This is a genomic window from Mesorhizobium sp. M5C.F.Ca.ET.164.01.1.1 (assembly GCF_004792125.1).
Taxonomy (GTDB): Bacteria; Pseudomonadota; Alphaproteobacteria; order Rhizobiales; family Rhizobiaceae; genus Mesorhizobium; species Mesorhizobium wenxiniae.
The window spans coordinates 168,179-283,521 of record NZ_SRTG01000002.1; the positions used below are offsets into that span (position 1 = coordinate 168,179).

The following is a 115,343-nucleotide window of genomic DNA, read 5'->3' on the forward strand; positions in this document are numbered from 1 at the left end:
AGCGTGCCCCCGACCGCCTCTAGGGCGCCGCCGACAACTTCGACGAATTCGTCTTCAGAAACGGTTTTGGCGTCCGGCACCAGATCGGCCAGGCTTTCGGCGAGCGTATTTTCGAGAGTCTTGTCGTCGAGCTGCGCGTCCATGCGAACCTCTTTCATTCGCCAATCGCACCCCTGCCCATTAATCAAGGTTAACGCCGACGATGGCCGGATTGTGGCGTTTTCACTTCTTTTCGATCAATGCACCCCTCTGCCCGGTCATGGCTGGACAATCCGCTTGTTCGTCCCACAATGGAACGAAAACCAATGGGAGGAAAAGAATGCTCGGACTGATGCAGGAATGGCCGCTGCTTTGCCACAGGCTTATCGACAACGCAGCCAGGCAGCACGGCGAACGCCAGATCGTGTCGCGCTCGATCGAGGGCCCGATCGTCCGGACCAATTACGCCGAAATTCATCGCCGCGCCCTGCGGGTCGCTGAGCGGCTCGAGCATGATGGCTTCGGGCTTGGCGACCGCATCGCCACTTTGGCCTGGAATACGGCGCGCCACATCGAAGCCTGGTACGGCATAATGGGTGTCGGCGCGATCTATCACACGCTCAATCCGCGCCTCTTTCCCGAGCAGATCGTCTGGATCATGAAAAATGCCGAGGATAAGGCGATCTTCGTCGATCTGACATTCATGCCGCTACTTGAAAAGCTCGCCGGCGCGGTCAAATCGCTGAAGCAGGTGATCGTGCTGACCGACAAGGCGCACATGCCGCAAACGGCGCTGCCGAACGTCGTTGCCTATGAGGAGTGGCTTGACCAAGCCGACGGCGCCTTCACCTGGAAGACGTTCGATGAAAACACCGCCGCCGGCATGTGCTACACCTCGGGCACGACAGGCGATCCGAAAGGCGTCCTCTACAGCCATCGCTCGAACGTGCTGCACGCAATGATCGCCGCGATGCCCGACGCGATGGGGCTCTCGTCGCGCGACACAATACTGCCGGTCGTGCCGATGTTCCACGCCAACGCCTGGGGTCTTGGCCAGAGCGCGCCGATGATCGGCGCCAAGCTGGTCATGCCTGGCTGCAAGATGGACGGCGCATCGATCTATGAGTTGCTCGACACCGAAAGGGTGACGTTCAGCGCCGCGGTGCCGACAGTGTGGCTGATGCTGCTTCAGCATCTGGAGGAGACCGGCAAACAACTTCCCTATCTGAAGAAGGTCGTCATCGGCGGCTCGTCCTGCCCGCGTGCGATCACAACGAAGTTCCAGGACAATTACGATGTTGAGGTCATCCATGCATGGGGCATGACCGAAATGTCGCCGCTCGGCACCCTGTGTACGATGAAGCCGGGCTATGCCGGGCTTGAAGGCGAAGCCCGGCTCGACGTCCAGAGCAAGCAGGGCTATCCGCCTTTCGGCGTCGAAATGAAGGTGACCGACGACGACGACAAGGAGCTGCCATGGGACGGCAAGACATTCGGACGCTTGAAGGTCCGCGGACCGGCTGTCGCGCGTGCCTATTATGGCGGCATCGGATCCGAACAGTTCGATGAAGAAGGCTGGTTCGATACCGGTGATGTCGCCCATATCGACCCAAGTGGCTACATGCAGATCACCGATCGTGCCAAGGACGTCATCAAGTCGGGCGGCGAATGGATATCGACCATCGAGCTCGAGAATCTCGCAGTCGGTCATCCGGATGTGGCGGAGGCGGCCGCCATCGGCATCCAACATTCGAAATGGGGCGAACGGCCGTTGCTTGTAGTCGTCCGCAAGCCGAGCCGGGAGCCGACCAAGACGGATATCCTCGCTTTCATGAACGGCAAGGTGGCGAAGTGGTGGATGCCGGATGACGTCGCCTTCGTCGACGAAATTCCCCACACCGCCACCGGCAAGATCCAGAAGACCACCTTGCGCCAGCAATTCAGGGACTATCGTCTGCCAACGGATTGACTGAGATGCTGTCTTTCTCCTTCCAGCCGCCGCTAAACGGCGCTAAACGCTCGTTCGGGTGGAGCAGTGCAGAAAACAATGGAAATTCCCGGGCGACAGACGTCGAAGGCGGCCGGCTGGTCGCGCCGGACAGGCGCTTTTTCGGCGGTCCTGCTCCTGACCGTTCTCCTCGGCCACCGGTATGAGCTTGTTGAAACGCCGGCTTTCCTTTGGGTGCTCGGCATTGTCGCGCTGCTTGCCGCCTTTGCGCTCTTGTTCGCCGGATTTGCCTTTTCGAGACTGTGGAATTTCGGCGACCGTGGCGGTCGCGATCTCACCGTCGGCACGTTGCTGGCACTGCTGGTGCTTGCTCCTTTTGGCATTGCTGCCTACTGGGCAGCGGCTTACCCTCCGCTCAGAGATATCTCGACGGATTTCGACAATCCGCCGGTGCTCGACACCAGCACCCGGACCGGGGATATGAACGCGCTTTCGCCACCGACCCCGGGCGAGCAGCGCCTGCAGACCGAGACCTATCCGCTGGTCACGGGACGCAGCTACAATCTGCCTTTCGATCGGGTCCTGGAAGCAGTCGAAACCGTGCTCGATCGTCGGGATTGGCAGCTAACGGCGCCGTTTCCCCGTGCGATCGGGCAAAGCGAGGTGACGATCAACGCCCTGGCCAAGAGCTTCATCCTCAGCCTTCCCGCCGACGTCGTCATCCGTGTGACCGACGACGGCGATGCGATCATGGTCGACATGCGTTCGGCCACCCGTTTTGGCCGCTACGACCTTGGCGACAACGCGGCCCGCATCGTGGATTTCCTCACCGAGCTGGATCAGGAAGTCGCCGGCCAGGTCGGCACGGCCCCGGCCGAATAGTGCTTACACGATAGGAGTGAAAATGCCGTCGATCGCCGGGTCGCCGTCGGTGCTCACCAGGCCGCGAGCCACCAGATCCTCCAGATGGGCAAGCACGGACAGTCCGGCAGCGCCATGGAGGCGCGGATCGGTATCGCGATAGATCGCCCGGACCATGTCCTTGATCGTCCAGTCGCCGCTTCTGATCCGTTCGAGAATCGCTTGTTCGCGCATCCTGCGATGCGTCTTCAACTCGCGCATGAAACTGCGCGGCGCGGTCACCGGCCCGCCATGGCCGGGCAGCAGCAGGCGGTCGTCGCGCTCGATCAGCCGATCCAGCGAGGCCATATAGTCGGCCATGGCGCCGTCCGGCGGCGCAACAATGGAGGTCGCCCAACCCATGACGTGATCGGCCGAGAACAGGACACCGGTTCCTTCCAGCGCAAAAGCCGCGTGATTGGCAGCGTGACCCGGCGTCAGTACCGTCCTGATCGCCCAACCGTCGCCCTTGACCATCGTATCGTCGGGAAGCGCGATATCCGGATAAAAGGCGGTGTCGGCGCTGGCGTCGAGCGGATTAACCTCGCCTATGCGCAGCCGCCTGGCCGGCCGATGTGGGCCTTCGGCCAGGACAATTGCCCCGGTGTGCTGCTTCAGCCGCGCTGCCAGCGGAGAATGGTCGCGATGCGTGTGGCTGACGAATATGTGGCTGACCGGCCTGTCTCCGATCACCTCGAGCAGTGTCTTGAGATGCGCATCGTCATCCGGCCCCGGATCGATCACCGCCAGCGTCTTGCGCCCGACGATGTAGCTGTTGGTGCCGTGAAAGGTGAACGGGCTGGGATTTTTCGCGGTAATCCGAAGCACGTCGGGCGCAACGGTCACGGCCTGGCCGTAGGACGGGTCGAAGTCTGTGTCGAATTTCAGCACCATGGCGAATGTCGTTCAGCTCTGTTCTAGAGACGGCAAAACCGATTGCCGCATAACACGGAAGCCAATATAGGAAAACGCAAGGCCGCGATCTGCGGCAGTCCGATATGAGGAAGACCATGGCAATTGCAACGACAATGCGTCCGCTTGTTTCTCTCGCTTTGCCTGAAAAGGGCGCGGCCCGCCTGGCGACCCAGCTTTTGCTGGCGATCGTCGGAACGCTGGTGCTGACCTTGTCGGCCAAAACCAGAGTTTTGCTCGGGCCGGTCGACATCTCGATGCAGACCTTAGCCGTTTTTCTGATCGCCGCAGCATTCGGCATGCGCCTCGGCGTCGCCACGCTGCTTCTCTACATGGCGGAGGGCGCCATGGGCCTCCCGGTCTTCCAGGGCACGCCGGAAAAGGGCATCGGCGTCGCTTACATGCTCGGCTCGACCGGCGGCTACCTTGCTGGCTTCGTGGTCATGGCGGCGATCGTCGGTTGGGCCGCTGATCGCGGATGGGATCGCCATCCGATCAAGCTCTTCAACGCGATTCTGGTTGCCGAAATCGTCATGATGGCGATGGGTTTTGCCTGGCTGGCGCTGCTCATCGGCCCGGAAAAGTCGTGGCAGTTCGGCGTCGTGCCCTTCATCGTCGGCGACCTGATCAAGGTCGGCCTGGCGGCGAGCCTTGTGCCAGCCGTCTGGTCGCTGCTCAAACGCTCCTGAACTCCGGCCGATGGATTGGGCGCCACGGGCGTGTGATTGCGTGGTCCTGTTTCAGCGACGGCCTGTCGAGACTTCTCGTCATCGCAAGCCAGCGCCAATTGGGTCGGCATCTGCTCCGCAACTCTTTGCTAACGTTACTGTCACAATATGTTCAAACCGACGGATTAAGGACCAGAGCAGCCGGCGATTCGTCGCGAGCCAGCGTAACCAAGTAGCTACACATCGAAGCAATTGCTCGATACCGCTGCTTGGATAGCTAAAAAAGAAAGCGGCTCGACAACGATTAGGCACAGCTGAAGTTAATGGACAATTGCCAGGAATTTTTTCGACCAGCCGCCTCGATTCTCGCGAGATAGTTGCTTGCTGGTATCTTCGCGCTGTCGTAACGCTTGCCCCGACCGTGCCAAAGACCGCCGAGAAGGATACTTGTGATCACCCCGGAAAAAACAACTGTTAAAGCGACTGTATCGCCGCAGCGGCCCGCAGCCGGCACCGCAGCACGCTGGTATGCCGCCAGCGTATTTCCGGGAAAAGAAGACGTCGCCGAACGGCATCTCCGGATGCAGGGGTTTCACCCGTTTACGCCTCGCTGCGAAAAGACCATTCGACATGCCCGGCGCATCGAGACGCGACCGGCAGCGTATTTCCCGGGTTACATGTTCATCGCCCTCGATGTCGCGCTACAGCGGTGGCGCTCGGTCAATGGAACGTTCGGTGTGCGCTCCCTCATAATGCAGGGCGAACGGCCCTTGCCGGTCCCCTCCGGGTTGGTGGAGCGGTTCATTGCATTGACTGGCAAGGACGGCCTGCTTGATTTCAGGGGAGGTCTCGTTGCAGGGGGATCGGTTCGGATTCTTTCAGGTCCTTTCGCGGAGATGATCGGTCGCCTTGATCGCCTCGATCCAACTGGAAGGGCCAGGGTTCTGGTTGCCATCATGAACGGCGAGATCCCTGTTGACATGGATTCAAGGGAACTCGTCGCGATCGCATAGCCGTAATCGACGCTCGGTCATGCGGTGCAATTGTTGCAAAGTCGGCTCTCGAGGTTTCACCCGGGAGTGCGGTAGCCATTGTTGACATAAAGATACGTAGAGCGAGAGGCTTCCGCCGCTGCGCTGTGCAATCGCGTCGACGCACAGGGACAGCATAGGTACCATCGAGACTTTACCTCCTGTTCGAAATGAATACGAAACGTCACAGTTCTGACGTTTAACTCATTAGAGACCGACCTGACAAACTTGAACACCTCCACGCGCAATCCATCCAACCGAAGGCATCTTCTGCTCCGGATACGCTTTCAATTACTAGGTGGCCTTACTGCTGCTATCGTCGTGCCAGCTTTGATTCGCATGGCATTTGGTCCAGGAGCTCTCCTGTCCACAAATATGCAGGTTACTATTCTCGCTGCATTTATCGCCCACACCTCTGGTTACTTTTTGTATAAGCGCATTGGCAACTTTCCGGGGGTCGCGGCGGCTGGCTACATCCTGCCCACCTTCGCCCTGACTTATGGGCTTGTGTTCGTCACCATCTTCTTCTTCAGATTCGACTATAGTCGGTTCCAGGCCGCCGCCAGCTTCACCCAATCGACACTGTGGTATTTTGGCTTGAGCCTTGCCACGCGACGGCTCGATTCATTTCGACTGGCGATAATTCCTGGCGGAGATGTCTACAGGCTAGAGAGCATACCGGACGTGCAATGGCATCGGGTCCATTCGCCTGAGACGGTAGTTGAGGACGCTAGCGGTGTCGTGGCTGATCTGCGAGCCGATCTTTCAGAGGAATGGGAGCGGTATATCGCCGATCGCGCCCTATCGGGAACGCCGGTCTATCACGTCAAGCAAATCACCGAGTCGCTCACCGGTAGGGTAGAGATCGAGCATCTTTCAGAAAATACCCTAGGATCACTGAATCCAAATCATGCCTATTTAAAGATGAAGCAGGCTATTGATTGGGTTTCAGCACTGTTTATCCTTATCGTTTTCTCGCCATTGTTTTTATTCGTGGCGCTGGCGATAAAGCTCGACTCGGCTGGACCGGCCTTGTTTAGACAAAAAAGAATGGGGTACAGAGGAAATATCTACGAGGTTTACAAATTTCGGACGATGAAACTCAGCGCCTCTGTTGGTGACGAAAAGGAAGAGGCCATCACAAAGACTGGCGATGAGCGCATTACGCGTCTTGGGCAGTTCTTGAGAAAATCCAGGATCGATGAGTTGCCGCAAGCCCTCAACATTTTGCGCGGCGAAATGAGCTGGATCGGGCCGAGGCCGGAAGCACTCGTCCTCTCGAAATGGTATGAGGCAGAGCTGCCGTTCTATCGATACCGACACATCGTCCGACCCGGCATTACCGGATGGGCACAAGTCAACCAAGGCCACGTTGCGGCCGTGGACGACGTGCTGGAAAAGCTCCATTACGACTTTTACTACATTAAGAATTTCTCCCCATGGCTCGACGTGTTGATTGTGTTTCGTACCATCAGAACTATGCTGACAGGGTTTGGCGCGCGTTGAATGAAGCGGAGAAAATCGGTAGTCGATGTAGCGAAATTGAGGTTGCAAGCGTTACGGAATGAGGATGAGAAGCATGTTGTTGAGATGGGCTTTTATGCCGCCTAAAGTTACGCTGATCAGCATTGAGAATATCGTCACATCGACCCCGGAGAAGCACAATGACTAGGAAGACCGCGCTCATTACTGGCATCACTGGCCAAGATGGCGCCTATCTAGCAGAGCTTCTTCTGGCAAAAGACTACGACGTCCACGGAATCAAGCGGCGTTCATCCTCGTTCAACACCGGTCGCATTGATAATCTTTATCAGGATCCACATGAAAAGAACGTAAGATTGTCACTCCACTACGGTGACATGACCGACGCCACGAACCTCATCCGCATAGTTCAGGAGGTGCAGCCCGACGAGATCTATAACCTCGCGGCGCAATCCCATGTTCAGGTGAGCTTCGAGACTGCGGAATACACGGCGAACGCGGACGCGATCGGCACGCTACGCCTTCTGGAAGCCATCAGGCTGCTTGGTCTGACAAAAAAGACGCGTTTCTATCAGGCATCGACTTCCGAGCTCTATGGGAATGTGCAGGAGATCCCACAAAAGGAAACGACGCCTTTCTATCCGCGATCGCCCTATGCAGCAGCAAAGATCTATGCCTACTGGATCACGGTAAATTACCGGGAAGCTTACGATATCCATGCATCCAACGGAATTTTGTTCAACCATGAAAGCCCAATGCGGGGCGAAACATTTGTGACGCGGAAGATCACCCGCGCGGCTGCCGCTATCAGCCTGGGCCTCCAGGACAAACTCTATCTGGGCAATCTGTCTGCCGAACGAGATTGGGGTCATGCCCGCGACTACGTCGAGGGCATGTGGAGGATCCTTCAGCAGGACCTGCCGGACGATTATGTCCTTGCAACCGGAGTAAAGAACTCGGTCCGCCGTTTTGTCGAGCTTGCATTCAGCGAGGTCGGGACCGAGATCCAATGGGTCGGTTCCGGCATCGATGAAAAAGGCATCGATGCAGAATCCGGGGCCGTTCTGGTCGAGGTGGATCAGCGATACTTCAGGCCCACCGAGGTAGAGCTTTTGATCGGAGATCCCTCAAAAGCAGAGCGCATCCTCGGATGGAAAGCGACAACATCACTGGATGCGATGGTACGCGACATGGTCCAGTCCGACCTCGAAACGGTAAGACGGGAATCCGAGCACCGCCGCTTAGATGAGGATCGCGTTCGCGTTGCAGCACAGTGAGGAGCGTAGGACCGAGCTGACATGAAAATCTCAGTTTTAACGGTCTGCTGGAACTCGGCCGCAACAATCAGGCACACGATCGATAGTTTCTTTGCCCAGGACCATCATGACAAAGAGTTGGTAGTCGTCGATGGCGGGTCGGCGGACGAAACACTGACAATCGTTCGATCGTATCCCCAAGACCAGATTCAGTTGCTCAGCGAGCCTGACCGCGGCATGTATGATGCATTGAACAAAGGGCTGCACCTATATACCGGACAAGCAGTAGGCGTGCTGAATTCTGACGATTGTTTCCACGATCACACGGCGCTGAGTCGGATTTCGGCAGGCCTCGAACATGCCGACATCGTGCATGGCAATCTGGATTTTGTCGAAAACCATTTCAACAAGCGGGTCGTACGGCGTTGGCGTGCTGTTGCCAGGCCGGCCAAGGGTTTTCGGACCGGCTGGATGCCAGCGCATCCGACGTTCTACGTCCGGCGGAAGGTGGCCGAAGCGGTAGGTGCGTTCGACCTTAACCTGAAAGTCGCGTCGGATTACGATTGGATGTTGCGTGCTGTTGAGCTCTACGAATTCAGATCTGCGACGAGCGACCATATTTTGATAGATATGATGGTTGGGGGGGCCAGCACGAGCAGCATCATGTCGTACGTCAGGCACAACATGGAAGCGTTACAATCGAGGCGCCGATGGCTCGGTTCGGGTACGGTTGACTATGCATTGGTCGCGAAGCCGGCGCGTAAGTTTGGCCAACTTGTTTTCACCCTTAGCGCCAAGGGCTAAGATCGATCGCATTCCTGACAATCAGGTCCAGTTCCCGCCCTGCGGAATTCGCCACTAAATTTCAGTTGGCCGCAAAATCATTCAACCCCAATTCGATTACCGTAGAAAGCTCCCACAGACTACATGTGTCTATCCAAAATGGCATCGTAGTCAGCCCGGGAAAAGCCCGGCGTTGGTATCAGTATCCTGACGGTTAGTAGGTAAAGTTAATCCATGGGGGTTGAGTAAGTAATAAAATGCGTAGTCAAAATTTAGAATGGAAATTGACATGAGAAGGCTGTATAATAGTAGAAAACGGATCCTGGTGACTGGCGGTGCGGGTTTTCTTGGTTCGCATTTAATAGACAGATTACTCGATGAAGGGAATGAAGTTGTTTGCGTTGACAATCTTTTTACCGGAAGCAAAAGAAATATAGACCATTTGCACGGAAATCCTAGGTTTGAATTTCTTCGGCATGATGTGTGTTTTCCACTTTACGTAGAGGTCGATGAAATATACAACCTTGCATGTCCGGCCTCTCCGATTCACTACCAGCATGATCCGGTACAGACGACCAAAACGTCTGTACATGGCGCGATCAATATGCTTGGACTCGCGAAGCGGCTTAAATGCAAGATTCTGCAGGCCTCGACGAGTGAGGTTTATGGAGATCCCGTCGTGCATCCGCAGATTGAAGAGTATTGGGGTAACGTAAACCCCATTGGGCCCCGCTCGTGTTACGATGAAGGCAAGCGATGTGCAGAAACTCTATTCTTTGATTACCATCGACAGCATGGCTTGAAGATAAAAGTAATGAGAATATTTAATACATATGGGCCCCGTATGCACCCGAACGACGGTCGCGTTGTTTCTAATTTTATAATGCAGGCGCTGAAAGGCGAGCCCCTAACTATCTACGGCGAGGGGGACCAGACCAGATCCTTTTGTTATGTCGACGATCTAGTTGACGGGATGATTCGCCTGATGAACTCTAGTGATGATATCACTGGGCCAATTAACATTGGCAATCCAGTCGAGTTCACAATAAAGGAGCTTGCGGAAGAAATTTTAGAAAAAGTTAAATCAAAATCTTCGCTTGTGTTCGTGTCACTTCCTCTCGATGATCCAAAGCAACGGCAGCCGGATATATCAAAAGCTAATGAGTTACTCAACTGGCACCCAAAAATTCAGCTAAGTGACGGGATAAAGTCTACGATTAGTTATTTTGAAACGTTGCTCGACAGGGTAGCTAATTAAGAATGGAAAGCGAGGCTTTACGCTCTAGTCAAGGCCGTGGCCTAGTTAAGAGATATTCATGCGCTCAGTTCTGAATACGATAAAATTTATTGTGGCACATCCCCTTTGCTCAGGGAGGCCACTGAGCGCGCTGTGGCGATATGTAAGATGGCAGGCCGAAAGCTCGATACGCCACGAGCTGGAGTTCCAGTGGATAGCGGGAGCAAAGTTGGTAGTGCGAAAAGGTATGACCGGCGCCACTGGCAATATCTATTGCGGCCTGCACGAATTCTCAGATATGGCATTCGTCCTCCATTTCCTGCAACCACTCGATAACTTTGTAGACGTTGGCGCTAACGTTGGGAGCTATTCTGTCCTGGCGTCGGCTGTATGTGGAGCGCGAACAGTCGCACTTGAGCCCGACCCGACCACGATTGAATTTTTAACCCGCAATGTGAATGTCAACAGAATTCAAAGCCGTGTCACAATCATTGACGCCGCGTTGGGTGCAACACAAGGGACAGCAGATTTCACCATCGGACGCGACACTAGAAACAAAATGGCTAAAGCAGACGAGCGTGAAACACGCGTTGTCAGAGTTGATACATTAGATGAAATTGTTCGCGATGCAGCGCCAATATTGGTGAAGATTGATGTCGAGGGCTTCGAGGCCGATGTTATCGCGGGTGCCAAAAATACGCTTGGAAGGCCAGAATTAATGGCAATCCTGATTGAAACGGTTGATGACGATGTTCGCCATACACTAAATTCTCACGGTTTTGTCGAAGTGCACTACGAGCCTCGCTCCAGGGTCTTATCTCAAACAGAAGATCAGGCTGGGAGAGGGGCGAATTTCCTTTTTGTGCGCTCCATAGAGGCTTGCACTGAGCGTGTAAAACGTGCGCCCCCGCGACAAATTCTCCATCAACTAATATGAATTAGGGCAATCCAATGCTAGCTCATCTGTAAGCACTTCTGTCCATGAAGGACAACGAGCGAGACGCAGGCAAGAAACATGAAAAGGCCGGGTAAATAAATTGGCAACAATAACTGTCGAACTGGATGGGCCAGGGTTCTCGTTGCCATCATGAATGACGAGAGTCCTGTCGATCTCGACGCAAGGGACCTCGTCGCAATCGCATAGCCATTAGTCGTACTCGGTCATGCGTGCAATTGTTGCAAAGTCGGCTCTCCGGTTTTCACCCGGGAGTGCGGTAGCCATTGTCGGTGGACGTGGCAGTGGAAAACTGTTGGTGGCCTTTGCGGATGATCGATTAGCTGGTTAATGGGCTCACGAATTTGAACACCTCCACCATCACCCTGCCCAACGAAAGACATCTTCTGCTGCGGATGCGCTTTCAATTGCTTGGCGGATTGACATTCGCGGTCCTGATTCCAGCGCTCATTCGTATGTCGTTTGATCAACAAGTAATCTGATCAACGAATATGCAAGTTACGATTTTCGCTGCGTTCGTCGCTCACACGTCGGGCTACCTGCTTTACGCATCGGCAATTTTCCCGGTGTGGCAGCGGCTGGTAATATTTTGCCCACATTTGCCCTGACTTATGGCCAGGTGTTCGTGACCATCTTCTTTTTCAGGTTTGACTATAGCCGGTTCCAGGCCGCCGCGAGTTTCTTTCAGTCGACATTGTGGTATTTTGGACTGAGCTTGGCCACGCGACGGCTCGACCCCTACCGGTTGACAGTGATCCCGGGTGGGAACGTCGATAGGCTGGAGAGCATACCTGGCGTCAGTTGGCACAGGATTCATTTGCCCGAGACAATCGTAGAGTATGCTAGAGGTGTGGTGGCCGATCTTCGAGCCGATCTTTCGGATGAATGGGAACGATATATCGCCGATCGCGCGCTCTCGGGAACGCCGGTCTATCATGTCAAACGAATCAGTGAGTCGCTCACAACTGAGTGGAAATAGAGCATCTTTCCGAAAATACCCTGGGGTCATTGAATCCAAACCACGCATAGTTGAAAACAAAGCAGGATATTGGTTGGGCTTCTCACCGTTGCTTTTATTTGCCGCAATATGTGTAAGGTGGACTCGAAGGGTCCTGCTTTATTCAGGCAGAAGAGGATGGGGTACAGAGGAAATATCTACGAGGTTTACAAGTTTCGGACGATGAAACTCAGTGCCACTGTCGGCGATGAAAAGGAAGAGGCCATCACAAAGGCAGCCGATGCGCGGATCACTCGCCTAGGACAGGTCTTGAGGAAATCCAGGATCGATGAGTTGCCGCAAGCCATCAACATCTTGCGCGGCGAGATGAACTGGATCGGACCGCGTCCGGAGGCCCTTGTTGTGTCAAAATGGTATGAGGCAGAGCTGCCATTCTATCGGTATCGGCACACCGACCGGCCTGGCATTACCGGATGGGCGCAAGTCAACCAGGGCCATGTTGCGGCGGTGGACGACGTTCTGGAAAAGCTTCACTATGACTTCTACTACATCAAAAATTTTCTCGACGTGCTGATCGTGTTTCGTACTGTCCGAACCATGCTGACAGGGTTTGGTGCACCTTGATTGTTCGGTAGTGTTTCGCCCTAGTTGTTGCAGGCAGGGGAGGGCGAGTGGTTACAAGGTCAAGAGAATAAGTGAATCTATTAGTTGCAAACGCAAAGCTCCTTATGAAACCAAGTTGTAGTTCGTGGCGCGGAAAACAATAATAGGTTGGAATATGCAAACCCTATACCCGAGGCAATCGATGGATCTCCCATCAGGTGAAATTCATCATGCTGGAATGAAGATGAAATCGGGTGGTTCTCATGGTAGAGCAGACCTCAATGAGGCAACATCGTCCAATTGCAAAACGTCAGCGTACGGATCTCTCAAACGGCCGGATACACAAAATCACTTGAGAAGCAGCACTTATAGCCGGCGTGACTGGCCAATACGGTGTATATCTCGCCGAGTTGGCTGGTCACGGGCTATGATGATGGGGATGGGCCTTAAGCGGCAGGTATCCTCATTCAATACTGGTCGGACCCCTGGGGACTACAGGAAATTTATTCAGATACATACGAATTGGAGCCCATTGCAGTGCGCGTTGCACGGTTCGGGGACTGGTATCTCGACCGCTATAGAGATAAGCCGGTTAAGAAGGCGGTATCCTTCGGTCCAAGAAAGAACTCCCTTGGGATGTCAATTTCTGACCGAATTCGGTGCAAGATAATGCTCCACTCGCAATCAGAGGAGGTCGCCTTCTCGTGGCATGGACTTCCGCAATACGCGGCTCGACTCATACGGGCGGCTGCGGAACGGCTGGATAGGCCATGCGTGGTGGTGGGGTCCCGCCCGGTGGTCCCGATTGATGGAATGGAGCAGGTGCTCGGCCGACCGGTCCAGTGGATAGACCCGGGAAAGCCTACTTCCTGGTCTGAGATCGGCCTGAAAATTCCGAAGTTCTATATCCAGTCCGGCTGGTCTTATCCTGCTTTTTCAGCGCTTGGCCGCGAGGTCAAGAAGGCTGGCGGATGCGTAATCGGGCTGAGCGATGCAAACTGGCGGGGTGATCTGCGCCAGCTTCTGCTTGGCCCGGCCGCTTTTCGGCTTCGCCACCGCCGACACTTCGACGCAATTATAGTGCCCGGGCACCAGGGTGAGCGCCTTCTGCGTTATTTTGGGATGCCGCGTCACCGCATCCGCATGGGGTTGTATGGAGCTGACCCCACGCTTTTCTCCCCGGGGCCGCCGCTTGCTGAACGGCCACCCGAGTTCCTGTTTGTCGGACAGCTAATCCGCCGCAAGGATATTCTCGGTTTGACGAGCGCATTTGTCGAATTTTGCCGACAGCGGCCCGAATGGACGTTGCGAATTTGCGGAAGCGGCGAGCTGAGGAACCAAATACCCGTTCATCCCAAAATTATTGTCGAGGATTTCGTACAGCCCCAGGAACTCGCCAGTCGCTATTATTCGGCACGGTTTCTGGTGCTGCCGTCCCTGGTTGAAGCCTGGGGGCTCGTGGTTCACGAAGCTTCGCTCTGCGGTTGCGGTTTGGTTTTGAGCAATGCTGTCGGCAGTGCGGACGATCTTGCATCGGGGCGCAATGCGATGCGATTTCGAGCCGGGTATAAACGCGAAATACTGGCCGCACTTCATTCGGCAGCAGACTCAAGCCCCGACTGGCTCGTCGGAGCCGGATTTGAATCGAGAGCATTGGCGCAGAACTTCGGTCCGGAGCGCTTTGCTGTGGAGGTGTCAAGTCTGATTTCGTCTTTCGCCGGCAATAGCTTTTGATCGGGGATCCAGCGAAGGCCCAGCGTGTTCTCGGCTGGAAAGCCTCCACTTCCTTCTAAAGCATGGTGAGCGAGAGGGTGGAAACGGACCTCCGTGCGGTCAAGCGGGAGGCGCAGCACCGACGACTTGATGAGGAGCGCAGCCGACGCCGCGCAGTAGCGTTAGGTCGAAGCTCGTGAAGACTTCAGTCATCACCGTTTGCCGGAACGCCGCCGCTACGATCCGGCATACACTCGACAGCTTCTTGCTCAGCACCAAGGGGACAAGGAGCTAGTCATCATCGACGGCGCGTCGACCGATGAAACGCTTTCGATAGTAGTACTAAGAAAACGACATTGCTGTAAAGCACGCTTGGAGAAGTCAGATTGTTAACAATAGCTGTGGAGAATTCTACGTGGAACAACATGGGGGATGCATTCTATCAGACATCTTTGCAACGCATTTTACAGGGTCAATTGCCGCAACATAGAGTTGTCTCGTTTGATGGGCCAATAAAACGTGGGTTTCGGCCAGGACGTTTTGGGCGGAATAGCTTCGATGTAAGGACTTGGACCCACGCCGATCACTATGTCTTTTCTGGTCCGATTTTTCACCGCTTCGTTGAAACATATGGTGATTTAATAAAAGCGATAGTTGACAAAGGATCGACGTACAGTTTTATAAGTGTTCATTCAAATACATATGACTGGGAGCTGCCGAAACTTCGATCTTTCTTGACGAACTACCCTCCAAAAGCGATTCATACCAGAGACCGTTATACATATGAGAAAATTGGAGACTTAGCAAAAGAAAGATTGGATGGAATATGCTTTGCCTTTTTTGTCAGGTACTTGGACGGTATACCTGACTTGGCTCCAAGAGAGCCATATGTATGCTCAAGCTTTCATAGTGTTAGAGAACCGGTACTTACGTGCGATCCCGCGCCGGCGGAAAAAAGCTTTGTTGGATCGGCGGTGTCATTTGAGTTAAAGGAGGCCAATATACCTTGGCGATGGGATCGCCACCTGGACTTCAAGCGAGCTTACCCAATCAAGCTCGGTCATTGGAGTATAATAAGACCTGTGCATGGCCTTTACGGGTTCTCGCATTTGGTTTTCAGCCGTCCTAATTCGTACGTTACCTACAATCCTCTGAATTTCCTATCTATTTACAAGCACTGTGACGGGGTGTTGACCGACCGCGTGCATGCCGGCGTGGTCGCCCTCTCCTTTGGTCGTCCTGTACGCTTGTTGGCGGTTGACAAGAGATCTGAATTGTTTTCGAACGCACCAATAACCCGTACTGACGGCATTTTCGAAATTGATAATCGCGAGCTCGAAAAGCAGTATGAGCGACACACTGATTGGATTCGAAACAATCTTTTGAGCGCAATATTGACGTGAGTAGGCCCATCAACTCAGCGGCATGGGCGCGATTCATCTTCGGATCATTTGTTGCCTCCGGTGTTGTGCTCCTACTGACCCTCGTGTCAGGGATGGTTACGGCTCGCGTATTAGGCCCAGAGGGGCGAGGTATTTTGGCAATCATTTTGACCTGGTCTGGCTTGTTTACGGCCCTGGTTCAATTGCCTATTTCAGATGCCATTGTTCTTATCAGTGATCCCAAGGCGAAGAGCTCGGTGGAAGCCTCCGGGCTTTATATCTCTCGGGCGCTATCGATCTTGCTTGCATTGTTGTGCGGCTTTATAATGTACGGCGCAATGAGCAGATACGAAGCCGTTCCTGTGCTAATCGCATCCCTATTCGCGTTCTCTTCGTCAATGTCGGGTATTATTGGCGACGTTTATAGGGGTATATTAAGGTCCAGGGGAAGGTTTTTCGCACTGCAAGCATTTTACGTCTCTCAGCCGTCTATATATTGTGGGCTATGCTTGCTGTCAGTTTTTATTTCTCCTACTGTAAATTATTTCGTTATTTCACAGCTGGTTAGTATATTTCTGATATTTATCATTCGGGGCGCCATTATAAGTATACCGGTCAGGGGTTGCTGGAACTGGCGTATCGCGCAGCGTTTGTTAGCGGTCGCTACACCGCTTCACGTGAGCGCTGTGGTTAGGATGTTTACAGGTCAAGCTGATAGATTTGCTGTAGTGCTGATTGGGCAACCTGAGGCAGTCGGACAATATGCTGTAGCGATTACGCTCTCGTCGCTGTTCGGTGGAGTTTTTAGTACTGCGATAAGGTCCGTGGCCCTTCCTGCGCTGGTTAACAGGACAGACGCGGAACTCTCCAGAATTATTCTTAGGGTTATGAGGCTTACGTGGCTTGCCTCCATCGTCGGGACGGTCACCACTTGCCTATTTGCACCCTTGGCTGCACCACTTCTATTTGGGAAGGCGTTTGTAATTGCTGGGACGTTGGCGTCTTATCTGGCGATAGCCTACTTATTTACACCGGTGAAAGACGTACTATTTGAAGCCTGCAAGCTGGCTAGCCTGAATCGGGTTATTATCACGTCGCATATCATATTCATTTCTTTGTTTGCGGTAGTAGTAGCGACCCAGTACCGATACATAGGGGTGTATGCTGTAATTGTTGCTTTTTTTGTCGCCAACTCTGTTAGTCTAGTCTATGTGTCGGAGCGCCTCGGTAGACTGTTGCCTGCGGTGAGAATGAGAAACTGGATACTGCCAACTTTTTACACACTGCGTGAGTGCTTCACGATGTTTGCAGCAGTGTTCGGTTGGAAGCGATGACAGGAGCGAGCACCGATGCCCCACAGCGGGCCAAGGCCACGCCAGCCTCAAGACTTAAAAAGACGTGAGTTGCACCGCTTCATTCCCCAAGCCCGGCTCGCTATTCTGATTGCCGACCCCGGAAACTCGCAGTAGGACGTCATTATGATGGCCGAAGTAATATCCTTCCTTATCTTGCTAGTCACGACATGCGGAATCCTAGTTGGGGCATTTATCCAGCCCCATGGTTATCTTAAACTCCCTCCATTGTGTGCGGCTGTATATGCCGGCTGGCTTCTTCCTCAGCTGTGGCAGTTGCGAGGGCAGCTCGGCAACTTAGATGCGACATATTTAGCGGTATTGAACCTGTTCTTCGCTGCTTGCTTGTTTAGCGTTCACATCGGCTGGCATTGGGGCGTCCGCGCGGAAGCCTATCAACTCGCGAAGACCCCGGTGCGGGTATTCGCGTCTCAGAGAGATATTACTCGCGTGACGGGCTTGGTGACGCTGGTGGCATGGTCAATGTGGATCGCCATGGGCATGCGCAGTTTGGATGAACGCAATGAGACGATGTGGAGCGGTCCTTTAACGATTATGTACTTTTTCCTCAATTTGAAAATGCTTTCGATGTTTCTTTCCACTTACCTCCTATTACGGTTTAAGAGTCGCATGGCAGTGCTACTTTTCCTGGCCAACGCCGCACTGTACTTTCCTCTGGTTCTCGTTTATTTTCGGCGAAGGGCTATGTTAGAGCTGTTTATAGCTCTTTCGCTTGCATTCTGGTTTGCAAGACGCGCCGTTCTGCCGCGTGTAGGCGTACTGCTCGGAATGCCAGTCGGAACTATTGTTGTTTTCGCTGTAGCTGCATTGAGGGGACTTGCGCGCGGGGACGGGACATCGGAATGGAAAATGCCCAGCTTTGCAGATATATCTGCAATTGATTTTTGGTCACAAACTCCTTTTGTTTCGGACCAACAGTATCCGGAGGTGACGAACGCCTTCTATCTTGTACGTCTGTCTTCGGAACTAGGATATCACACCTTTGGTGCCTCAAGTTGGAACAGGTTGGTATTTCAATGGGTTCCGGCGCAAATCGTCGGAGCAGATCTGAAGAATGCTCTAATGATTGACGTCGACGTCGGAAGGGCTTTGGTTAATACGTTTAACTACAGCGGCCGCACTGGCTCGACGTCGACCGCTATGGCGCAAGCATATGTGGAATTCGGTCCGTTTGGGATCGTTTTTTTCGTAGCAACTGCTTACGTATTGGCAAGGTGGTGGGCGAGAGCGAACCGAGGGAGCGTTTGGGCGATGACGCTCTATGCTTGCGCTCTTCCATTGGCCGTCATCATGCCAACATCCTATCCCATTGTAGTTTTGAACTTTATGCTTCTCTACGGCGGAGCTCTCTGGGTGATCCGCTTTATGATGACAGACAGCAGCTCCGAACGGAGGCACCAGAGGCATGCCGGTCGAGAATATTGCGATGTTAAATAGTCAATTGACGATTTGTTACTTGTCGCAACCATCGGTTGCTCCTCATCAGAATATGATGCTTCGCTATTTGAAAGAGGCGCATTCAGGGCACCAGCATCGCGTTGAAGAGATTCCCATTCCTACGTCCAGGCGGATGACGGGCGTCATTAGGTTCGTTTGGACTGTTATAAAGAAATGCGTCTTCGCGCGGCACCAGGTGTTGTACTTTTCAGGATTCGCGAGTGCTCGATATGCATTTCTCGCGTACATGCTGCGACACCCTCGCATAGTGTATCATTCACAAGATTGGATATTAGACCGGCGAGACTTTAGAGCTTTCGCTGAAAGGCGAGTCGTTAGGAGCGCAGCACTTGTAGTCTGGAACGAGCGAACCCGCGCGAGAGCCGCGTCGCGGCTAGCGAGACGGACGGGTAAGCTGCTCATCGTCCCCACGTACTTACCTTGCACATATCCGCTTCCAAATCCTGACCTTGGCTTAAGGGAAGCTATTCGCAAGCGAGGAATCAGTTGTACGGATGATACCCCAATTATTTTCGCTGGAGGGTATTCTAACGAACGATTATCTCCCAGTTTAATACAAGCGGCGCATAGTCGGAATTGTGTTATTGTGTTTACCGGCCCTAACCGAGTGCCGGAGTCTGCTCCGAGAAACGTCGTGGACTTGGGTGACCAGAGTTTTGAGAACATGCTATCAATAATGGCTGCATCAGATATTGGTGTGTTACTGTATGACTACAGGAGAAGCTTTGGTAATAGGTTTCAGCAGCCGGGTAGGTTAACGGAATATCTTCGCGCGGGACTCGCTGTGATTTCGACCCCATTTCCCAGCGCTAAGAGAATTGAGCGAGACCTTAATAGCTATGTATGTGTCGGCGGGTACGATATACAAGAATTAGGACGGGCACTTGAGAGCTTGTTTCATCAGGTCGGAAAAGGTGAAGTCTCGCGGGAACGTATTAAGCACTATGCCGAGGACAATCTTTCGTATGAGCCAGCCGCCGATACTGTATACCGGCTCGTTATGGATTTAGAATGATTAGCCCAAAAGTAGTCGTGCAACAAATTGGTGCGCGAATGGATTATGCGGTTCCGCGTGCATTGTTCCGGGATGGAATACTTGGTAAGTTCGTAACAGATCTACACTTTAGTTCCCCGCTGAGTGCGCAGGTGGCGACCTTGCAGCGATATAGGTCTGAGATACCAGATGCATATGTTCTCCGGAATTTGAGAAGTGGGTTCGCATACCGTCTACTCTTGCGCTTCTGGCGAGGAGAGGCATGGCCGCATCAATTTGCATCTGAAGCGCTTGCTGGAGCTACTGTGCAGGCAATAAAGGAGACTGGCGCAAACATTTTGTATGGCTTTGATACCGCCTTACTTCCAATATTGTCTGTGGTGAATGAGCTTGGTTGCAACGTGATTTTGGAGCAATGCATAGCGCCACGGATGCAAATGATTAAGTTAATTCCAGCGCTCGAGCAACGTGTCGCAAGAAAGGGCATTTCGTCAAGCGAGAGTGGACTCGGCACATTGCTTGGATACCTTGAAGTATTATCCGCTATTGAACAAGCCGAATGGAGACGATCTGCCCTCATTGTATGTCCGTCGCGATTTGTTCGCGATGAGTTGATAGGACTCGGTGTGTCTGAATCGAAGACGATTGTTATTCCATACGGTGTAAATATAACATCTGATGCAGAGCCAAGGCGTTTCGCAGAAAATCGTAAGCTGAAGGTCGCCTTTGTAGGAGCGTTTTCGTATCGAAAAGGCGCTATTGACTACTGTCAATTGGCATCGAGGTACCATACTCACTCGGAGTTTCATATATTTGGGTCAATAATGCTACCAGATGCTGTTATGAGAAGACTGTCTAGAGATGTCATTGTGCGCGGGCATCTTTCCAGAGAGGATCTCTTTCGCGAGCTGAAGGAGTTCGACGTGTTGGTTCTCCCATCTTATTCGGAGGGTTCTGCTACAGTCATCTACGAATGTATGGCGCTGGGACTTGTTTGTATAGTCAGCCATGCGTCGGGTTCTGTGATAACCTCCGGTGTTGATGGGGTTATATTTGATGCGGGTGATGAGAATGGAATGCATCTCGCATTTGAGAATGTACTTGGGTCACCCAGCCTTCGACGCAGCATGTCAGAGGCCGCGGTCGAGACATCAAAAGAAAACACGCGTGACAGCTACGGGGCGCGTGTCGTAAACGCGATTGAAAAGTTCAGTAAGGGACTCGAAGGGTGACCGTTACCCCAGAACTCAATATGATCCGGGCTTCAAACATTCAGCGGCATCTCTCGTTGGCAATTGTGACTGGAAGCCTATCGAGATCGGGAGGGGGATTATATAATTCAGTTCGTCGATCCGCACAAACTTTGCAGGCATTCAATAATGACGTCTCAGTCATGGGATACGCCGACCGATACACGGCGCAAGATATTACCTCTTGGTTACCGATAGTTCCTCTCTCCGCCCGGTATTGCGGTATTTCGTCGATCAAATATGCGCCTTCGATTGGCAAGGCTTTGGGTCAGACGCACTTCGATCTAGTACATCAGCACGGGATCTGGCATACGACTTCAGCGCAGGTGTTGGCTTGGCGACGGCGAACCGGGGGCAAGGTGATGATTTCTCCTCGAGGAATGCTGGACCCTTGGGCTTTGCGAAATTCGCGATGGAAAAAGAAGACTGTAGAATTCCTCTTTGAAGGGTCGAACTTGCGAGGCGCATCTTGCATCCATGCCCTGAACCGATCCGAGGCCCAAGCGATCCGCAGTTACGGGCTTGCCAATCCGATCGCAATTATCCCCAATGGGATAGATCTTCCTGATTGGCGGAGAGGCGATGCCCGATCCGCGGAATGTTGGTGTTCGGACGGGCGGCGTGTCCTGCTTTTCCTAGGCAGACTGCATCCGAAAAAAGGAATCGAAGAATTGATTGAGGCCTGGTCGATACTCCGGAGCGATGGCGTTTCGGTAGTCGATTCGTGGCGGCTAGTTTTTGCGGGATGGGACGATGGGGGCCACGAGCAGCGCCTACGGGAATTGGTGACGAAAAAAGGTCTCCAGCACGATGTATTGTTCCTAGGCCCGCTTTACGACGAACGAAAGGATCTCGCGCTGCGGCAGGCCGATGCCTTCATACTGCCGTCCTATTCGGAAGGGCTGCCTATGTCGGTGCTCGAGGCATGGGCCTACCGACTTCCGGTATTTATGACTGACGCATGCAATCTCCCAGAAGGGTTTACCGAGTCGGCGGCAATACGGATCGAGACGGATCCGCCTGTCCTTGCGGCGAGACTTGCCCAGGACCTGGTTCGCCCTGATTTGCAGGATTATGGTACTTCTGGCCGGAACTTGGTGGAAGCAAGATTTGTTTGGGATGAGATAGCCCGTAGCCACGTTGAGGTCTACCATTGGATCCTCGATGGGGGTAATCCACCTCCATGTGTTGAAATTGATCAATGAGGTGCGATGATCCGCTGTCCTCGGCACAAACTCGACCAAATCGTGTGAAACTTGACATCGTAGGAAACCGCGCCGCAGCGAAATGGAGCCGCCGAGAGCAGGTCGGTCGGGTGTTATGGTCCGTGGCTTGGCCATTCTTCCGCTTCTCGCCGCGGCCATTTTGGAGGTTCCGGTGTTTGCTTTTGCGGCTCTTCGGTGCCCAGGTGGGTATATGTGTTCATTTGTATCCCACCGTCCGGATCACGATTCCCTGGAATCTTGCCATCGGAGATCATTCCGCCATAGGCGACGGTGCCATTCTTTATGCCTTGGGTCCGATAACAATGGGGGCCAACGTGACCGTCTCGCAGGGGGCTCACCTGTGTGCGGGCACGCATGATTTCAGGTCGCCCTCAATGACACTCGTGAAATCGTCTATCAACATAGGGGATAGCGCGTGGATTTGTGCAGACGCATTCATCGGACCGGGGGTCGAAATAGGTGCAGGAGCTGTTGTCGGAGCGCGGGCTGTCGCAATGCGAAGCGTCCTCCCGGCGCTCGTTGTGGCTGGCAATCCTGCCCGAAAGATCGGGGAGCGACAATCTCATCTCGACTGGAAAGCCAACGCCGCAGGCCTTAGGGACGATAAATCCTTGGGTACAACCCCTTCCAAACCGGGCGATAAGTGAAGGCACAATGACGCAAGGTGATGTGGCTTCCTATAGCGATGACTCCCCAGTTGAGACACGGTCCGCCAAAGGCAGGTCGGAACCAGGCCAACTCCCGGTCACTGTCGTCATTCCGGTCAAAAATGAAGAGCAGAACCTTCCACAATGTCTCGCGAGATTGCAACGGTTTGCTGAGGTCGTCGTAGTCGATTCGGGAAGCACTGATCGAACAAAGGAAATAGCAAAGAATTCCGGGGCCACGATTCTCGATTTTGTGTGGAACGGCGAGTACCCAAAGAAGCGAAATTGGGTACTTATGACCTACAAGTTCAACACGCCTTGGGTTCTATTCCTTGACGCAGATGAATTCATTTCGGTTGCCTTCAGCAACGAACTCGAGCGGGTCATTCATTCAACTGATAATTCTGGATTTTGGCTGCGCTATACCAACTATTTCCTAGGTCATGAATTGCGTTACGGGTTGCCGCAACGTAAGTTGGCCCTTTTTAGAGTAGACGCTGGCCTTTATGAAAGAATCGAAGAATCCAACTGGAGCAATCTTGACATGGAGGTGCATGAGCATCCTGTTTTGATCGGAAAGATCGGGGAGATAAAAACTTCTATACGTCACGAAGATTACAAGGGGTTGGACCGTTTTCTTGAGAGGCACATCAATTATGCTAGATGGGAATCTAGGCGTTATAAAATACTAAGAGAAAAAGGCCATGAAAATCTCACTGACAGGCAAAAAGTAAAATACAGGTACATTGATAAATGGTGGTTCCCCTGGGGTTATTTTTTCTACACCTACATAGCGAAATTTGGGTTCCTTGATGGCCGTCCAGGGTTTTCCTATGCGTTTTACAAACTTTGGTACTTCTTTTCTATCAGGAATTTGATCCTTGAGGATTTGGCTATTCAAAGCTAGTTGTTCTAGATGGATTCGAGGGAAATTACGCAGGCGAAGTATGGTCGAATCTGATTTCCGGGGGAGCAATCAAGAATGTTGAGGCCCGGATCCCCAAGCATGAAGTCGTTCGGCAAATGCTGACCGTCGTGACAACACTGGACCGGCACGCAGTTGTCGAGAACTGCACGCGCTTCGCTACCATTTCCAGGCCGGTGCGTGCGATTGGGCCAGCCAATGCTCGTGTGGCCCTTGGCCTCGAATGCTCCGGACAACGACTGCCCCAGTTGGAAGGCGCGACTTCGTCGCAGCGCACCCACATCGTGGAACTGGACATTTTGGCAATGTATCTCCGATTAACTGCGTCGCCTTTTCGTTGTTACCATGGCTTCATAAGACCAAAGCCCGCCAGAGCCGCGTTGGGGCTGGGTTAGCTTCCATGGTAGGTCAACTCGCTGGAATGCCAAACCGCAAACGATAAGGTATATTGCATGAATAAAGGCATGAAAGGATTTCTAAAATCCGTCCTTCGTAGATGCGATATTGCCGTGATTCGGCACGAGACCTTACTATCTCTTGAAGAGAGCAGATCAGCTATCTCTGACCTCGATTTCATTCGTGCATTGCCCGCCGAATACGCTGCACCCGCATTGGCGGTTTTGCGTGAGTCAAAGTCGCAACTCCGACAAGATCTTTTTGTTCTGTCTGAAACAGGGTTTAAAGAAAATGGTTATTTTGTGGAATTCGGCGCCACTAACGGTGTGAATCTGAGCAACAGTTATTTGTTAGAGAAGTGCTTCGGTTGGAGTGGTATTCTCGCGGAACCTGCGAAGGTTTGGCACGACAGCTTGAGGCGAAGGCGCGGCGTTCACGTCGAAACCCGATGCGTTTGGAGCGAGTCGGGTTCGATCCTGAAGTTCAACGAGGTTGAAAACGCTGAATTGTCCACGGTCCACGCCTTCAGTGACTCAGACACGCGAAGAAGAGAAAGGAATACCGGTCGGGTTTATGACGTCGAAACGATTTCTCTTAACGATCTTCTCAAAAAGTTTAATGCGCCAAAAGTAATAGACTACTTATCGATAGATACTGAGGGGAGCGAGTTTTCGATATTGAAGAATTTTGACTTTAACTCTTACCGATTTAACGTTATTACATGTGAGCACAACTATACCCCAGCGCGTGAAGAAATCTATCGGCTTCTGAGCGGCAATGGCTACGTGCGGAAGTTTGAACAGCTTTCTAAATTTGATGACTGGTATATCAAAGCGGGGTAGGAGTGGCGCTTCTCTTGAGAACTATTGTGTATGAAATCAGGAGGCGATCTTGGTAGGCCTCGGGGGAGGCGGCTCTTACGACAGATTCGACTGGATTTGGGCGGCAGCTGTTGCGCTCGCCAAATCGGTTTTGCAAAGACGGCAATCTGCATTTAGAGGTGGGCTCTATGTATAATAGGACAACTTGATCCCTTGCCTCCCATTTCGGAAAGCCGGAAACGCATTCTGGTAACTGGCGGTGCCGGTTTTCTTGGTTCCCATCTAATGGACAAGTTTCTAAATCAGAGCCACGAGGTCATCTGTGCTTCGGCGTCTTGTTCCTGAGCTGCAGGCCCATCTCATTGTAAAGGCGATAGATTCGCTTCGGGTGACCGCCCACCCTCCCGGCGCAGCAGAACACCCGCGTCTGGGCGATCTCCTTGATCCTGCTTTTGAGGTCGCCTGCTCGCTGCGCTTCGGCTTGTAGTGATAGAGCGACGTATCGATCAGAAACGTCGCGCATGCCCGCCGGATTGACACTTTCCAGTCCGCCCGAACCTCATCCACGAGCCGCCGGTGACGGGCAGGCCTCATAGTTTTCGGCGCACGACATCCCGCAGCATGGCCTTGTCGAGTGTCAGGTCGGGACGATCTTCTTCAGCCGGTTGTTCTCATCCTCGAGCTAACGCATGCGCTTGACCTCCGACGGCGTCAGCCCGCAATAGCGCTTCTTCCAGTTGTGGAACGTCGCATCCGACATGCCGGCCTTGCGGCACACCTCCGCTGCCGGCGTCCCTCCTCGGCCTGGTGTGCAGAATCAATGCGATCTGCGCCTTCGAGAATACGGAATCGTCCATCTCCCGAACCCGGGGTCATAAATAGAAAATTCCAGCCCAGAACGGTCCGAAATCCGGGGAGCACGTCACCGGATGAGGTGACAGGCAATGAAGCGATCGAGATTTTTGACGAACAGATCATCGGCATCTTGAAGAGACACCAAGCGGAGCTCTCGACGACGAAATATCCGTTACCACGTTGCCCCAGGCTTTTTGGTCGGCGTTCCCGGCATCATCTAGAATTTGATCACGTCATCATGCTCGCCAGGCGCCGATCTGCTTGCCGGTCGAACTTGCGAAGAATCTGCCCCGCCGGCGCGCTAGGGCGTAGACTCATTACCGCGTAGCCAGATGCGGATTGAGACGAGTTGAGAGCGGCGAGATAGTTCTCGGCTAGCTTGTCGTAGCGGGTTGCGATGCGGCGGAACTGCTTGGCTTTGTTGAAGAAGCGCTCGACGAGGTTGCGCGCCTTGTAGAGGAAGGGACTGAAGCAGATCGGGTCCTTGCGGTTGGCCTTGGGCGGGATGTTGGCCCATGCCTTTCGCTCGGTGATGACAGTGCGCAATGCGTTGGCATCATAACCCTTGTCGGCGAGAAGCATTGCGCCCTCCGGCAAATCCTTGATCAAGTCCACTGCGGAGGCGATGTCGCTCTTCTGGCCTGCCGTGAGCATCAGCTTGATCGGCCTGCCTTGCGCGTCGACAAGAGCATGGATTTTGGTTGTAAGCCCGCCTCGGGAACGACCGAGACAATGATCTTGATCCCCCTTTTTGCCGTCGCACCCTGCTGGTGGACGCGAACGACTGAGGTATCGATCATCTGGACTTTGCCCTCGTGGGCATTCGTAATCACATCCATCAGGCGGTCCCACACACCTGCTTTTCGCCATCGGACAAAGCGGTTGTAGCAGGTGGTGCGTGGGCCGTATCGCTCTGGCAGATCGCGCCATGGCGCACCGGATCGCAGCACCCAGAAGATACTCAGCACGCGCCGGTCGTTCACTCGCGGCACGCCACGTGGTTTGTTGGGCAACAGCGGCGCGATCACGCGCCATTCGAAGTCAGTCAGGTCATATCGGCTCATGCGGCGCCTGAATCAGATTTCGCCCCAATATGAAAGTCTCATCAGACCCATTGCGGCCAGCTGATCGCTTTGAAAGTATGACGGGATGAGCTTTGAGCACCTCGGTCGCCGCTACGAGATTTACCTGCAAAGTGACGTTCACCGGGACGGCATGGCGCTAGAATTGATGGATGAGACCGAGCACCCCTATGTGCTTGTGCTGGAGGTGTTTTACGCTGACACTGATGGCGCGCTGACGCTCACTGCACATCGGGAGGCTGTCCCCCTTGAGCTTGTCGAAAGAGTCACCTCGCAAGCCAAGCTTCGCCTTCCTCCGTCCAATACCCGATAGCTTCAACCCATTTCGGTCGTTCCGAATTAATGAGTTTACGGCCTAACAAGGCTTAGACGGCGCGTCCATCTAATAGGGTTGGGCGGCCGACCACAGCGCCTAAGCCAGTACTTGTTCAGCAAAAGATCCCGGATAGCTCTTCGATAATTTGCCAATTACGGCTAGCAGCGAAAATGGCAGATTCTGCCAACTGAGTGTGTCAAATGAAGCACAGCGGAAACCAAAAATTATCTCGCAAGTGCGAAAGCAGGTTGGAATCAAAGCAGAAAGCTGTTACGCGCTATTCAATGCCTTAGTGCTTGGGCGGGCCGAGGTACGGCGGGACAAAAAGGATCGAAACGAATGAACCTTACTGTAAAAATTGCGTTGGCCGGATTTGTCGCCTCGATCGGCTTCCCGGTTTCATCTTTCGCTCAGGACACATCATGCACCTGCACGACGCCCTATCAGGGAGCGGCAAATTCGATTGGTTCCATCGGGCATGCCAACGGCGACGTAATGGTTTCGCAAGCCGCTGGCTATGGCCCTGCCAAGGCGGGAAGTGCACTGGATTTCGGCAGCCGCGTAGTGGTCGGTGCTAGAGGATCGGCTTTCGTCAATGTCGGTGGCTGCAATCTGGATGTACCGGCGAATTCAAGCCTCAATATTTCCCGTGTCGAGAACAATATCTGCCTGAAGGTTGTGGGCTCCGAGCAGACGGCTGCCGCCGTTAGCTCTGAGCATACGGGTCAGATTGCCCCGGGCGGCGACCGCCGGTCCAACACTCCGCTCTATATTTTTGGGGGCATGGCTGGTGCGGCTGGTATTCTTGCTGCAACGCAAGACGATGACGACGGCGACGGCGGCGTCAGCCCTTAAGCCCGGTAGACAATATAGCAGTGGCGTTGTGACTGCCTCTGCTATATTATGTTTGCCGACCCTTAGCTCTGACGCGCCGGCTGGAGGCGGAGATGTTGATGGAATTCGTTAACCGTACCGCTCTATTACGTTGAGTTGTAGTTGAATGCGTTTTGTCTTGGGAGAATTCGTCACATCCGACTGGGTGGCACTGTGACAGGTGGCGCGGCAACGCTGGCTATCAGCTTGCACTATGACGAAAGCGCTGTCAGCGAATAGCTTGAATCTGGCATCTACCGCATTACATGCTTGATAAATGCGTCATTCGCTATCGTGCGGGTGGCGCATTTGTCTATTATTTGGGAGAAGTCGCCACGTTGCTTCAGTGCGGCCACAAACGCCAATGATCGACTTGCATTCCCATATCTTGCCCGGCCTTGATGACGGCTCGCTTAATCTTGCTGAATCTCTGGAAATGGCGCGGCTAGCGGTGGCAGATGGAACGACCCATATGGCGTGCACGCCGCATATTGTGCCGGGCATGTACGAAAACGGATCGGCAAACATTGCCCGCGCGGTTCAAGGGTTGGAGCAGGCACTACGCCGGGCGGCAATACCGCTTGCTCTTTACGTTGGCGCCGACGTGCACGTCGCGCCGGATCTTCCGGAGCAATTGGCGCTAGGTGGCGTGCCGACCTTGAACAGATCTCGCTATTTTCTGTTCGAACCGCCGCACCACGTTTTACCGCCAAGACTGGAAGATCTTGCTCTACGCCTCATAAACGCCGGGTTCATTCCGATTCTTACCCATCCTGAGCGGCTAACCTGGATCAAGGCAAATTACGATGTTGTCGAAAGGTTGAATGCAATCGGCTGCCTTGTTCAGCTTACGGCAGGCTCGATTGTTGGTGCTTTTGGACGTACGGCGCTTTACTATTCGGAAAAGCTGATTGATGAGGGTAGGGTGGATATCATCGCATCGGACACCCATGGTGCCACCCGCCGGCCCCCTGGGCTTTCACAGGCAGTCGCCGCTGCCACAAAGCGATGTGGGGAAGATGAGGCCCGCAATATGGTGTTGAAACGCCCAGGCGAAATATTGGCGAACCGGCCTCTCGAGCCGGTCGGAAAGGTACGCTTGAAAAAGCCAAGCCCCAGCAACGTTAGTCGCTTTGCAGGGTTGGGTCGTTTGTTGAAGGGCGGGACCGCGTGATGGCCGTTTTTCATTTCGCAAAGAGCTATACGGGCACGTTATGTGCCTTGCTCGCTTTGATCACGGTATCTGCATGCACTAGCACCTCCTCAAAGACACCGCCGTCTACGATCGATGCGCTGCAATTGGCCTCAACGCCGGCGCCGCTTTCGGGCGGCGGTGCTCTGCAGGTCGTAAAGGACCTGCCTGCGCCGCAGAACACGCAGAATGGCAACGAGCAGCCTTTGTCTCCAAACGACGTGCTCGAGGTGAATGTGTTCCAGGTCGACAACCTGAACAGAATCGTTCAAGTCGACTCCGGCGGGCAGATTTCGCTTCCACTTATCGGGACCGTCACTGCGGCAGGAAAGACCGTCCGTCAGCTGGAGCAGGAAATCGAAACGGCTTACGGGGCGAACTATCTGCAGTCGCCCGATGTGTCGGTCTACGTCAAGGAATCGATCGGACAGCGCATTACCGTCGATGGCGAAGTCACTAGGGCCGGTATCTTTCCGGTGTCGAGCAATTCTTCTCTCATCGATGCGATCGCCCTTGCTGGAGGGTTCAATCCCGTTGGCGATGCGGGAAAGGTCTTTGTCTATCGCAATATCGGCCAAAATACTTTGGTCGCAAATTACAATGTGGAGCAGATTCGTGCTGGGAAGAGCCGCAATCCACGCATCTATGGTGGCGACAAGATTGTCGTCTTCGCGTCGAAATCGAAAATTGCGCTGAACAATCTCAAGGACGCCCTCGGTGTTGCCTCGAGTGCAGCCCGCATTGCTGTGATCCCGTGATCGTAAATCGCAACCGGTCAGACAATCCTAGGATTACCTCGCGCCATGCTCGATCGTAACAGGCAGCATCAAATTGCAGGGCCAGGACATGGCCAAGCGTTGTCCCCCGACCTGTATTATGACGGTGCGCAAAACTATAGCTCATATGGCCGCGATTACTCGGAGCCGGACGACGGCTTTAATCCGCTCAAGCTGCTCTTTTACGTTGTCCAATATCGGTGGCTGATTGTCATGATGGCGGCAGCCGGGCTGGTTGCCGGCGCCATTGTTACCATGATGCAGACGCCAAAATATCAGGCAACAACGCAGTTGGAAGTGTTGGTTCCTTCAGCCAAGGTCTTCCAGGACATCGAGGTGGTTTCGGAAAACAGCGATGTCCGAGCGTTTCTGACCGCCCGTGAAAAGCTTAAAAGCCGCGCATTGGCGCAGCGTGTCGTGTTCCAATTGGGGCTTAGCGAAAAGCCAGACTTCCTGTTCCCGACGCCGGACTTCTCCATTAGCAATATTTTCTATCGTGCGTTCGGAATTTCCAAATCGCCTTCCATAGAAGAAAAAACCCCGGAGCAGCGCGAAGCAATTGCGATCGGTCGCGTTCTCAGTAACCTCACGGTCAATCTGGTCACCAACACGAGCCTGCTTTCGATTTCGTTTGCCGACCAGAAACCGAAATATGCAAGTGATATAGCCAATCAGGTCGCGCAAAGCTTTATCGATCAGCGACTCGATCAGACCGGCGAAACCTCCGACCTGGCACGGCAATTTATCCAGGAACAGGTTTTGCAGGTAAAGCAAAAGCTACAGAAGTCCGAGGAGGAACTCGTCGCTTATGCCAAGGATGCAGGCATTACGACAACCGGCGATGACAAATCGCTGATAGGATCGAACATCGAGGCGCTGAACACGGCGCTTGCGACAGCAATCCAGGATCGTCTCGATGCTGGGCGGGCCGTAGACCAAATCGACAAAGGTCGAGGGTCGAGCCTCGGTCCAGTCCTGGAAAGCGAAGGCCTACAGAAGCTCACCGAGAAATTGGCGGATTTGACCAGCCAGTATCAGCAAAAGTTAGGCATACTGAAGCCTGGTTTTCCAGAAATGCAGCAGCTTCAGTCGCAGATTAAGGAGTTGCGGCGGCTTTATGACAATGGTGTCTTGGCAATAACAGATTCACTGCGGCTGAAGTATCAGGAAGCTCAGGATAAGGAAGCGGACCTTAAGTCGAAACTTGAGGAAATGGAAAGGCAGCAGGTCGTATTCAACGACAAGAATATCAAATACACGATCCTGAAGCGGGAGGTCGATTCAAACCGATCGCAGTATGATAGCCTGATCGCCAAGCTAAATGAGGTCGGTGTGAGCTCGGAACTCAAGACACAAAGCGCGGCGATCGTCGATTTCGCGGCGCAACCTAACATGCCTTATTCTCCGCGTCTGAGCGTTAATCTTGTTGTCGCTCTGGCCGTTTTCTTAGCTCTGAGTGCATCAATTATTTACATCATCGAGTTGTTAAACAATACCTTTACCAATCCTGAGCAGATCGAAAAGGAATTGGGATTGGCGATGCTCGGCATCTTGCCGCTTGTCGATGACCGGGAACTGATAACAAGCATCGCCGATCAAAAATCAGGACTGTCCGAAGCCTACCGCTCGCTTCGAACGTCATTGCAGTTCTCCGGCGCCGAAGGTGCGCCGCGATCGCTGCTGGTGACGAGTTCGGAACCCTCAGAAGGCAAGTCAACCACGTCGTTCAAGCTAGGGCAGGATTTTGCCGCTCTCGGTGCAAGGGTTCTCATTGTCGATGGTGATCTTCGAAAGCCGAATCTTCATCGGCTGTTTGGTCTCGACAATACAATCGGACTGAGCAATCTCCTGACAAACACCGTCCGCAAGGAGGATTTGGCCAACATTTTCAGGGCAACGAAATATCCTAATGTGACCGTCCTGACCTCTGGAACGATCCCGCCCAACCCTGCGGACCTGCTCTCTTCGCCGAAGATGGCACTAATCCTTACCAATCTCGGCAAGCGCTTTGATCTTGTCATAGTCGATGCTCCGCCGGTCGTTGGCCTGTCGGATGCCCCCATTCTCAGCCGGCTTGCCGAGGGCACGTTGATGGTCATCTCTACCAATCAGGTGACACGCAAGTCGGCGAAGACGGCGTTAAAGCGCCTGCGAGCTGCCGGCGCGAACGTGGTCGGAGCCGCGATGTCGAAGTTTTCAGTGAACAAGTTCGATTACAACTACGCCTACAAATATATGAATTACCAGTATTACGACTACGGCGCGAGCACCCCGAAAATTGAGGGCAAAGTCGATGACGGAGCAGCAGACCAGCCCGCTTATGCGAAATCTCCGGCGTTCAGGCGTTTGGTTCGTCGCATCCGTTCTAGTGTTGGCGGCTTCGTCGATCGGGCTAAGTCGGTTTCTTGAAACCGAGACGCCAGCCGTTTCCCTCGCGCTGGATCCGTTGAACGTCAATGCCTTGATAGGCGAAATCACCGACGACCTGAACGACGCAAGCAGCGCTCCTGATCTCGATGCATTGCTCGCCAAGGCCGAAGGCGCGCTTCGCTTTGATGTGGCAGATGCACGTCTCTACAGCCTGATTGGCGAGATCAAATACCGACAGGAAGAAAAAGACCAAGCCTATGAGTTCTTCGATCAAGCTCGAAAATTATCTAAGACCGAAATCCACGCGCTCCAGAGGTCCATTGGCCACTCGATCGAGATAGGCGATCTGTCAAAGGCTGTCGGCGAGATCGATATATTATTACGGCGATGGCCAGATCGATTTCCCGCGATCGCTGAGGGCCTGCCGACAATCCTCTCGAATCCCGACGGATACCAAGCCGTGCTGGCTGCCATCAAAGCGGATGCGCCATGGAGAACCAGTCTGTTCGCCACTCTTGGCAGAACTCCCGAAGGGCTCGATTCTGCAAACCGGCTGCTGCTCGATTTGACAGGCTCAGGAGCGCCACCAAAATCGCGAGAATTGTCCACCATCATCAACGGCTATATTGGCCAGAAGGAATATGATCTAGCCTATCGGCTGTTTCTTTTCAGCTTGTCTGATGAAGAACGGAAACTGGGCGGGTACATTTTCAACAGCACCTTTGAGCCAAGTTTCAGCGGCAAGCCCTTCGATTGGGAACTCCGCGATCAGTCAGGTTTGGAAGTTACCTTTTCAACATCGCAAGATGCGGTCGAAGGCGACGGGGGCGCAACGGTCCGCTTCCTGAATACGCCGGTTAAGAACATTGCACTTCAGCAGCTTATTGAACTCCCTCCCGGTTCGTACAAGATTTCTCTGATTGCCTCTGCGAGAAACCTGAAGCTTCCAAAGGAGTTATTTTGGTCGATCATGTGTGTGGATCCAGCAGGCGAAATAGCGCGGATCAACATTTCGGAGGGTACCTACAACCGTCAGAGCCTCAGCCGGAAGTTTTCGGTAGGACCGGGTGCATGTCCCATGCAACTGTTGCGGCTGCAGACGGCTGCCATTGCTCAGAGCTGGCGCTTTCGCTATGTCGGCACGTTGGTAATGCACAAATTGAGCATCGAGAGACTTTCATCTTGAGCGATCGACCCTCGGAATGGGATAAATATTTCCTTGGATCGGTTCTGTTTTTATCGCTGCTGATCGGCGGAGGGACTGCAAGCGGCCTCTATACTGACACGCTGATTGAGGTCGCGGCAGTCATCTCGGCGGCGGCCGTCTTTTCACAGACCTCAGGCCAGAAAATCCCCCATTCTGTTCTGTGGCTGCTTATCTTCGCTGTGGCATTGGTAATTTTACAAATCGTCCCACTGCCTGCGGCCATGTTCAAAGGGTTGCGACCGGAGCTGTTGCTCGGAGATCCATGGCTGGCGGGAGAAAGCGGTATTCGCTTCGTCAGTGTCGGAGTTGGACGGACGGTCGAATGTCTGTTGTATCTGGCGGCCTCAGCAGCGTTTTTTTTGAGCGTATTGCGATTGCGCACCGAGCAGGTGCAAGGCCTTCTGCCGTTCTTTTTTATGGGTGTCATCTGCAACGGCTTGGCGGGAGCGATTCAATATTCTCTCTCAGACGACATCGTCATAGAAGGATTGTTGCCGTTTACGATCACTGCCGGGCTTTTTGCCAACCAGAATCATTTTGCGGCTTTGCTTTTTGTTTCTATTCCCTTCGTCGTTTATTACGGTCTGTTCCGCGGACATCTTTTATCCGGATCGCTCGGGCTGGTCACGCTTTTACTGCTCCTTTTGGCAGCCGGTTCGCGTGCCGGTGTTCTGATTGGTTTGGCGATTACTGTACTGTCCATTGTCTTTCTTGCAGCACGTTCGAAGGCGAGTGGATTGAGCATTCTGGCGATTTTCGTAGTGCTTTCAGTCTACACGATGGGCGCATGGACGAAGATCGACGCCGATGCGATTGATCCGGCTTTCGGGCGGCGAGAATTTGCGCGTACCACTGTTGAAGGAATCCAAGACAATTTGGCAACGGGAGTTGGATTTGGAAACTTTCAAAAGTCTTATCAGATATACGAAAAAGAAGAGATGATTTTTAGCAAGTATGTAAATCATGCTCATAATGACTATCTGGAAATAGCCTTTGAGGGTGGTGCTCCTGCCATTCTGTTAATGACATTCTATTTCATATTGCTTTTTGTTGCGCTTTCTAGAATTCGCCGTGACCCGCTCCAGAAGGCGGCGTTCCTCTCGGTGTCCTTTCTTCTCATTCACTCACTGGTTGATTATCCGCTGCGGACCGAAGCGCTTGCAATGACGTTTGCCTATATGAACGCCATTATCTTTCACAAAGGATTTGCAGACCGCTTGGCCCAGAAGAACAGATTGATCGAGGTAGACCACAACGGTGACAAACTTTTTGTTCCCATCGGAACTTCGTCGTCGTAGCAGACTGGGGACCTGCGGCCGACATTCGTCGCACCTTAAGTCATTCGGGTGGCATTTGAGCTCTTCGGCAAAACGCAATCAAATCCCCGTGTCGAAAGGCGTGGCAGACGCCGACGCTCGCTACCGCCGAGGTGTTCGCACGTCAGTTTTTGCGTGAGGAGGGCGGGATGAATTTTCTGGTGACCGGAGGGGCCGGCTTTATCGGCTCAGCGGTGTGCCGGCATTTGTGCAGCAATCCGGCCTACCGGGTGACCAATATCGACAAGCTCACCTATGCGGGAAACCTTGCCTCGTTGCGGTCAATCGAGAATGCGCACAACTACAGATTCGAGCACGCCGACATCTGTGACGACAGAACGATTCTTGAAGTGTTACATCGCGACAGCATCGACATCGTCATGCATCTTGCCGCCGAAAGCCATGTCGACCGGTCGATCGACGGGCCCGCCGCCTTCATCGAAACCAATATCGTCGGCACCTACCGAATGCTCAATTCGGCCCTGGAACATTGGTGCAGACTTCCCGACCAGAAAAAAAGCCGGTTTCGTTTTCACCATGTTTCGACCGACGAGGTGTTCGGCGATTTGCCCCTCGACAGCGGCGTTTTCACCGAACAGACCCCCTATGCACCATCTTCTCCCTATTCAGCGTCGAAGGCCGCATCCGACCACCTGGTGCGAGCATGGCATGATACCTACGGCCTGCCAGTTGTCCTGTCGAACAGCTCGAATAATTACGGTCCGTACCATTTCCCCGAAAAGCTGATCCCGCTCGTCATTTTGAACGCGCTGGACGAAAAACCGTTGCCGGTCTACGGCGCCGGCGCAAACGTGCGCGACTGGCTTTTCGTCGAGGACCATGCACGTGCCTTAGCCATGGTCGCGACCAAGGGCGCGGTCGGCGAGAGCTACAATGTCGGGGGAGGCGCCGAACGCACCAATCGGGCGGTGGTCGAGGCGATTTGCGACATCCTCGACAGCAGGCGGCCGCGTTCCTCCGGCCGGCGCTATCGCGATCTCATCACCTTTGTTGCCGACCGAGCGGGTCACGACCGGCGCTACGCAATCGACGCTTCGAAGATCGAGCGCGATCTCGGCTGGACGCCGCGCGAGACATTCGACAGCGGCCTCGCCAGGACGGTCGACTGGTATCTTCAGAACGAGTGGTGGTGGGGTCCAATCCGCCGAGAGCGCTACGCCGGTGAGCGGCTGGGCAAAGCGCGAAAGGGTGCCGCGTGAGGCTTGTCACTGGTTTCGAGACTATAGCAACAACGTATAAACGGTTGCCGGGCATCTTTCTCGACCCGGGCAATATTTCCTGGCGTTCGCAACGCCATCCGGCTGTTGAGCAGCAATTTCCGAGTTCTGGCCGCTGGGAGGAAAATTCATTCTCGAACCACTCCAGGGCAGGCCTGTCTTGCATTGTTATAACCAATAGCGATCTGCTAGAACGCCTGCACGAAAATAAGATTGTCCAGAAGTGAAGCTTGAACCGGGCCGCTGAAAATTGCGCCTGATGCATCGATGCAAGGTCTGGATTGGCACGAGAGAACGCTTACAGTCCATGAACATCGCGCTTACGCACCTTCAGCGGCTCGAGGCTGAATCGATCCATATCTTTCGCGAGGTAGCGGCGGCCTTCGCCAAGCCGGTTATGCTCTATTCGGTCGGCAAGGATTCCTCCGTGCTGATGCATCTTGCGATGAAGGCGTTTTATCCCGCCAAGCCGCCCTTTCCCTTTCTCCACGTCGACACGACCTGGAAGTTCCGCGAGATGATCGCCTTTCGCGATCAGATGGCGCAAAAGCTCGGCTTCGATCTCCTTGTCCACGTCAACGGCGATGGTGTGCGCGACAACATCAATCCCTTCGACCATGGCTCCAATACACATACGCATGTGATGAAGACCGTGGCGCTGCGGCAGGCGCTTGACAAATACGGCTTCGATGCAGCCTTCGGCGGGGCGCGGCGCGACGAGGAGAAGTCGCGCGCCAAGGAGCGGATCTTCTCTTTCCGCAACGCCCAGCACGTATGGGATCCGAAGAACCAGCGGCCGGAGATGTGGAAGATATTCAACACCCGCATTGCGACCGGTGAATCGATCCGGGTCTTTCCGTTGTCGAACTGGACCGAACTCGATATCTGGCAGTACATTCTCCAGGAAGACATCCCGATCGTGCCGCTCTATTTCGCCAAGGAGAGGCCGGTCGTCGAACGCGACGGCATGCTCATTCTGAGGGATGACGACCGTATGGAATTGCGCCCGGGCGAAACAGTGGAAAACCGGCTGGTGCGGTTCCGCACGCTCGGCTGCTATCCGCTGACCGGCGCGATCGAGTCCGACGCCGATACGCTGGAGGCCATTGTCGGCGAAATGCTCACGGCGCGCACCTCCGAACGGCAGGGCCGCCTGATCGACCGTGATGAAGCCGGTTCGATGGAAAAGAAGAAGCGCGAGGGATATTTCTGAGCATGCGCCACATCATGGCCGAGAGCCTCGCCTCCACCGACGGCATTCGTGACTATCTGGCGGTACAGGAACGAAAGTCGCTGCTGCGCTTCCTGACCTGCGGTTCGGTGGACGACGGCAAGTCGACGCTGATCGGACGCCTGCTTTCGGATACCAAGCAGATTTTCGAGGACCAGCTTGCCGCGCTCGAGCGTGATTCGCGCAAGCACGGGACAACGGGCGACGACGTCGATTTCGCGCTGCTGGTCGATGGCCTAGAGGCCGAGCGCGAGCAGGGCATCACCATCGATGTCGCCTATCGCTTTTTCGCCACGCCGAAACGCAAATTCATCGTTGCCGACACACCCGGCCACGAACAATACACGCGCAACATGGCGACGGGCGCGTCGACCGCCGATCTGGCGATCGTGCTGATCGACGCCCGCCAGGGTGTGCTGCGTCAGACAAGGCGCCACTCGATCATCGCTTCGCTGCTCGGCATCCGGCACATCGTGCTCGCCGTCAACAAGATCGATCTCGTCGGCTTCGACAAGGCCGTGTTCGAACGCATCATCGAAGATTACCGGCAATTTTCGCATCAGCTCGGCTTCGAGACGATCGTGCCCATCCCGATGTCTGCCCGTTATGGCGACAACGTCTCCAGCCGCTCGGACAAGACAGAATGGTATTCCGGCCCGACGCTGATCGAACATCTGGAAACCGTGTCGGTCGATAAAGCCGTTGTCGAACTGCCGTTCCGTTTTCCAGTGCAGTATGTGAACCGCCCCAATCTCGATTTTCGCGGTTTTGCCGGCACGATTGCGTCCGGTTCCGTCTCAACAGGCGACGAGGTCGTTGTCGCCAAATCCGGCAAGTCCGCTCATGTAAGGCGCATCGTCTCGCATGGCGGCGACCTGAGCCAAGCGGTCGCCGGCCAGGCCATCACTCTTGTTCTCGACGACGAGGTCGAGGTCTCGCGCGGCAATATGCTGGTGTCGCCGGCGGCGCGGCCGCAGGTCGCCGACCAGTTCGCCGCCAACATCGTCTGGTTCGATGAGCATGCGCTGCTGCCGGGCCGCTCCTACATCCTGCGGACCGAGACCGATCAGACCAGTGCCACCGTCACCGACCTGAAGTACCGCGTCAACGTCAACGACTTTGCCCATGAGGCGGCCAAATCGCTCGAAATGAACGAAGTCGGAATTTGCAACATCTCGACGCGGGCGCCGATCGCCTTCGATACTTTCGCCGAGAACCGCACGACCGGCGCCTTCATCCTGATCGACCGCATCACCAACGCCACCGTCGGCGCCGGCATGATCCTGCATTCGCTGCGCCGCGCCGAAAACATCCACTGGCAGTCGCTCGATGTCGGCAAGCACGGCCGTGCCGATCTGAAGAACCAGCGGCCCGCCGTGTTCTGGTTCACTGGGCTCTCGGGCTCGGGCAAGTCGACCATCGCCAATCTTTTCGAGAAGAAGCTGTTCGCCACCGGCCGGCATACCTACATCCTGGATGGCGATAATGTCCGCCACGGCCTCAATCGCGATCTTGGCTTCACCGACGCCGACCGCGTCGAAAACATTCGCCGCGTTGCGGAAGTGGCGCGGCTGATGGCCGATGCCGGGCTGATCGTCATTGTTTCCTTCATTTCGCCATTCAGGGCCGAGCGGCGCATGGCCAGGGAGTTGATGGCCACCGGAGAATTCGTCGAGGTGTTTGTCGACACACCCTTTGAGGAATGCGCCAGACGCGATCCTAAGGGCCTCTATGCGCGGGCGTTGAATGGCGAAATCAAGAATTTTACCGGCGTCGATTCACCGTATGAAGCCCCGGAAAACCCCGAAATCCATCTCAAGACACTCGGCAAGTCTGCCGAGGAGATGGTAGAGGCCCTGGAACTCTGGCTGAACGAGCGTGACATTGCCGAAAACCAATATGATAGCGGCGGCGGCATCTGACGACGAAGCGATGCTCGGCGTGTTCGAGCGCATCGCGTTGGCGGCGGGGCGAGAGGTGATGCGCGTCTTCGATGCCGGCTGCGCGGTCGACCAGAAATCAGACAGCTCGCCGGTGACCGAGGCCGATCGCGAGAGCGAAAAGATCATTCTCGCCGGGCTGCGCGCGGCTTTCCCCGACATCCCTTGCGTGGCTGAGGAAGAGGCATCGGCCGGCATCGTGCCGCCCGACCTCGACGACGCCTTCTTCCTGGTGGATCCGCTCGACGGCACCAAGGAATTCGTCAACCGCAGGACCGACTTCACCGTCAACATCGCGCTTGTTCGCCACGGCGTGCCGGAGATCGGTGTGGTGTTTGCGCCATGCACGGGACGCTTCTTTTCCGGCCGGCCGGGCAGGGCGGAAGCAATTGAAGTCAATGGCGACTATCAGATCATCGGCCGTCGGCCGATTTCGGCCAGAACGGGTGTGGCGCCACTGACTGTCGTCGCCAGCCGGTCCCACAATACGCCGGAGACCGAAGTCTATATTCGCACCGTGGGCGCTGCCGAGATCGTGTCGGTTGGCTCGTCGCTGAAATTCTGTCTTGTCGCTGGCGCCGAGGCCGACGTCTATCCGCGCTTCGGCCGCACCATGGAATGGGACACCGCAGCCGGCGACGCGGTGCTGCGCGCGGCAGGCGGTATAACGCGCACACTCGATGGTCAGCCGCTGGCCTACGGCAAGCGCAACCAGAGCGATGACGAGGACTTCGCCAATCCGCATTTCATCGCCAGCGGCAAGCCTGCGGAGCCCAGACCCGTCTAACGACCGTCTACGCGGCGGCGATTTGCGCCGAATTCGAGCCGATATAGTTGCGGATCGTCTCGATGATCCGGTCCTGGTCGGCCTCGCTCAGATAGGGGTGCATGGGCAGGCAGAGGATGCGCCTCGGCAGCTCCTCCGAAACGGTTAGACCCGTCGGCGTGCGCGGATAGTCGCGGTAGGCGATCTGGCTGTGCAAGGGCTTCACGTAATAGATGACCGACGGGATGCCCTTGTCCCCGAGATGCGCCTTCAGCCCGTCGCGCTTCGGCGTCTCGATGGCATATTGCGCCCAGGCCGAACGGCCACCTTCTAGGTTGCGCGCCGTCTTGACGATGTCGCCGAGGCCTTCGGCATACCGATTGGCGACCGCTTGCCTGGCAACCATCTCGTCTTCGAGAATGGCCAGCTTCTCGATCAGGATCGCCGCCTGCAGCGTATCGAGCCGCGAATTGATGCCGATGCGGACATTGTCATATTGGGTTTCGCCCTTGCCGTGAAAGGCGAACGAGCGGAGCTGTTCGGCCAGCGCATCGTCATTGGTGAACATCGCGCCGCCGTCGCCATAGCAGCCGAGCGGTTTTGCCGGGTAGAAGCTGGTCGAGCCGACCGCGCCGAACGAACCGCACATTTTGCCGTCGATCGAGCCGCCGATCGCCTGAGCGGCATCCTCGATCACCATCAGCCCTTCGCGGTTGGCGATCGCCATGAGCGCCTCGTAGTCAGCAGCGAGCCCGAACAGGTCGACGGGAATGATCGCCCTTGGTTTCAGCCGGCCTTCCGCCTTGATCATGGCGATGGCCGCCTCGAGACTGGCGATGTCGATGTTGTAGGTCTGGGGATCGACATCGACGAAAACCAGCTCAGCCTTGGCCAGCGCCACCACTTCCGCCGTGGCGGCGAAGGTGAAGCTCGGCACGAACACCGCGTCACCTGGGCCGATGCCGGCCGCAAACAGCGGCAGCAGCAGTGCGTCAGTGCCGTTGGCGCAGGCTACCACATGCTTGGTGCCGATATAGGCGGCAAGCTTGTTTTCGAATTCGGTGACTTGGGGGCCGAGAATATAGCGCCCCTCGTCGACGACGCGGTCGATGGCTGCTTTCAGTCTGTCGCGGATTCGTTCGCGCTGCGCGCCTAGATCGATGAACTGCATGTCGGCCTCAAACGGTACTAGCCAGATAACGGGCCGCTGGTATCAGACTTGGCGCGGCCGAGAAAGCCGCATGGGCAAACCGCGAATTGCTCAAGTGTCGCAGCCTGTTACCTCTGATTGCGACAGGTCCCCGTCAGACGCTGGAAATCCGGGGCTTTGTTGCGCACCTCACGGCCTTTGTGTTGCTCGCGCTCGGCTGGGCGAAACATAAAGTGATTGATGTCCAGCGCCGTCTTCAGCGTCCAATCAGGCGATTTCATGCCGCCAGGGCGGATTGGCACCGGCCCGCGACACGGTTACCGCCGCAGCCTTGGCGCCAAGCGCCAGCGCCTTGTGGATGGCGTCTTCCGGCAGATTGGCGATCGCCTCCTTCGACAGCAGGCCTTGCTCGTGCAGCGAGGCCAGGATGCCGGCGTTGAACGTGTCGCCGGCGCCGACAGTATCGACCACCTCGACCTTGTCTGGCACAACCGTGACCTTGTGATTCCTGGTGTAGCCGACGGCGCCTTCGCTGCCATGGGTAACGACGATCAGCGTCGGGCCGCGATCCAGCCAGTTGCGGACAACGTCCTCGTGCGAGCCGGCTTCGCCGAACCAGTTGAGGTCCTCGTCCGACAGCTTCACGATGTCGGCCATCGCCATCATCGAGCGGATGCGTTTGAGATGCTTGGCCTTGTCCGGAATGAAATTGGGCCGGATGTTGGGGTCGAGCATCATGACGCGGCGACTGTACTCGCGCCGCATGAATTCCTCGTAGGCTGATCCGGCCGGCTCCGAGATCAGGCTGATGGCGCCGAACAGCATGGCTTCGATCTCGCTGCCGAGTTTCGGCAGATCGTCGATGGTCAGCATCCTTCCGGCTGTGTTTTCATCGTAGAACGTGTAGGTCGCCTGGCCGTTGTCCAGCCGCACGAAAGCAAGCGTGGTCGGCCGGGGCGATGTGTGCGCATAGGTGGAACTGACCTTGCTTGCCCCGAGCGCGTCCCTGAACTGGCCGCCGAATAGATCCGACGACAGGCCGGAAAAGAAACCGGCGGGTGCTCCCAGCCGGCCGAGCGCAATAGCGGTATTGAACACCGCGCCGCCGACATAGGGGGCAAAGGCCGGCTCGCCCTCCGTCGTGGTGCGTGGCAGCATGTCGATCAGCGCTTCGCCGCAACAGAGGATCATGGTTTCCTGGTCTCCGGCGGATAGATCACACCCTTGCGGATGATGATGTTGGCGTAGAGCCGCGGCTCGCTTGTCGCGACGATCGCGTGCGCGGACCTAACCCGTTGATAGAAGTCGGCGCCGGCAAGCGCAACCACCTTACGGCCCGGAGCACGCTTGGCGCAGATCGCCTCCATCTCGTGATGAACGGGATCGGCAAGCAGGGGATTACCTTTGACCGACGCGCGAAACAGCGCCTCCGGCACTGCGTCATCGACAGGCAACACGCTGAGGACGGCGTCGAGCATCGGAACAAGATGATGACCGTCGGCGCGGATGAGCCGGTGTGCTTGCTCTTTCGCCGGGTAGTTTCCGTCGACAAGGGCGATCTCGTCGCCATGACCCATGGCACGCAGCGTCGCCAGAAGCTCCGGACCGAGCAGCACCGGGATTCCGATCAGCACGCTCAGGCACTCCTGGAAATCATGGTCGAGCCGATAAGGAAGCGCTCGGAAAGCGGCAGGCTGGCGCCGCCCAGGGCACGTGCATGAATGCCGACAGTCCCCTCGCGAATGGCCGGAAGCTTCAGGCCTTCACCATCGATCTTGCCGATAGCTTCGACAACGGCATCGACGAGCCGGCGCCGCACGGCCTTCGGCATCCATCCGTCGATCACCGCTGCCTCGAAGTCGATAACCGATGACGCTGCCACAATGGCATAGGCGAGCGCCTGCGAAGCGCAGGCGATCCAGTCGTCGAGCTCGACGCCGATCTCGCCCCAATCCTCCGGTGATGTCCACAGGTGCGAGGCCTCGATACCGCGTGCGTTAAGCGCCTTTTCCAGCATGGCAATCGACGCCACGTCGATCAATTGGGCCGGCTTGCCGTCCGGTCCGGGCACCGGCATCGAACCCAGCGCGCCGGCATTGCCGGTCGGTCCGCCGAAAAGGTGACCATTCAGCACGATGCCGCCGCCGGCGAAGGCACCGATATAGAAATAGACGAAGTCGCGCGCCGCACCCGCCCGGCCGAACACCAGTTCGGCGCCGCAGGCCGAGGTGGCGTCGTTCTGCAGGTAGACCGGGAATTCGCACTGCGCCTGGATGTCGGCGCGGATGTCGCGGTGGCGCCATTCGTCCATGACGTCGCGCGGCGCACCTGCCGTATCGGCCCAGTTCCACAATTCGAACGGCATGGCGATGCCAAGTCCGGCAATGCGCTTGTCCTGCGCCGGGGTGAGATCGCCGCGCATCGTCTTCATGCCGGAGGTGACGAATTCGACCGTCTCGCGCGGCGCCGGATAGCGGTAGGAATGCTGCAGCATCGAGCGCACATTGCCGAGAAAATCGATCAGCACGAGTTCGGCGCTGCGACGGCCGATCTTCAAACCGATGAAATAGGCACCATCGGGATTGAGCGCCATCGGAATGGAAGGTTGGCCGATCTTGCCGCGCAGCGGCGCCTGACGGACAAGGAGGTTGTCCTCCTCGAGCTCACGCATGATGACCGAAACCGTCTGGGCAGAAAGTCCGGTCATGCGCGCAATGTCGGACTTGGCCAGGCTGCCGTGCTGACGCACCAGCGACAGCACCAGCCGCTCATTGTGGTCCCGCATGCCGCTCTGGTTGGTGCCGCGGTGAATGCGGCTTTCGGCTGCCTCGGGCGAACCGTGCCTTGCAGTGCCGGTCTCCACCCCTGTTCCTCCCGTCGTTTCCCCTCACCGCTTTTGGGCCAGAATGGGTGAACGACGCAGCGCTGTCAATAATAAATAAGAGTGATTTAATTATTGACAGAGACCTCGGTCTGGTATTCTGTTGGGGCAGGCGTCCACGCTGGGAGAAGTCGCTGGATGCTTTGTGCAGGTGCCGGTTGGCCGGCATCCGAATGGTTCCACTGGGAGGAAAATCGTGACCAAGACAGCACTATTGAAGTCCACCGTGTTTGCCGCGGCCGGACTGGGTCTGATGGCGTTCACCTCGGCTGCGTCCGCCGCCGATGTCGGCGCCTGCCTGATCACCAAGACCGACACCAACCCGTTCTTCGTGAAGATGAAGGAAGGTGCGACCGCGAAAGCCAAAGAACTCGGCGTCGATCTTAAGGCTTACGCCGGCAAGATTGACGGCGACAGCGAGAGCCAGGTGGCGGCGATCGAAAGCTGTATCGCCGACGGCGCCAAGGGCATCCTGATCACCGCGTCGGACACCAAGGGCATTGTCCCGGCGGTGAAGAAGGCGCGTGACGCCGGTCTGCTCGTGATCGCGCTCGACACGCCGCTTGATCCGCTCGACGCTGCCGACGCGACCTTTGCGACGGACAATCTGGAGGCCGGCAAGCTGATCGGCGCGTGGGCCGCCGCGACGCTCGGCGACAAGGCGAAGGATGCCAAGATCGGCTTCCTCGACCTGACGCCCTCGCAGCCGACGGTCGACGTCTTGCGCGATCAAGGCTTTATGATGGGCTACGGCATCGACGTGAAAGACCCCAACAAGATCGGCGACGAGGACGATCCGCGTATCGTCGGCCACGACGTCACCAACGGCAACGAAGAAGGCGGCCGCAAGGCGATGGAGAACCTTCTCCAGAAGGACCCCGGCATCAACGTCATCCACACCATCAACGAGCCGGCGGCCGTCGGCGCCTACCAGGCGCTCAAGGCCGTGGGTCTCGAAGGCAATGTGCTGATCGTGTCGGTTGATGGCGGCTGCCCCGGCGTGAAGTCGGTCGCCGAGGGCGTGATCGGTGCGACCTCACAGCAATATCCGCTGCAGATGGCGGCACTCGGCATCGAAGCGATCGCCGCTTTCGCCAAGGACGGCACGAAGCCCAAGCCGACCGAAGGCAAGGATTTCTTCGACACCGGTGTCAACCTCGTGACCGACAAGCCCGCTGAGGGCGTGAAGTCCATCGACACCAAGGAAGGCCTCGCCAAGTGCTGGGGCTGATGCCAGTCTGACAGGCAACAGATCCGATCGGCCGGGGCTTGATCCCCGGCCGCTTCGGGTGGACGATGCGGTAATGCAAGCACGAACAATTCCGGCGGCAGATCGGTTGGACGGGCGTCGGCGTGGCTGAAGCCCCACGGGAGGAAACATGGCTCAGGTTCAAGAATTCGAAAAGGCTCTCTCGAACAGCGACGCAAGCGTCGCTGCTTTTGACGAACACGGCACGTCGATCGTCAAGCGCATCCAGCATTTCCTGCATTCTACTCCGGCCGCGGTTCCGCTGATCGTGCTGGTTCTGTCGATCGCCGTCTTCGGTATCACAATCGGAGGACGGTTCTTTTCGTCCTACACGCTGACGCTGATCCTGCAGCAGATCGCCATCGTCGGTATTCTCGGTGCTGCGCAGACACTGGTCATCCTTACAGCCGGCATCGACCTGTCAATCGGCGTGATCATGGTGATTTCGGCCGTGATCATGGGCAACTGCGCAGTCACCTATGGCCTGCCGACCTTGCTTGCCGTGGTGATCGGGCTTGGCGCCGGCGCGGCCTGCGGGCTGCTCAACGGGCTGCTGGTCGCGTACATGAAGCTGCCGCCCTTCATTGTCACGCTGGGCACCTGGAACATCGTCATGGCCACCAATTTCATCTATTCGGCCAATGAGACGATCCGTGACGCCGACGTCGACGTCCAGGCGCCGCTGCTGCATCTGTTTGGCCTCAACTTCAAGGTCGGCACGGCGGTGCTGACGTTCGGCGTCATTGCCATGGTGGTGCTGGTGATGATCCTCTGGTACGTGCTCAATCACACGGCATGGGGCCGCCATGTCTACGCCGTCGGCGACGACCCGGAGGCGGCCAAGCTGTCGGGCATCCAGACCAAGAAGGTGCTGATCTCGGTCTACACCCTTGCCGGGCTGATCGCCGCTTTCGCCGCCTGGGTCTCCATCGGTCGCAACGGTTCGATCTCGCCGTCCGCCGCCGTTACCGACTACAATTTGCAGGCTATCACCGCGACGGTGATCGGCGGTATTTCCCTCTTCGGCGGACGCGGCTCGATTTTAGGCACGTTGTTCGGCGCGATGATCGTCGGCGTCGTCTCGATGGGCCTCAACATGCTGGGCGCCGATCCGCAATGGAAAGTGCTGCTCACCGGTGTGCTGATCATCGGCGCCGTGGCGATCGACCAGTGGATCAGAAAGGTTTCGGTGTAACCATGACCCAGGAGCCCATCCTCACCGCGCGTGGCCTCATCAAGCGCTACGGCCGCGTTACCGCACTGAACAGCTGCGACTTCGATCTCTATCCGGGAGAAATCCTGGCGGTGATCGGCGACAACGGCGCCGGCAAGTCGACGCTGATCAAGGCGATCTCGGGCGCCGTGATTCCGGACGAGGGGATCATCGAGTTGGACGGCAAGCAGGTGCTCTTCAAGTCGCCCATCGAAGCTCGCGAAGCGGGGATCGAAACCGTCTACCAGAACCTTGCGCTGTCGCCGGCGCTGTCGATCGCCGACAATATGTTCCTTGGTCGCGAGATCCGCAAACCGGGTTTTCTGGGCGATTGGCTACGCATGCTCGACCGCCCGGCAATGGAAAAGCGCGCCCGCGACAAGCTCACCGAACTTGGCCTGATGACGATCCAGAACATCAGCCAGGCCGTGGAAACGCTGTCGGGCGGCCAACGCCAGGGCGTGGCGGTGGCGCGCGCCGCCGCCTTCGGCTCGAAGATGGTCATCATGGATGAGCCGACGGCGGCGTTAGGCGTCAAAGAGAGCCGCCGCGTGCTCGAACTGATCCTCGACGTGAAGAAGCGCGGCCTGCCGATCGTGCTGATCTCGCACAACATGCCGCATGTCTTCGAGGTGGCCGACCGCATTCACATCCATCGGCTGGGCCGTCGCCTCTGTGTCATCGATCCCAAGCAATATACGATGTCCGACGCCGTCGCCTTCATGACCGGAGCGAAGCTTCCGCCGGAGGCGGCGCTGGCGGCCTGATGCATGTCGCACGAAACTGCAAAGCGGTTTGGGGTAACGATATGGCATATAAGTAAGAACTTAAAGTACGTCGCAGAGGCCACCCAAACGCGACGCACTTTAAGTTGCTAAACTGCCGCAGGGTAAGCTGCCCGCGGCAATCTAACTCGATTGAACGCACAACAATATGCGCTAGCATGGGCTGGGAGGAATGGTGAAAGCCGGTATGATCATGGCAACCGCACGAGAGGCAGCATGACGCGCTCGATGACATCCGAAGCTCCCATTCTCGAAAACTCCGATCCCAAGGCGCTTGCCGACGAAGTCTTGAAGGCCCTCAAATACAGGCTCGGCAAGGGCACCAATGTCGCGACGCAGTACGACTGGCTCACCGCCTCGATCAAGGTCGTGCGCGACCATATCGTCGATCATTGGATGCAGGCGACGCAAGAGGCCTACGCCCATCAGGAAAAGCGCGTCTATTATCTGTCACTGGAATTCCTCATCGGCCGCCTGATGCGCGACGCCTTCTCCAATCTTGGCCTGATGGATAATATGCGCGAAGCGCTGCGGTCTCTCGGCGTCGACCTCGACCTCATCGCGGCCCTCGAACCAGATGCAGCCCTTGGCAATGGCGGTCTTGGCCGGCTCGCCGCCTGCTTCATGGAAAGCATGGCAACCGTCGACATTCCCTCGCATGGTTATGGCATTCGCTACGCCAACGGCATGTTCCGGCAGGAAATCCATGGCGGCTGGCAGGTTGAGCTGCCTGAGACTTGGCTCGATCACGGCAACCCTTGGGAGTTCGAGCGGCGCGAACGTTCTTTCGAGGTCGGTTTCGGCGGCTCGGTCGAATCGATCACATCGAAGGACGGCAGGCTTGAGCGCCACGTCTGGAAGCCGATCGAACATGTTCTGGCGGTTGCCTACGATACGCCGGTGGTTGGCTGGAGGGCCAACCGCGTCAACACCCTGCGGCTCTGGTCCGGCATGCCGATCGATCCGATCCTGCTCGACAAGTTCAACGCCGGCGACCACATCGGTGCACTCGCCGAAAGCAACAAGGCCGATGCCTTGTCGCGCGTCCTTTACCCCGCTGATTCCCATAGGGCCGGGCAGGAACTGCGGCTGAGGCAAGAGTATTTCTTTTCCACCGCATCGTTGCAGGACATCATCCAGCGTCATCTCAGCCAGTATGGCGACCTGCAGTCGCTGCCCGACAAGGCGGCGATCCATCTGAACGACACCCATCCGGCCATCGCCGTGCCCGAGCTGATGCGCCTGTTGATGGACGTCCACGGTATGGATTTCGACCAGGCCTGGAGCATCACCAAGCGCACCTTCGGCTACACCAACCACACGCTGCTTCCCGAGGCGCTCGAAAGCTGGCCGGTGCCGCTGTTCGAGCGGCTGTTGCCGCGCCATATGCAGATCGTCTACGCCATCAACGCAGAAGTGCTGCTGGAGGCGCGCGCCTCAGATCAGTTCTCTGACGAGCAGATCAGCCAGATCTCGCTGATACAGGAAAATGGCGAGCGCCGGGTGCGCATGGGCAATCTGGCCTTTGTCGGCTCGCACTCGATCAACGGCGTCTCTGCCCTTCACACCGAGCTGATGAAGGAAACGGTGTTTGCCGAACTCCACAGGCTCTACCCCGACCGCATCAACAACAAGACCAACGGCATCACGCCGCGGCGCTGGCTGATCCAGTGCAATCCCGGTCTCACCGCGCTCACCCGCGAGGCGATCGGCGACCGCTTCCTCGACGATATAGACGCAATCAAGGAGCTCGATGGTTTTGCCGACGACGCCGCCTTCCGCGACAAGTTCGCGGCAGTCAAGCGGGCGAACAAGGCCAAGCTTGCCAATCTCGTCGCCGACCGCCTCGGCATCAAGGTCGATCCCTCCGCGCTGTTCGACATCCAGATCAAGCGCATCCACGAATACAAGCGTCAGCTCCTGAACATCCTCGAAACAGTCGCCCTCTATGACCAGATCCGCTCCCATCCGGAGCGCAACTGGATGCCACGCGTCAAGTTCTTTGGCGGCAAGGCAGCGCCCAGCTATCACAACGCCAAGCTGATCATCAAACTTGCCAACGACGTCGCCAAGGTCATCAACCGCGACCCGGCCGTTCGCGGCTTGCTCAAAGTGGTGTTCGTGCCGAACTACAATGTCAGCCTGGCCGAGATCATGATGCCGGCCGCCGATCTTTCAGAGCAGATATCGACCGCCGGCATGGAAGCCTCCGGTACCGGCAACATGAAGTTTGCGCTGAACGGTGCGCTGACCATCGGCACGCTTGACGGCGCCAATGTCGAGATCAAGGAATGCGTCGGCGACGACAACATCTTCATTTTCGGCCTGACCACCGAAGAGGTCGCCGAGCGGCGCAGCAACGGCTACGATCCGCGATCGGTGATCGGAGCCTCTCCCGAACTGGCGCAGGCCGTGGCTGCCGTTTCGTCGGGCGTCTTTTCGCCTGACGATCCGGAACGCTATCGCGACCTGATGAACGGCCTCTATCAGAGCGACTGGTTCATGGTCGCCGCGGATTTCGATGCCTACGCCGCCACCCAGCGCGATGTCGACGCCGTCTGGCGCAACAGCCCGGATTGGTACGCCAAGGCAATCCGCAATGTTGCCCGCGTCGGCTGGTTCTCGTCCGACCGTACGATCCGCCAATATGCGAAAGAAATCTGGAACGTGCCGGTCTGATATGATTGCATGAGGCCACGAACAACGTGGTCCGGGTGCCGGGGAGGGTCACTGCCTGATGAGGAAGCCGCGCGCGACCGCTGCGACAAGCGGGCCGGATGGACTGGCTTCAGCCGGTGATGTCGCGGCAATTGTCGCCGGCACGCATAGTGATCCTTTCGCTGTCCTCGGTGTGCACGAGGTTGACAACGGCTTTGTCGCCCGCTGCTTCGTCCCTCATGCCGAGTTCGTCACTGCCTATACGCTGACCGGCAAGAAAGCCGGCGACCTCTCCAGGCGCCACGAAGGCGGCTTCTTCGAGGGCATCCTGTCGCTCAGAAAGCGTCAGCCGCTGCGCTATCACGCGCGCAATGCCGGTGGTGACTGGTGGCTGACCGATCCCTATTCGTTCGGTCCGGTGCTCGGTCCGCTGGACGACTATTACATCGCCGAAGGTTCGCACCTCAGGCTGTTCGACAAGCTTGGTGCGCATCTCATCGATCACGAGGGTGCGTCCGGCGTGCATTTCGCCGTCTGGGCGCCCAATGCAAGGCGCGTTTCGGTGGTCGGCGACTTCAACGAATGGGACGGCCGCAGGCATACGATGCGCATCCGTCGAGACACCGGCATCTGGGAGTTGTTCATTCCCGATATCGGCGCCGGCCGGCCGTACAAATACGAGATCATCGGGCCCGATGGCGTGAGGCTGCCGCTGAAGGCCGATCCGTTCGCTTTCAAGTCCGAACTGCGCCCGGCCACCGCTTCGGTGACGGCGCTTCCGCCGGCGCATCAATGGGGTGATGAGGCGCACCGCAATTTCTGGCGCAACGCCGATCCCAGGCGCGAGGCGGTGTCGATCTACGAGGTCCATGCCGGCTCCTGGCAGCTTCACGACGACGGCAGCTTCCTGTCATGGGACGAACTCGCCGGCCGGCTGATCCCCTACGTCGTAGACACGGGTTTCACCCACATCGAATTCATGCCGATCTCCGAACATCCCTATGATCCGTCCTGGGGTTACCAGACGACCGGCCTCTACGCGCCGTCGGCCCGCTTCGGCGATCCGGACGGTTTTGCCCGGTTCGTCGACGGCGCCCACCGCGCCGGCCTCGGCGTCATCCTCGACTGGGTGCCGGCACATTTTCCGGTGGACGCGCATGGCCTGGCCAATTTCGACGGCACCGCGCTCTATGAGCATGCCGACCCGCGCAAGGGCTTCCATCCCGACTGGAACACCGCGATCTACAATTTCGGCCGGCGCGAGGTCGTCTCGTTCCTCGTCAACAATGCGCTGTTTTGGGCCGAGAAGTACCACGTCGATGGTTTGCGGGTCGATGCCGTCGCCTCGATGCTCTACCTCGACTATTCGCGCAAGGCCGGCGAATGGATTCCCAACGAAAAGGGTGGGCGCGAGAACCTTGAAGCGGTCAGCTTCCTCCAGAGAATGAACAAGGAGGTCTACGGCCATCATTCTGGCGTGATGACGATTGCCGAGGAATCGACCTCATGGCCAAAAGTTTCGCAGCCGGTGCATGAGGGCGGGCTGGGTTTCGGCTTCAAGTGGAACATGGGATTCATGCACGACACGCTGGAGTATTTCTCCAAGGAGCCAATTTTTCGCAAGCATCATCACAGCGACATCACCTTCGGCCTGGTCTACGCCTTCAGCGAGAATTTCGTGCTGCCACTCTCCCATGACGAGGTCGTGCACGGCAAGGGGACGCTGCTCGGCAAGATGGCCGGCGACGACTGGCAGAAATTCGCGACGCTGCGCGCATACTACGCCTTCATGTGGGGCTACCCCGGCAAAAAGCTGTTGTTCATGGGGCAGGAATTCGCCCAGCGCCGCGAGTGGAGCGAGGCGCGCGCGCTCGACTGGAACCTGCTCGATTTCCAGGCCCATCGCGGCGTCTGGCAGACGGTGCGCGATCTCAACTATCTCTACCGCTCACGCCCGGCCCTGCATGCTCGCGATTGCGAGCCGGAAGGCTTTTCCTGGCTGATCGTCGACGATAGCGCGAACTCTGTCTTTGCCTGGCTGCGCAGCGCGCCGGGCGGAAACCCGGTCGCCGTCATCTCCAATTTTACACCGGTGCCCCGTGATGATTATCGCGTGCCGTTGCCGACGGCTGGAAGATGGCGCGAGATCATCAACACGGACGCCACCGACTATGGCGGTTCCGGCAAGGGCAATGGCGGTGCCGTCGAGGCTCGGGCGGAAGGAGGAGGCATCTCGGCGAAGATCCTGTTGCCGCCGCTGTCGACGATCATGCTCGAATTTGCTCCGGACTAAGCGATGTCTCGCAGCGCGTAACTTGGGAGGATAAAAATGGCAGAGATAAAACGGACCCAGCCGCTGGCGCGCGATGCCATGGCCTATGTTCTGGCCGGCGGCCGTGGCAGCCGCCTCAAGGAATTGACCGACCGGCGCGCCAAGCCCGCAGTCTATTTCGGCGGCAAGACGCGCATCATCGATTTTGCGCTCTCCAATGCGCTCAATTCCGGTATTCGCCGCCTCGGCGTCGCCACTCAGTACAAGGCACACTCGCTGATCCGCCACCTGCAGCGCGGCTGGAACTTCCTGCGGCCCGAACGCAACGAGAGCTTCGATATCCTGCCGGCCAGCCAGCGCGTGTCGGAAACGCAGTGGTATGAGGGCACGGCCGACGCGGTCTACCAGAACATCGACATCATCGAGGCATACGGGCCCGAATACATGGTCGTCCTGGCCGGCGACCATATCTATAAGATGGATTACGAGCTGATGCTTCGCCAGCATGTCGACGCCGGTGCCGATGTCACTGTCGGCTGCCTCGAAGTGCCGCGCATGGAGGCGACCGGCTTCGGTGTCATGCATGTCGATGCCAAGGACACCATCATCTCCTTCATCGAAAAACCGGCCGATCCGCCCGGCATCCCCGATAAACCGGACTTTGCCCTGGCCTCGATGGGCATCTACGTGTTTAAGACCAAGTTCCTGATGGAGCAATTGCGCCGCGACGCGGCAGAGCCGGGCTCCAGCCGCGACTTTGGCAAGGACATCATCCCCTATGTCGTCGAGCACGGGAAGGCGATCGCCCATCGCTTCGCCAAATCCTGCGTGCGCTCGACCGCAGAGAACGAAGCCTACTGGCGCGATGTTGGGACCGTCGACGCCTATTGGGAAGCCAATATCGACCTCACCGACATCACGCCGGAGCTCGACCTCTACGACCGCGACTGGCCGATCTGGACCTATGCGGAGCTGAAGCCGCCGGCAAAGTTCGTGCATGACGAGGATGGCCGCCGCGGCTCGGCTGTGTCGTCGCTCGTCTCAGGTGATTGCATCGTCTCTGGTGCTTCGCTGAAGCGAAGCCTGATCTTCACCGGCGCGCGCATCAACTCCTATTCGACGCTCGAGGAAGTCGTCATGCTGCCCGACTGCCAGGTCGGCCGGAACGCAAGATTGAAGCGCGTGGTGATCGACCATGGCGTGAGGATACCGGAGGGGCTGGTGGTCGGCGAGGATCCCGTTCTCGACGCCAAGCGCTTCCGCGTTTCCGAAAAGGGCATCTGCCTCGTCACGCAGGCGATGATCGACAAACTGGGATTGCAATGAATGCAGGTTCTGTCGGTCACGCCCGAAATATTCCCTCTGATTAAGACTGGCGGGCTTGCCGACGTGACCGGCGCGTTGCCCGTCGCGCTCGCCGGCAAGGGCGTGACGATGCGCACGCTTGTTCCCGGCTATCCCCAGGTGATGGACACCTTCAAGAAGAAAAAACCCGTTCACCAATATCCGCTGCTGCAGGGCGGCAAGGCTTCGGTCCATGCTGTCCAGATTGCCGGGCTCGACCTGTTCGTGCTCGACGCGCCGCATCTGTTCGATCGCCCCGGCGGTCCCTATGGCAATGCCACCGGCGCCGACTGGCCGGACAATTGGCGGCGTTTCGCGGCCTTGAGCCAGGTTGGCGGCGACATCGCCGGCGGCGCCATCTCGGGCTACCAGCCGGACATCGTCCATGCCCATGACTGGCAATCGGCGATGACGCTGGCCTATATGCGCTACGGCAAGGCGGTCGGCACGCCGTCGATGATCACCGTCCATAACCTCGCTTTCCAGGGTCAGTTCGGCGCCGGCATCTTTGGCGAGCTTGGCTTGCCGGCGGCGGCCATGGCGCTCGACGGCGTCGAATATTATGGCGGCGTCGGGTTCCTCAAGGCCGGCCTGCAGGCCGCCTGGGCCATCACCACAGTCAGCCCGACCTATGCGCAGGAGATCCGCTCGCCGGAATTCGGCATGGGGCTCGATGGCCTCGTCAACATGCGATCCGTCGATCTCTATGGCATCGTCAACGGCATCGATACCGAGATATGGAACCCTGAAACCGACAAGCATCTGGTCTCCAATTACACGGCCAAGACATTGAAGGCGCGGCATCCCAACCGGACCGCGGTCGAAGATCGTTTCAATCTCGACCGCGACGACAGTCCGATCGTCTGCGTCATCAGCCGGCTCACCTGGCAGAAGGGCATGGACATACTGGCGACGGTGATCGACGGGATCATTGCGAGGGGCGCACGCCTGGCGATCCTGGGATCGGGCGATGCCGGCCTCGAAGGCGCGCTGCTGGCCGCCGTCGCCCGCCATCGCGGTCGCATCGGCGTCGTTGTCGGTTACGACGAGGGACTGTCCCACACCATGCAGGGCGGCTGTGACGCCATCGTCATCCCGTCGCGTTTCGAGCCTTGCGGGCTGACGCAGCTTTACGGCCTGCGCTATGGCTGCGTGCCGGTCGTCGCCCGCACCGGCGGCCTTGCCGACACGGTCATCGACGCCAATGAAGCGGCCGTTTCGGCAGGTGTGGCGACCGGCTTCCAGTTCGCGCCCGCTGATGCTGGCGCCTTGCTGCACGCCATCCGCCGGTTGGTGGAAGCGCATGCCAGCCCCACGATCTGGACGTCGATGCAGCGGCAAGGCATGAAGGCCGATGTGTCGTGGGATAAAAGCGCAGAAAAATACCTCGAACTCTATCGCTTGCTGCTTTCGAAAAGGGCTGTCTGACGCATGATACGCACCGTCGCCACCAAACCCTACTTAGACCAGAAGCCCGGCACTTCCGGGCTGCGCAAGAAAGTACCGGTGTTCCAGCAGGAGCACTATGCCGAGAACTTCATCCAGTCGATCTTCGATGCGCTGGACGGGTTCGAGGGCAAAACCCTGGTGATCGGCGGCGACGGCCGCTTCTACAACCGCGAAGTTATCCAGAAGGCCATCGCCATGGCGGCGGCAAACGGCTTCGGCAAGGTGATGGTCGGGCAGGGCGGCATCCTGTCAACGCCGGCAGCGTCCAATGTCATCCGCAAATACAAGACCTTCGGCGGCATCATCCTGTCGGCCAGCCACAATCCGGGCGGCCCGCACGAGGATTTCGGCATCAAATACAATGCCGGCAATGGCGGGCCGGCGCCGGAAAAGCTGACCGATGCGATTTTCGCCAAGACCAAGGTGATTTCGAGCTTCAAGATCGCCGACATCGGCACGGTCGATCTCGACACGATCGGCACGGTAGAGGCGGGCGGCATGACGGTCGAGGTGATCGACCCTGTCGCCGACTATGCCGAGCTGATGGAAGGCCTGTTCGATTTCGATGCCTTGCGCGCACTGTTCAAATCGGGTTTCCGCATGCGCTTCGACGCCATGCATGCCGTGACCGGTCCCTACGCCAAGGATATCCTGGAGAACCGGCTCGGCGCGCCAAACGGCACCGCCCGCAACTTCATTCCTCTGCCGGATTTCGGCGGCCACCATCCCGATCCCAACCTGGTCCATGCCAAACACCTCTATGACGAGATGATGGGACCGGATGCGCCGGATTTCGGCGCTGCTTCCGACGGCGACGGCGATCGTAACCTGATCATCGGCAAGGGCATTTTCGTCACTCCGTCGGATTCGGTGGCCATGCTCGCCGCCAACGCCCATCTGGCACCGGGCTACAAGGCCGGCCTGAAAGGCATCGCGCGCTCGATGCCGACCAGCGGCGCGGCCGATCGCGTCGCCGAAAAGCTCGGCATCGGCATCTATGAAACGCCGACCGGCTGGAAATTCTTCGGCAACCTGCTCGATGCCGACATGGCAACGATCTGCGGCGAGGAAAGTGCGGGAACCGGCTCCAACCATGTCCGCGAAAAGGACGGGCTGTGGGCCGTACTTTTGTGGCTCAATATCCTTGCTGCCCGGGGCGAAAGCGCCAAGCAGATTGTCACCGAGCACTGGGCCGCCTATGGCCGCAATTACTATTCGCGCCACGACTATGAGGAGGTCGAGACCGACCGCGCCAACGCGCTGGTCGACGAATTGCGGACGAAACTCGCATCACTGCCCGGCACCAGCGTGCGTGGCATGAAGATCGCCAGCGCTGATGATTTCGCCTACCACGACCCGGTCGATGGCTCGATAGCCAAGAACCAGGGCATCAGGGTGCTGTTCGAAGGCGGATCGCGCGTCGTCTTCCGTCTTTCCGGCACCGGCACCTCGGGCGCGACGCTGCGCCTCTATATCGAGCGCTACGAGCCGGACACGTCCAGGCACGATCTCGACACGCAGGAGGCGCTTGCCGATTTGATTGCGGCAGCCGATGATATTGCCGGAATTCGCAGCCATACCGGCCGCGCCAAGCCGAGCGTCATCACCTGATGCCATCTATACCATGATCCCGAACCGACGGTCCGCGTCTGCGAAAAGTGGGAGCCGGTTTTCGGAAAGGATCATGGTCAAACAGGAAGATAGAATACCGGCCGGTTATCGGCCGCGACTTGGCGGATTCGTCGGGCAAGGTGGCATTCGCTTTGCCGTATGGTCGTCTGCGGCCAGCCGGCTCTGGGTCTCAATCTTCGATGAGCAGGGTAACAGCGAGATCGACCGGCTCGAACTCCAGCCGGAAGGCGAGGGCGTTCACGGGCTTTTTGTCGCCGGCCTCGCCGCTGGCACCCGATACGGGCTTCGCGCCGATGGCGACTATGCGCCCGAGAAAGGGCTCTGGTTCGATCCCGACAAGCTGCTGGTCGACCCATATGCCGTCGAGATCGACAGGCCTTATGTCTATGATATCAGGCTCTCCGCACGCCGGGGCGAGGGCACCGATACCGCGCCGCTGCTGCCGAAAGCGATTGCCGCCACCCTGCCGCAACCGGTGCCTGCCTTGCCGCCGCTATTCCAGCCCGGTGGCCTGATCTACGAAGTGCCGGTGCGCGCCTTCACAATGCTGCATCCGGACATCCCGAAACCCCAGCGCGGAACGATTGCAGCTCTTGCCCATCCGGCCATCGTCGAGCACCTGAAAAAACTCGGGGTCGGGGCGGTCGAACTGATGCCGGTGACGGCATCGCTCGATGAGCGGCATCTGCCGCCGCTCGGGCTGCGTAATGCCTGGGGCTACAACCCTGTGACCTTCATGGCGCTCGATCCGCGCCTGGCGCCCGGCGGTCTCGCGGAATTGCGGCAGACGGTCGCCACGATGCGTGAGGCCGGCATCGGCGTCATCCTCGACCTCGTCTTCAACCACACCGGCGAAAGCGACAGGCTTGGGCCGACGCTGTCGCTGCGCGGCCTCGACAGCCGCGCCTACTTCCGACATTGGCCGGACGGCAGCTTGGCTAACGACACCGGCACCGGCAACACGGTCGCCTGTGATCATCCGATCGTCCAGGAAATGGTCCTCGACACGCTTCGTCACTTTGTTCGCCATGCTGGCGTCGACGGTTTCCGCTTCGATCTGGCGCCCATTTTGGGTCGGGTCGATGGCGTATTCGACGCGGCGGCACCGTTGCTTATGGCTATTCGGAACGACCCGGTCCTTAGTGACAGGGTGCTGATCGCCGAGCCTTGGGATATCGGCCCGGACGGCTATCAGCTTGGCAATTTTGCGCCGCCCTTCCTCGAATGGAACGACAAATATCGCGACGACATCCGCCGGTTCTGGCGCGGCGATAGCGGCATGGTCGGCGCGCTGGCGACCCGGCTTGCCGGCTCGTCAGACGTGTTTGCCAAGCCGGGCCAGCAGACAAGCCGCAGCATCAACTTCATCGCCGCGCATGACGGCATGACGCTGGCCGACATTGTTGCCTACGAGCACAAGCACAATGAGGCCAATGGCGAGCAGAACCGCGATGGCCACGATGACAACTTGTCCTGGAACAATGGCGTCGAGGGTGAGACCGGCGACCGGGGGATCGTTGCGGCCCGTTTCGATGACCAGTGTGCGCTGCTCGCGACACTGTTTGCCTCGCGCGGCACGGTCATGCTGACCGCCGGAGACGAATTCGGCCGCACCCAAAAGGGCAACAACAATGCCTATGCGCAGGACAACGAGATCACCTGGCTCGACTGGGCCGGGCGTGACCAGGCGTTGGAACAATGCGCCGTTTTGCTCGCCGCGATGCGTCGTTCCGTGCCGGCGCTTTCCGACACGCGCTTCCTGACCGGAGTGCCGCGGCCCGGGTCAGAAACACAGGACGTCGTCTGGCTCACTGAAACCGGCATGTCGCTCGATGAGGCAGGCTGGCACGATTCGGGGCGGTACCGCCTGATCATGATGCTCGGCGGCGATGATTGCCGCCTTGCCGCGGTCATCAATGGCGACCGCCGGGCGTGTATGTTCACGCTGCCGGAGCGCGACGGATTTCGCTGGGAGCCAGCCATTGAAACACCGGACGGCGCAGCCGGAATTTCACGGCCGGTGCCGGGGCGAACGCTGATTGTCATGATCGAACGCAAGGCCGCGCAGGCTCAGATAAAGGAGAACGGCGGTGGCAAGTGACAACGCCGAGTGGTGGCGCGGCTGCGTCATCTACCAGATCTACCCGCGCTCCTTCCAGGACACGACAGGGGACGGCAGTGGCGATCTGCGCGGCATTGCCTCAAGGCTGGCTCATGTCGCATCGATTGGCGTCGACGCCGTCTGGCTGTCGCCGTTCTTCAAGTCGCCAATGGCCGATATGGGCTACGACGTGTCCGACTATACAGCCGTCGATCCGATGTTCGGCACATCAGAGGATTTCGAGGCGGTGGTCGCCGAGGCGCATCGTCTCGGCCTGAAAGTCATTATCGACCAGGTCCTGTCGCATTCGTCCGACCAGCACGAATGGTTCGTCGAAAGCCGCGCGAGCCGCGATAACCCTAGGGCGGACTGGTATGTCTGGGCCGATCCGAGTCCTGACGGCACCGCGCCCAACAACTGGCTGTCGGTCTTCGGCGGCCCCGCCTGGGAGTGGGACGCGACCCGCAGACAATACTACATGCACAATTTCCTCGCCTCGCAGCCGGACCTTAATTTCCACAATCCGGAGGTTCAGGACGCCCTGCTGGAGACGGTGCGGTTTTGGCTGGAGCGCGGCGTCGACGGGTTTCGGCTCGATACGGTCAACTACTATGTCCATGACCGCTGGCTGCGCAGCAACCCGCCCCTGGCATCGAGCGTCGCCCGCACCAACACTGAAACCAATCCCTACCTCTATCAGGAGCATTTGTTCGACAAGACGCAGCCCGAAAACCTCGCTTTCCTCAAGCGTTTTCGGGCGCTGCTCGACGAATATGAAGGCCGCGCCGCTGTCGGTGAGGTCGGCGACGAAACCCGCTCGTTGCAGACGCTCGCCGCCTATACCGGCGGCGGCGACAAGCTCGACATGTGCTACACTTTCGACCTGCTCGGTCCGCAATTCTCGGCAGCACACGTGCGGGGATGCGTCGAAGCGTACGAGAGTGCTGTCTCCGACGGCTGGGTCTGCTGGGCGTTTTCCAACCACGATGTCGTTCGCCACGCGACGCGCTGGACTAGGCCCGGCGGCGATCCGGAAAGGGTGGCGAAGTTCTCGATCGCGCTGCTGTCGTGCCTGCGTGGATCGATCTGCCTCTATCAGGGCGAGGAGCTCGGGCTGGAGGAGGCGGAATTGGCGTTCGAGGATCTGCGCGATCCTTACGGCATCCGCTTCTGGCCGGGATTCAAGGGCAGGGATGGATGCCGCACGCCGATGGTCTGGGAGAAAGGCGCCGACAATGCCGGGTTTTCAACAGGCGAGCCGTGGCTCCCGATCCCGGAAAGCCATCGCGCCCGCGCGGTTGATGTCCAGAACGCCGAGGAAACGTCGGTTCTAGCCAGCTACCGGGCGATGCTGGCGTTGCGCAAGCAGCATGCCGCATTGGTACAGGGTTCGATCCGCTTCCTCGATGCCGAGGGCGATGTGCTTGCCTTCATTCGCGAAGGCGGCGGCGAGAAGCTGCTTTGCGTTTTCAATTTCGCCGAGGAGCCGGCCAGCTGGCCGTTGCCGCAGGATATCGATGTCGCAGGGACGATCGATCTTGGCGCTGGTGCCGCCTTGCAGGAAAAAACTCTGCCGCTGCCGCCCTTGAGCTGTTTTCTCGGACGAGCCGGCTGACCTCTCTACTTGGTCCTCATTGAACGAGCACGGAGCGCCCGCAAGTCGCGCCCATGACCCGGACGTCTGCCTCGCCGACATGCACGCCCAGTGCCGCAAGCACATTGTAAACCAATTCGTCGACCGGCGCCGCCACGCCGTTCAGCAGCGCCACCACTGCCGGTTTCACCGTCCCAAGCAGGGCCGTTACATCAAGCCCGAGACCCAGCGCACTGACCGAAAGCGACAAATTGCTGACCAGCGACGTGGTGAGAGATTGCGTCAGGTTTTTCGTGGAAGCGGATTTTATCGTCTTGTTTGCGATTTCGGTGCTGTTGAAGGTCAGTATCGTCGGATCGTTGTTGGCGATCTCAAAGGCCGCAGAACCATTCACGCCGATCATATTCAGGGTAAGAAACAGAAGCTTCACGCTGACCTGCGCGATTTCGGCATTTTTAAACGACTGTGGGTTGCTGAAATCGGCGAAGGCGGAGGGGCTGTTGTCGGCATCGCTGGCGCCAAGGTGCAGTGAGGCAAGGCCCGGACGTGCGGCAATGGTAACCTTCAAACTGTCGGGGTGCCCCGTCGGGCAGCTGATGTCGGTCAGCCTGGCTTCGGCAGAGGCCACCTCGACATGCAGCGGCAGTTTGACGGCCAGCAGGCTGATGCCGCCACCGAGATTGGCATTGCTGCCGCCGACGGACGCCACCAGCTTGATCCGCGTCTGCGCCGTGCGCACCACGGCGCCCTTCTCGCCGATTGTCAGCCATGGCGAGAATTGCGCCGGTTCGCCGACGGCTACGGCAAGCGTGGTCGAGGTAAGCCCCGGAATGGTGGCCCCGAGATTGACCTGGACCTGGTTCGAACCGTTGGACAGTGCAGCGGCGGTGGTCAGCATGCCCATGGCGCTTGCATCGACGGAAAGGCCAGCCGGCTTTTGTCCGAGGCCCAACTGGCCAATTGATCCAAGGTCGACAAGATGATTGAGCGGGATTTTGACCGTGCTGGTGGCTCTGGACGCGATTGTCTGCAGAACGAGCTTGCTGCTGCTGCCAACCGTTGAAACGTTAGCCAGGGCCGTGGCTACCTGGCCCACAGTCGCTTTTGATGCCAGCACGTCTGAATAGCTGACGCCTGTCAGTTGCAACTGGACGGCAAGAGCGTCGACGAACGAAAGCACATTCACATCGGCCGAGATCAGGGCGTTATAGTCCATGACGCTGAGCGAGATGTTAGTGCCCAGGAGGCCGCTGAGAAGCGAGTTCAGGATGCCGCCATTGACGCTGAGAAGCCTGGACCCGACCGAGAACATCGCCTGTGGCGTGACGCTGGCAAGGGCTTCGGTGCCGATGACCGGCGTAGGAATAAGCGAACTTGCGAAATAGCGGGCAGGAATCTTTTTCAGCGCCACATGGACGGCATTGTACGGCGTCTTGCCGGCCTCGAAGCGCTTGTCGACGCCGAGCGACGACTCTGGTGAGTATCGGCCGGCGGTGACCGACACGACGGTTTTTCCGAGGGCAGGGGCGATTGTCTGTCCGGCCTTCTGAACCACGATACCCGGCATTCCGTTGTCGCCGAGCGTGGTCACCACCGCGGCCTCAATGTTGTTGATGTTGGAGGCGGCGGTGATTGCCGCCAGATCGGTCATTGCCTGGGCTTCCCGGCGCTCCGTGTAGATCGAGCCTTCGTCGATGGCGAAGGCGGCCAGCGCCAGCGCGAACGGTGCGCACAGCGCCGTCATGACGGTGAAGTTCGCCTTCAGGTCGCCAAGCATTGAGCGGGCGGCCCGGCCGATCCTCCCCGGCAAAGGTTCCGACATTCAGATGCCTCCAACCCGGATTGTCGACTGGCGTGAGATCGTGGTTCCAGGCATGGGCAGTGCCGGGAACAGGTTCCAGACCGGCAGGTTACGGGCATCATATTGGATGGACACGACGAACTGGTTTCCGTCGGCTGTGCTGTCCTTGGCCTGATAGGTCAGCTTGTCGGATTTGACGAAGGGATATCCGCCGGCATTGTTGTTGACGAAACTGGTCACCAGCGCCTGGCGCTCGCCTTCGTTCAGCCCGGCAATCGCCGTGCGGGCGGCGTCCGCCGCGATTTGCTGCACGGAGTGGCTTGCGCCGAAATAGATACCATATGCAACCATTCCGAGCAAAAGTAAGATAAAAATCGGCGAAAGCAGCGCGAACTCAACCGCGGAAGTTCCGGACTGCTCTCTAAACTGGCATATTTTGAGTCTTAAACGGCGCGTTTTATGACGCTCTATAGAGATTGTCTTAGGTTCTGTGCTGTTCATGTCCTTCGCCCGTCGAGACATACCGAAGCCCGCAAGATGTAACCCATGGTTGCTTAAAGCTGGATTAAGACATTTCGGCAAAGTGGAATCGACGACCAGTTTCTTGCCGCAAACGAGTGCTTGAAGCGGGAGAAACGGCGCCAAGCCCATGGCTTCGACTGCTGTTCTGCCGGTCGCGAAGTGGCTGTCGCTGCGCCTTACTTAGGGTGACCTCACGAGCCTGTTGAAATAAAAAATCGCCGCGTTACTGTTTGGCCACCAGCTGCCGGAAAGGGAACCGGCGGCGCGCTCAAAGGGGCCATTTAATCGGTTTCGGGGCGTCAACACTCAAGAGGCGCAGCTGAAGGGCCGCCTCGACAGGGAGAACTTCATGCTGAAAAATATGCTGAAGGCGACGGTGTTCGCCACAACCATAGCCTTGGCCGCCGGCACGTTCTACACGCCGGCCTTCGCCGAGGTCGTCTATAACCGCGGCACCGCCGCCGAATCGGAGTCGCTCGACCCGCACAAGACCTCGACAATTTACGAAGCAAATATTTTGCGTGACCTGTTCCAGGGGCTGACCATGCAGGACGCAAAGGCGAACCTCATCCCGGGCGCCGCCGAAAGCTGGACAGTATCGGACGACGGCACCGTCTACACCTTCAAGCTGCGCAAGGGCGCCGTCTGGTCGGATGGTGCTCCGGTCACGGCAGATGACTTCGTCTACGCTTTCCAACGGCTGGAAGATCCGGCCACCGGCGCCGAATACGCTTCGATGCTCTATCCCGTGAAGAATGCCGAGGAGGTGAACACCAAGAAGGCGAAGCCCGAGGAGATGGGCGTCAAGGCAATCGACGCAAACACTCTGGAAGTGACGCTGAAGGCGCCCACGCCCTATTTCCTCGAAATGCTGACCCACCAGGCGGCCTATCCGGTCAGCAAGGCCTCGATCGAAAAGCTCGGCGCCGATTGGATCAAGCCGGGCAATCTGGTCTCCAACGGCGCCTTTACACTGGCGGAGTGGGTTCCCAACGACCACATCAAACTGGTCAAGAATCCGAAATTCTGGGACGCTGCGACCATCAAGCTCGACGTAGTCAACTACATCCCGACCGAAGATCGTTCGTCGGCGATGAAGCGCTTTGAGGCCGGCGAACTCGACAGCTACGACGACCTCCCGACCGAGCAGCTCGCCGACCTCAAGGCCAAGTTTGGCGATCAGATTCGCGTCGGGCCTTACCTCGGTACTTATTATTTTGCGATCAAGACCGACAAGGCCCCGTGGGACAACGTCGAACTGCGCAACGCCATCTCCATGGCAGTCGACCGCGATTTCCTTGCCGAAAAGGTCTGGCAGAACTCTATGCTGCCCGGCTATTCGATGGTGCCTCCAGGCATTGAGGGCTATACGCCGGCAGTGGCCAAATACGCGGATATGTCGCAGATCGACCGCGAGGATGAGGCCAAGAAGGTACTCGAGAAGCTTGGCTATACCCCCGAGAAACCGCTGAAGATGGAAATCCGCTACAACACGTCGGAAAACCACAAGAACACTGCGGTCGCCATCCAGGAGCAGTTGAAGCCGCTCGGCGTCGAAATCACGCTGCTCAACACCGACACCAAGACCCACTACTCCTTCCTTGAGCAGAAGGGCGACTACGACGTGGCGCGTGCTGGCTGGATTGCCGATTACAAGGATCCGGAAACCTTCCTCGGCATCTCCCGCAAGGCAAGCGGCAACAACTATTCGGGCTACAACAGCCCGGAATTCGAGAAGGCCATGGACGAGGCGGCCGCCGCCGGCGGCAAGCCCGAAGAGCGCATGAAAGAACTCGCCGAGGCCGAGCGCATCCTCGTCGACGAGATCGGCAACATCCCGCTTCTCTACTATAGCTACAAGGATATCGTTTCTCCGAAGCTTCATGGCTTCGAGGACAACGTTATGGACGTGCATCCGTCCCGCTTCATCTCCAAGGACTGATCTCCTTGGCCGGACTGCCGCTCCTTTACAGCGCCGCGCGTCCTTCGGGACGAAGGGGCGCTGTAACGCCTTGATTTGCGCGTGATCTTCCGAACCTTCGGTTCGGGTCATGCGTCAGGGGCGGTGGCTCCGGTTTGCTAGCAAAGCGGGGAACCGATGCTACGATACGTATTCCGGCGGCTCCTGACCGCCATCCCGACGCTGTTCGTCATCGTGACCATGGCGTTCTTCCTGATACGTGTCGCGCCTGGCGGCCCATTCAATCAGGAGCGGGGCCTCAGCCCCGAGATCAAGGCCAATCTTGAAGCGCAGTTCGGCCTCAACGACCCGCTCTGGCTGCAATATGTCCACTATCTCGGCAATCTGCTGCGCGGCAATTTCGGTCCGAGCTACAACATGCCGGATTTCACCGTCACCGAATTGTTTGCCAGGGGCCTGCCCGTTTCAATCCAGATCGGCGCCTCGGCCCTGATCCTGGCACTGCTGCTCGGCGGCCTCCTCGGCACTGTTGCCGCGCTCAACCAGAACAAGCTTGCCGACTACTCGGTGATCGCGCTGGCCGCCGCCGGCAGTACCATCCCGACCTTCGTCATCGCCCCGGTGATCCAGCTTGTGTTCGGCCTGACCTGGAAGCTGCTGCCGATCGGCGGCTGGGGCGATGGCGCCTTGCTCAACAAGGTCGGGCCGGTGCTGACGCTCGCCTTGCCGCAGATCGCCATCGTCGCTCGCCTGATGCGCGGCTCGATGATCGAATCGTTGCGCTCTCACCACATCCGCACCGCACGCGCGCTCGGCCTGTCGGACTGGTCGGTCATCGTCAAGCATGCGCTGCGCGGCGCCATACTGCCGATCGTCTCCTTTACTGGCCCGGCGGCGGCGGCGCTCCTCACCGGTTCGATCATCGTCGAGACGATCTTTTCTATTCCCGGCATCGGCCGCTATTTCGTCGATGCCGCGCTCAACCGCGACTACACACTGGTCATGGGCACCGTGGTGGTGATCGCGCTGTTCACCATCGTCTTCAACCTGATCGTCGACGTCATGTATGCCTTCGTCGATCCGAGGGTGCGCTATGACTGACATCGCAGCCAGCGCTCCGGCCGTCGTCGGCCGCTCACTATGGGGCGATGCCTGGGCACGGCTCAAGGCCAATCGCGCCGCCATGTTCAGCCTGTATTATCTTGCCTTTATCGCCGTAATCAGCGTGTTCGGGCCGTCTTTGCTGCCGCATCGATACACCACCATCTACGCCGACCATGTGCGCACGCCGCCGAGCTTCTCGGCCTATCCGAAGGCCGACATGATAGAAACCGCGCTCAATGAGGCGATCAAGCGCATGCGTGTTGACATCAAGGAGTGGCGGCAGGAAGGCAACCGCATCTTCGTCACCGTCACATCGCCCAAGCCGATCGACGACCGCAATGTCCGCTACCTCGACCGTTCGGATGCCTTCGATGATACAAAGATCGAGGGTAAATCGCCTGACGGCCTTGAAGCGGTGATGAGCGCTTCAATCAGACAGCAATATTTCCTGTTCGGCACCGACAACACCGGCCGCGATCTGCTGTCGCGAACGCTGATGGCCGGGCGCATCTCGCTGGCCATCGGCCTGCTCGCCGGGGTTGTCGCGGGCGTCATCGGCGTGCTCTACGGTGCTACGGCCGGCCTTGCCGGGGGCAAGGTCGACGAGGTGATGATGCGCATTGTCGATGTGCTTTACTCGCTGCCGTTCATCTTCTTCGTCATCATGCTGGTGGTGTTCTTCGGCCGCAACTTCGTGCTGATGTTCCTGGCGGTCGGCGCCGTGCTGTGGCTCGACATGGCGCGCATTGTGCGCGGCCAAGCGCTGTCGATCCGGCGGCAGGAATACGTCCAGGCGGCGGAGGCGATGGGCGTCGGCCAGCGCGGCATCCTGATCCGCCACGTCATTCCCAACCTGCTTGGCCCGGTGGTCATCTACATGACGCTGCTGGTGCCGCATGTCATCATCCTGGAGAGTTTCCTGTCCTTCCTCGGGCTCGGCGTGCAGGAACCGATGACCAGTTGGGGCGTGCTGATCTCGACCGGCGCCAAGAACATCGGCACCGCCAACTGGTTGCTTTTGTTCCCTGCCTTCTTCCTCGTCTCGACGCTGTTCGCGCTGAATTTCGTCGGCGACGGCCTGCGCGACGCACTCGACCCCAGGGATCGTTGAGATGGACACTTGCGAAACGATCCTCAGCGTCAAAGACCTTCGGGTCCGCTTCCGAACGCTCGATGGCGCGGTCGAAGCCGTCAAAGGCATCAACATCCACGTCAATGCAGGCGAAACCGTTGCCGTTGTCGGCGAATCCGGTTCCGGCAAGAGCCAGACGATGATGGCGGCGATGAGCCTGCTGGCCTCGAACGGCGAGGCGACAGGCGTCGTCGACTATCGCGGCCGCAACCTTTTGACCCTAAGCAAGTCCGAGCTCAATCACATCCGCGGCCGCAAGATCAGCATGATCTTCCAGGAGCCGATGACCTCGCTAGATCCGCTCTATTCGATCGGCAACCAGCTGATCGAACCGATCCGCCGGCATCGCGGACTTGGCGCGGCGCAAGCGCGCGAAGAGGCGCTCAAGCTCTTGCGGCTGGTTCATATTCCCGATCCCGAGCGGCGGATGAAATCCTATCCGCACGAATTGTCGGGTGGCCAGCGCCAGCGGGTCATGATCGCCATGGCGCTGGCCAACGATCCCGACATACTGATAGCAGACGAACCGACGACGGCGCTCGACGTGACGATCCAGGCGCAGATCCTCATGCTGCTCGCCGAACTGCAGCGCAAGCTCGGCATGGCGATCGTCTTCATCACCCACGACCTCGGTATTGTCCGGCGCTTTGCCGACCGCGTCTATGTCATGCGCTACGGCGAAGTCGTCGAGGAGGGCGAGGCGGAAGCGATCTTCGTCAATCCGCAGCATGCCTATACCAAGATGCTGCTGGCCGCCGAGCCGACCGGAACCAAAGCGCCGCCACCGCCAAATGCGCCGGTCCTGCTCGAAGGCAGGAATGTCGAAGTGACCTTCAAGATCGGCGGCGGGTTTCTTGCTGGAGAGCCGCTGATCCTGCGCGCAGTCGATCACATTTCGATCCGGCTGAAACGAAATCAGACCATCGGCATCGTCGGCGAATCCGGTTCGGGAAAATCGACGCTCGGCCGAGCCTTGCTGCGGCTGCTGCCAAGCGATGGCCTCATCCGCTTTGGCGATCGCGATATTTCCGCCGCCGACCGCCGGGCCATGCGGCCGCTGCGGCGTGAGTTGCAGCTGGTCTTCCAGGACCCCTTCGGTTCGCTGTCGCCGCGCATGACCGTTGGCCAGGTCATCACCGAAGGACTTCTGGTGCATGAGCCGACCCTGTCGGGCAGGCAGCGCGATCTGCGCGCGGTCGAGGCCCTGCGCGAAGTCGGGCTCGATCCGAATGCGCGCAATCGCTACCCGCACGAATTCTCCGGCGGCCAGCGCCAACGCATCGCCATCGCGCGGGCGATGATCCTCAAGCCCAAGGTGGTTGTCCTCGACGAGCCGACCTCGGCACTCGACCGCTCCGTCCAGAAGCAGATCGTCGAACTGCTTCGCAAGCTGCAGGCCGACCATGAACTGTCCTATCTGTTCATCAGCCACGATCTCGCTGTCGTGCGCGCCATGGCCGACTACATTATCGTCATGAAGCAGGGCAAGATCGTCGAGGAAGGGCCGACCGAGGTGATCTTCAGCAATCCGCAGGCTACCTACACGCAGACGCTGATGGCCGCAGCCATCGATGTCACACGATTTCGCTTGAGTGCATAGCGCGACCAGTCAAGACTGCAGCGGATGGTGGTCGGTTCTAGCCAACTATTGGCCCTTCCCGGGAAATGGGAGACAGTTCATTGCGGATAGTGGGTTACTACCTGTCTGACCACAAGCCCAGAAGAGTAGGGCCCACGTGATTGCACTCTCAGGACCCAAATTCGACACCAGCATGAATTCCTGCAATGGAGACAGCCAAGAGTGCCTTAACCTGGCATTCCAGACAGAGCACCTCCCCGAATTTACGCAGCAGTTGTGAGCTTTACAGCCCGATGCCGCGCTTCCTTCCGAAGTTCCAATCCACACCGCCGCCATCGGCACGCATTACACCAGAAAGATGATTGCCGAATCTTTGTTCGAGAGACGGCGACCAGGGCACGAGCCTAAAGCCGAGCCCGTCATCGATCATAGCGAAGCGTCCGGAAGCGAGCGAGAAACGCCGCCGGTAGATGCCGCTCACATGGTCACCATCTGCGGCCTTCGTATACGACAGGCCGGTCTCGCCGGCGAGCTGCATTCCGAGCGGGTCAACTTCACGATCGCGCAGCGTGTCGATCAAGTTGCGCGCAAGGGTGACGCGCTGCCTCTCGCGCGAGGCCAGACCCTGCTCGACAAGGTGATTGGCACGATCCCTCAGCGCCTGTCTTACGTCCCCGCCGAAGCCGCCATCGCCGAGCTCGGCTGGCTCTTGCGCGATAAGCTGTCGGTCGAGCCAGGTCGCTCCGGAAGCGTGGATCTGTTCTTCGATCGAAAGGTCAGAGTGGACGGCGAGCGCGACACGGCCCTTCGCATCTTCGTAACGGCGCAACCCCACGATCGAGCCCGGCGCGGAGTCTCCAGTTGCATCGAGATCATCAAAACGGATGTGATGCGCTCGTCCGTCGATGCCGTCGACAATGGCATAGGCCGAACCGCGCAATTCGTCATCCACGCCACGTTCAAGCAGCCGCCCGACGACTGGCGTTTCGATCTGTTCGGCCGCGAGGACATAGTCCGATGTTCCCCTGTCGATGCCATGCCGGGCGAGACTGCGGTGGACGCGCTTGATGATATCGCCTCGTTCGCCGAGCGAACGCAGGGTCGCCTCGGCATCTTCGGCCATCATCCACTGGCCGGGACGGATCTCGTTGGCGAGGCCCAGGCTCTCGAGCCGACGCAGCCGCCCAACCTTGATTGTCAGGAACTCGTCCGGCGGGCTCTCCGGGTGCGGCGCCAGATCGATGATGCCATCACGATCCGTGTCGCGGGCAAGCTGGCGATCGAGCTGTGTCCAGCGCTCAGTCTTAACCTGCTGCTCGATCGCCCGGCGGATTTCATGGTCGGTCCGAGGCCCCAGTGTCTGGGTAAGGATGTCGCTTGCGCGGTCGCGCAGGCCCTGGCGGATATAGTCGCGCGAGATGACGAGATTCTCGCCGTCGTCGGCGACACCGCGAACGAGGATATGAACGTGCGGATGTTGGGTGTTCCAGTGGTCGACGCCGACCCAGTCGACTTTTGTGCCGAGATCGCGCTGCACGTCGCCCATAAGGTTGCGGGCGCGCCCATGAGTGTAGCGGTCGAAACAAAGGCGTGATGCCGCCGGACATTATGGCGCGCAAGGGCAGGGGCCCGATCGCTTGCCTGACCGCCTACACGACGCCCGTTGCGCAGCTCGTCGACACGCATTGCGACGTTGTCCTGGTCGGCGACAGTGTCGGCATGGTGCTCCACGGCCTACCCTCGACCCTCGGCGTCACGCTCGACATGATGATCGTGCACGGCAAGGCAGTACGCCGCGGTCTTGGGCGCGCTCTGATGGTGGTCGACCTGCCGTTCGGGTCCTATGAGGAGAACTGCGAACAGGCTTTTTTCGCAACGCCGCGCTGCTGATGGCGCAAACCGGACGCGCCGCCGTCATGGAGGGCGGCGAGAGCATGGCAGACGTCGAATGAACGTGCCGATCATCCGCACTATTGCCGAGCTTCGCACCGTGGTAGCGGAATGGCGCCGCCCGGGCGCCGCCCGGCAACCAGACAATGCAACATCGCACGAATACCTATCAGCGCCGCGGACTGGCGATCAAAAACGCCGTACTATTTGCCGTACCAATTCGCAAAAAGTACGGTGGCAATTGCTAAGCACCTAAAAACATTGGTGATCCCGACAGGAATCGAACCTGTGATTAGGAGCTGTCGGATAAACATTCTGTAGTTTGCCGGTATCTGGTTTCCAATGGAACACTCAGTGAATGTCGGTATCGGTGGTTGTGGGCCCCGCAACCACCTTAGTTGCCCTTAGCTTTTTCGCTTCCGACAACGTGTCCAGCTGGGCCGATTTCTCGTTCGGAGTTCTCGCCACCTGGGTCACCATTGGATTAGGGAGCATAAGAAGAAATACACAAATTTGCGTGTTATTCCCTCAGTACGATCTGGCCCAGATCGGCAAGGCACTCAACCACGTGGTCTGGTCTGAATGGAAACCGCAGTAGGTCAGCCCGCGTGGTCACTCCAGTGAGCACAAGAGCCGTCCTCAGGCCTGATTCCAACCCGGCGAGCACGTCCGTATCCATGCGGTCACCGACCATGATGGTATCGGCAGCTCGCACTCCCAGCCGGTCAAGCGCTCTGCGCATCATGAATGGGTTCGGCTTCCCGACGAAATAGGGCTGGCGGCCCGTGGCTTTCTCGATGAGTGCTGCGACCGAACCGCAGGCGGGATGAAAGCCGCGCTCGGTCGGACCAGTCGCATCCGGATTTGTAGCCACAAAACAGGCGCCCTTTGCGACAAGGTTGGCGCCAGTAGCAATCTGCTCATAGTGGTACGAAATGGTGTCGCCCAGGACCACGAAATCGGGGGCAAACGCCGTAATCCGGCAGCCCGCCTGCCGCAGGGCCTCTGCCAAGCCGTGCTCTCCAATGACGTAGGCGGATGATCCGGGCTTTTGCAACTCCACGAACCGCGCGGTGGCAAGCGCCGATGTGTAAATGTGCTCAGGTTTCACGCAGAAACCAACCGCCCTCAGACGCTCGGCGTGATCCTCAGGCGTGAAGCGTGAGTTGTTGGTGAATATCTGGAACGGCTCGCCCTTGGCGACGAGTCCGGCGACATATTCGACCGAGCCGGCGATAGGCTGGCCGCCGCGGACCAGAACTCCATCCATATCGAGCAGGTGCGCCATGATCATCAGATCTCAACCCTCCAAATCTTTGGGCTGATGCACGGCCGAGGCATGTTGTGTGTCATCGCGTTGTACCTTCTGCAGGCGAGAATGCCGGCGAATTTACGCATTGAGAGCGATGCGGGAAGGGCACCTTATCGGTCGTAAGGTAATTAGGACCCCGCAGCGTAAAAAAGGGTCGGTGGCGTCATCTGCGCGCCGGGGCTGCCGGGCTGCGCCGTCGGAAGGATGTCACATTGTAAGGCTCGTTATTCAGCCGGGCGGGCAGGCGCGTGGAGGAGAGTGTTTGTCGACACGAGTTGTGAGGTCTGGCGAGCGTGCCCGCGTCACCCGCCCAACACCCCAATTCGTGATCGACGCCCTCTCAGGGCCGGCACGGCATATGATTTCCGCCCCGGGCGGTGTTCACGACTTCCAGGGTGCGCTTGTCTTCGAGGGTCGGGCTTGCCCGCAATGCAGCTGTGAATGCCACGCCAGAGGATATTGGAAGCCTCAAGGAGGCGCTCGAGATTAACCGGCAGTCGATCGGCGACCTCACGCGCTTCGAGCGCACCGACGTGGACTTCCACTACGTGCTGGTGGTGATCACCCGCAATCGAATCTTCACAGCCATTCACGCGGCGTTGGCCGAATGGCTGCTCGAACAGCGGCGGACGACTTTGGCCGAAGGTGAAGACCGAAAGGCCGACGAGGCCTCGCGAAATCTTCGAGGCGATCGCCGCGCGAGATCCCGGACCGGGCCGAAGCGGCGATGCGCAGGCATCTGGAATATGTGTCGAGGCGTTATCTGGAAATCGCGAGGCCCAAGTGATGACCAGCTTCGTCGTCTGGGTCGATTTCCGCCTCAAGCTGGGTGCCCGAGACAGCTTCCGAAAGCTCGTCGACGCCAATGCAACCGCGTCGGTGCGCAACGAAGCCGGTTGTCGCCGCTTCGACGTGACGGAGGCGCGCGGCCCACTGACGCCATCATGCTGTGCGGCGGTATCTTTTTTGAGCAACCCCTGACTTGTCGATCACCCGGCGTGACCTCGACGAACTGCTCGCGACATCGGACTAACTTTACCTTTGCGGGCGACGATGTCTGACGCGCGACGCACGAAACGGAAGCTTAGGATACTCGTCGGCTCGGTCCGTGCGCCTGTTGGTCTCGATGCATCATCGGAGGCAGATGTTCAGCAGGCAGATGCGCTGGCCGAGACAGCAGGTCCGCTCTAAGGAGCAGACGCTCCCGCCCTGCAACCCGTTGCCTGTCTTCGCGACGACGGCCCAAGCGTCCTCGCTCCGGCTATAGTAGGTGAGAACAACGTCACCGCCGCGGTGTGCGATGCTGAGTGCGGTGTTGGCCCCAGCCCGCGGCTGGCGCCATAACGAGGATGATTTTGGTCCGATAAGGGGTCGTAGAACGAACCCGAAGCGGCCAAATAGCAGATGGAATATTCGACCATGTGCGGGGGGCGTCAGTGCTAAAAGATGACGAGCGGGTTTGTGCGCGACCTGCCGTCCCATGTATTCGCCATGGCGCAATTGTTACGAAAACTCCCAGCGCTGGCATTGCGCATTATGGATGACATGTGGCTGCTGCTGTCCGCCGGTTTTCTATGCTTGATGGGTAGGAAAGCAAAATGAGCGATGTGGATGAACACCTCGATCTGACGGAGATCAACGCCGTCCGCAGGTTGTTGACGTCAAAGCCACGACCGGTGGGCTGGGACGAACGCCGGGCACGACTCGATGAGGTTGGTTCGGTGTGGCCGATTGCGGACGACATCCGATGCGAGGATGCGGTTTTCGATGGCCTCGAGGGAGAGTGGTCCCTAGCTCCTGAGAGTGACAGGGATAAGGTTCTGCTCTTTTTCCACGGTGGTGGCTACTGCTCCGGCTCTCTCAAAAGTCATCGTCGAATGGTGACCGAGGCAGGTCGAGCAATGGGAATGCGCACCCTCGCGATCGACTATCGACGCGCGCCGGAACATCCTTTCCCTGCGCAACATGAAGACGCACTCGCCGCATGGCGCTTTTTGAGCCGGCAAGGGATCGCGCCGGATCGCATCGTGGTTGGTGGAGACAGTGCGGGCGGCAACCTCACCCTGTGCTTGGTCAGTATATTGTGCGCGGCAGGGGAGCGGTTGCCGCGATGTCTTTGGCTGGTTTCGCCCTGGACGGACCTTTCGATGTCCGGCGCGACACTATTAACTAAGGACGCGATCGACCCTATCGTCCACCGGGCGTATTTGGAGGAACTGGCAACCGCCTATGTTCCCCACGGCGTTGGCCGGCGCGATCCCCTGATCTCGCCGTTGTTCGCCGATCTGAGCGGATTTCCCCCAATGCTGATACAAGTCGGTTCGGCCGAGACGCTGTTGTCGGACGCAACTCGGCTCGCGGCAGCCGCTGGCGCGGCTGACGTCAAAGTACGCCTCGAGATTTGGCCGCATATGATTCACGCTTGGCCGGTTTGGAATGCGGGGTTGAGTGCCGGTTGGCGCGCTCTTCACAGCGCGGGCATGTTTGTCCGCGACTATATAGCCCTCGGGTGAGGCAGTTGCTGGCGCAATGTTCCCGTTCAGGAACCGGAAGTATTGACCAATCTCGGTCGTATAGAGCAGCTTTGAAAGCTGAGATCGCGGGCGACCGCTGGTCGAGTCATGGCGCCAAAAGCGGACGCTACGGTGGCGCATGAGGCGCGGTAAAACTGGTTGCACCTGGTCCCGAGCAAGAACCTGCCATCCCCTTCGGACACGGGCTGCCGCCCGGTTCAAGAGCTTATTGTCAACGCCGCAGACATGCGTTCCAGCCCCTGAAGTAACAGCGAGCGCGGACAGCCGACGTTGAGGCGAATGAACCCTTCGCCACCGGGCCCATATACGCGGCCGTCGTACAAATTAACCCCGGCACGATTGACAAAGAACTTCTGGATTCCGCCCACTTTGAGATCGAGAGCGCGGGCATCCAACCACACCAGAAACGATGCGTCGGGCCTTATAGGGGTAATGCCGGGAAGGTGTTCAGTAGCGAATTCGCAAACGAGATCAATTTTGCTGGCGATGTAGCTCGTGAGTTGGTCGAGCCATGGTGCGCCCGTGCTGTAAGCGACCTCCAATGCCAGGCGACGGAAAAAATTCGCATTCACCATGAACGACGCCTGCATTGCGACAAGGAGCTCGTTGCGACGCTTTTTGTTCGCTACCGAAATCGTTGCCGAAGGAACCTCGGCCAGGTTGAAGGTCTTTGTCGGAGCCGTGCAGATGAACGACTTCTCCGCCGCATCGTCTGAGATGCAGGAGAGAACGATGTGGGGTCGATCTGACAACCTTATGTCGCAGTGAATGTCGTCGGATATAACCAAAATCCCATAGCGCTCGCAGACATCGTTCAGCGCCCCCAATTCTTCTTGCGTCCAGGCCCTTCCGGCAGGATTGTGAGGATTGCAGAGTGAAATGCCTTGGCGCCGCTGGCGGCCAGTCTCTCGAAATCCTCAAGGTCAAGCTCATATTCGTTGTTTTGACGTCTCAGCCGATTCGTAAGCAGGACTCGCCCATTTCCCTGAATCACTTCGAAATAGGGTGAGTACACGGGCGACTGCACAATGACGCCGTCACCGGGCTTCGTGAAGGTCCGGAGTATTGCAGCTACTGACGGCATGATTGCTGGCGCAGGAAGCAGGGTTTCCAGCACCGGCGACCAGTTGTGCCGGCGCGCGAACCACGATTGCACGATCTCATAGGCGCGCGGGTCGCGACGGGTGTAACCATAAATGCCATGGTCCGCGGCTTCGCGCAGCCGCGCGATCACAGCTTCCGGGGCACGAAAATCCATATCCGCTGTCCATAGGGAGAGCAGGTCTTCGCCCTCGACCCGGGGGGAGAACTCATCCCACTGATTGGCCCATTTGACGGATCCGAATTGCTGGCGGTCGTGGATTTGGTCGAAGTCCACTCGCGCGACATTTCTTTGCGCGATCGTCGATTTGGCATGTCTGCTTTGGAAGGCGGTCGACGCAACTCGAACGGCGCCATTGAGGCGCCCTTCAGCCTGTAAGGCTAAAGGAACGGAGAAAAGCCAGGATTTGGCGTTCCTGTTCGCATTAGCTGCTTCCCTGCGCATTAACGGAGTAATATCGGAAGCTGGACCAAAGCGCGAATGCCGAGCCGTTTACGCCACTTGATCTGCCGCGCATCGACGCTGAGGCGGAGATCGGGAAAGCGTGTAAAGATGCGTTCGAATGCAATCGCGGCCTCGGCGCGGGCGAGCTGGAAGCCGAGGCAGAAATGCACGCCGGTGCCGAAAGAGAGATGCGGGTTGGGGTGCCGCGCGATGTCGAAGCGGTGCGGGTCTTCGAATTTGGAAGGATCGCAATTCGCCGCCGCCAGCATTCCGGCGAACATGTCGCCGCGACGAAACTGCTCACCTTGCCATACCATGTCGCGGATCGCGAAACGCGGCTTGGTCATCTGCACCGGGGACACATGGCGCAGGCATTCTTCGACGCAGGTCGGCATGAGTGAAGGATCGGCCTGAAGCTTCCGGCGTTGCTCGTCGTGCGACAGCAGCGCGAGCAAACCGCCGGAAATCAGGTGTGTCGTGGTTTCCTGCCCGGCACCGAACAGCAGGAAGATCATCGACACGAGTTCATCCTCGCTGAGCTTCTGCCCGTCCGTCTCCACATCGCGCAGGGCCGCAATCAGTCCGTCCGGTAGCGCTCCGCCCCCGGGTCGCGATACGCGTCGAAGATGGCGGACAACGCGGATCAGGCCCGGAATAGCTCGGATTATGGCCCAAACGTCGGCGGTATCGGTGAGTCTCCCCAGCCAGTTCTTGAACCGGTCGTGATCCCGTTCCGGAAGGCCCAGCATCGCGCAGATGACCGAAAGCGGCAGGTCTCGGCAGAATTCAGTCATCAGATTGATCTCGGTGCCATCCTCCATCCGATCGAGCAGCCGATCTGCAATAGCCGCAATTGTCGGCTTCATCGCCTCGATAGTGCGGCGCTGGAACGTCTGGTCGACGAGGCCGCGCTGGCGGCGGTGCTCAGGGTCGTCGTGTCCGAGCATGTTCAGCGCCAGAAGGCTGAGCGTCCTTGGCAACACTCTCAGAATGCGCGCCTGTGTCTTGCTTCCTGCGTTGCCAGGATCACGCGCGAAACTGTCGTGGTCCTTCAGCATTGCCGTGCATGCCGCGTGCGTTACGGCGAGCCATGTGCGGCCGATGATCGGTAGCTTCATGTGGATCACCGACCCTTCAGCCCTCATCTGATCGAGCGTGGGAAACGGATCTGCATGGAATCCTGGAGAGAGGATGTCGAACTCGCGAGTCTCGTTCATCGGATCGCCACCTTCTCCGGACGCTTCATCATGAGGCGCTTTGCTCTTCTCCAGTCAACCGACTCTTGGCCTCGGGTATCAGGTCGGCCACGCGCTTGACCGCGTAAATTGGTGCGTTGTCATCGAGCACGTCGACTTGATCAGAGCCAAGTGAACCGCCATACTTAGCTCCGGCCGCCGTTGTGGGCAGCCCATTCCATGGATGGAGCCGATCGGGCCGCTCGACATCCATTTTTTGCATTTGCTAGCATCGCAGGCGGGAACAAATCTCCCGACCTTATATCGCTATAGCATGGAGGAGGTCGTATGAAGTATTCGCGCATCCCTGAGACGGTCTTGGTTGCCATGTCAGAGGGGACGCATATCATCCGCGCATATCGCGAGCATCTTGGTTATTCAATCCAGGATTTGGCGGTGGCATGTGGGTTAGCCGCCGAGGAAATAGAAAACTGTGGGAATATTCGAGACCGAGTCGGACATCTCGGACGCTGCCTGATCCGGGTACTTATCAACGGTTTCCCGCAGCATCCCGGGAGAGTGGCCGCCACTGGCCATGAAGCGGGCAGAACCCTCGAAATCGCAGTTCGAGGGCGTCGACGCTGAGCTTCTGGCCTTTCGGCCTACACTAGCTGGTGTGGCCATGATGTTGGATTTCGCCGGCCTGAATCTCTGGATCAACATCGCGATCTTTATCGCGTCGGCTGTGGTCGTCTGGATTGCCGGCGTGAAGCTTGCGCGATATGCCAACGTCATCAGCGACAAGACGGGGATGGGCCAAGCGCTGGTCGGCCTTGTGCTGCTCGGTGGCGTTACCTCCCTGCCGGAACTGGCGGTGGCCATCACCTCATCGGTAAGCGGTGATGCCAGCCTAGCCGTGAATAGCATCCTCGGCGGTATCGCCATGCAGGTAGCCATCCTTGCGGTGGCCGACGCCATTATCGGTAAACGGGCGCTGACGTCTGTCGTCCCCGATCCGGTCATTTTCCTCCAGGGTGGTCTGAAGATCCTGTTGCTCTCCATTATCGCCGCTTCGATCATGGTCGGCGACTTTCCTGTTTTCTTCGCAGGGTTGTGGATATGGCTGCTGGCGATCGTCTTCGGCATTAGCCTTTGGATTCTGTCCCAACTGCATAGCGACAAGCCGTGGGTCCCAAACGACAAGCAGGTGAGCAAGGAAAAGGAGAATGAACGAGCGAAGGAAAAAGCCGAGGAGGACAAGGACAAACCGCTCCGCTGGGCGATCTCACTAGCTTGCGTGGCTGGATTCGTCATCATCGTCGGCGGCTATGTTCTTTCCCGAACCGGCGATGCGATCGCTGAGGGAACCGGCCTCGGCCATAGCTTCTTCGGCGCTGTCTTCCTCGCCATCGCCACTTCGCTGCCAGAGATGAGTACGGTCTACAGCACGATGCGTGCGGGGCTCTATACGATGGCGATGTCGGACATATTCGGCACGAACCTTTTTGACATCTCTTTCCTCTTTCTGATCGACGTCACCGGTGGCGGAGATGCAGTGATGAACAGCGTCGGCGGTTTCGAGGGATTTGCCGCTCTGATCGCCATCACCGTCACAGCGATCTATCTCGTTGGCCTCGCGGAGCGGCGGGACCGGACCATCTTCAGGATGGGCTACGACTCGCTCGCGGTGCTGGGCACCTACGTCGCTGGGGTGATTCTCCTATATTTCCTGCGCGGCAGCGGCGGCTGACGAGCTTGAGGCACCGTGTGTTTGGGGCCACTTGAATCGCCCTGCGATCGCCAGCTCGGATTTTGCATTCAATGGATTGGCGAACAGCCTCGTTTCCTATCGCGCGAGGCCGAGTTCTCCTTTCATCGCTTCAACAGAGCGCCGATTGCCCGCTCGGCCGTGACGCCGATGAAGGCCATGCCGAGCCCTGCAATAGGGGCTCGGCCGGTCGCCGCGCTGGAAGAGCCTTGATCTGCAACGGCTTTTACGCACACTTGTTGGCTCGACAGCGCGGCCGACCGAATTGCCGACATCAGCCGAACCGACCTGCAGATCATGCTCCGGAGGCTTGGCCGCGCCTGAACGGACGTTCCTGGTTCACAAGTTCATTTCGCGGAATGCCACAATGGAACGGACCATTCCGTGTGACTGGATCGCCGCTGCATCGGTCCGGCATTCGATAGCAAACGCCACCAGACTTGAGCCACGCCTTCCAGCGTCTGGTTGGCGTTACTCACGATGAGCCAATCACGGGGAGCATTTCAGCGATAGCTGAAGCGACCTTCGTGTTGGCAACTTTGTCGGGGAGGCCGCGGAGATGGGCTTCCACGCAGCACAATTCCGAAAGTCGTCGAGACATGCTGCCGGGAACGCCCTTCACCAGTAAGCGATCGGTTCTCGAGGTCAATCCAACCCGTCAATCCAGGCCGGCTCGGGCAAGTCCCTCGATCAGGCGCGCCCGATCCTCGGCGCGGACGAGAGCAGATGTTGCTCCGACCGCGTCCCGTGAGATGTAAGGGACTAGCGACTTGAGCCGTCCGAGCAAGTCCGTGGCAGCCTCCTGGTTGTCCAGAAGTCCGGCACAGGCCGTGCCGATGACCAGCGGATAAGCGTGGCCGGACCGCAAGCGATGCGCCTCCCGCGCATAACTCAATCCAAGCTCGTAGTTCGCGCCCTGGAAGTAAGCCAGGGCGTAGTAGAACTGAAAGTCGCCGAGAAAAGCCTCGCGCGGGCTCAGTCTGAGAGCGTAGTCGATGCAAGGAATGGCGTCCGCCGCGCGGCCCCCGTTGGCATGCGCAAGTCCCAACTGGCCGTGCGCAAACGCGGAGTTGGGGTTGATCGCGACAGCCTGGCTGGCCGCTGCCATCGCCAGGACATTGTCACGCGTCGCAAAGGCTATCATCGCCTGCGCAAGGTAAGCCCACGGCTCCTTATCGTCCGCGGCAATGGCCTGCTGGACAACATCCCTGGCAAGTGCCAGGGCGTGTCCCATGTCCTCCCACCCCTGGAACGCGCGCCACATCGTAATCCAACCTTTCATGGCAAGCGCCTGGGCATAGTCGGGAGCCAGTCGGATTGCCCGATCGAGCAGGGGGAGCATCTTCCGGCTGCTCTCCTCAGACAACTGGGAACACAGGAACACGGCTCGCACGACACATTCCCAGGCATGAGGCCTTGATGCGGCTTGGGGCTTTCGCGGGCATGCTCTGCCGCCAGGAGTTCCGGGCCGATGCGACCGACGACACTTGCGGTGATTTCGTCCTGAATGACGAAGATGTCGCCGAGGTCGCCGTCGTACCGCTCGGCCCAGAGATGGGCTTCGGAGGCCGCATCGATGAGCTGCGCGGTCACCCTGACGCGGCTACCAGACTTGCGGACACTCCCCTCGAGAACATAGCGGATCCCGAGTTCGCGCCCGACGGCGCGCACATCCACAGGCTTTCCCTTGTAGGTGAACATCGTGTTGCGGGCGATCACGAAGAAGCCCTTGAGCTTGGACAGCGCGGTGGTGATGTCCTCAGTGAGCCCATCGCTGAAGAAGTCCTGCTCCGGGTCGGCGCTCATGGCGTTGAACGGCAGCACGGCAATGGATGGTCGGTCTGGAAGTGTGAGCCTGGGCGATCCCGTTCGTGCGGTCGGACCGTCCCAAAGGGGGCGGTACAGTCGAACTGGCCGCTCCATGTTCTTGAGCGCGCGTTCGCCAAGGTACTCGTAGTCGCAGTCAAGCTTGCCCTGAAGGTGATCGTAGCCCGTACCGGAAATGCAAATGCCGCCTGGATCTGCCAAGGTCTGGAGGCGGGCCGCGATGTTGACGCCGTCGCCGTAGAGATCCCCATCAACCTCGTGGATCACGTCGCCCAGATTGACGCCAATCCGGAAGACGATTTGTTGCTCCGGCAGCACGTCGGCCTGCCGCGCGGCAACGCCCTTCTGGATGGCGACCGCGCATGCGACGGCATCGATGACCGAGCTGAACTCCACGAGCGCACCGTCGCCCATCAGCTTGACAATACGGCCCTGATGCTCGGCCAGCAGCGGATCGATCACCTCCTGACGCAGAACCTTCAGGGCCGACAACGTCCCAGCCTCGTCATGTTGGACGAGGCGGGAATAGCCGACGACGTCAGCGGCCAGGATCGCGGCCAGCCGCCGCTCCGCTCTTGCAGTCGCCATGGCTGTCTCTCCCTCAGGAGATCCGCCGGATGAAGCCCGGGCGATTGACGCGACATGCACCATCCGGCTGCCCGACACCGCGACCGTGCTGGTTCATGATAGCACTGAGACGGTCATGTGGCGACCCTTCACGAGAGAGCCGCCTTCGACAGGAACAGGATCTGCGAAGTGGTCACTGCAAAGGTCTGTTGCGGTCCAATGGAAGGACGGCGTCATTCGAAGGAAGGTCCGTTTTCGGGACTCCGAACCCACTGGCGCGCTGAACTTGCCGAAGCGGTTTCTTCCGTCGTTCGCGGTGGGAACAATCGCTCCGTCAGCCACGTGTCCCAACCTCAGGATGGTCCGGAGTGGGTCAACTGCGTGAATGGAAAATCATTTCCACCTTGCGCCAACAGCGCTGTTTGGAAGGCACGGTTGCGCCAATACGGACGTGGAGCCTGCCGAGAGGCAGGATCCTTGCTATCGCGCAAGTTCCGCCCGGCGATCGCTATTCGGCGAGCTTGAGCAAGTTCTGATAGCGTGGATGATTGCGGATGGGATCGAGGTCGGAATCGTTCTTGAACCGTAGTTTCATGTCGATTCCAAACTGCTGCAAGCAAACCTCGAGCAGATCGATAGAGCGGTCGATCTCGCCCAGCAGCGAATAAGTGCAGGCGGCATTGTAGCGGGCGAGGTTGTCGTCAGGATCGATCGCCAGTGCGCGCGCCAGCCATTCTTTCGCCCGTTCGCGCTCGCCGAGGATCGCGAGCGCACAGGCGCCCTGCTGCGCGGGTTTGGAGCTTTCCGGGTGCAACCGGAGGGCCTCCTCGGCTCGCTTCACTCCGAGCCGCGCATATTTTGCCGCTTCCTCGGGGCGCCCGAGAGACTGAAAGACACTCGTGAGGAATAACGGCGACTGATAGTCGTCGGGCTGAATCTCCATCGCGCGGAGGTAATGCTGCGCGGCCCGCTCGAAGTCGCCCTTCGTGACGCAAAACTCGGCATATAGCTGGTTGGCCTCATAACAGTTTGGATCAAGCGCGAGCGCCTGTTCGAAAGCGGAAGCCGCCTCGACGGGACGGCTGCCGATCATCAAGGCGTATCCCCGCGCGGCATGAGCTTCCGCCAGATTGGGTTCGATCGCCAGCGCTTTGCCGGTGGTCGCCAGGATTTCGTCGGCCGAAATCGCGACGCCATGCTTGGAATAAAGACGCGAATCGCAATTCGCCATGCCGGCATAGGCGCGTGCATAGAGCGGATCCAGTTCCGCCGCCCTGGCGAACATTCGCCTGCCCAGTGTCAAGGACAATTTTGTCGACGTGTGGAGCAACTGGCGGCCCTTGAGATAGTGAGTATAGGCCTCGACATTCTCAGTTGGCGCTTGCTCGATCGCATTCTTCTCCTCCGGCAGTAGCTTCACCTTGAGCTGATCGACGATGGTATGGGTGATCTCGTCCTGAACGGCGAAGATGTCGGTGAGGTCGCGGTCGTAGCGGTCGGCCCACAGGTGGCCCCCAGTCGCCCCTTCGATCAGCTGCGCGTTGATCCGCACCCGGTTCCCGGCCTTGCGAACGCTGCCTTCGACCACATAGGCAACACCCAGTTCCTTCGCGATGCGCTCCAGGTTCACTGCCTTGCCCTTGTAAGTGAAGACGGTGTTGCGGCCGAGCACGAACAGGCCCGAGACATTCGACAGGTCGGTGATAATGTCCTCGGTGATCCCATCGCTGAAGAACTCCTGCTCGGGGTCATTGCTCATGTTGGCGAACGGCAGGATCGCCACCGACGGCTTGTCGGGGCGCGGCCGCGGCTGAGCGCCTACCGTGGTCTTGAGGGAGCCGTTTGCGGGAGCCCCCAGATTGACGAAATAGACATGCACCGGCTGCGCGATGTTCTTGACCGTCTTCTCGCCCTGATCGAGAAACTCCAATTCGAGCTTGTTGCCGACCTGGTCGCGCACCACCGCCGAACAAGCAATGCCTCCTGGCCCCGCCAGCCCCTCCAGTCGCGCCGCCATATTGACGCCGTCGCCGTAGAAATCGTCGCCGTCGACGATGATGTCACCGAGATTGATCCCGATGCGGAACTTGATGTGCCGGTCCTCAGGAACCCCGGTGTTGCGCTCGACCGTGCCGCGCTGGATTTCAACCGCGCAACGCGCCGCTTTGATAACGCTGCCGAACTCGACCAGGAAACCGTCGCCCATCACCTTGGAGATTCGCCCGCCATGCTTGACTACGGTTGGATCGAAGAACTCGTGGCGATGCTGGCGAAGCGCAACCAGCGTGCTTCCTCATTAGCCTCCACGAGCCGGCTGTAGCCAACAACGTCGCCCGCCAGTATGGCCGCCAGCCGGCGCTCAACCTGCTCCTGGCCCATGGCTGTCCTCTGAACTTGCCAAAGACACTTTACTAGCCTTGGTGATTATTAGCTAACGCCATCGTGGCGGCGGGCCAGAACGCCGCTTTGGCTTCATTGCGGCCGTTTGCAACGTCCGCAACGCTGCCAATACGCGGGGAAATCAGCCGGTCAGGTTACGGCCCCCGAGCTGCCAAGCAGCAATGCGCCGATGTGTGCTGTTTGCGCTGATAGGGGGGCGTACCATCGTGTGATGCCAAGCCGGTGTGTGAGCAGATGCGGGCAACACTAGCGAGTGGAACAATTCGACAGCCGGTGAGTTTCCAAAATTGAAGGGCGATCTGTTTCGGAGGAAGACTAGGATGAAACGCGTCCTTGCCCAAAACGCTGTACGGCTGATGCTGGGCGGCGTAACCGCCTGCCTGCTCACGGTCGTCGAGATTCCCAACCCGGTTGCGCCATTGTCGCTTGTGTCCGAGGCGAGGGCTGCCACCGACGATTCCATTTCGATCAGCACATTCTACGATGACCTGTCTTCCCATGGTGATTGGGTTTCCTATCAGGGAGCAACCGTTTTCGTCCCGGTCGATGTCCCTGACGATTGGCGTCCCTATACCCTTGGACACTGGGTCTACACCGAGCAGTATGGCTGGCTCTGGGTGTCCGACGAGCCGTTCGGCTGGGCGACCTACCATTACGGCCGGTGGGGCTATGCCGACGACATCGGCTGGTACTGGGTTCCCGGCACTCGTTGGGCGCCAGCATGGGTGAGCTGGCGGCGTGACAGGGAGCACATGATCTGGGCTCCGCTGCCGCCGCGCCGCGATCCCGATTTGATTTCAATCGAGGTGACGTTCGACACCACGCCGGATTTTTACTGGGTCGTGGTCCCCACCCGCGAATTCCTTGCTGAGGACATTTCAGTCGTCGTTATCCGTGATGAGCCGGAGTTTGTTCGCATTGTCGAGGCGGCCGAGCCGGCCGGCGACGTGACGATCCAGAACAACGTGGTGATCAACAAAGTCATTGATGTTGATGTGATCGAGAAGGAGACGAACCAGCAGGTGACTGTCCTCGAGGTCAGCGAGACCGAGACGCCCGAGCAGGCCGGCAAATTGGAAAACAATACGGTCACGGTCTTTGAAGGTGAAGTGAAAGCCGATCCCGATGCCAAACCAGCTGAGCTCAAAGACATCGAGGAGGTGAAGCAGGTTCAGGCAGGCCGGAAATCGAAGCCGACCGAAGACGCAGCCACGACCGAAAAGGCGCCGGCGAGCGACGAAGAGGTTAAGCCGGAAGAGACCGCCAAGCCTGAAAAGCCGACGACCGAGGAGCAACCGGCCGCCGAGCAGCAGCAGGCCGAGCCGGAACAGGCTGCCAAGCCTGAGAAGCCGAAGGCCAAGGAGCCCGCCGCCGAGCAGCAGCAGGCCGAGCCGGAACAGGCGGCCAAACCTGAGAAGCCGAAGGCCAAGAAGCAGCCCGCCGCCGAGCAGCAGCAGGCCGAGCCGGAACAGGCGGCCAAACCTGAGAAGCGGAAGGCCAAGGAGCAGCCTGTCGCCGAGCAGCAGCAGGCCGAGCCGGAACAGGCGGCCAAGCCTGGGAAGCGGAAGACCAAGGAGCAGCCTGCCGCCGAGCAGCAGCAGGCCGAGCCCGAGCAGGCGGCCAAGCCTGAGAAGCCGAAGGCCAAGGAGCAGCCCGCCGCCGAGCAGCAGCAGGCCGAGCCCGAACAGGCGGCCAAGCCCAAGCCAAAGAAGCAAGAATCCAAGGCGTGCGATCCGCAGACTGAAGCGAACTGCTAGGTGTTGTGCGGGTACAGACTACGGCACCGCGATCGTTCCACCGCGGTGCCCGTTGAACGGCAACGCGCCAAAGCTGCGAACCCTCGCCATTCGGACGATCGCGTCCTTGACGGCTCGGTGCGTCGGCTGAACGGGAATCGGCGGTGATTGGGACTGAATATCGCGCCATCCAACGTTCTCCGGCACGCCCACGAACGTGTGGGGTCCAGTGCGGAGCATCCATTGCGAGCACCTCTTCGGAGCGGGTCTAACCATCTCGCCGTCGGTACCCCGAGCCTGTCTTCAGAGCGTTGGTGGTAGTTCTCGCGAGGTCAACTTCTAGCGTTCACCTCAAGCACCCCGAAAGACCGCTATTGGGCACTTGCCGACATCGACGATCGTTCGTCCCAATGTCAGCAACCATTTGCTGTGCTCGAGATCGGACAGGCAGAAGACGGCCCAAAATAGGAAGTCCATTGTCTCGGCGCTGAGCGTCGGCAGTTGCGCTTTGCGGACGTGCGTCGGTTTGTGCAAGCCGCCAATTTGTGCAGCAATGGCGGAAATCCTGCACCTTGCAGCAACTCATAGAAACATCGGCGTCTGTTTTGGAATCCTCTAATTCAGCGCCGCAGTTTCGAGGACCTGTGCCTTGCCTCGCTTGACAGACGACTTGTCGCGACCGCAAGGTCTCATGATGCAGACGATTAGTTGGAATAGAATTGCGCGTGGTGCGGCCGTTGGAGCAATCGTGCTGATGACTGGCACAAATGTGCCTGTGTCGGCGCGTGCCGACGGCTCGCTCTTTCTCACAAGCCCGTCCCAGCCAGCCAATGTTGGCGACGCGATGCTGGCGGCCGCCAATTATCATGATTCCGGCGACTATGATCGCGACCTTGCCGCAGTGGCGAAGCAGGCAGGCGATTGGGTCGTCAAGCGCGCAACGGAGGTGCCTCGCCCCGCACTGGTGCTCGATATCGACGAGACGGCTTTGGCCAACTGGGAAGTGATCACACGTGACAACTTCGGCCGCCCGATCGGCGGCGCCTGCGACATCGCCATCGACGGTCCCTGTGGCTGGGCCGCCTGGGACCAGCTCGCGAAGGATCCGGCCATCGACCCTGTGCTGGAGGTCTTCCGGCAGGCGCGAACGGCGAAAGTCGCAGTATTCTTCATCACCGGACGTCCGGAGGACCAGCGTCGGGCGACCGAACAGAACCTGCAATCGGCGGGCTATGCCGGCTATCAGCAACTTTACATGGTCCAGCCTGGAGCCAAATATGGTTCCGCCGCAGATTTCAAGGCGCCCATAAGAGCCGAAATCGAAAAGGCCGGCTACACGATCATTGCCAATGTCGGTGACCAGCCATCGGACCTGTTCGGGGGGCATGCCGAGAAGCTGTTCCTGCTGCCGAATCCGTTCTACAGGGTTCGCTGACGGCGTGTACGGCGAAAACCTGAACGCTAGGGCCCTTGCCGCCCAACGGCAGGCCGTAACCCGTTGTTAAGCTTGAGCAGCAACGAACGAACGACGGATGTCGGGCGGGCAGACATGCATCTCCGGGTACGGCAACGTGCCGATGTCAGCCCAGGCGATCGAAGATTTGACAGCCGCATATTGGCCCGACGAAGAGGGGCCCCCTCGTCGGGCCTGACCACAGACGATTGATTACGTCTAATGTCATGGCTACTCTAACATTAGCGAGCGGCAGACAACCGGTGATTGGACCGGTGTCCCGGTGCTGCCATCTGAGCGCGAGCCAGCGTGGCTGATCGCGGACCTCGGTTCACCAATCAGCCCCAGGAAAGAAGGCGGTTTCCCGCGACTCTGGCAGCTCGGAATTCGCACCGCGCGGGAAGCGCTCCCCGGCGCTGAAACAAACGAAACACTTCGCGTTCGGCGCGGAAAAACGCCTGAAACAGGGATGGTTTAAATGCAATGGCAACGCTGCATCCCGCGGCGCTAATCATGGAGTGTTGCAATGTCGATAATGCGAGCAGCTTACCGCTCTTTCCGGGACTACCGGGTTCACCGTATGGCGGAACGGACCCTTGCGGCAATGGACGATGCCTTCCTGAGGGACATCGGGATTAGCCGGTCAGAGATTGGTTTGGTGGTCCGCGGCTTGAAGCGCGGCCAAGAAGACAAGGCGGGCTGAAACCATGAAGCTTTCATTTAAACTCCCGCTGCTGGCCTGTGCGAGCGTGGCTGCCCTTTTGGCGGTGCCCGCGGCCAATGCCCATGATTCGGGCATTCCGCACCGCCAGGCCAAGGCGGCGGTGGTTGGAGAGGATTCGACAAGCGTCCCGCTGTTCGAAAACCTCGGCAGCCATTCCTATCCTGTCACCACCGCCAACCCGCTGGCGCAGGCCTATTTCGACCAGGGCCTACGCTGGGCGTGGGCATTCAACCACGCCGAAGCGCAGCGCGCTTTCAGGGCCGCGCAGAAGGTGGACCCGACCTGCGCCATGTGTTTCTGGGGCGAGGCTTACGTGCTCGGCCCCAACATCAATGCCGGCATGGGCCAGGAGGCGGCCGCGAACGCCGCCGAAGCCGTCGCGCAGGCGCGCAAGCTGGCGCACCTTGCCACCAGCCGGGAAAAGGACCTCATCGCCGCGCTCTCCAAGCGCTACAGCGCCGATACTTCTGCCGACCAGGGCGCCCTGAACCAGGCCTATGCCGCGGCGATGGCGGAACTGGCAGACCGCCATCCGCAGGACGACGAAATCGCCACGCTCTACGCTGACGCGCTTATGAACCTGACGCCTTGGGACTACTGGCTTGATGGCGGAGCAACGCCAAAGCCGGACACGGTCAAGCTTGTGGCTTCGTTGGAGCGGGTGCTGGCGCGCAATCCGGATCATGCCGGCGCGATCCATCTCTATATCCATGCTGTCGAAGCGTCCACGACGCCGGAAAGGGCCGAAGCCCATGCCGACCGGCTTGCCGCCCTCATGCCCGGCGCCGGACACATCGTGCACATGCCAGCGCACATCTATCATCAGGTCGGCCGGTGGATCGACAGTCTGGAGATCAACCGCGAGGCGGTGGCAGCGGACGAGGCCTATTTCGAGCGCGTCGGCATAGCGCCGGAGAGCACGCCCGGTGTCTACACGGACGGCTATTATCCGCACAACCTGCATTTCCTGATGACCTCCGCACAGATGGCGGGCGACGTCGAGGCAATCGCCGAGGCGGCCAAAAAGCTCGAATCCCTGGTCTCCGACACCATGGCCAGAAAGGTGGCCGGGCTGCAGCCGATCAAGGCGGCTCCCTATTTCGCGCACGCCCAGTACAGCGATCCCGAGGTCATACTCGCGCTGCCGCTGCCGGCAAACGCCCTGCCTTATATCGAGGCAACCTGGCGATATGCGCGGGGCGTCGCCTTCGCCGCAAAGGGTGCGAGCGAGGCGGCGCGCGCCGAGACCGCCGCAATCCGCAAGCTCGCCGCCGCGACCGATTTTTCCACGGAGACGGCGGGAGGACTTCCGGCGCCGGATTTGCTGGAATTGAGCGCGCTGATCGTGGAGGCCCGCATTGCCCAGCACCAGGGCAACTTGCGGGAAACGCGCAACAAGCTTGAGGCAGCGGTCGCGATCGAGGACGGCCTTGCCTATATGGAACCGGCCTACTGGTATTATCCGGTCCGACAGACCCTCGGCGCAGTCTACATGGCCATGAGCGAGCACGAGGCGGCCGCCGCAGCCTTCGAGCACGTCCTGGAGCAGACGCCGAACAACGCCTGGGCGCTGTGGGGCCTGCGCGAGGTGTTCCGCAGGACGGGCAGGACAGGGGACGCCGAAGAGATGGATGCGCGCTTCAAGGCCGCCTGGGTGGGAGCGCCGGACTTTCTCGGCATCGAACGGCTCTGACCCGCGCTCAGGTGCCGGCGTCGTTGTCGGCGCAGGAAACGTGTCGCAGCCTCGCACCCCCGCGGCTGCGGCACACAATCCAGGTGTCGAGAAGGCGGGCTTGGCCTGCACGCCAGCCTCTCAGCCCCCCAGGGCAACGCAGCTGGGTTCCCGAAACTCAGAAGTTTTGAGCGGGGCCCTCCGCCTGGGACCACAAAGTCGCAATACCTCAACCGCAAGGGATGAGGCGCTGGTTCACCATGCGGCGCGCTCAAGAGTAGAGGTACCCCATGCCGCGGATCGTCCTGATCACCTCCGGCTTGGAGGGATCGACCTCGATTTTCTTCCGCAGGCGCGAAACGCGAATGTCGATACTACGATCGAAGGGATCCCATCCGCGGTCATGGGCGAGTTCGAGCAGTTGATCGCGGTTGAGCACTCGTCCGCGATGTTCGCTGAATACTTTCAGAAGCCGGAACTCCATCGCGGTGATCGCTATTTCGACCCCCTCGGCGTTGTATAATTTATGTTCGTCCGGGTCGAAGCGGCACTTGCCGAACTGGACCTGGTGAGGGTCCGGAGTACTCGCTTTCTCCGCAGCTCGTTCGCTCGCCGACGTCCTGCGCAGCACGGCCTTCACCCGTGCCAGCAGCTCCCGCAGGTCCACGGGCTTCGCGACATAGTCGTCGGCGCCAATCTCCAATCCGACGACGCGGTCGACGATTTCCGCCGATCCGGTCAGCATGATAATGGCAACGTCTGAGTGCTCTCGTAGATAGCGCGCCAGGGAGAGGCCGTCCTCGCCTGGCATTCGGATATCCAGTATGACCACATCGACGTTCTGGCTATTAATAAGTTCGCGCAGGGCAGGCCCCGCGTTGGCCGTCGTCACGGCATAGCCATGATGCTCCAGATATTCCGCCACCGTGTCGCGGATATCCGGTTCGTCATCGCAGACAACTACGTGTGCGTGCGTCGTCAAAATCGACCACCGAGCAACTAGCCTAATGGATAAGCTGCCCCTGAAGTGACGTGCAAATCCACTGATCTGTCAAGTAATGTTGTTGACCAGATTCGAGACAAATGAACGGAGCTCGTTAGGTTTGATCGGTTTCTCAAGATAGGGCCGTTTCGCGGCGCGCAGGAACATCTGCGCGTCCGGGCTGATCGTGTCCCCCGTCAGGAAGGCTAACCTGTCGAGCTCGGCCGGATGAAGCTTGGCAATCTGGTTGAACAATCCCCGTCCATCCATGTTCGGCATTTTCAGATCGCTCAGGATCAGCGCGAAAGTGCGGTTCTGGAGGTGCAGCAGCGCTTCTTCGCCGGATCTGGCAATGGTGACCTTGAAACCATCTCGCCTGAGCACCTCAGCAACCAGCTCACCCACTTCCTCTTCGTCGTCCACCACCAGACAAGCAATACCAGTTGAATTCGGGAGCTCATCTTCGGCCGTTTCGGCTCGTTCCTCGATACGATCCGAAGCAGGCAGCGAAAGTATGAAGGTCGAGCCACCCCCCTCGGGGGATTCGACCTCGATGGTTCCTCCATGGGATTGAACGATCCGATGACAGAAGGACAGCCCGATCCCAGTCCCTGCCCCAATCTCTTTGGTCGTGAAGAACGGCTCGAAAATGCGGGGAAGTATCTCTTTGGGAATTCCCGGACCCGTGTCGGCAACGCGGACGACTATGCTGCCGGTTTTGGGATGAAGCCGCGTTGAAACCGTGATTGTCCGTCGCCCTTCCCAGCCGTGCAGCGCCTGTTCTGCATTGACAAGCAAATTGATCAGCACCTGGCCAAGCTGATCGGGATCAGCCCAGATCGGGGGAAGACCAGGTTCAAGATGAACTGAAAGCCCGATATCCGACGATCGAATCGAATAGCTCGCCACTTCCACCGCTTCGGAAATAATGTCATCGATCGCAACGTTTGAGGTCCGCGTCGGCTGCTGTCTGGCCATAGCCAGGAAAGTCTTGACGATCCTGGCGCAGCGTTCGGCTGCCTTACTCATCTTGTCGGCGCGTTCCACGACCTTGGCGTCGGTTGCGGTCTCCTTCAACAGCGATGACAGGCCAAGCACCACCGAGAGCGGATTATTGAGCTCATGCGCCACCCCCGCCAGCAATCCGCCGAGCGCCGACATTTTTTCGTTCTGGTGCAGCGTCTCGCGCTGGCGCTCCAATTCCTGCTGCATTTCGATACGGTCGGTGAGATCGTAGGCGTGGGAAACGATCACCTTCTCACCGTGGTAATCGATCAGTCGAGACGAAATCGAGCACCAGCAGATCCTACCGTCCTTGCGTTTGAGCTGGGTTTCGAAATCGTCGACCAACCCCGTCGCGAGCAGCCGCTCAACGTATCGCATCCGCTCTGAAGGATCGACATAGTAGTCGATGGCGCTGGTCACGTTGCCGAGCAGCTCAACGGTGGCGGGACTGCGGTAGAGCAGCTTCCCGTCATGCGCGCGGGTCATCTGGATGTTGACGGGGCAGGCTTCGAGGACTTTACGGACCATTTCATCCGCTTCCTTAGCGGCCTCCTCGGCCCGCTTGCGCTCTGTAATGTCGACACGGGTGACCACGAACCCGCCTTCGCGGGTTGGACAGTTCGAGACTAAAAACCAACCGCCGTCCGTATGACGGAATTCCTGTTGCCGGAACTCGCGGCGGTCCCTTGCCCGCTCGGCAAGCCAGTCGTCGATCTTGTCCCGTGGAACCGGAAACTGATTGCGCTCTGCGGTCACGCGGAGGAACTCGAACCAGTTCACCCCGGGAACGAGCACATCGGCGCTTATCGCATGCATCTGGCGGTACCTGCTGTTGGCCAGCACCAGGCAATCGTTCTTGTCGTAGAGGGCAAACCCTTCGGCCAGAGATTCGATCGCGTCGATCAGCCGCTCGTTTGCCTTGCGCGTTTCTTGCTGGGCGGCGATCATGTCGGTGATATTCGTCGTGTTCGACACGATCACCTGCCTTCCCTGGAAGTCGATCAGGCGAGCGGAAACCGAAGCCCAGAAAGCCTTGTTCTCTGTGTCGTACTGCTGGACCCGAAAATCATCGATCCTGCCCTTTTCGATCAGGGTGCGCTCCAATATTGCGCTATAGTCTGGATCGACATAGTGGTCGGTTATTCGAGGGCGATCGGCGTAGAGATCTCTGGTAGCAGGATTGCGGTAGAGCGTTTCTCCCTCGAACGTGGTCATGTGTATCGGCGAAGGGCAGGCATCGAGCACCTTTTGCAGCAGAGCCGTGGCGTCGCGCTCGGCAGCCTCGGCCTTTTTGCGCCCGCTGATGTCGGCGCGCGTTACGACGAAGCCGCCAAGATCGGTGGGATGTATCGAAACCGAGTGCCACTTGCCGTCGGAGAGGGGGACCTCGAAATGGGAGTGGAACTCGATTCGGCCTTGAATCCGCTCGTCGAGCCAATCGTCCTCGCGCCCAACCGCGTTGCGGTACACGCCGCGCTTGGCGGATTCGCGAAGGAGTTCGTTCCATTCCACGCCCGGTTCAACGAGATCCCGCACCGGGTGGTTCAGCTCGCGGTAAAGGCTGTTGCACATGACCAGGCGGTGATCTTCGTCGTACAGTGCGAATCCCTCGGAGAGTGATTCAACGGCGTCTGCGAGCATCTCCCGCGCCGCAGCGACTTCGCCGTCACGCTTCTTCTGCTTGGTCACATCGGCGATGCCGGCCAGAACCACTCGCCGGCCCTGGAACTCGACGATCCTGAGATTGCCCGTGGCCCAGAACTCTTGGCCGTCGGGTCGTTTAAGAAGCACCTCGCAATTTTCGACGACGCCCTTTTGCATGAGCTCCCGATTGATTTCCCGGTACTTCTCGGGGTCGACAAAGTAGTCGCCGAGCCGCACCGTCTCGCGCTGCGCCTTTTTGCTCCATCCAAGCAGCCGTTCGGCGGCATTGCTCTGGTAGATGAGTTCCCCCGAACTTGCGTCGTTCATCCACACCGGCAACGGATGATGCTTGATCAGGAAACCGAACAGATCCTCGCGCTGCTTCCGTTCCGTGATGTCCAATACCCCGATGATGAGCGAGGGATGCCCGCCATAAACGCCGCGACGGCAGTTGGTCGAGCACCAGACCGTCGATCCGCTTGTGTTTCTAAGCTGGATTTCGTGATCCCGCACGATGTCGCTATTGCTGGCTAGAGAGCTGATTTCATTGAAGTCGCCAGTATTGACGAAATGATCCGTCAGGAATTGCGGCTCGTTCGGGGTCCATTTTCGGCCAAGCAGGTTCGACGCATCGAGGCTTTCGTAGAGGATTTGCCCGCTCCCCGCGTCCACCACCCAAACGGGCAGCGGGTGACTGTCCGTGATGCAGCGGAATATCTCCGCGTTTTCCCGGTGCGCGATCTGCGCTCGCTTCATGTCGGTAATGTCGACGCTTACCAGGGCCACGCCACCACCCGGCCGAGGATGTGCCGTGAGCAACTTCCATTGCCCATCCAAAGTCTCAGCTTCGACTGGACCCTTGTCGATTTGCGTCCATCGTGCCGCAGCGCTTTCAGCAAAGGCGCTGCCTGGCTCGATGGGGCGGCCGTCGAAACTTTTTAGATATGAGAGGGCTTCGGCGACTGCGGCAATGGCGTCCATCGGCTGCATCTCGCCGCGATCGAGCCGCTGGCTTCCAAACATCTCCGGATTGCTGCCGACGAGAATATTGCTGGCGTCAAAAAGGGCATAGCCTGTGTGTGTGGATGTGACCGGATTATCAGGCCGCATGGTCGTTCCCTTTGTTCGCGCGATCTCCCGAGGGCGGATACTAGACCCTCTTTGTTTCAGCACACATTCAGACGCTGCGTAATTTGTTTCAACTGTTTCGGCGCGTGGGCATCTTCGCCAGCGCTGACGTGAAAACGAAACTCTATCCAACCTCCGGAAAACGGCCGAAACACGAATGGGCCTAGGTTGCACGGCCGATACCACGACTCGAGCAAACGACTCGGACCATAACAGTCACACAATGCCGCCTGTCATCCCGTCGCGCGTGCCGCTGAAACAAACGAAACACTCCCACCGCACTACAGAAAAACGCCTGAAACGAACGCGGTGTATGACAATAAGAACCGCAGATGCGGCAGATTCAACAAGCGAGACACAAATATCCAGTGCCTGCACGACCATCTAGTCTTGTCGAGGTGTCGACGCGTCTTGCTGGGAAATCTGAGGTTCAAAATGCATAAGCCAGTTACTTCGTACGATTTCCCCGACCGGCTCCGCGCGCGCCTTGTTGAGCAAAACCATCCGGCCCATGAAAGGGCTCGCCGGCTCTTACAACGCCATGATCGACAAGGGGCAGACGTCACCACGCGACGGCTGATCGGGAACAGCCGCCATTCATACAGGCCGCGTTGACGCCGCCGAATGGTGATGATCTCGGCTGCTATCAAGCAGCCCTCCGAACAGCGCACGAACGTAACAAGACAACCGTGCGCTGAACAACCTGCCGCCGCAAATCCAGAAGGATAGCGGTTGGTCGGTTTGCCCAAAGGGCATGAAAGACGGCTCATGATGCGGTGCGGGGCACGGCGCGTTGAGGCCAAATGCTAACCCTCAAAGATGGAGAATTGAAATGCTTAAGATCGTTCTTGCCACTGCCACCTTCCTGTTTGCCTCCGGCATGGCTTTTGCCGGCAGCGACCACTATGGCTCCGACCACAGCCATGGCTCCGGTTATCCGAACACCGGTCACCATTCGATGGTGTCAGACAACGGCTACGCGGTCGACCTGAGCGGCACAGCGAGTGTCAACACGGCCGACAGCGCACCGACCTCGGAAGGAAATTCGATCTTCGATATTCCCGGGCCCGGTTATGGCCAGGGGATCTGGGGCCGCTGATACTAGCGTTCGGCCGGCACGGTCGAGATTAGACTTCCAAGCGGCGGGCGCGCCCGCCGCTTGGAATCACCTCACGGCCACCGGAGAAAGATCTTTGCCGATCTCGAACGGTGGGCTGGAGCAGGCCTGGGGGCCTGTGCACGCTCCCCTTGGCTTTAGCTTTGAGAACTGCGTCGTCAGTCCTGAGCCGCGCCCAGTCGTGAGTAAGCGCCGCCACGCGCCACCAGTTCATCATGCGGACCTTGTTCGACGATGCCGGTATCGGCGACCACCACGATGCGATCGGCATTGCGGATCGTCGCCAGCCGGTGCGCGATTACCAGTGTCGTTCGGCCGTGCGCAAGTTCTGCCAGCGACTGCTGGATTTCCCGCTCGGTCTGCGTGTCGAGTGCCGACGTCGCCTCGTCCAGGATGAGGATTGTCGGGTTCTTGAGGAACATACGCGCGATTGCCAGGCGCTGTTTCTGACCGCCTGAAAGCTTTACGCCACGCTCGCCAATGATCGTATCGAGGCCTTCCGGCAGTGAAGCGATGAGTTCGTGGAGGCGCGCGCGGCGCGCGGCCTCGACGATCTCGCTCTCGACCGCGTCCAGCCGGCCATAGGCGATGTTCTCGCGGATCGTTCCGCCAAACAGGAACACGTCCTGCTGCACGATACCGATCTGGCCGCGCAACGAGGCCAGCCTCATGTCGCGGATATCCAAACCGTCGATCGTGATGGCGCCGCTCTCGACGTCGTAAAAACGCGGCAACAGCGAGCACAGCGTCGTCTTGCCGGCGCCGGACGGCCCGACGAAGGCGATGGTTTGTCCGGCTGCTATGTCGAGATTGATGTTCTTCAAGACCGCCCGTTCCCCGCTATAGCCGAAGGTGACATCCCGGTAGCTGATGTCGCCTTGGAGCGTCGGTGCGTCAACAGCACCAGGCCGATCCGCGATGTCCGGCTCAGTGTCGAGGAGAGCCGCATAGCGGCGGAATCCGGCGATGCCTTTCGGATAGGTTTCGATCACCGAATTGATTTTGTCGATCGGCCGGAAGAACACATTGACCAGGAGCAGGAAGCCAACGAAGCCGAAAGTTCGCCACGCAGCACGAGGTAGCTTCCGGCAATCATTACCACCAGTTGGATCAACCGCATGCTCATGTAGCTCAGCGACGTGCTGGCGGCCATGATGCGATAGGCATCGAGCTTGGTCTTGCGGTAGCTGGCGTTGTCACGCGCGAACAGATTGCGCTCGTGATCTTCATTGGCGAAAGCCTGCACCACCCGCATGCCGCCGACATTCTCCTCGATGCGAACGTTGAAATCGCCGACCCGCCCGTAAAGCGCCTGCCAGTTGCGCGTCATGCGCGCGCCATAGCGGCTTGTCACCCAGGCGACGAGCGGCACAATTGCCGCCGTAATCAGTGCAAGCTGCGGATTGACCAGGAACATCAGCGCGAAAGCGCCGAGGAAAGTCATGATCGCAATGAACAGGTCTTCCGGGCCATGATGCGCAACCTCGCCGATTTCCTCCAAGTCCTTGGTGACGCGGGCGATGAGGTGACCGGTCTTGTGGTTGTCATAGAAGCGGAACGAGAGCTTCTGCAGGTGATCGAAGCTCTTCCGGCGCATCTCGGTCTCGATATTGATACCGAGCATATGACCCCAGTAAACCACGACCGCCATCAGCCCGGTGTTCAACACATAGATGGCAAACAGGCCGGCCGACGCAGCAAGTATCAACAGCCACTGCTGAGTCGGCAGCAGTTCGTCGACGAACAGCTTGACCGCCATCGGGAACCCGAGCTCCAGCATGCCAGACAGAACCCCACAGCAGAAATCCAGGGTGAACAGACCCTTCCAGGGGCGGTAGTAGGAGAAAAATCTAAGCAGCATTGGAACGCTTTTCTGTTCGAAGGTCTGGACTGGCAGGAGCATGGCAATAGAGGGCTGTCGCTACAGGCATTCTTGCGGGCGACTGCTCATGAGGCCGACCTTGTCTGGAGGGATAGCTTACGAAAGTGGAGTGTTAATATCATATTATGAGGGCTCCATGCTGACAGCAACCACCCGCTGCGAAACACCGAATGCGGGCAAATATATCCAGCAGCTATGCAAACATTTCGCGCACAAGGTGGAGGTCGCTTATGGCGAAGGGGATGGGCAGTGCCGGTTTTCCTGTGGCACAGCTACCATGAATGCCGGTCTCGAAGAGCTGGCCATAATGGTGGAAGGGGCCGACACCGGCGCATTAAAAGAGACCAAGCAGGTCATCGAATCGCATCTCGTTCGGTTCGCCTTCCGCGAAAATCTCCAGCCGCTGGCCTGGCGCGATTGAGGCGTCGTTTTCGACACGGAGCATGCTCATGAAATGGCTCAAGTCGGTCCTGGCGTTGCCGGCACTGGCGCTTTTCCTCGTTCAGGCGTTCGCAACCGAGATCGAAACCGCGAAAGGCCCGGTGACGGTCGGCAAGACGCCGCAAACGCTCGCGATGTTCGATATTGCGGCAGTCGATACGTTGAACAGCCTGGGCGTGAAGATTGCCGGTCTGCCCGATAAGCTCTATGTGCCCGAACTCGCAGGATTGAAGGACGGTGCGGAAATCGTCGGGACCCTCTTCGAGCCCGATCTGGAGGCCCTGAGCGCGCTGGCGCCCGACCTCATCATTGTCGGCGGGCGCTCCTCGCCGCAAGCAGAGCATCGATATGACAATGGAGGGCGATGACCTTTTCGCGCCGGCAAAGCAGCGCCTGCGACATATAAGGCTCAGAATCAGAACAAGAGCTGCTCGAACTCACCCGGCAAGGTCGTTCGCACATGCTCAATGTTGACAGCGCCAGTCATGTTATCTAGCAGCACCTCCTGACCATTCTCACCCAGCTCCTTCCAGGGCAAGGCAAATCGTTGTTGGTTGATGCCGGAGAAGGGGGCTAGTATGAGGAAACGTTTTGGGCTGTTCGCTGCATTGGTTGCGGCAGCGGGACAGGATGCCGCTGCGCAGGAAGCGACGCGGCTGCAGCCTATCGTCGTAGAGGCGTCGGACAGTGCGCCCGCAACCGCGACGATCGGCGATCTGCCGCAGGAATATCCTGGGGGGCAGGTGGCCAAGGGCGGCCGCCTCGGGCTGCTCGGCAACCGCGACGTCATGGATACGCCGTTCAACATCACCAGCTATACGGCAAAGACGATCGAAGATCAGGGCGCGCGCACAGCGGCCGACGTGATGCTTAACGATCCTTCCGTCAGGAACACCCATTCCTCCGGCGGCATCGTGGATTCCTTCTATATCCGCGGCTTTCCGATCAATGAAGGCAATTTGGGCGAGGTCGCCTTCGACGGTGTGTTCGGGGTCGCCCCGGCCTATCGTCTGTTCACCGACTATGCCGAGCGCATCGAAGTGCTCAAGGGACCCGCTGCGCTGCTTTACGGCATCGCGCCGAACAGCAGCGTCGGCGGCATCATCAATGTCGTGCCCAAGCGCGCCGGCGAGGTCGATCTGACGCGCGTTACGACCGACTATGCGTCAGACCTGCAGGGCGGCGCGCATGTCGATGTGAGCCGGCGCTTCGGCACGGAGCGCCAGTTCGGGGTTCGCTTCAACGGCAGCTATCACGGCGGTGACACCCCGATCGACGACCAGACGCGCGAGGTGTCGGTCGGATCCCTGGCGCTGGACTATCAAGGCGAGCGGCTCCGGGCGACGCTCGACGTCATCGGCCAACGGGAAGATTTCGAGGCGCCGCAACGCCCCTTCTTCCCACTGTCCGGTTTCGCCATACCGGAAGCGCCTGATAGCCGCCTCAACGTGCAGCAGCCTTGGGAGTGGTCGAAGCTCGAAGATCTGTCGGCGCTGGGACGCGTCGAATATGATCTCACCGATCAGGTGACGCTCTTTGCCGCGGCCGGCGGGGGCAATTCACGCGTCGAGCGTCTCTTTGGAACGCCGATCCTTCTCAACACGGCCGGCGATGTCAGCATCACGCCACAGAACTTTGTCTTCGACGTCGACCGGATCACCGCGGAGGCGGGCCTGCGCGCCCGGTTCGACACGGGCGCTGTCGCCCATTTGCTTACACTCCAGGCGAACCATTTCCAGCAGTCCCTTGACCGCGGCTTCAATTCGGGGGCGACGCAGTTTACCAACATCTATGATCCGGTTCCCCGCCTCGCGGAGGACGTGCCGGCGCCGACGTCGGTGCCGACGGTATCCGAGAGCGAATTATACGGATTTGCGCTCGCGGACACCCTGTCCATGTTCGACGAGCGTGTGCAACTGATCCTGGGAGGGCGGTGGCAACATATCGAATCGGAAAATTTCCACGCGACCTCGGGCGCCGTCACCTCTTCCTCCGATGAAGGTGCGTTCACGCCGCTGGTGGGGCTTGTCGTCAAGCCATGGGAGAACGTGTCGCTTTACGCCAACTATGTCGAAGGGCTGAGCATTGGTGACACAGCACCGGTGACGGCTATTAATGCGGGTGAAACGCTGGCGCCTTACAGGTCCAGACAGATCGAAGTCGGCACCAAGATCGATTTCGGCCGCATAGCAGTGACGGTCAGCGCCTTCCAGATCGAAAGGCCCTTCGGGCAGCTTGAAAGCCGCGGCAGCGATCTCGTCTTCGTGGAAGGCGGCGAGCAGCGCAATCGCGGCCTCGAGTTCAACGTGTTCGGCGAAGCGACGCCGGATCTGCGGCTGCTCGGTGGCGTGACACTGCTTCATGGAAAGCTGACGAAAACGAACAGTGCGGCAACCCTCGGTAACACTCCGATCGGGGTGCCGTCGGTCCAGGTCAATCTGGGGGCCGAATGGGACACGCCCTTCCTGGAAGGATTGACACTGGCGGCCAACGTCATCCACACGGGCAAGCAAAATGTCGATACGGCAAACACCCAGGAGATTCCTTCCTGGACCCGGCTTGACTTGGGTGCCCGCTATCTCACCGAGATCAACGACAAGCCCGTCACGTTCCGGGCGTCGGTCGAGAATGTCTTCGACCGCGACTATTGGGCCGGTGTTGCGAGCTTCGGCACCCTTGCGCAAGGCGCGCCGATGACCGTGAAGCTGTCGATGACGACGGATTTCTAACGCACGCCGGCAGACGCCGGGCGCTCGTGCAGAGTGTCCGGCATCAAACCAGATTTCCGACAGCCGCCGGATGGGTATTGCAGCCTCGCGCGATGCGCTGGCTGTCAAACCGCGTCGTCGACGACCAGATGAAGTGCGCCCTGCGAGCAGGGTTCGACGCGCGCCTTGATGCGGAAGGTGGCGGCGAGTTGTCCGGCGTGAGAACACGCGGCGCCGGACCGAAGTCGTGCAGCGTTCCATCGGAAAGGATGGCGACCTTGTCTGCGAATTTCAGCACCAGATTGAGATCGTTTAGCGCGATCAGCACGAGCATGCCGCTCTCTTGGGGGAGGCCGCGGACCCGGCGCATGGCCATACGCCGGGGAAGGTCGGCAATTGGCCACGAAGCTGCCGGTCGCGATGAGGTGTGAAATATATTTCTGCATGTGAATTTTATTGACACTCGAGCCAACTCCTGCGAATGATCAGTTGCTGGGCCTCGGGAGGAGGTTCGGCCTCATCAACCACAAGCGGCGGCACGTAAGTGTCCGACCGCCCATTGACCAGGCTTCGGCCGAGGGAGGACTCTTGCGCAAATTTTTGAGCATGCTCGCCATTTCGGCAGCAGCCACCACTGTGTTGGGGGCAAGCCACGCCGCGGCCCAGGCCGCTAACCCGTTCAAATGCGAGCCGGGCGAAAAATACGTCATGAACGTCATGGTTTCCGGCGTCGAATATTGGTTCCCGGTCTATGAGATGTTCAAGCAGGCTGGACAGCAGTTCGGTTGCGAGACCGAATACACCGGAACGCCAGAATACGACGTGAACAAGCAGATAGCGACATTCGACCAGGCGCTGGCTCAGAGGCCGGCTGGCATCCTGGTGCATCCGATGAACTCCGATCCATTCATCGAGCCAATCAATCGGGCCATAGACCAGGGAACGGCAGTGGTCACATTCGCTGCAGATTCGCCCAACTCCAAACGAGTATCCTACATCACCTCCGACAACGTCGCCGAAGGCACCTATGCCGCCGATGCAGTTGCCAAGGCGATGGACGGCAAGGGCGAATACGCGGTCCTCGAAAACCCTGGACAGGACAATCACGACAAGCGCATCGCCGCCTTCATCGCCCGCATGGAAGCCAAATGGCCGGATATGAAGCTCGTCGGCCGCGCGGCGTCGAACCAGGATGCGACGAAGGCCTACCAGGCCGTGCTCAGCCTTGCGCAGGCGCATCCTGAACTGGGCGCAGTGTTCATGCCGGAAGCCAACTCGGCAATCGGCGCGGCGCAGGCCGCCAAGGAAGGCGGCGGCAAGATCCGAGTTATGCTGGCCGACGTCAACGCCAAGATCCTCGATATGATCAAGGCCGGCGAAATCTTTGGCTCGGTCAATCCGAACCAGGGCATGCAGGGCTATATGGGCTTCATGCTGCTGTGGCTGGCCAAGCATCCTGAGCTGATCGATCCGATGAACGACGCCCGGCGCTCGGGATTCAACGGCATGGGCGTGCCTTTCGTCGACAACGGTTTTTCCATCGTCACTGCGGAAAATGCCGACGATTTCTATTGGGATGCCTACCTCACGCGGCGCGGCACCAAGGGCATCGAGGAATAAGTCCGACTTTATGCCTTCGGGCTCTTCGGAGATGCTCGAACCGGACGGGGCGCACTCGCGCCCCGTCGACCCAACCGTCAACATCAACGCTGCAGGGGGACGGAGTGACCGCCGCCGCCATTCTTGAAATCCGCGACATATCGAAATCCTTCGGCGCCATCAAAGCGCTGACCGGGGTCGATTTCACGCTGCAGCGTGGCGAAATTCACGCGCTGTGCGGCGAGAATGGCGCGGGCAAGTCCACGCTGATGAATATCATCGCCGGCATTGTGCAACCCGACGATGGCGCCATTCGTCTGGAAGGCAAGGACGTGACCATTGCATCGCCATCCGCCGCGCAGCGGCTTGGCATCGGCCTCGTCCATCAGGAAATCGCGCTCTGCCAGGACGCTACGGTCGCCGAGAATATCCTCATGGCGGCCATCAACAATCGGCGCGCGCCCCTGATGAATTTTCGCCGGCTCTACACTGATGCGCAGAAGATAATGGACCTGCTGGCGCCGATCCCGGTCGAGACGCCGGTCGCCGACCTTTCGATTTCCAACCAGCAACTTGTAGAAATCGCCAAGGCACTGACGCTCGAATGCCGGGTACTGATGCTCGACGAGCCGACGGCCGCGCTGACCGAAACCGAGGCGCAGCGCCTTTTCGCAATCGTCCGCGATCTCAAGGCGCGCGGAATTTCAATTATCTACATCAGCCACCGCATGGCCGAGATCTTCAGCCTGTGCGACCGCGTCACGGTGTTTCGTGACGGCAGATATGTCGCGACCGATTCTATCGCTTCGGTCACTCCCAATAATGTCGTGCGCAAGATGGTCGGGCGCGAAATCACGCAGCTCTACCCGCAAAAGCTCTCGCCTGAACGGCGTACTGACCGCCCTGTGCTGTCGGTCGCCAATATCTCCTATCGAGTGGGTTCCGACGGCGTCAGTTTCACGCTTCGTGCGGGCGAAATTCTTGGCATCGGGGGGTTGATTGGCGCCGGCCGCAGCGAGATGGTCCAGACCGTTTGCGGCTTGCGCCCGAAGGTGTCGGGATCGGTCGAACTCAATGGCGAGCCGGTCAGCATCAGAACCTATAGCGATGCCGTGCGCGCAGGCCTGGTCTACCTCTCAGAGGACCGCAAGGCGTCGGGCCTGTTCCTGGACCTGTCGGTTGCATCCAATATCTCCGCGCTGGACCTTCGGAAACTGACCACACCGCTTGGGCTGCTCGATCGCCGCGCCGAGGCAAAGCAAGCCACCGACCTGGTCGAGCGCCACGGTGTGCGCATGGGCGGCATCGAGGCACAGGTGTCGACGCTTAGCGGTGGCAATCAGCAGAAGGTCGCCATCGCCAGGCTTCTTTCGGTCGGCCCCAAAGTGGTCATTCTGGACGAGCCCACACGCGGGGTCGATGTCGGCGCCAAAGTGGAAATTCATCGCCTGCTTCGCGATCTCGCCGAGCGGGGCGTCGGCGTCATCGTGATTTCATCCGAGCTTCCGGAATTGATCGGGCTCAGCGACCGGGTGCTTGTCATACACGAGGGTGCCATCGTCGGCGAACTGAGGGCGGACGAATTGACCGAAGAGGCAATCATGCTGCTTGCTTCGGGTCTCCGGCAGCAACGATCAATTGCAAGGCAGGTTCAGAATGTCGCTTAGACAGACCGGAGGAACCCTCATGGACGCTGAAATCAAGGCGGGCGCCCCCGGGCTTGGCGGGCGCAACTGGCTGCGTCTTGGGTCAATGCGAGAGGCGGGGCTGATCGCAATCATGCTGGCGCTGTGCATCGCCATGACATTCGCTTCGCCGCATTTCCTGACTTGGGGAAATTTCCGGGCCATGCTGATGAGCTTCTCCATTGAAGGCATCGTCGTGGTCGGCATGACGATACTGCTAATTGTCGGCGGCATCGACCTGTCCGTCGGGTCGGTGGTCTGCTTTTCCATGGTCGTGTCAGGCGCTCTCTTCCTGATGGGTCTGGACCCGTGGACCGCGAGCCTCATCGGCATAGGCGCCAGCGCGCTGATCGGCGCGGCGATGGGCTTCTTCGTGACCGTCATCGGGCTCAATCACTTCATCACATCGCTGGCGGCGATGGTGATCGTGCGCGGTCTTTGCCTTGTCATCACCAAGGGAACCCCGCTGTCGCTGTTCAGCCTGCCGCCCGGGTTCAAGGCAATCGGCCAGGGCAGCTTCGGCAATGTGCCTTATGTCATCGTCATCTTTGTCGTCGTCGTGGCCATCTTCGACTTCCTGCTTCGGCGTGCCACGGCCTTCCGTAAGGTCTTCTATACCGGCAGCAACGAGAAGGCGGCCCAATTTTCGGGCATCAAGACCAAGCAGGTCAAATTCTGGGTCACGGTCCTCTGCTCCACTCTCGCGGGTTTTGCCGGCGTCATCTACATGTCGCGCTTTGGCGCTGCGACCCCGACCTTCGGCGCTGGCATGGAGCTCAACATCATCGCCGCCGCCGTCATTGGCGGAGCATCGCTCAATGGCGGCTCGGGCACCATCTTCGGCGCGATACTGGGCATGGCCCTGCTCTCGGTCGTCACAAGTTCGTTGATCCTGCTCGACGTCTCCGTCTATTGGCAGGACATGATCAAGGGATGCATCCTGCTCGCGGCAGTATCGATCGACCACTTCCTGCATCGCAGGAAATCCTGAGCAGCAGCGCGAGAGTTGAGCATCCAATCATGTCACCAACCAATTCGCGGGACGACATCACGATCGTCCGCCAGATGTATCAGGCGCTTGTGCTTCATTACATGGAAGCCAAGACGCAAGCTCAAATCGCCAAGGAGCTCGGCATCTCGCATGCGACCGTCAACCGGCTGATCAAGCGCGGTCATCAACTCGGGCTTGTCGAGATCAAGATCAAGTCGCCGGTCGAGCAACTGGTCGACATCGAGGCGCGACTGGTCGCGATAGGTGGACTCCAAAGGGCCGTCGTCGTCCCTTCCGTTTCGGACAATCCGCAGACTGCGCTCCAGCGCGTCGGCGAGGCCGCGGCCAGGCTGGTGCTCGAGACGATCAAGGACGGCGACACGATTTCCATTACCGGGGGCAAAGGGGTGAGTGCCGTCGTCGCTGGCCTCAAGCCGAGCCGCAGCTACGACGTCGAGGTTGTTCCAGCGACCGGCCTGGTCCAGGGCAAGCATTACACCGACGTCAATCACGTCGCGTCTCTGATGGCCGACAGACTCGGCGGCCGCGCTTATCAGATTCACGCGCCGCTGTTTGCCGACAGCCCGGCCCAACGTGACATGCTGATGGGCGTCCGGGCCGTTTCGGATGTCTTCAACAAGGCGCGCGAAGCAACGCTCGCGGTCGTCGGCATCGGCTCCATCCTGACCGACGATTCGAGCTACTACGATCTGCACCCGTCCTCAAGCGCCGACCGGCTGGCCATCGAGCGCTCGGGCGCGGCGGGCGAGCTGCTCGCCCATCTCATAGACGGCAGCGGCAAGCTCGCGGACTACCGCCTCAACCGCTCACTCGTTTCGCTGACGCTCGAGGAATTCGCGACCATTCCGCAGTCGATCGGGGTCGCAAGCGGCGCAAGCAAGGTGGTCCCGATCCTCAGTGCCATGCGCGGCTCTCACCTCGATACCCTCGTCACGGACGAAACCACCGGCTTGAAGATCCTCGAGCTCGCCGAAGGAAATGCAGCATGAATTCTCGACAAATCACCCGTCGCGTCGGCAAGTCCGGCGTTGTCGCGTCGGCAGTAGGGCTCGGAACCTGGGCTATCGGCGGCTGGATGTGGGGTGGCACGGATGAAGCTGAATCGATCGCTGCGATCCAGGCGTCCATCGATGCCGGCGTCTCGTTGATCGACACCGCGCCGGCTTACGGTCTCGGCCGCAGCGAGGAGATCGTCGGCAAGGCCATCAAGGGCCGGCGCGACCGCGCGGTCATCGCCACCAAATGTGGCCTGAACTGGCATTCGAAAAAGGGCAATCACTTCTTCGATCAGGACGGAAAGCCGGTGAACCGATATCTGGGCTCCGACGGCATCGCTTATGAAGTGGAGCAGAGCCTGAGGCGGCTCGGCACCGATTATATCGATCTCTACATCACCCATTGGCAGGACCCGACGACCCCCATTGCCGAGACAATGGAAGCGCTCGAACGCCTCAAATCAGCTGGCAAGATCCGCGCCATCGGCGCAAGCAATCTCAACACCGGCGAGCTGCAGCAGTATGCCGGAGCTGGCCAGCTCGACGCGATCCAGGAAAGGTATTCGATGCTGGATCGCGAAATTGAGCAGACATTGCTGCCGATCGCGCGCCAGCATCAAGTTGCTGCGCTCAGTTACTCGTCGCTTGCGCTCGGCCTGCTTTCGGGCGCGATCGATCCGGCGCGTGAATTCAGCGGCGACGACCAGCGCAAAAGCAATCCGCGCTTCTCTCAGGCCAACCGGCGCAAGGTGGCCGCCTTGAAACATGCCCTGGCCCCGGTCGCGGAGGTCTACCAGGCAAGCATGGCGCAGATCGTGATCGCCTGGACGCTGGCGCAGCCCGGCATCACCTTCGCGTTGTGTGGAGCGCGAAACGCGGCGCAGGCGCTCGACAACGCCAGGGCAGGGGAGATTTCGCTGAGCGCTGCGGAACTGACGGCCATCGATGCGGCGGTGGCCGTGAATCTCGTGGCGATAGATGCGTGATCGAAAGCGCATCTTGAGATGAATCGCATCCAGACGATCGCCGGCTTGCGCGAGAACCCCGATGTCGACGTGCTTGTCATAGGCGGCGGCATTAACGGCATCAGCGTGTTTCGCGAACTCGCTTTGCAGGGCGTCGATGTGCTGCTCGCCGAAAAGGGCGATTATTGTTCCGGCGCCAGCGCGGCCCTCTCGCGCATGGTTCATGGCGGCTTGCGCTACCTTGAAAACGGCGAGTTCAAGCTGGTCCGCGAATCTTTGCTCGAACGCGATCGGCTGTTGAAGAACGCGCCGCACTACGTTGCGCCACTGCCAACCACGGTGCCGATCTTCGACCTGTTCTCAGGCATAGCAAATGGCGCAGTCCGCTTCCTTGGACTAAGCCATCGTCCGGGCCGGCGCGGCGCATTGGTCATCAAGACCGGCCTGGCGATGTATGACTTCTTCACCGCCGCACGTCGTATCGTCCCGACGCACAAATTCAGGAGCCGCGCTGAAACACTCAAGGTCTGGCCTGCAATCAATCCTGCTATTCGGAATTCGGCGACATACTATGACGCCTGGGTCAGCCACCCCGAGCGGCTGGGTACCGAGATGCTGCGCGACACCATGAACCAAAAGCCGTCCGCCCGGGCGCTCAACTATGCACGCGTATCGCTCGATGACGCGACCCTGGTGCTTAACGACCGACTATCTGGCGAAACGGTAGCCGTGAAGCCGCGGCTCGTGGTCAATGCCACAGGCGGCTGGATCGACCTGACCAATTCGGCGATCGGAGCCGTTGCGCCGAAGCTTATGGGCGGCACCAAAGGTTCGCATCTGATCGTCGACAATCGCGAGCTTCATGACGCGCTCGACGGTCATATGATCTACTACGAGAACGAGGACGGCCGGATCTGCATCCTGTTCCCCTATCTCGGCAACGTACTGGTCGGCTCGACGGATATCCGTGTCGACGATCCTGACCAGGCGTGCTGCATGGACGACGAGCGACGATACATCCTCCAGTCCCTGTCCTTCGTGTTTCCCGGGATCGAGATCACTGAAACCGACATCGTCTTTCAGTTCACCGGGGTGAGGCCGCTGCCGATAAGCCAAGACAGTGTTACCGGGCGCATTCCCCGCGATCATTTCTGCGAACTGGTCGAGGGCGCCGGTACGCTGCCGCCGACGCTCTGCATGATCGGCGGGAAATGGACAACCTTCCGATCGTTCGGCGAACTGGCAGCGGATATCGTGCTCGAGCGATTGAGCCGACAGCGCACCGTCGGTACCGAAAACATGCCGATTGGCGGCGGCCGGCATTTTCCCACTGCTCCGGCAAAATGGTGCGCAGAACGCGCGGCGGCGCACGGTCAGTCGCTTCACCGCATGCGCTGCCTCTTCGAGCGCTACGGCACCGCGGCGGATGCCGTCGCCGCCTACGTGGCAGCAGGACAGGACGAGCTCTTGCCTGGCAGCGACTACTCGGCCAGGGAGATCCAATATCTCATCGCCAATGAATATGTCGAGCAGCTGGAGGACCTGCTGCTTCGCCGCACGACAATCGCCATCACCGGTGCTCTCTCGGCCGACCTTCTCGACGCGGTTCTCGATATTCTCGCTGTCGAAAAGAACTGGGACGCCGCGCGCAAGGCATTCGAGCGCACCGATTTTCTTGACCTGTTGCAACGCCGGCACGGCGTCGATCTCGACCAGCTATCCCCAAAAGACCAAGGAAGGAGCGCCGAATGCGCATCAACAAGAAAGTTCGCATGAACCGGTTGTTCGGCGGAGCGCGCTGTCTCGACGTCGCAATCGATCATGGCGTGTGCAACGAGCCGTCGTTTCTGGAAGGGCTCGAGGATATGGCCGGCGTCGTCGCCCAGCTGGTTGCCGCGGGACCGGACGCTATTCAGATGAATTATGGCCAGGCCGATCTTCTGCAGTCCTTGCCTGGCAAGGACAAGCCGGCATTGGTCATGCGCATAGACATGGGCAATCCATATAACAAAACCCGCCATCGCTCGATGTGGGCCATCCTGCAGAACGAAGCCGAGCCACTGATCGGCGCGCTGGAAATGGACGCGGCCTGCGTGGTCGTCAATCTATTCATGCTGCCTGATGAGCCGGATCTGTTCCGGCAATGCGTCCACAACATTGCCCGCGTTCGCGCCGATTGCGAAAGATACGGCCTGCCGCTGATGATCGAGCCGCTGGCGATGCTGCCCAACTCGGAGTGCGGAGGCTACATGGTCGACGGTGACCCAGAAAAGATCGTCACACTGACCCGGCTCGCAAGCGAGATGGGCGCCGACATCATCAAAGCGGACCCGACCACCGATCCGAACGACTTCCACCGCGTCGTGGCGGCGGCGCGCTGTCCTGTCCTGGTGCGCGGTGGGGGCAGGGAGGATTTGCGCGCCGTCTTCGACAAGTCGGCGGCGCTGATGGCACAAGGCGCGGCGGGCATGGTCTATGGACGCAACATATACCAGCATTCCAACCCTCGTGCCGTCGTGAGAGGATTGATGGCGATCATCCATGAGAATGCGGACGGCGCTGCAGCTTGGGAGCTCTACCAACAAGAATAAACCTTGGCAGCTTGGGAGGCGCTTCAATGCAGCAATACATTCTGGGTCTTGATGCGGGCAACACCGTCATCAAGGCCATCATCTTCGACACCGCAGGTCGCGAACTCGCGCTTGCCGCACGGGACGGCCACTCCTGCATGCCAAAGCCCGGCCATGTCGAGCGGGACCTCGGCGAACTGTGGCGCAACGCCGTCGAAGTCATCCGCCAGTGCCTCGACCAGTCGGGCATCGATCCCCGCGACATCGCGGTGATCGGCTGCGCCGGCCACGGCAACGGGCTCTACGCGCTGGACCGCGGCGGCGACCCGCTGCTCGGCATCCAGTCGCTCGACACCCGCGGCATCGGCATCGTGAGCGAATGGGCGGCCGCAGGCGTTGGCGACCAGACCTATGTCCACTGCCTGCAACGGCCCTGGGCGGCGCAGACGCCGACTCTGCTGGCGTGGCTCAGGCGCCATGATCCGGCGCTTTTTGCCCGAATAGGCACCATTTTTTTGTGCAAGGATTTTGTCGTCAACCGCCTCACCGGAGCGCGCTCGACCGAGACCTCGGATATGTCGGGCTGCGGGCTTTTGCACATGCCCGGCCGACGCTACGAGCGTGAGTTGCTGGCCGCCTATGGTCTCGACGATTGCATGGAACTGCTGCCGAACGTGCTGGAGGCCTCCGACACCGCCGGCCATATCACGCGCGATGTCGCCGCAGCCACGGGCCTTCGGGCGGGTACCCCTGTGGTGGCGGGCCTGTTCGACGTCGTCGCCAGCGCCATTGGTTCGGGCGTCACCAGCACCGGCGCCGCCTCCATCATTGCCGGCACCTGGAGCATCAACCAGGTTATCACCGAAGAGCCGATCCGCGATCCGTCGATCTTCATGCTGTCGACGTTCGATCCGGTGCGTTATCTCGCCATCGAATCGAGCGCCACATCGGCCGCAAATCTCGAATGGATCGTGCGTGAGTTCTTCGAGCATGCGCCGCCGGCAGGCGCATCGCCATTTGAGATCTGCAGCGAGCTTGTTGCTTCCGTCGATCCCGCGGGAGACATGCCGATCTACCACCCCTTCCTTTACGGCTCGCAGCAAAATGGCAAGGCGCGTGCAGGTTTCTACGGCATTGCCGGCTGGCACACGCGGGCGCATATGCTGCGCGCACTGTTCGAGGGAGTCGTGTTCGAACACCGGCGTCACGTCGCGACGCTGCGTCGAGCGGGAGCGACCATCAGCCACGCGGTTCTTTCGGGTGGGGGCTCGCGCAGCGCCATCTGGCCGCAGATATTCTCCGATGTCCTGGAGATGCCGGTGACTGTAGCGCGCAGCCGTGAGACTGGTGCGCTGGGAGCTGCAATTGCAGCCGGGACAGGCGTCGGCCTGTTTGCCGACTTCTCTTCAGGCGCCGCCGCGATGACCGCGCCCGACCGCTGCTACCAACCCAACATCGCGATCGCACCGGTCTATGAGCAGCGCTATCGCCTCTATGGCGAGATCAACCAGGCCATGGCTCCGCTATGGGACAGTATGGCAAGCGAACGGACGTCCAATTGACACAGACCATTGCCGATTTTGGACAATACGACTTCATTATCGTCGGCGCAGGTTCAGCCGGCTGCGTGCTGGCCAACAGGCTGTCGGCCAATCCAGCCATACGCGTGCTGCTTCTGGAAGCCGGCGGCAGTGACCGCTACCACTGGGTCAACATTCCCATCGGCTATCTCTACTGCATGGGCAACCCGCGCACCGATTGGCTGATGAAGACCGAGCCGGAGGCCGGGCTGAACGGTCGTGCGCTCAACTATCCGCGCGGCAAGCTTCTGGGCGGCTGCTCGTCGATCAACGGCATGATCTACATGCGCGGCCAGGCGGCCGACTATGACGGCTGGCGGCAAGCCGGAAATCTTGGTTGGGGCTGGGATGACGTGCTTCCGTATTTCCGCAAGTCCGAGGACCATTTTGGTGGCGCCAACGACCTTCATGGCGCCGGTGGCGAATGGCGCGTCGAGCGCCAGCGCCTGTCCTGGCCAATCCTGGATGCCTTCCGCGATGCTGCCGAGGAACTCGGCATCCCCCGGACGGAGGATTTCAACGGCGGGACCAACGAGGGATCAGGCTATTTCGAGGTCAACCAGCGGAAGGGCGTGCGCTGGAATACCTCGAAAGCGTTCCTGCGCAGCGTGCTGCGGCGGCCGAATTTGCGCGTCGTGACCGGCGCCGAGACCGAGAAGCTAAATTTCGACGGAGCTTGCGTCACTGGCGTTGTCTTCCGCATGAGCGGTCAATTGCATCGTGCGCGGGCAGGCGAGACAATACTTGCCGCTGGCGCGATCAATTCGCCGAAGCTGCTCGAGCTTTCCGGCGTCGGCCGACCTGCCGTGCTTGGCGCAGCAGGAATCCCGGTTCGCCACGCGCTGGAAGGCGTCGGCGAGAACCTGCAGGATCATCTGCAGATCCGCACAGTCTTCAAGATCGCCAATGCCTCGACGCTAAACCAGCGCTACCACAATCTGTTCAGCCGCGCGGCCATGGGCGTGGAATACGCTATTCGTCGCACCGGACCGCTGTCGATGGCGCCGAGCCAACTTGGCATCTTCGCCAGAAGCGACCCACGCCTGGAAACGCCCGATCTCGAATACCATGTCCAGCCGTTGAGCACTGACCGGCTGGGCGAGCCGCTGCATCGCTTCCCCGCGGTCACGGTTTCGGTCTGCAATCTCAGACCGGAAAGCCGCGGCACCGTCCACATAGGGGCGTCCGATCCGCAGACGGCCCCGAAGATCCGGCCGAACTATTTGTCTACCGAGGGAGACAGGAGCGTCGCCGTAGCATCGCTGCGCCATGTCCGCCGCATGATGAAGGCGCGCGCCGTTGCCCGTTTCGCGCCTGAGGAAATGCTGCCCGGTGCACAATATGAAAGCGACGAAGATCTCGTCCGCAAGGCCGGCGATATCGGTACTACGATTTTCCACCCGGTCGGCACCTGCAAGATGGGCGCAGGCTCGATGGCAGTGGTCGACGGCCGGCTGCGGGTGCACGGCATTTCTGGCCTGCGCGTCGTCGACGCTTCGATCATGCCGACGATCGTTTCCGGCAACACCAACTCTCCAGTGGTGATGATCGCGGAGAAGGCATCGGAAATGATCCTGCAGGACGCCAGCCAGAAGAAATAATACTCGGTGGCGCATCTGAGCTGACGCAGACCGGCAGCTATTCGCAGTCGTGCCGCCGCCGCGCCATCGACCGACGCCGGCAGCGCCGAGGAGTTTACTGCGGCTTTGTCGCGCAGATCGCGAAGCGATGTTGAGTGACGCGTTCGAGCGCCTTGGGCCAACTCATCTGTCGAGCCTGTGCGCGATGGATCGCTCCCAGTTTCCAGTCGACGACCGGCTGCTCCAGCCCGGCTTCGGCCAGCAAGCGCGCTATCTCTTCCGCCCGTGCGCCGCCCGAGAAATAGACACGAGCAAGAATGCTCTGGTGGCGTCTGGCCATGGAGGCGCCGTCAGTGTCCAAGACCCAGGACTTGCCGGCCGTGAGCTTCTCCCAAATTTCCCGCAAACTCATCGCCCAGTTGCGGCTGACAAAATCGCCGTCGATGACCAGCAGCTTGCCGCCGGGCTTCAGCAGCGAGAACCATTCGGCAAAGGCCGTCTTCGGATCCACCAACGTCCAGACCAGGTGACGGGTGACGATGACATCGTAGCTCGCCCTGTCCTCGAGCGTCCGTTCAGCATCCCTCACGATGAAGCGGATATCGGCGCCGCGTTTTTGTGCCTTGGCGCGCGCCTTGGCGAGCATGGCTTCCGACCAATCGAGGCCTGTCACCACAAAGCCTAGATCGTGCATCAGATGCGAAATAACGCCTGTCCCACAGGCGAGATCCAGAGACGCCCGCCCGGCGCCAGGCCCAAGGTGCCTGCTTATGAGCGCATGCCAGGCAGCGCGCTCGCGCTCGGAAAAAATCTCGTGGCCGACCTGCAGGTCGAACGTCTCGGCGCGATCGGACCAATAGTCCCGAATTTCGTCGCGCAGCGAATAGTTTGCGTGAGCCGTCATTGCCCGAAACGCTCTCCCCAAAAGCGGTACATTGGAATTGCTCTAAAAGATAATACTTGATTACACAATTCACGTTTTCTAAAGCCGGGCCGGTAAACTGAATTGCGAGAGAACAATGATTTTGAAGTCGATATTTGCGGCCGCGGTCGCCCTCGCGGCCTTCATGCCGCTTACCCTCGGCGCGCGCGCCGAGATCGTCACCGACATTAGTGGCCGCAAGGTCGAAGTGAAGACGCCGGTCGAGAAGGTCATCCTCGGCGAAGGCCGGCAAATCTACCTGATCGCCGCGCTCGATACCGACAACCCCTTCAAGCGAATCGCTGGCTGGCGCGAGGATTTTTCCCAGGCCGATCCCGACAATTACGCCGTCTATCTGGAAAAATTCCCCTCGATGGCCACGATCCCGACCTTCGGCGGTTTCAAGGACGGCACCTTCGACATCGAGCAGGCCATCGCGCTTCAGCCGGACGTGATGATCATGAACATCGAGGCCAGGCAGGCGACCGAGGACGCGCAATATATCGAAAAGCTCGCCGCCGTCGGCATTCCGGTGGTTTATGTCGATTTCCGCGAGCATCCCTTCACCAACACCGAGCCGAGTATGCGTCTTATCGGCAAGCTCTTTGGCCAGGAAAAGCGGGCCGAGGAGTTCATCGCCTACCGCGCCGCCCAGATCGCGCGGGTCACCGATGTTATCGCAAAGAATGATCCAAAGCGGCCGACCGTCTTCGTCGAGCGCGCCGGGGGCTATTCCGACGATTGCTGCATGAGCTTCGGTAATGACAATTTCGGCAAGTTCGTCGAGATGGCCGGCGGCCGGAATATCGCGGCGGATCTGATCCCGGGCACTTTTGGCGCGCTCAATCCCGAACAGATCATCGCAAGCGATCCCGACCAGGTCATTGTTACGGGCGGTAACTGGGAGGCCTATGTGCCGGGTGGCAAATGGGTCGGCGTTGGTCCCGGCGCGGACGAAGCGGCAGCACTGAAGAAACTCAAGGGCCTGACGGAGCGGCCCGCCCTCACTGGCATCAAGGCGGTGGAGAACGGGCGGATCCACGCCATCTGGCACCAGTTCTACAACAGCCCCTATCAGTTCGTCGCCATCCAGCAGATGGCCAAGTGGCTGCAGCCCGACCTGTTCGGCGATCTGGATGCTGAGGCCACCTTCAAGGAGTTGCACGAGAAGTTCCTGCCGGTCGAATACAGGCCTGGCCATTGGGTCTCGCTCTCCGATGAGCAGTGAACCCGCTGCACTGTCGGCCAAGGAAGGGCGCGGCCTTTACCGCGCTCTCGTTCTGCGCAAGCAGCTCATGCTCGCAGGGCTCGCCCTGGCGCTGCTCCTGAGCCTTTGCGTCGATCTTGCGCTCGGCCCTGCCAGCTACAGCCTCGACCAGGTGGTGCTCGCGCTCGTTTCTCCCGCCAGCGTGCCTCTTCAGGTGCGCGTTGTACTGTGGGAAATTCGGCTTCCCATCGCGCTGATGGCCGTGGTCGTTGGCGCAGCACTGTCGGTCGCCGGTGCACAGATGCAGACCATCCTCAACAATCCGCTCGCCAGCCCCTTCACGCTCGGCATTTCGGCGGCGGCCAGCTTCGGCGCCGCGCTCGCGCTCGCCTTCGGTGTCGCACTCATCCCCGCCGCGATCGAATATGTCGTGCCGCTCAACGCCTTCCTGGTGGCGATGCTGACCGCGCTCGTCATCCACCTGCTGAGTCTCAAGCGCGGCGTGACGGTCGAAACCATCGTGCTTCTCGGCATCGCGCTCGTCTTCACCTTCAATGCGCTGCTGTCGCTCGTCGCGTATCTTTCCTCGGAGCAGGCGCTCGCCGCGGTCGTGTTCTGGACGATGGGAAGCCTCACCAAGGCCACCTGGCCCAAGCTCATCATCACCAGCCTCATCCTTTTCGCAACGCTGCCGATATTCGCGCGCCGCGCCTGGGCGCTGACGGCGTTGCGGCTAGGCGAAGACAAGGCCGCGAGCTTTGGGGTCAAGGTCGCACGCCTGAGGCTCGAAACCATGATGATGGTGAGCCTGCTCGCTGCCATTCCCGTCGCCTTCGTCGGCACCATCGGCTTCATCGGGCTCGTCGGTCCGCACATCGCCCGCATGCTGATCGGAGAAGATCAGCGCTTCTTCCTGCCCGCCTCGGCGCTTTCGGGGGCACTTATCCTTTCGGCAAGTTCGGTCGCCAGCAAGTCGCTCATTCCAGGCACGATCTTCCCGATCGGCATCGTCACCTCGCTTATCGGCATTCCCTTCTTCATCTCGCTGATCCTGTCGAATGTGAGGCGCTCATGGTAACGATCAGGCTCGATGGTCTCGGAGCCTTCCACGGGGCGCGGCTCGCCCTTTCGGACATTTCAACTCCCATTTTCCGAGGTGGCGAGGTAGTCGCCGTTATCGGACCCAACGCAGCGGGCAAGTCGACGCTGTTCAAGCGCATCGCAGGACTCTTGAAGGGCCCTGGGCGCGTCTGCCTCGAGGGAGCGGCGAA

The 115,343-nt window shown here is 58.9% G+C and carries 84 protein-coding genes and 7 pseudogenes (2 of these 91 running past the window's edge); 68 read left to right on the forward strand and 23 right to left on the reverse strand.

Annotated elements, in window-relative coordinates:
* Nucleotides 1-143: the 5' end (the start) of a hypothetical protein gene (locus EN807_RS17615; RefSeq protein ID WP_135936024.1), read on the reverse strand. 214 nt of this gene lie to the left of the window's left edge; the window shows 143 of its 357 coding nt (coding positions 1-143); it begins with the start codon at nt 141-143; its stop codon lies beyond the left edge, outside the window.
* A gap of 176 nt (nt 144-319) precedes the next feature.
* On the opposite strand from EN807_RS17615, the gene EN807_RS17620 reads away from it, so the two are divergent.
* Together EN807_RS17620 and EN807_RS17625 are read left to right on the forward strand one after the other, a co-directional pair.
* Nucleotides 320-1,948, forward strand: coding sequence for a fatty-acid--CoA ligase (locus EN807_RS17620; RefSeq protein WP_135936025.1), 1,629 nt, complete (start codon nt 320-322; stop codon nt 1,946-1,948).
* A gap of 78 nt (nt 1,949-2,026) precedes the next feature.
* Nucleotides 2,027-2,809, forward strand: a complete 783-nt coding sequence (locus tag EN807_RS17625; RefSeq protein ID WP_135936026.1) for a DUF1499 domain-containing protein — start codon at nt 2,027-2,029, stop codon at nt 2,807-2,809.
* Nucleotides 2,810-2,812: 3 nt separating this feature from the next.
* On the opposite strand, the gene EN807_RS17630 is transcribed toward EN807_RS17625, so the two are convergent.
* Nucleotides 2,813-3,721, reverse strand: coding sequence for an MBL fold metallo-hydrolase (locus tag EN807_RS17630; RefSeq protein WP_135936027.1), 909 nt, complete (start codon nt 3,719-3,721; stop codon nt 2,813-2,815).
* A 116-nt stretch (nt 3,722-3,837) separates the two neighbouring features.
* Between EN807_RS17630 and EN807_RS17635 the strand changes: the two genes are divergently transcribed.
* The 17 genes from EN807_RS17635 to EN807_RS17720 all read left to right on the forward strand — a co-directional run bounded on the left by EN807_RS17635 (nt 3,838) and on the right by EN807_RS17720 (nt 25,242).
* Entirely contained in the window at nt 3,838-4,428 is a 591-nt protein-coding gene (locus tag EN807_RS17635; RefSeq protein ID WP_135936028.1) for a biotin transporter BioY, read from the forward strand.
* 428 nt (nt 4,429-4,856) lie between these two features.
* Nucleotides 4,857-5,420: a transcription termination/antitermination NusG family protein gene (locus EN807_RS17640; RefSeq protein WP_189522482.1), complete on the forward strand. Its 564-nt coding sequence runs from the start codon at nt 4,857-4,859 to the stop codon at nt 5,418-5,420.
* Between the two features lie 246 nt (nt 5,421-5,666).
* Nucleotides 5,667-6,944, forward strand: a complete 1,278-nt coding sequence (locus tag EN807_RS17645) for a sugar transferase (protein WP_246684184.1) — start codon at nt 5,667-5,669, stop codon at nt 6,942-6,944.
* Nucleotides 6,945-7,102: 158 nt separating this feature from the next.
* Complete coding sequence (gmd, locus tag EN807_RS17650; protein ID WP_135936030.1) at nt 7,103-8,197, forward strand: GDP-mannose 4,6-dehydratase; 1,095 nt, start codon at nt 7,103-7,105, stop codon at nt 8,195-8,197.
* Nucleotides 8,198-8,218: 21 nt separating this feature from the next.
* Nucleotides 8,219-8,980 (forward strand): glycosyltransferase family 2 protein, encoded by a 762-nt coding sequence (locus EN807_RS17655; RefSeq protein WP_135936031.1) that lies wholly within the window; start codon nt 8,219-8,221, stop codon nt 8,978-8,980.
* Between the two features lie 268 nt (nt 8,981-9,248).
* A complete protein-coding gene (locus EN807_RS17660) occupies nt 9,249-10,217 on the forward strand; it encodes a UDP-glucuronic acid decarboxylase family protein (protein ID WP_135936032.1) in 969 nt (322 codons plus the stop codon).
* A 58-nt stretch (nt 10,218-10,275) separates the two neighbouring features.
* A complete protein-coding gene (locus EN807_RS17665) occupies nt 10,276-11,133 on the forward strand; it encodes an FkbM family methyltransferase (protein WP_135936033.1) in 858 nt (285 codons plus the stop codon).
* A 1,105-nt stretch (nt 11,134-12,238) separates the two neighbouring features.
* Nucleotides 12,239-12,733 (forward strand): sugar transferase, encoded by a 495-nt coding sequence (locus tag EN807_RS36625; RefSeq protein ID WP_246684236.1) that lies wholly within the window; start codon nt 12,239-12,241, stop codon nt 12,731-12,733.
* 792 nt (nt 12,734-13,525) lie between these two features.
* Entirely contained in the window at nt 13,526-14,446 is a 921-nt protein-coding gene (locus tag EN807_RS17675; protein ID WP_189522483.1) for a glycosyltransferase family 4 protein, read from the forward strand.
* A 404-nt stretch (nt 14,447-14,850) separates the two neighbouring features.
* Complete coding sequence (locus EN807_RS17680; RefSeq protein WP_135936035.1) at nt 14,851-15,828, forward strand: polysaccharide pyruvyl transferase family protein; 978 nt, start codon at nt 14,851-14,853, stop codon at nt 15,826-15,828.
* Nucleotides 15,825-17,141, forward strand: a complete 1,317-nt coding sequence (locus EN807_RS17685) for an oligosaccharide flippase family protein (RefSeq protein WP_135936036.1) — start codon at nt 15,825-15,827, stop codon at nt 17,139-17,141. Before EN807_RS17680 ends, EN807_RS17685 begins: the two co-directional genes overlap by 4 nt.
* A gap of 144 nt (nt 17,142-17,285) precedes the next feature.
* Nucleotides 17,286-18,617, forward strand: a complete 1,332-nt coding sequence (locus EN807_RS17690) for an O-antigen polymerase (RefSeq protein WP_135936037.1) — start codon at nt 17,286-17,288, stop codon at nt 18,615-18,617.
* 1,032 nt (nt 18,618-19,649) lie between these two features.
* A complete protein-coding gene (locus EN807_RS17695) occupies nt 19,650-20,864 on the forward strand; it encodes a glycosyltransferase family 4 protein (RefSeq protein WP_135936038.1) in 1,215 nt (404 codons plus the stop codon).
* 20 nt (nt 20,865-20,884) lie between these two features.
* Nucleotides 20,885-22,087, forward strand: a complete 1,203-nt coding sequence (locus EN807_RS17700; RefSeq protein ID WP_246684239.1) for a glycosyltransferase — start codon at nt 20,885-20,887, stop codon at nt 22,085-22,087.
* Between the two features lie 480 nt (nt 22,088-22,567).
* Complete coding sequence (locus tag EN807_RS17710) at nt 22,568-23,662, forward strand: glycosyltransferase family 2 protein (protein WP_246684185.1); 1,095 nt, start codon at nt 22,568-22,570, stop codon at nt 23,660-23,662.
* A 470-nt stretch (nt 23,663-24,132) separates the two neighbouring features.
* Nucleotides 24,133-24,918, forward strand: a complete 786-nt coding sequence (locus EN807_RS17715; protein WP_135936042.1) for an FkbM family methyltransferase — start codon at nt 24,133-24,135, stop codon at nt 24,916-24,918.
* A gap of 192 nt (nt 24,919-25,110) precedes the next feature.
* The gene (locus EN807_RS17720) at nt 25,111-25,242 is read left to right on the forward strand and encodes an NAD-dependent epimerase/dehydratase family protein (RefSeq protein ID WP_135936043.1); all 132 of its coding nucleotides are present in this window, start codon (nt 25,111-25,113) and stop codon (nt 25,240-25,242) included.
* Nucleotides 25,243-25,579: 337 nt separating this feature from the next.
* Here the strand turns inward: EN807_RS17720 and EN807_RS17725 are convergent.
* Together EN807_RS17725 and EN807_RS17730 are read right to left on the reverse strand one after the other, a co-directional pair.
* A pseudogene (locus EN807_RS17725) lies at nt 25,580-25,684 on the reverse strand (transposase); the annotation flags it as partial.
* A 369-nt stretch (nt 25,685-26,053) separates the two neighbouring features.
* A pseudogene (locus EN807_RS17730) lies at nt 26,054-26,816 on the reverse strand (IS5 family transposase).
* A gap of 85 nt (nt 26,817-26,901) precedes the next feature.
* On the opposite strand from EN807_RS17730, the gene EN807_RS17735 reads away from it, so the two are divergent.
* From EN807_RS17735 to cysQ, 11 genes are all read left to right on the forward strand, one after another.
* Nucleotides 26,902-27,147: a hypothetical protein gene (locus EN807_RS17735; RefSeq protein WP_135936045.1), complete on the forward strand. Its 246-nt coding sequence runs from the start codon at nt 26,902-26,904 to the stop codon at nt 27,145-27,147.
* 342 nt (nt 27,148-27,489) lie between these two features.
* Nucleotides 27,490-28,005: a hypothetical protein gene (locus EN807_RS17740; RefSeq protein WP_135936046.1), complete on the forward strand. Its 516-nt coding sequence runs from the start codon at nt 27,490-27,492 to the stop codon at nt 28,003-28,005.
* A 382-nt stretch (nt 28,006-28,387) separates the two neighbouring features.
* On the forward strand, nt 28,388-29,197 hold the full coding sequence (locus EN807_RS17745) for a CpsB/CapC family capsule biosynthesis tyrosine phosphatase (protein WP_135936047.1): 810 nt from the start codon (nt 28,388-28,390) through the stop codon (nt 29,195-29,197).
* The gene (locus EN807_RS17750) at nt 29,197-29,973 is read left to right on the forward strand and encodes a polysaccharide biosynthesis/export family protein (RefSeq protein ID WP_135936048.1); all 777 of its coding nucleotides are present in this window, start codon (nt 29,197-29,199) and stop codon (nt 29,971-29,973) included. The genes EN807_RS17745 and EN807_RS17750 overlap by 1 nt, the downstream gene beginning before the upstream one ends.
* A 45-nt stretch (nt 29,974-30,018) precedes the next feature.
* A complete protein-coding gene (locus EN807_RS17755) occupies nt 30,019-32,400 on the forward strand; it encodes a polysaccharide biosynthesis tyrosine autokinase (protein ID WP_135936049.1) in 2,382 nt (793 codons plus the stop codon).
* A 37-nt stretch (nt 32,401-32,437) separates the two neighbouring features.
* Nucleotides 32,438-33,547: a hypothetical protein gene (locus EN807_RS17760; RefSeq protein WP_246684186.1), complete on the forward strand. Its 1,110-nt coding sequence runs from the start codon at nt 32,438-32,440 to the stop codon at nt 33,545-33,547.
* On the forward strand, nt 33,544-34,866 hold the full coding sequence (locus EN807_RS17765) for an O-antigen ligase family protein (RefSeq protein WP_135936050.1): 1,323 nt from the start codon (nt 33,544-33,546) through the stop codon (nt 34,864-34,866). The genes EN807_RS17760 and EN807_RS17765 overlap by 4 nt, the downstream gene beginning before the upstream one ends.
* A gap of 167 nt (nt 34,867-35,033) precedes the next feature.
* Complete coding sequence (gene rfbB / locus EN807_RS17770) at nt 35,034-36,104, forward strand: dTDP-glucose 4,6-dehydratase (RefSeq protein WP_135936051.1); 1,071 nt, start codon at nt 35,034-35,036, stop codon at nt 36,102-36,104.
* A 325-nt stretch (nt 36,105-36,429) separates the two neighbouring features.
* On the forward strand, nt 36,430-37,335 hold the full coding sequence (gene cysD, locus EN807_RS17775; protein ID WP_127315658.1) for a sulfate adenylyltransferase subunit CysD: 906 nt from the start codon (nt 36,430-36,432) through the stop codon (nt 37,333-37,335).
* A 2-nt stretch (nt 37,336-37,337) separates the two neighbouring features.
* Nucleotides 37,338-39,275, forward strand: a complete 1,938-nt coding sequence (gene cysN / locus EN807_RS17780) for a sulfate adenylyltransferase subunit CysN (protein ID WP_189522486.1) — start codon at nt 37,338-37,340, stop codon at nt 39,273-39,275.
* A gap of 10 nt (nt 39,276-39,285) precedes the next feature.
* Nucleotides 39,286-40,080, forward strand: coding sequence for a 3'(2'),5'-bisphosphate nucleotidase CysQ (gene cysQ, locus EN807_RS17785; protein ID WP_189522523.1), 795 nt, complete (start codon nt 39,286-39,288; stop codon nt 40,078-40,080).
* A 7-nt stretch (nt 40,081-40,087) separates the two neighbouring features.
* Here the strand turns inward: cysQ and EN807_RS17790 are convergent, their stop codons facing one another.
* The 4 genes from EN807_RS17790 to EN807_RS17805 all read right to left on the reverse strand — a co-directional run bounded on the left by EN807_RS17790 (nt 40,088) and on the right by EN807_RS17805 (nt 44,072).
* Complete coding sequence (locus EN807_RS17790) at nt 40,088-41,230, reverse strand: DegT/DnrJ/EryC1/StrS aminotransferase family protein (protein WP_135936054.1); 1,143 nt, start codon at nt 41,228-41,230, stop codon at nt 40,088-40,090.
* 246 nt (nt 41,231-41,476) lie between these two features.
* Nucleotides 41,477-42,400 (reverse strand): carbohydrate kinase, encoded by a 924-nt coding sequence (locus EN807_RS17795; protein ID WP_135936055.1) that lies wholly within the window; start codon nt 42,398-42,400, stop codon nt 41,477-41,479.
* Nucleotides 42,397-42,843 carry an RbsD/FucU domain-containing protein gene (locus EN807_RS17800; protein WP_029355783.1) on the reverse strand — a complete coding sequence of 149 codons (447 nt, stop codon included), beginning with the start codon at nt 42,841-42,843 and terminating at the stop codon, nt 42,397-42,399. The genes EN807_RS17795 and EN807_RS17800 overlap by 4 nt, the downstream gene beginning before the upstream one ends.
* 2 nt (nt 42,844-42,845) lie before the next feature.
* Nucleotides 42,846-44,072, reverse strand: coding sequence for an ROK family transcriptional regulator (locus EN807_RS17805; protein ID WP_135936056.1), 1,227 nt, complete (start codon nt 44,070-44,072; stop codon nt 42,846-42,848).
* Between the two features lie 271 nt (nt 44,073-44,343).
* On the opposite strand from EN807_RS17805, the gene EN807_RS17810 reads away from it, so the two are divergent.
* The 10 genes from EN807_RS17810 (at nt 44,344) to EN807_RS17855 (ending at nt 60,408) form a co-directional block, all read left to right on the forward strand.
* A complete protein-coding gene (locus EN807_RS17810) occupies nt 44,344-45,321 on the forward strand; it encodes a sugar ABC transporter substrate-binding protein (protein WP_240992868.1) in 978 nt (325 codons plus the stop codon).
* Between the two features lie 148 nt (nt 45,322-45,469).
* A complete protein-coding gene (locus EN807_RS17815) occupies nt 45,470-46,534 on the forward strand; it encodes an ABC transporter permease (RefSeq protein WP_127315652.1) in 1,065 nt (354 codons plus the stop codon).
* A gap of 2 nt (nt 46,535-46,536) precedes the next feature.
* On the forward strand, nt 46,537-47,319 hold the full coding sequence (locus tag EN807_RS17820) for an ATP-binding cassette domain-containing protein (protein ID WP_127315651.1): 783 nt from the start codon (nt 46,537-46,539) through the stop codon (nt 47,317-47,319).
* Nucleotides 47,320-47,553: 234 nt separating this feature from the next.
* Nucleotides 47,554-50,016 carry a glycogen/starch/alpha-glucan phosphorylase gene (locus EN807_RS17825; RefSeq protein WP_135936057.1) on the forward strand — a complete coding sequence of 821 codons (2,463 nt, stop codon included), beginning with the start codon at nt 47,554-47,556 and terminating at the stop codon, nt 50,014-50,016.
* 58 nt (nt 50,017-50,074) lie between these two features.
* Nucleotides 50,075-52,288, forward strand: coding sequence for a 1,4-alpha-glucan branching protein GlgB (gene glgB, locus EN807_RS17830; RefSeq protein WP_135936058.1), 2,214 nt, complete (start codon nt 50,075-50,077; stop codon nt 52,286-52,288).
* A gap of 36 nt (nt 52,289-52,324) precedes the next feature.
* Nucleotides 52,325-53,593 (forward strand): glucose-1-phosphate adenylyltransferase, encoded by a 1,269-nt coding sequence (glgC, locus tag EN807_RS17835; RefSeq protein ID WP_127208680.1) that lies wholly within the window; start codon nt 52,325-52,327, stop codon nt 53,591-53,593.
* Entirely contained in the window at nt 53,594-55,039 is a 1,446-nt protein-coding gene (gene glgA, locus EN807_RS17840) for a glycogen synthase GlgA (protein WP_135936059.1), read from the forward strand.
* Between the two features lie 3 nt (nt 55,040-55,042).
* Nucleotides 55,043-56,671: an alpha-D-glucose phosphate-specific phosphoglucomutase gene (locus tag EN807_RS17845; RefSeq protein ID WP_135936060.1), complete on the forward strand. Its 1,629-nt coding sequence runs from the start codon at nt 55,043-55,045 to the stop codon at nt 56,669-56,671.
* Nucleotides 56,672-56,744: 73 nt separating this feature from the next.
* Nucleotides 56,745-58,793, forward strand: coding sequence for a glycogen debranching protein GlgX (gene glgX / locus EN807_RS17850; protein WP_135936061.1), 2,049 nt, complete (start codon nt 56,745-56,747; stop codon nt 58,791-58,793).
* Nucleotides 58,783-60,408: an alpha-glucosidase family protein gene (locus tag EN807_RS17855; protein ID WP_135936062.1), complete on the forward strand. Its 1,626-nt coding sequence runs from the start codon at nt 58,783-58,785 to the stop codon at nt 60,406-60,408. Before glgX ends, EN807_RS17855 begins: the two co-directional genes overlap by 11 nt.
* Before the next feature lie 16 nt (nt 60,409-60,424).
* Here EN807_RS17855 and EN807_RS17860 read toward each other — a convergent pair whose 3' ends face one another.
* Together EN807_RS17860 and EN807_RS17865 are read right to left on the reverse strand one after the other, a co-directional pair.
* Nucleotides 60,425-62,209, reverse strand: a complete 1,785-nt coding sequence (locus tag EN807_RS17860; protein ID WP_246684187.1) for a pilus assembly protein TadG-related protein — start codon at nt 62,207-62,209, stop codon at nt 60,425-60,427.
* On the reverse strand, nt 62,210-62,689 hold the full coding sequence (locus tag EN807_RS17865) for a TadE/TadG family type IV pilus assembly protein (protein WP_135936063.1): 480 nt from the start codon (nt 62,687-62,689) through the stop codon (nt 62,210-62,212). It lies immediately after the preceding gene.
* 370 nt (nt 62,690-63,059) lie between these two features.
* Between EN807_RS17865 and EN807_RS17870 the strand changes: the two genes are divergently transcribed.
* The 4 genes from EN807_RS17870 (at nt 63,060) to EN807_RS17885 (ending at nt 68,467) form a co-directional block, all read left to right on the forward strand.
* Nucleotides 63,060-64,652: a peptide ABC transporter substrate-binding protein gene (locus EN807_RS17870; RefSeq protein ID WP_135936064.1), complete on the forward strand. Its 1,593-nt coding sequence runs from the start codon at nt 63,060-63,062 to the stop codon at nt 64,650-64,652.
* A 156-nt stretch (nt 64,653-64,808) separates the two neighbouring features.
* Nucleotides 64,809-65,732, forward strand: a complete 924-nt coding sequence (locus EN807_RS17875; RefSeq protein WP_135936065.1) for an ABC transporter permease subunit — start codon at nt 64,809-64,811, stop codon at nt 65,730-65,732.
* On the forward strand, nt 65,725-66,846 hold the full coding sequence (locus tag EN807_RS17880) for an ABC transporter permease subunit (RefSeq protein ID WP_135936066.1): 1,122 nt from the start codon (nt 65,725-65,727) through the stop codon (nt 66,844-66,846). The genes EN807_RS17875 and EN807_RS17880 overlap by 8 nt, the downstream gene beginning before the upstream one ends.
* A gap of 1 nt (nt 66,847) precedes the next feature.
* Nucleotides 66,848-68,467, forward strand: a complete 1,620-nt coding sequence (locus EN807_RS17885) for an ABC transporter ATP-binding protein (RefSeq protein WP_135936067.1) — start codon at nt 66,848-66,850, stop codon at nt 68,465-68,467.
* A gap of 262 nt (nt 68,468-68,729) precedes the next feature.
* Here the strand turns inward: EN807_RS17885 and EN807_RS17890 are convergent.
* Nucleotides 68,730-70,004, reverse strand: a pseudogene (locus EN807_RS17890) (DUF3363 domain-containing protein); the annotation flags it as partial.
* A 35-nt stretch (nt 70,005-70,039) separates the two neighbouring features.
* On the opposite strand from EN807_RS17890, the pseudogene EN807_RS17895 reads away from it, so the two are divergent.
* Nucleotides 70,040-70,389, forward strand: a pseudogene (locus EN807_RS17895) (3-methyl-2-oxobutanoate hydroxymethyltransferase); the annotation flags it as partial.
* Nucleotides 70,390-70,856: 467 nt separating this feature from the next.
* On the opposite strand, the gene EN807_RS17900 reads toward EN807_RS17895, so the two are convergent.
* Nucleotides 70,857-71,630 carry an HAD-IIA family hydrolase gene (locus EN807_RS17900; protein WP_135936069.1) on the reverse strand — a complete coding sequence of 258 codons (774 nt, stop codon included), beginning with the start codon at nt 71,628-71,630 and terminating at the stop codon, nt 70,857-70,859.
* A gap of 663 nt (nt 71,631-72,293) precedes the next feature.
* On the opposite strand from EN807_RS17900, the gene EN807_RS36630 reads away from it, so the two are divergent.
* Both EN807_RS36630 and EN807_RS17920 read left to right on the forward strand, forming a co-directional pair.
* On the forward strand, nt 72,294-72,629 hold the full coding sequence (locus tag EN807_RS36630) for an antibiotic biosynthesis monooxygenase (RefSeq protein ID WP_246684189.1): 336 nt from the start codon (nt 72,294-72,296) through the stop codon (nt 72,627-72,629).
* Between the two features lie 617 nt (nt 72,630-73,246).
* A complete protein-coding gene (locus tag EN807_RS17920; RefSeq protein WP_135936071.1) occupies nt 73,247-74,161 on the forward strand; it encodes an alpha/beta hydrolase in 915 nt (304 codons plus the stop codon).
* Nucleotides 74,162-74,379: 218 nt separating this feature from the next.
* On the opposite strand, the pseudogene EN807_RS37665 reads toward EN807_RS17920, so the two are convergent.
* The 3 genes and pseudogenes from EN807_RS37665 to EN807_RS17940 all read right to left on the reverse strand — a co-directional run bounded on the left by EN807_RS37665 (nt 74,380) and on the right by EN807_RS17940 (nt 77,186).
* Nucleotides 74,380-75,728 (reverse strand): annotated as a pseudogene (locus EN807_RS37665) (aminotransferase class I/II-fold pyridoxal phosphate-dependent enzyme).
* Nucleotides 75,728-76,594, reverse strand: a complete 867-nt coding sequence (locus EN807_RS17935; protein WP_246684190.1) for a cytochrome P450 — start codon at nt 76,592-76,594, stop codon at nt 75,728-75,730. The pseudogene EN807_RS37665 and the gene EN807_RS17935 overlap by 1 nt, the downstream one beginning before the upstream one ends.
* Before the next feature lie 379 nt (nt 76,595-76,973).
* Complete coding sequence (locus EN807_RS17940) at nt 76,974-77,186, reverse strand: hypothetical protein (protein ID WP_127319395.1); 213 nt, start codon at nt 77,184-77,186, stop codon at nt 76,974-76,976.
* Between the two features lie 312 nt (nt 77,187-77,498).
* On the opposite strand from EN807_RS17940, the gene EN807_RS17950 reads away from it, so the two are divergent.
* Nucleotides 77,499-78,653 (forward strand): sodium:calcium antiporter, encoded by a 1,155-nt coding sequence (locus tag EN807_RS17950; RefSeq protein ID WP_246684191.1) that lies wholly within the window; start codon nt 77,499-77,501, stop codon nt 78,651-78,653.
* 676 nt (nt 78,654-79,329) lie between these two features.
* On the opposite strand, the gene EN807_RS36635 is transcribed toward EN807_RS17950, so the two are convergent.
* From EN807_RS36635 to EN807_RS17965, 3 genes and pseudogenes are all read right to left on the reverse strand, one after another.
* Nucleotides 79,330-79,953 (reverse strand): hypothetical protein, encoded by a 624-nt coding sequence (locus tag EN807_RS36635; protein WP_246684192.1) that lies wholly within the window; start codon nt 79,951-79,953, stop codon nt 79,330-79,332.
* Nucleotides 79,950-81,086: an adenylate/guanylate cyclase domain-containing protein gene (locus EN807_RS36640; protein WP_246684193.1), complete on the reverse strand. Its 1,137-nt coding sequence runs from the start codon at nt 81,084-81,086 to the stop codon at nt 79,950-79,952. Before EN807_RS36640 ends, EN807_RS36635 begins: the two co-directional genes overlap by 4 nt.
* A gap of 487 nt (nt 81,087-81,573) precedes the next feature.
* Nucleotides 81,574-83,444 (reverse strand): annotated as a pseudogene (locus EN807_RS17965) (adenylate/guanylate cyclase domain-containing protein).
* A 341-nt stretch (nt 83,445-83,785) separates the two neighbouring features.
* On the opposite strand from EN807_RS17965, the gene EN807_RS17970 reads away from it, so the two are divergent.
* The 4 genes from EN807_RS17970 to EN807_RS17985 all read left to right on the forward strand — a co-directional run bounded on the left by EN807_RS17970 (nt 83,786) and on the right by EN807_RS17985 (nt 89,071).
* Nucleotides 83,786-85,222 carry a DUF6600 domain-containing protein gene (locus tag EN807_RS17970; protein ID WP_135936075.1) on the forward strand — a complete coding sequence of 479 codons (1,437 nt, stop codon included), beginning with the start codon at nt 83,786-83,788 and terminating at the stop codon, nt 85,220-85,222.
* A 733-nt stretch (nt 85,223-85,955) separates the two neighbouring features.
* Nucleotides 85,956-86,636, forward strand: coding sequence for an HAD family acid phosphatase (locus tag EN807_RS17975; protein ID WP_135936076.1), 681 nt, complete (start codon nt 85,956-85,958; stop codon nt 86,634-86,636).
* Between the two features lie 553 nt (nt 86,637-87,189).
* Nucleotides 87,190-87,357: a DUF1127 domain-containing protein gene (locus EN807_RS17980; protein WP_280951078.1), complete on the forward strand. Its 168-nt coding sequence runs from the start codon at nt 87,190-87,192 to the stop codon at nt 87,355-87,357.
* Nucleotides 87,358-87,361: 4 nt separating this feature from the next.
* Nucleotides 87,362-89,071 (forward strand): hypothetical protein, encoded by a 1,710-nt coding sequence (locus EN807_RS17985; RefSeq protein WP_135936077.1) that lies wholly within the window; start codon nt 87,362-87,364, stop codon nt 89,069-89,071.
* Between the two features lie 250 nt (nt 89,072-89,321).
* Here the strand turns inward: EN807_RS17985 and EN807_RS17990 are convergent, their stop codons facing one another.
* Both EN807_RS17990 and EN807_RS17995 read right to left on the reverse strand, forming a co-directional pair.
* A complete protein-coding gene (locus EN807_RS17990) occupies nt 89,322-90,032 on the reverse strand; it encodes a response regulator transcription factor (protein ID WP_127317974.1) in 711 nt (236 codons plus the stop codon).
* A gap of 69 nt (nt 90,033-90,101) precedes the next feature.
* A complete protein-coding gene (locus EN807_RS17995) occupies nt 90,102-93,791 on the reverse strand; it encodes a PAS-domain containing protein (protein WP_135936078.1) in 3,690 nt (1,229 codons plus the stop codon).
* A gap of 850 nt (nt 93,792-94,641) precedes the next feature.
* Between EN807_RS17995 and EN807_RS18000 the strand changes: the two genes are divergently transcribed.
* Nucleotides 94,642-94,908 carry a hypothetical protein gene (locus EN807_RS18000; RefSeq protein ID WP_135936079.1) on the forward strand — a complete coding sequence of 89 codons (267 nt, stop codon included), beginning with the start codon at nt 94,642-94,644 and terminating at the stop codon, nt 94,906-94,908.
* Between the two features lie 176 nt (nt 94,909-95,084).
* On the opposite strand, the pseudogene EN807_RS18005 reads toward EN807_RS18000, so the two are convergent.
* Nucleotides 95,085-96,787 (reverse strand): annotated as a pseudogene (locus tag EN807_RS18005) (ABC transporter ATP-binding protein).
* Between the two features lie 157 nt (nt 96,788-96,944).
* On the opposite strand from EN807_RS18005, the gene EN807_RS18010 reads away from it, so the two are divergent.
* The 3 genes from EN807_RS18010 to EN807_RS18020 all read left to right on the forward strand — a co-directional run bounded on the left by EN807_RS18010 (nt 96,945) and on the right by EN807_RS18020 (nt 99,978).
* Nucleotides 96,945-97,229 (forward strand): DUF2218 domain-containing protein, encoded by a 285-nt coding sequence (locus tag EN807_RS18010; RefSeq protein WP_135936080.1) that lies wholly within the window; start codon nt 96,945-96,947, stop codon nt 97,227-97,229.
* Between the two features lie 28 nt (nt 97,230-97,257).
* A complete protein-coding gene (locus EN807_RS18015) occupies nt 97,258-97,617 on the forward strand; it encodes a hypothetical protein (protein ID WP_189522488.1) in 360 nt (119 codons plus the stop codon).
* A 210-nt stretch (nt 97,618-97,827) separates the two neighbouring features.
* Nucleotides 97,828-99,978 carry a TonB-dependent siderophore receptor gene (locus EN807_RS18020; protein WP_135936081.1) on the forward strand — a complete coding sequence of 717 codons (2,151 nt, stop codon included), beginning with the start codon at nt 97,828-97,830 and terminating at the stop codon, nt 99,976-99,978.
* Nucleotides 99,979-100,021: 43 nt separating this feature from the next.
* Here EN807_RS18020 and EN807_RS18025 read toward each other — a convergent pair whose 3' ends face one another.
* Nucleotides 100,022-100,291 (reverse strand): hypothetical protein, encoded by a 270-nt coding sequence (locus EN807_RS18025; RefSeq protein WP_189522489.1) that lies wholly within the window; start codon nt 100,289-100,291, stop codon nt 100,022-100,024.
* Between the two features lie 254 nt (nt 100,292-100,545).
* Between EN807_RS18025 and EN807_RS18030 the strand changes: the two genes are divergently transcribed.
* The 9 genes from EN807_RS18030 to EN807_RS18070 all read left to right on the forward strand — a co-directional run bounded on the left by EN807_RS18030 (nt 100,546) and on the right by EN807_RS18070 (nt 111,964).
* Nucleotides 100,546-101,577 (forward strand): substrate-binding domain-containing protein, encoded by a 1,032-nt coding sequence (locus EN807_RS18030; protein WP_135936082.1) that lies wholly within the window; start codon nt 100,546-100,548, stop codon nt 101,575-101,577.
* Nucleotides 101,578-101,681: 104 nt separating this feature from the next.
* Nucleotides 101,682-103,223, forward strand: a complete 1,542-nt coding sequence (locus EN807_RS18035) for a sugar ABC transporter ATP-binding protein (RefSeq protein WP_135936083.1) — start codon at nt 101,682-101,684, stop codon at nt 103,221-103,223.
* A 19-nt stretch (nt 103,224-103,242) separates the two neighbouring features.
* Entirely contained in the window at nt 103,243-104,232 is a 990-nt protein-coding gene (locus EN807_RS18040) for an ABC transporter permease (protein ID WP_135936084.1), read from the forward strand.
* 29 nt (nt 104,233-104,261) lie between these two features.
* Nucleotides 104,262-105,242, forward strand: coding sequence for a sugar-binding transcriptional regulator (locus EN807_RS18045; protein ID WP_135936085.1), 981 nt, complete (start codon nt 104,262-104,264; stop codon nt 105,240-105,242).
* The gene (locus tag EN807_RS18050) at nt 105,239-106,234 is read left to right on the forward strand and encodes an aldo/keto reductase (protein ID WP_135936086.1); all 996 of its coding nucleotides are present in this window, start codon (nt 105,239-105,241) and stop codon (nt 106,232-106,234) included. Before EN807_RS18045 ends, EN807_RS18050 begins: the two co-directional genes overlap by 4 nt.
* A gap of 18 nt (nt 106,235-106,252) precedes the next feature.
* A complete protein-coding gene (locus tag EN807_RS18055; RefSeq protein ID WP_135936087.1) occupies nt 106,253-107,989 on the forward strand; it encodes a glycerol-3-phosphate dehydrogenase/oxidase in 1,737 nt (578 codons plus the stop codon).
* Nucleotides 107,962-108,804 carry a class I fructose-bisphosphate aldolase gene (locus EN807_RS18060; protein WP_135936088.1) on the forward strand — a complete coding sequence of 281 codons (843 nt, stop codon included), beginning with the start codon at nt 107,962-107,964 and terminating at the stop codon, nt 108,802-108,804. Before EN807_RS18055 ends, EN807_RS18060 begins: the two co-directional genes overlap by 28 nt.
* A 26-nt stretch (nt 108,805-108,830) precedes the next feature.
* Nucleotides 108,831-110,345, forward strand: a complete 1,515-nt coding sequence (locus tag EN807_RS18065; RefSeq protein WP_135936089.1) for an FGGY-family carbohydrate kinase — start codon at nt 108,831-108,833, stop codon at nt 110,343-110,345.
* A complete protein-coding gene (locus EN807_RS18070) occupies nt 110,342-111,964 on the forward strand; it encodes a GMC family oxidoreductase N-terminal domain-containing protein (protein WP_135936090.1) in 1,623 nt (540 codons plus the stop codon). Before EN807_RS18065 ends, EN807_RS18070 begins: the two co-directional genes overlap by 4 nt.
* Before the next feature lie 94 nt (nt 111,965-112,058).
* On the opposite strand, the gene EN807_RS18075 is transcribed toward EN807_RS18070, so the two are convergent.
* Entirely contained in the window at nt 112,059-112,847 is a 789-nt protein-coding gene (locus EN807_RS18075; protein WP_135936091.1) for a class I SAM-dependent methyltransferase, read from the reverse strand.
* Nucleotides 112,848-113,010: 163 nt separating this feature from the next.
* Between EN807_RS18075 and EN807_RS18080 the strand changes: the two genes are divergently transcribed.
* The 3 genes in view from EN807_RS18080 to EN807_RS18090 are tightly spaced (each overlapping or abutting the next) and all read left to right on the forward strand, a layout consistent with a single transcriptional unit that may run on beyond the window.
* Nucleotides 113,011-114,093 carry an ABC transporter substrate-binding protein gene (locus EN807_RS18080; protein WP_246684240.1) on the forward strand — a complete coding sequence of 361 codons (1,083 nt, stop codon included), beginning with the start codon at nt 113,011-113,013 and terminating at the stop codon, nt 114,091-114,093.
* On the forward strand, nt 114,083-115,150 hold the full coding sequence (locus EN807_RS18085; protein ID WP_135936093.1) for an iron ABC transporter permease: 1,068 nt from the start codon (nt 114,083-114,085) through the stop codon (nt 115,148-115,150). Before EN807_RS18080 ends, EN807_RS18085 begins: the two co-directional genes overlap by 11 nt.
* Nucleotides 115,144-115,343, forward strand: partial view of an ABC transporter ATP-binding protein gene (locus EN807_RS18090; protein WP_135936094.1) — the start only. The gene runs 586 nt beyond the window's last position; only the first 200 of its 786 coding nucleotides appear in the window; the start codon lies at nt 115,144-115,146; its stop codon lies off the right edge, out of view. Before EN807_RS18085 ends, EN807_RS18090 begins: the two co-directional genes overlap by 7 nt.

Excerpts from the sequence above, each read along its gene's own strand:
- EN807_RS17620 (WP_135936025.1), top strand. The coding sequence starts at position 320 with ATGCTCGGACTGATGCAGGAATGGCCGCTGCTTTGCCACAGGCTTATC.
- EN807_RS17625 (WP_135936026.1), top strand. The coding sequence starts at position 2,027 with ATGGAAATTCCCGGGCGACAGACGTCGAAGGCGGCCGGCTGGTCGCGC.
- EN807_RS17630 (WP_135936027.1), bottom strand. The coding sequence starts at position 3,721 with ATGGTGCTGAAATTCGACACAGACTTCGACCCGTCCTACGGCCAGGCC.
- EN807_RS17635 (WP_135936028.1), top strand. The coding sequence starts at position 3,838 with ATGGCAATTGCAACGACAATGCGTCCGCTTGTTTCTCTCGCTTTGCCT.
- gmd (WP_135936030.1), top strand. The coding sequence starts at position 7,103 with ATGACTAGGAAGACCGCGCTCATTACTGGCATCACTGGCCAAGATGGC.
- EN807_RS17655 (WP_135936031.1), top strand. The coding sequence starts at position 8,219 with ATGAAAATCTCAGTTTTAACGGTCTGCTGGAACTCGGCCGCAACAATC.
- EN807_RS17660 (WP_135936032.1), top strand. The coding sequence starts at position 9,249 with ATGAGAAGGCTGTATAATAGTAGAAAACGGATCCTGGTGACTGGCGGT.
- EN807_RS17665 (WP_135936033.1), top strand. The coding sequence starts at position 10,276 with ATGCGCTCAGTTCTGAATACGATAAAATTTATTGTGGCACATCCCCTT.
- EN807_RS36625 (WP_246684236.1), top strand. The coding sequence starts at position 12,239 with ATGTGTAAGGTGGACTCGAAGGGTCCTGCTTTATTCAGGCAGAAGAGG.
- EN807_RS17675 (WP_189522483.1), top strand. The coding sequence starts at position 13,526 with ATGGAGCAGGTGCTCGGCCGACCGGTCCAGTGGATAGACCCGGGAAAG.
- EN807_RS17680 (WP_135936035.1), top strand. The coding sequence starts at position 14,851 with ATGGGGGATGCATTCTATCAGACATCTTTGCAACGCATTTTACAGGGT.
- EN807_RS17690 (WP_135936037.1), top strand. The coding sequence starts at position 17,286 with ATGATGGCCGAAGTAATATCCTTCCTTATCTTGCTAGTCACGACATGC.
- EN807_RS17695 (WP_135936038.1), top strand. The coding sequence starts at position 19,650 with ATGATTAGCCCAAAAGTAGTCGTGCAACAAATTGGTGCGCGAATGGAT.
- EN807_RS17700 (WP_246684239.1), top strand. The coding sequence starts at position 20,885 with ATGATCCGGGCTTCAAACATTCAGCGGCATCTCTCGTTGGCAATTGTG.
- EN807_RS17715 (WP_135936042.1), top strand. The coding sequence starts at position 24,133 with ATGAATAAAGGCATGAAAGGATTTCTAAAATCCGTCCTTCGTAGATGC.
- EN807_RS17735 (WP_135936045.1), top strand. The coding sequence starts at position 26,902 with ATGAGCTTTGAGCACCTCGGTCGCCGCTACGAGATTTACCTGCAAAGT.
- EN807_RS17740 (WP_135936046.1), top strand. The coding sequence starts at position 27,490 with ATGAACCTTACTGTAAAAATTGCGTTGGCCGGATTTGTCGCCTCGATC.
- EN807_RS17745 (WP_135936047.1), top strand. The coding sequence starts at position 28,388 with ATGATCGACTTGCATTCCCATATCTTGCCCGGCCTTGATGACGGCTCG.
- EN807_RS17750 (WP_135936048.1), top strand. The coding sequence starts at position 29,197 with ATGGCCGTTTTTCATTTCGCAAAGAGCTATACGGGCACGTTATGTGCC.
- EN807_RS17755 (WP_135936049.1), top strand. The coding sequence starts at position 30,019 with ATGCTCGATCGTAACAGGCAGCATCAAATTGCAGGGCCAGGACATGGC.
- rfbB (WP_135936051.1), top strand. The coding sequence starts at position 35,034 with ATGAATTTTCTGGTGACCGGAGGGGCCGGCTTTATCGGCTCAGCGGTG.
- cysD (WP_127315658.1), top strand. The coding sequence starts at position 36,430 with ATGAACATCGCGCTTACGCACCTTCAGCGGCTCGAGGCTGAATCGATC.
- cysN (WP_189522486.1), top strand. The coding sequence starts at position 37,338 with ATGCGCCACATCATGGCCGAGAGCCTCGCCTCCACCGACGGCATTCGT.
- cysQ (WP_189522523.1), top strand. The coding sequence starts at position 39,286 with ATGCTCGGCGTGTTCGAGCGCATCGCGTTGGCGGCGGGGCGAGAGGTG.
- EN807_RS17790 (WP_135936054.1), bottom strand. The coding sequence starts at position 41,230 with ATGCAGTTCATCGATCTAGGCGCGCAGCGCGAACGAATCCGCGACAGA.
- EN807_RS17795 (WP_135936055.1), bottom strand. The coding sequence starts at position 42,400 with ATGATCCTCTGTTGCGGCGAAGCGCTGATCGACATGCTGCCACGCACC.
- EN807_RS17810 (WP_240992868.1), top strand. The coding sequence starts at position 44,344 with ATGGCGTTCACCTCGGCTGCGTCCGCCGCCGATGTCGGCGCCTGCCTG.
- EN807_RS17815 (WP_127315652.1), top strand. The coding sequence starts at position 45,470 with ATGGCTCAGGTTCAAGAATTCGAAAAGGCTCTCTCGAACAGCGACGCA.
- EN807_RS17820 (WP_127315651.1), top strand. The coding sequence starts at position 46,537 with ATGACCCAGGAGCCCATCCTCACCGCGCGTGGCCTCATCAAGCGCTAC.
- EN807_RS17825 (WP_135936057.1), top strand. The coding sequence starts at position 47,554 with ATGACGCGCTCGATGACATCCGAAGCTCCCATTCTCGAAAACTCCGAT.
- glgB (WP_135936058.1), top strand. The coding sequence starts at position 50,075 with ATGAGGAAGCCGCGCGCGACCGCTGCGACAAGCGGGCCGGATGGACTG.
- glgC (WP_127208680.1), top strand. The coding sequence starts at position 52,325 with ATGGCAGAGATAAAACGGACCCAGCCGCTGGCGCGCGATGCCATGGCC.
- glgA (WP_135936059.1), top strand. The coding sequence starts at position 53,594 with ATGCAGGTTCTGTCGGTCACGCCCGAAATATTCCCTCTGATTAAGACT.
- EN807_RS17845 (WP_135936060.1), top strand. The coding sequence starts at position 55,043 with ATGATACGCACCGTCGCCACCAAACCCTACTTAGACCAGAAGCCCGGC.
- glgX (WP_135936061.1), top strand. The coding sequence starts at position 56,745 with ATGGTCAAACAGGAAGATAGAATACCGGCCGGTTATCGGCCGCGACTT.
- EN807_RS17860 (WP_246684187.1), bottom strand. The coding sequence starts at position 62,209 with ATGTCGGAACCTTTGCCGGGGAGGATCGGCCGGGCCGCCCGCTCAATG.
- EN807_RS17865 (WP_135936063.1), bottom strand. The coding sequence starts at position 62,689 with ATGAACAGCACAGAACCTAAGACAATCTCTATAGAGCGTCATAAAACG.
- EN807_RS17870 (WP_135936064.1), top strand. The coding sequence starts at position 63,060 with ATGCTGAAAAATATGCTGAAGGCGACGGTGTTCGCCACAACCATAGCC.
- EN807_RS17875 (WP_135936065.1), top strand. The coding sequence starts at position 64,809 with ATGCTACGATACGTATTCCGGCGGCTCCTGACCGCCATCCCGACGCTG.
- EN807_RS17880 (WP_135936066.1), top strand. The coding sequence starts at position 65,725 with ATGACTGACATCGCAGCCAGCGCTCCGGCCGTCGTCGGCCGCTCACTA.
- EN807_RS17885 (WP_135936067.1), top strand. The coding sequence starts at position 66,848 with ATGGACACTTGCGAAACGATCCTCAGCGTCAAAGACCTTCGGGTCCGC.
- EN807_RS17900 (WP_135936069.1), bottom strand. The coding sequence starts at position 71,630 with ATGATCATGGCGCACCTGCTCGATATGGATGGAGTTCTGGTCCGCGGC.
- EN807_RS17920 (WP_135936071.1), top strand. The coding sequence starts at position 73,247 with ATGAGCGATGTGGATGAACACCTCGATCTGACGGAGATCAACGCCGTC.
- EN807_RS17935 (WP_246684190.1), bottom strand. The coding sequence starts at position 76,594 with ATGAAGCCGACAATTGCGGCTATTGCAGATCGGCTGCTCGATCGGATG.
- EN807_RS17940 (WP_127319395.1), bottom strand. The coding sequence starts at position 77,186 with ATGCAAAAAATGGATGTCGAGCGGCCCGATCGGCTCCATCCATGGAAT.
- EN807_RS17950 (WP_246684191.1), top strand. The coding sequence starts at position 77,499 with ATGAAGCGGGCAGAACCCTCGAAATCGCAGTTCGAGGGCGTCGACGCT.
- EN807_RS36635 (WP_246684192.1), bottom strand. The coding sequence starts at position 79,953 with ATGAAAGGTTGGATTACGATGTGGCGCGCGTTCCAGGGGTGGGAGGAC.
- EN807_RS36640 (WP_246684193.1), bottom strand. The coding sequence starts at position 81,086 with ATGGCGACTGCAAGAGCGGAGCGGCGGCTGGCCGCGATCCTGGCCGCT.
- EN807_RS17970 (WP_135936075.1), top strand. The coding sequence starts at position 83,786 with ATGAAACGCGTCCTTGCCCAAAACGCTGTACGGCTGATGCTGGGCGGC.
- EN807_RS17975 (WP_135936076.1), top strand. The coding sequence starts at position 85,956 with ATGACTGGCACAAATGTGCCTGTGTCGGCGCGTGCCGACGGCTCGCTC.
- EN807_RS17980 (WP_280951078.1), top strand. The coding sequence starts at position 87,190 with ATGCGAGCAGCTTACCGCTCTTTCCGGGACTACCGGGTTCACCGTATG.
- EN807_RS17985 (WP_135936077.1), top strand. The coding sequence starts at position 87,362 with ATGAAGCTTTCATTTAAACTCCCGCTGCTGGCCTGTGCGAGCGTGGCT.
- EN807_RS17995 (WP_135936078.1), bottom strand. The coding sequence starts at position 93,791 with ATGCGGCCTGATAATCCGGTCACATCCACACACACAGGCTATGCCCTT.
- EN807_RS18000 (WP_135936079.1), top strand. The coding sequence starts at position 94,642 with ATGCTTAAGATCGTTCTTGCCACTGCCACCTTCCTGTTTGCCTCCGGC.
- EN807_RS18010 (WP_135936080.1), top strand. The coding sequence starts at position 96,945 with ATGCTGACAGCAACCACCCGCTGCGAAACACCGAATGCGGGCAAATAT.
- EN807_RS18015 (WP_189522488.1), top strand. The coding sequence starts at position 97,258 with ATGAAATGGCTCAAGTCGGTCCTGGCGTTGCCGGCACTGGCGCTTTTC.
- EN807_RS18020 (WP_135936081.1), top strand. The coding sequence starts at position 97,828 with ATGAGGAAACGTTTTGGGCTGTTCGCTGCATTGGTTGCGGCAGCGGGA.
- EN807_RS18025 (WP_189522489.1), bottom strand. The coding sequence starts at position 100,291 with ATGCTCGTGCTGATCGCGCTAAACGATCTCAATCTGGTGCTGAAATTC.
- EN807_RS18040 (WP_135936084.1), top strand. The coding sequence starts at position 103,243 with ATGGACGCTGAAATCAAGGCGGGCGCCCCCGGGCTTGGCGGGCGCAAC.
- EN807_RS18045 (WP_135936085.1), top strand. The coding sequence starts at position 104,262 with ATGTCACCAACCAATTCGCGGGACGACATCACGATCGTCCGCCAGATG.
- EN807_RS18050 (WP_135936086.1), top strand. The coding sequence starts at position 105,239 with ATGAATTCTCGACAAATCACCCGTCGCGTCGGCAAGTCCGGCGTTGTC.
- EN807_RS18055 (WP_135936087.1), top strand. The coding sequence starts at position 106,253 with ATGAATCGCATCCAGACGATCGCCGGCTTGCGCGAGAACCCCGATGTC.
- EN807_RS18060 (WP_135936088.1), top strand. The coding sequence starts at position 107,962 with ATGCGCATCAACAAGAAAGTTCGCATGAACCGGTTGTTCGGCGGAGCG.
- EN807_RS18065 (WP_135936089.1), top strand. The coding sequence starts at position 108,831 with ATGCAGCAATACATTCTGGGTCTTGATGCGGGCAACACCGTCATCAAG.
- EN807_RS18075 (WP_135936091.1), bottom strand. The coding sequence starts at position 112,847 with ATGACGGCTCACGCAAACTATTCGCTGCGCGACGAAATTCGGGACTAT.
- EN807_RS18080 (WP_246684240.1), top strand. The coding sequence starts at position 113,011 with ATGCCGCTTACCCTCGGCGCGCGCGCCGAGATCGTCACCGACATTAGT.
- EN807_RS18085 (WP_135936093.1), top strand. The coding sequence starts at position 114,083 with ATGAGCAGTGAACCCGCTGCACTGTCGGCCAAGGAAGGGCGCGGCCTT.